General features: G+C 45.3%; 103 protein-coding genes, 1 pseudogene, 2 riboswitches and 1 other annotated feature (2 of these 107 cut by a window edge). Of the genes and pseudogenes, 24 read left to right on the top strand and 80 right to left on the bottom strand.

Annotation, left to right across the window (positions count from 1 at the left end):
• The 6 genes from ACQCN2_RS03255 to gpr all read right to left on the bottom strand — a co-directional run.
• Window positions 1-1,095 carry the 5' portion of an ABC transporter substrate-binding protein gene (locus ACQCN2_RS03255; RefSeq protein WP_426927447.1) on the bottom strand. It extends 555 nt beyond the left edge of the window, so only the first 1,095 of its 1,650 coding nucleotides appear in the window; its start codon is at window positions 1,093-1,095; its stop codon lies off the left edge, out of view.
• 102 nt (window positions 1,096-1,197) lie between these two features.
• Entirely contained in the window at window positions 1,198-2,175 is a 978-nt protein-coding gene (locus tag ACQCN2_RS03250) for an ABC transporter ATP-binding protein (protein WP_426927446.1), read from the bottom strand.
• A 16-nt stretch (window positions 2,176-2,191) separates the two neighbouring features.
• A complete protein-coding gene (locus ACQCN2_RS03245; RefSeq protein WP_426927445.1) occupies window positions 2,192-3,160 on the bottom strand; it encodes an ABC transporter ATP-binding protein in 969 nt (322 codons plus the stop codon).
• A 155-nt stretch (window positions 3,161-3,315) separates the two neighbouring features.
• Entirely contained in the window at window positions 3,316-3,624 is a 309-nt protein-coding gene (locus ACQCN2_RS03240) for a DUF3679 domain-containing protein (RefSeq protein ID WP_426927444.1), read from the bottom strand.
• 8 nt (window positions 3,625-3,632) lie between these two features.
• Window positions 3,633-4,856 (bottom strand): stage II sporulation protein P, encoded by a 1,224-nt coding sequence (gene spoIIP / locus ACQCN2_RS03235; protein ID WP_426927443.1) that lies wholly within the window; start codon window positions 4,854-4,856, stop codon window positions 3,633-3,635.
• 143 nt (window positions 4,857-4,999) lie between these two features.
• Window positions 5,000-6,106 (bottom strand): GPR endopeptidase, encoded by a 1,107-nt coding sequence (gene gpr / locus ACQCN2_RS03230; protein ID WP_426927442.1) that lies wholly within the window; start codon window positions 6,104-6,106, stop codon window positions 5,000-5,002.
• Window positions 6,107-6,267: 161 nt separating this feature from the next.
• On the opposite strand from gpr, the gene rpsT reads away from it, so the two are divergent.
• Entirely contained in the window at window positions 6,268-6,543 is a 276-nt protein-coding gene (rpsT, locus tag ACQCN2_RS03225; protein ID WP_426927441.1) for a 30S ribosomal protein S20, read from the top strand.
• A gap of 34 nt (window positions 6,544-6,577) precedes the next feature.
• Here the strand turns inward: rpsT and holA are convergent, their stop codons facing one another.
• The 4 genes from holA to ACQCN2_RS03205 form a co-directional block, all read right to left on the bottom strand.
• A complete protein-coding gene (gene holA, locus ACQCN2_RS03220) occupies window positions 6,578-7,615 on the bottom strand; it encodes a DNA polymerase III subunit delta (protein ID WP_426927440.1) in 1,038 nt (345 codons plus the stop codon).
• A gap of 483 nt (window positions 7,616-8,098) precedes the next feature.
• Window positions 8,099-9,205 (bottom strand): anti-sigma factor family protein, encoded by a 1,107-nt coding sequence (locus ACQCN2_RS03215; RefSeq protein WP_426927439.1) that lies wholly within the window; start codon window positions 9,203-9,205, stop codon window positions 8,099-8,101.
• The gene (locus ACQCN2_RS03210; RefSeq protein ID WP_426927438.1) at window positions 9,205-9,750 is read right to left on the bottom strand and encodes an RNA polymerase sigma factor; all 546 of its coding nucleotides are present in this window, start codon (window positions 9,748-9,750) and stop codon (window positions 9,205-9,207) included. The genes ACQCN2_RS03215 and ACQCN2_RS03210 overlap by 1 nt, the downstream gene beginning before the upstream one ends.
• Before the next feature lie 115 nt (window positions 9,751-9,865).
• On the bottom strand, window positions 9,866-12,277 hold the full coding sequence (locus ACQCN2_RS03205; RefSeq protein ID WP_426927437.1) for a DNA internalization-related competence protein ComEC/Rec2: 2,412 nt from the start codon (window positions 12,275-12,277) through the stop codon (window positions 9,866-9,868).
• 185 nt (window positions 12,278-12,462) lie between these two features.
• On the opposite strand from ACQCN2_RS03205, the gene ACQCN2_RS03200 reads away from it, so the two are divergent.
• The 3 genes from ACQCN2_RS03200 (at window position 12,463) to ACQCN2_RS03190 (ending at window position 15,849) form a co-directional block, all read left to right on the top strand.
• Window positions 12,463-12,867 (top strand): deoxycytidylate deaminase, encoded by a 405-nt coding sequence (locus ACQCN2_RS03200; RefSeq protein WP_426927436.1) that lies wholly within the window; start codon window positions 12,463-12,465, stop codon window positions 12,865-12,867.
• 122 nt (window positions 12,868-12,989) lie between these two features.
• Window positions 12,990-14,930 carry an asparagine synthase (glutamine-hydrolyzing) gene (gene asnB, locus ACQCN2_RS03195; RefSeq protein ID WP_426927435.1) on the top strand — a complete coding sequence of 647 codons (1,941 nt, stop codon included), beginning with the start codon at window positions 12,990-12,992 and terminating at the stop codon, window positions 14,928-14,930.
• Between the two features lie 163 nt (window positions 14,931-15,093).
• Window positions 15,094-15,849 (top strand): helix-hairpin-helix domain-containing protein, encoded by a 756-nt coding sequence (locus ACQCN2_RS03190; protein ID WP_426927434.1) that lies wholly within the window; start codon window positions 15,094-15,096, stop codon window positions 15,847-15,849.
• 28 nt (window positions 15,850-15,877) lie between these two features.
• Here the strand turns inward: ACQCN2_RS03190 and ACQCN2_RS03185 are convergent, their stop codons facing one another.
• The 3 genes from ACQCN2_RS03185 to ACQCN2_RS03175 form a co-directional block, all read right to left on the bottom strand.
• Window positions 15,878-17,395 (bottom strand): solute symporter family protein, encoded by a 1,518-nt coding sequence (locus ACQCN2_RS03185; RefSeq protein WP_426927433.1) that lies wholly within the window; start codon window positions 17,393-17,395, stop codon window positions 15,878-15,880.
• Window positions 17,392-17,709 carry a DUF485 domain-containing protein gene (locus tag ACQCN2_RS03180; RefSeq protein WP_426927432.1) on the bottom strand — a complete coding sequence of 106 codons (318 nt, stop codon included), beginning with the start codon at window positions 17,707-17,709 and terminating at the stop codon, window positions 17,392-17,394. Before ACQCN2_RS03180 ends, ACQCN2_RS03185 begins: the two co-directional genes overlap by 4 nt.
• Before the next feature lie 414 nt (window positions 17,710-18,123).
• Window positions 18,124-19,602: an Lsa family ABC-F type ribosomal protection protein gene (locus ACQCN2_RS03175; RefSeq protein ID WP_426927431.1), complete on the bottom strand. Its 1,479-nt coding sequence runs from the start codon at window positions 19,600-19,602 to the stop codon at window positions 18,124-18,126.
• Between the two features lie 433 nt (window positions 19,603-20,035).
• Here ACQCN2_RS03175 and comER point away from each other — a divergent pair, with 433 nt between their 5' ends.
• Window positions 20,036-20,878 (top strand): late competence protein ComER, encoded by an 843-nt coding sequence (comER, locus tag ACQCN2_RS03170; RefSeq protein ID WP_426927430.1) that lies wholly within the window; start codon window positions 20,036-20,038, stop codon window positions 20,876-20,878.
• Window positions 20,879-20,974: 96 nt separating this feature from the next.
• Here comER and leuS read toward each other — a convergent pair whose 3' ends face one another.
• From leuS to ACQCN2_RS03120, 10 genes are all read right to left on the bottom strand, one after another.
• Entirely contained in the window at window positions 20,975-23,461 is a 2,487-nt protein-coding gene (gene leuS / locus ACQCN2_RS03165) for a leucine--tRNA ligase (RefSeq protein ID WP_426927429.1), read from the bottom strand.
• Between the two features lie 62 nt (window positions 23,462-23,523).
• Window positions 23,524-23,783: a binding site (T-box leader), on the bottom strand.
• Between the two features lie 42 nt (window positions 23,784-23,825).
• A complete protein-coding gene (locus ACQCN2_RS03160; protein WP_426927517.1) occupies window positions 23,826-24,575 on the bottom strand; it encodes a class I SAM-dependent DNA methyltransferase in 750 nt (249 codons plus the stop codon).
• A complete protein-coding gene (gene rsfS / locus ACQCN2_RS03155; protein ID WP_426927428.1) occupies window positions 24,572-24,928 on the bottom strand; it encodes a ribosome silencing factor in 357 nt (118 codons plus the stop codon). The genes ACQCN2_RS03160 and rsfS overlap by 4 nt, the downstream gene beginning before the upstream one ends.
• 64 nt (window positions 24,929-24,992) lie before the next feature.
• Window positions 24,993-25,553 carry a bis(5'-nucleosyl)-tetraphosphatase (symmetrical) YqeK gene (yqeK, locus tag ACQCN2_RS03150; RefSeq protein WP_426927516.1) on the bottom strand — a complete coding sequence of 187 codons (561 nt, stop codon included), beginning with the start codon at window positions 25,551-25,553 and terminating at the stop codon, window positions 24,993-24,995.
• Between the two features lie 4 nt (window positions 25,554-25,557).
• On the bottom strand, window positions 25,558-26,136 hold the full coding sequence (locus ACQCN2_RS03145; RefSeq protein ID WP_426927427.1) for a nicotinate-nucleotide adenylyltransferase: 579 nt from the start codon (window positions 26,134-26,136) through the stop codon (window positions 25,558-25,560).
• Window positions 26,137-26,153: 17 nt separating this feature from the next.
• Window positions 26,154-26,444 (bottom strand): ribosome assembly RNA-binding protein YhbY, encoded by a 291-nt coding sequence (gene yhbY, locus ACQCN2_RS03140; RefSeq protein WP_426927426.1) that lies wholly within the window; start codon window positions 26,442-26,444, stop codon window positions 26,154-26,156.
• Window positions 26,445-27,299, bottom strand: coding sequence for a shikimate dehydrogenase (locus ACQCN2_RS03135; protein ID WP_426927515.1), 855 nt, complete (start codon window positions 27,297-27,299; stop codon window positions 26,445-26,447).
• A gap of 81 nt (window positions 27,300-27,380) precedes the next feature.
• Complete coding sequence (yqeH, locus tag ACQCN2_RS03130; protein ID WP_426927425.1) at window positions 27,381-28,496, bottom strand: ribosome biogenesis GTPase YqeH; 1,116 nt, start codon at window positions 28,494-28,496, stop codon at window positions 27,381-27,383.
• Window positions 28,493-29,017: a YqeG family HAD IIIA-type phosphatase gene (locus ACQCN2_RS03125; protein ID WP_426927424.1), complete on the bottom strand. Its 525-nt coding sequence runs from the start codon at window positions 29,015-29,017 to the stop codon at window positions 28,493-28,495. The genes yqeH and ACQCN2_RS03125 overlap by 4 nt, the downstream gene beginning before the upstream one ends.
• A gap of 111 nt (window positions 29,018-29,128) precedes the next feature.
• Window positions 29,129-29,449 (bottom strand): thiol-disulfide oxidoreductase DCC family protein, encoded by a 321-nt coding sequence (locus ACQCN2_RS03120; protein WP_426927514.1) that lies wholly within the window; start codon window positions 29,447-29,449, stop codon window positions 29,129-29,131.
• 242 nt (window positions 29,450-29,691) lie between these two features.
• On the opposite strand from ACQCN2_RS03120, the gene ACQCN2_RS03115 reads away from it, so the two are divergent.
• Both ACQCN2_RS03115 and ACQCN2_RS03110 read left to right on the top strand, forming a co-directional pair.
• On the top strand, window positions 29,692-30,000 hold the full coding sequence (locus tag ACQCN2_RS03115; protein WP_426927423.1) for an ArsR/SmtB family transcription factor: 309 nt from the start codon (window positions 29,692-29,694) through the stop codon (window positions 29,998-30,000).
• Window positions 30,001-30,015: 15 nt separating this feature from the next.
• Window positions 30,016-31,005, top strand: a complete 990-nt coding sequence (locus tag ACQCN2_RS03110; protein ID WP_426927422.1) for a cation diffusion facilitator family transporter — start codon at window positions 30,016-30,018, stop codon at window positions 31,003-31,005.
• A 53-nt stretch (window positions 31,006-31,058) separates the two neighbouring features.
• Here the strand turns inward: ACQCN2_RS03110 and ACQCN2_RS03105 are convergent, their stop codons facing one another.
• Complete coding sequence (locus tag ACQCN2_RS03105; protein ID WP_426927421.1) at window positions 31,059-32,687, bottom strand: peptide ABC transporter substrate-binding protein; 1,629 nt, start codon at window positions 32,685-32,687, stop codon at window positions 31,059-31,061.
• A 316-nt stretch (window positions 32,688-33,003) separates the two neighbouring features.
• Between ACQCN2_RS03105 and ACQCN2_RS03100 the strand changes: the two genes are divergently transcribed.
• Complete coding sequence (locus ACQCN2_RS03100; RefSeq protein WP_426927420.1) at window positions 33,004-33,813, top strand: serine hydrolase; 810 nt, start codon at window positions 33,004-33,006, stop codon at window positions 33,811-33,813.
• 1 nt (window position 33,814) lies between these two features.
• Window positions 33,815-34,324 carry an alpha/beta fold hydrolase gene (locus ACQCN2_RS03095; RefSeq protein WP_426927419.1) on the top strand — a complete coding sequence of 170 codons (510 nt, stop codon included), beginning with the start codon at window positions 33,815-33,817 and terminating at the stop codon, window positions 34,322-34,324.
• 94 nt (window positions 34,325-34,418) lie between these two features.
• On the opposite strand, the gene tlp is transcribed toward ACQCN2_RS03095, so the two are convergent.
• Window positions 34,419-34,646 carry a small acid-soluble spore protein Tlp gene (gene tlp / locus ACQCN2_RS03090; RefSeq protein ID WP_426927418.1) on the bottom strand — a complete coding sequence of 76 codons (228 nt, stop codon included), beginning with the start codon at window positions 34,644-34,646 and terminating at the stop codon, window positions 34,419-34,421.
• A 75-nt stretch (window positions 34,647-34,721) separates the two neighbouring features.
• A complete protein-coding gene (locus ACQCN2_RS03085) occupies window positions 34,722-35,093 on the bottom strand; it encodes a DUF423 domain-containing protein (RefSeq protein WP_426927417.1) in 372 nt (123 codons plus the stop codon).
• Window positions 35,094-35,266: 173 nt separating this feature from the next.
• On the opposite strand from ACQCN2_RS03085, the gene ACQCN2_RS03080 reads away from it, so the two are divergent.
• On the top strand, window positions 35,267-35,650 hold the full coding sequence (locus tag ACQCN2_RS03080; RefSeq protein ID WP_426927416.1) for a hypothetical protein: 384 nt from the start codon (window positions 35,267-35,269) through the stop codon (window positions 35,648-35,650).
• Window positions 35,651-35,717: 67 nt separating this feature from the next.
• On the opposite strand, the gene ACQCN2_RS03075 is transcribed toward ACQCN2_RS03080, so the two are convergent.
• Window positions 35,718-36,083, bottom strand: a complete 366-nt coding sequence (locus ACQCN2_RS03075; RefSeq protein WP_426927415.1) for a GIY-YIG nuclease family protein — start codon at window positions 36,081-36,083, stop codon at window positions 35,718-35,720.
• Window positions 36,084-36,128: 45 nt separating this feature from the next.
• Window positions 36,129-36,890, bottom strand: a complete 762-nt coding sequence (locus tag ACQCN2_RS03070; RefSeq protein ID WP_426927414.1) for a DUF2087 domain-containing protein — start codon at window positions 36,888-36,890, stop codon at window positions 36,129-36,131.
• Window positions 36,891-37,076: 186 nt separating this feature from the next.
• Between ACQCN2_RS03070 and ACQCN2_RS03065 the strand changes: the two genes are divergently transcribed.
• A complete protein-coding gene (locus ACQCN2_RS03065) occupies window positions 37,077-38,282 on the top strand; it encodes an MFS transporter (RefSeq protein WP_426927413.1) in 1,206 nt (401 codons plus the stop codon).
• Between the two features lie 12 nt (window positions 38,283-38,294).
• Here ACQCN2_RS03065 and ACQCN2_RS03060 read toward each other — a convergent pair whose 3' ends face one another.
• From ACQCN2_RS03060 to ACQCN2_RS03045, 4 genes and pseudogenes are all read right to left on the bottom strand, one after another.
• Complete coding sequence (locus ACQCN2_RS03060) at window positions 38,295-38,804, bottom strand: GNAT family N-acetyltransferase (RefSeq protein ID WP_426927412.1); 510 nt, start codon at window positions 38,802-38,804, stop codon at window positions 38,295-38,297.
• A gap of 151 nt (window positions 38,805-38,955) precedes the next feature.
• Window positions 38,956-39,953, bottom strand: a pseudogene (locus tag ACQCN2_RS03055) (ABC transporter permease).
• Between the two features lies 1 nt (window position 39,954).
• Complete coding sequence (locus ACQCN2_RS03050) at window positions 39,955-41,448, bottom strand: sugar ABC transporter ATP-binding protein (protein WP_426927513.1); 1,494 nt, start codon at window positions 41,446-41,448, stop codon at window positions 39,955-39,957.
• 74 nt (window positions 41,449-41,522) lie between these two features.
• Entirely contained in the window at window positions 41,523-42,560 is a 1,038-nt protein-coding gene (locus ACQCN2_RS03045) for a sugar ABC transporter substrate-binding protein (RefSeq protein ID WP_426927411.1), read from the bottom strand.
• 76 nt (window positions 42,561-42,636) lie between these two features.
• Window positions 42,637-42,748, bottom strand: a riboswitch (SAM riboswitch).
• A gap of 150 nt (window positions 42,749-42,898) precedes the next feature.
• Here ACQCN2_RS03045 and ACQCN2_RS03040 point away from each other — a divergent pair.
• Together ACQCN2_RS03040 and ACQCN2_RS03035 are read left to right on the top strand one after the other, a co-directional pair.
• Window positions 42,899-43,054 carry a hypothetical protein gene (locus ACQCN2_RS03040; RefSeq protein ID WP_426927410.1) on the top strand — a complete coding sequence of 52 codons (156 nt, stop codon included), beginning with the start codon at window positions 42,899-42,901 and terminating at the stop codon, window positions 43,052-43,054.
• Window positions 43,055-43,109: 55 nt separating this feature from the next.
• A complete protein-coding gene (locus ACQCN2_RS03035; RefSeq protein WP_426927409.1) occupies window positions 43,110-43,457 on the top strand; it encodes a hypothetical protein in 348 nt (115 codons plus the stop codon).
• 16 nt (window positions 43,458-43,473) lie between these two features.
• On the opposite strand, the gene ACQCN2_RS03030 is transcribed toward ACQCN2_RS03035, so the two are convergent.
• The 15 genes from ACQCN2_RS03030 to ACQCN2_RS02960 form a co-directional block, all read right to left on the bottom strand.
• Complete coding sequence (locus tag ACQCN2_RS03030; RefSeq protein ID WP_426927408.1) at window positions 43,474-43,851, bottom strand: PilZ domain-containing protein; 378 nt, start codon at window positions 43,849-43,851, stop codon at window positions 43,474-43,476.
• A 41-nt stretch (window positions 43,852-43,892) separates the two neighbouring features.
• Window positions 43,893-45,215, bottom strand: coding sequence for a protoglobin domain-containing protein (locus ACQCN2_RS03025; RefSeq protein ID WP_426927407.1), 1,323 nt, complete (start codon window positions 45,213-45,215; stop codon window positions 43,893-43,895).
• Between the two features lie 192 nt (window positions 45,216-45,407).
• On the bottom strand, window positions 45,408-46,775 hold the full coding sequence (gene gabT / locus ACQCN2_RS03020) for a 4-aminobutyrate--2-oxoglutarate transaminase (RefSeq protein ID WP_426927406.1): 1,368 nt from the start codon (window positions 46,773-46,775) through the stop codon (window positions 45,408-45,410).
• 169 nt (window positions 46,776-46,944) lie between these two features.
• Window positions 46,945-47,892, bottom strand: a complete 948-nt coding sequence (gene nrdF / locus ACQCN2_RS03015) for a class 1b ribonucleoside-diphosphate reductase subunit beta (RefSeq protein ID WP_426927405.1) — start codon at window positions 47,890-47,892, stop codon at window positions 46,945-46,947.
• Window positions 47,893-47,914: 22 nt separating this feature from the next.
• Window positions 47,915-49,999 carry a class 1b ribonucleoside-diphosphate reductase subunit alpha gene (gene nrdE, locus ACQCN2_RS03010; protein ID WP_426927404.1) on the bottom strand — a complete coding sequence of 695 codons (2,085 nt, stop codon included), beginning with the start codon at window positions 49,997-49,999 and terminating at the stop codon, window positions 47,915-47,917.
• Complete coding sequence (nrdI, locus tag ACQCN2_RS03005; protein WP_426927403.1) at window positions 49,986-50,345, bottom strand: class Ib ribonucleoside-diphosphate reductase assembly flavoprotein NrdI; 360 nt, start codon at window positions 50,343-50,345, stop codon at window positions 49,986-49,988. Before nrdI ends, nrdE begins: the two co-directional genes overlap by 14 nt.
• Window positions 50,346-50,503: 158 nt before the next feature.
• A riboswitch (cobalamin riboswitch) is annotated at window positions 50,504-50,708 on the bottom strand.
• A 160-nt stretch (window positions 50,709-50,868) separates the two neighbouring features.
• Window positions 50,869-51,315, bottom strand: a complete 447-nt coding sequence (gene mscL / locus ACQCN2_RS03000; protein WP_426927402.1) for a large conductance mechanosensitive channel protein MscL — start codon at window positions 51,313-51,315, stop codon at window positions 50,869-50,871.
• Window positions 51,316-51,469: 154 nt separating this feature from the next.
• The gene (locus ACQCN2_RS02995) at window positions 51,470-52,813 is read right to left on the bottom strand and encodes an amino acid permease (protein WP_426927401.1); all 1,344 of its coding nucleotides are present in this window, start codon (window positions 52,811-52,813) and stop codon (window positions 51,470-51,472) included.
• 338 nt (window positions 52,814-53,151) lie between these two features.
• Window positions 53,152-54,387: a cyanophycinase gene (locus ACQCN2_RS02990; RefSeq protein ID WP_426927400.1), complete on the bottom strand. Its 1,236-nt coding sequence runs from the start codon at window positions 54,385-54,387 to the stop codon at window positions 53,152-53,154.
• 9 nt (window positions 54,388-54,396) lie between these two features.
• Complete coding sequence (locus tag ACQCN2_RS02985; protein WP_426927399.1) at window positions 54,397-55,425, bottom strand: asparaginase; 1,029 nt, start codon at window positions 55,423-55,425, stop codon at window positions 54,397-54,399.
• Between the two features lie 14 nt (window positions 55,426-55,439).
• A complete protein-coding gene (locus ACQCN2_RS02980; protein ID WP_426927398.1) occupies window positions 55,440-56,408 on the bottom strand; it encodes an ABC transporter ATP-binding protein in 969 nt (322 codons plus the stop codon).
• Complete coding sequence (locus ACQCN2_RS02975) at window positions 56,405-57,391, bottom strand: ABC transporter ATP-binding protein (protein ID WP_426927397.1); 987 nt, start codon at window positions 57,389-57,391, stop codon at window positions 56,405-56,407. Before ACQCN2_RS02975 ends, ACQCN2_RS02980 begins: the two co-directional genes overlap by 4 nt.
• A gap of 13 nt (window positions 57,392-57,404) precedes the next feature.
• Window positions 57,405-58,958 carry an ABC transporter permease subunit gene (locus tag ACQCN2_RS02970; RefSeq protein ID WP_426927396.1) on the bottom strand — a complete coding sequence of 518 codons (1,554 nt, stop codon included), beginning with the start codon at window positions 58,956-58,958 and terminating at the stop codon, window positions 57,405-57,407.
• Between the two features lie 20 nt (window positions 58,959-58,978).
• Window positions 58,979-59,902 carry a nickel ABC transporter permease gene (gene nikB, locus ACQCN2_RS02965; RefSeq protein ID WP_426927395.1) on the bottom strand — a complete coding sequence of 308 codons (924 nt, stop codon included), beginning with the start codon at window positions 59,900-59,902 and terminating at the stop codon, window positions 58,979-58,981.
• A gap of 79 nt (window positions 59,903-59,981) precedes the next feature.
• On the bottom strand, window positions 59,982-61,610 hold the full coding sequence (locus tag ACQCN2_RS02960) for a glutathione ABC transporter substrate-binding protein (RefSeq protein WP_426927394.1): 1,629 nt from the start codon (window positions 61,608-61,610) through the stop codon (window positions 59,982-59,984).
• A gap of 237 nt (window positions 61,611-61,847) precedes the next feature.
• Here ACQCN2_RS02960 and ACQCN2_RS02955 point away from each other — a divergent pair, with 237 nt between their 5' ends.
• Window positions 61,848-63,935, top strand: a complete 2,088-nt coding sequence (locus ACQCN2_RS02955; protein ID WP_426927393.1) for a sigma 54-interacting transcriptional regulator — start codon at window positions 61,848-61,850, stop codon at window positions 63,933-63,935.
• 20 nt (window positions 63,936-63,955) lie between these two features.
• Window positions 63,956-64,834, top strand: a complete 879-nt coding sequence (locus ACQCN2_RS02950) for a succinylglutamate desuccinylase/aspartoacylase family protein (RefSeq protein ID WP_426927392.1) — start codon at window positions 63,956-63,958, stop codon at window positions 64,832-64,834.
• A 142-nt stretch (window positions 64,835-64,976) separates the two neighbouring features.
• Here ACQCN2_RS02950 and ACQCN2_RS02945 read toward each other — a convergent pair whose 3' ends face one another.
• Window positions 64,977-68,681 carry a beta strand repeat-containing protein gene (locus ACQCN2_RS02945; protein ID WP_426927391.1) on the bottom strand — a complete coding sequence of 1,235 codons (3,705 nt, stop codon included), beginning with the start codon at window positions 68,679-68,681 and terminating at the stop codon, window positions 64,977-64,979.
• 448 nt (window positions 68,682-69,129) lie between these two features.
• Between ACQCN2_RS02945 and ACQCN2_RS02940 the strand changes: the two genes are divergently transcribed.
• Together ACQCN2_RS02940 and ACQCN2_RS02935 are read left to right on the top strand one after the other, a co-directional pair.
• A complete protein-coding gene (locus ACQCN2_RS02940) occupies window positions 69,130-69,564 on the top strand; it encodes a rubrerythrin family protein (RefSeq protein WP_426927390.1) in 435 nt (144 codons plus the stop codon).
• 67 nt (window positions 69,565-69,631) lie between these two features.
• Complete coding sequence (locus ACQCN2_RS02935) at window positions 69,632-70,216, top strand: DUF3501 family protein (RefSeq protein WP_426927389.1); 585 nt, start codon at window positions 69,632-69,634, stop codon at window positions 70,214-70,216.
• A gap of 91 nt (window positions 70,217-70,307) precedes the next feature.
• On the opposite strand, the gene ACQCN2_RS02930 is transcribed toward ACQCN2_RS02935, so the two are convergent.
• The 5 genes from ACQCN2_RS02930 to ACQCN2_RS02910 all read right to left on the bottom strand — a co-directional run bounded on the left by ACQCN2_RS02930 (window position 70,308) and on the right by ACQCN2_RS02910 (window position 77,797).
• On the bottom strand, window positions 70,308-71,378 hold the full coding sequence (locus ACQCN2_RS02930; RefSeq protein ID WP_426927388.1) for a DmpA family aminopeptidase: 1,071 nt from the start codon (window positions 71,376-71,378) through the stop codon (window positions 70,308-70,310).
• Window positions 71,379-71,424: 46 nt separating this feature from the next.
• A complete protein-coding gene (locus tag ACQCN2_RS02925; RefSeq protein ID WP_426927387.1) occupies window positions 71,425-72,579 on the bottom strand; it encodes an FtsW/RodA/SpoVE family cell cycle protein in 1,155 nt (384 codons plus the stop codon).
• A gap of 851 nt (window positions 72,580-73,430) precedes the next feature.
• On the bottom strand, window positions 73,431-75,011 hold the full coding sequence (locus tag ACQCN2_RS02920) for a glycosyl hydrolase family 18 protein (protein ID WP_426927386.1): 1,581 nt from the start codon (window positions 75,009-75,011) through the stop codon (window positions 73,431-73,433).
• 258 nt (window positions 75,012-75,269) lie between these two features.
• Window positions 75,270-77,168 carry a hypothetical protein gene (locus ACQCN2_RS02915; protein WP_426927385.1) on the bottom strand — a complete coding sequence of 633 codons (1,899 nt, stop codon included), beginning with the start codon at window positions 77,166-77,168 and terminating at the stop codon, window positions 75,270-75,272.
• Between the two features lie 65 nt (window positions 77,169-77,233).
• Complete coding sequence (locus ACQCN2_RS02910) at window positions 77,234-77,797, bottom strand: hypothetical protein (protein WP_426927384.1); 564 nt, start codon at window positions 77,795-77,797, stop codon at window positions 77,234-77,236.
• A gap of 266 nt (window positions 77,798-78,063) precedes the next feature.
• On the opposite strand from ACQCN2_RS02910, the gene ACQCN2_RS02905 reads away from it, so the two are divergent.
• Window positions 78,064-80,124, top strand: coding sequence for a sensor histidine kinase (locus ACQCN2_RS02905; RefSeq protein WP_426927383.1), 2,061 nt, complete (start codon window positions 78,064-78,066; stop codon window positions 80,122-80,124).
• Between the two features lie 37 nt (window positions 80,125-80,161).
• Window positions 80,162-80,824, top strand: coding sequence for a response regulator transcription factor (locus ACQCN2_RS02900; protein WP_426927382.1), 663 nt, complete (start codon window positions 80,162-80,164; stop codon window positions 80,822-80,824).
• Between the two features lie 274 nt (window positions 80,825-81,098).
• Here ACQCN2_RS02900 and sigK read toward each other — a convergent pair whose 3' ends face one another.
• Window positions 81,099-81,815 (bottom strand): RNA polymerase sporulation sigma factor SigK, encoded by a 717-nt coding sequence (gene sigK, locus ACQCN2_RS02895; protein WP_426927381.1) that lies wholly within the window; start codon window positions 81,813-81,815, stop codon window positions 81,099-81,101.
• Window positions 81,816-82,449: 634 nt separating this feature from the next.
• Here sigK and ACQCN2_RS02890 point away from each other — a divergent pair.
• On the top strand, window positions 82,450-83,556 hold the full coding sequence (locus ACQCN2_RS02890; protein WP_426927380.1) for a DUF5050 domain-containing protein: 1,107 nt from the start codon (window positions 82,450-82,452) through the stop codon (window positions 83,554-83,556).
• A 310-nt stretch (window positions 83,557-83,866) separates the two neighbouring features.
• Here ACQCN2_RS02890 and ACQCN2_RS02885 read toward each other — a convergent pair whose 3' ends face one another.
• From ACQCN2_RS02885 to ACQCN2_RS02855, 7 genes are all read right to left on the bottom strand, one after another.
• A complete protein-coding gene (locus ACQCN2_RS02885) occupies window positions 83,867-84,289 on the bottom strand; it encodes a sigma-70 family RNA polymerase sigma factor (RefSeq protein WP_426927379.1) in 423 nt (140 codons plus the stop codon).
• A gap of 174 nt (window positions 84,290-84,463) precedes the next feature.
• Window positions 84,464-85,579, bottom strand: a complete 1,116-nt coding sequence (locus tag ACQCN2_RS02880) for an Ig-like domain-containing domain (RefSeq protein WP_426927378.1) — start codon at window positions 85,577-85,579, stop codon at window positions 84,464-84,466.
• 640 nt (window positions 85,580-86,219) lie between these two features.
• Entirely contained in the window at window positions 86,220-87,734 is a 1,515-nt protein-coding gene (locus ACQCN2_RS02875; RefSeq protein WP_426927377.1) for a permuted SH3 domain-containing protein, read from the bottom strand.
• Window positions 87,735-87,778: 44 nt separating this feature from the next.
• Window positions 87,779-89,251 carry an ABC transporter permease gene (locus ACQCN2_RS02870; protein WP_426927376.1) on the bottom strand — a complete coding sequence of 491 codons (1,473 nt, stop codon included), beginning with the start codon at window positions 89,249-89,251 and terminating at the stop codon, window positions 87,779-87,781.
• A 25-nt stretch (window positions 89,252-89,276) separates the two neighbouring features.
• Entirely contained in the window at window positions 89,277-89,978 is a 702-nt protein-coding gene (locus ACQCN2_RS02865) for an ABC transporter ATP-binding protein (protein WP_426927375.1), read from the bottom strand.
• A 181-nt stretch (window positions 89,979-90,159) separates the two neighbouring features.
• Entirely contained in the window at window positions 90,160-90,627 is a 468-nt protein-coding gene (locus ACQCN2_RS02860) for a DinB family protein (RefSeq protein ID WP_426927374.1), read from the bottom strand.
• A gap of 85 nt (window positions 90,628-90,712) precedes the next feature.
• A complete protein-coding gene (locus ACQCN2_RS02855; protein WP_426927373.1) occupies window positions 90,713-92,410 on the bottom strand; it encodes a methyl-accepting chemotaxis protein in 1,698 nt (565 codons plus the stop codon).
• Between the two features lie 315 nt (window positions 92,411-92,725).
• Here ACQCN2_RS02855 and ACQCN2_RS02850 point away from each other — a divergent pair, with 315 nt between their 5' ends.
• Complete coding sequence (locus ACQCN2_RS02850; RefSeq protein ID WP_426927372.1) at window positions 92,726-93,781, top strand: glycosyl hydrolase family 18 protein; 1,056 nt, start codon at window positions 92,726-92,728, stop codon at window positions 93,779-93,781.
• A gap of 95 nt (window positions 93,782-93,876) precedes the next feature.
• On the opposite strand, the gene ACQCN2_RS02845 is transcribed toward ACQCN2_RS02850, so the two are convergent.
• The 3 genes from ACQCN2_RS02845 to ACQCN2_RS02835 are packed head-to-tail and all read right to left on the bottom strand — an operon-like array spanning window position 93,877 to window position 97,009.
• Window positions 93,877-94,266, bottom strand: a complete 390-nt coding sequence (locus ACQCN2_RS02845; protein ID WP_426927371.1) for an STAS domain-containing protein — start codon at window positions 94,264-94,266, stop codon at window positions 93,877-93,879.
• Window positions 94,259-94,693, bottom strand: a complete 435-nt coding sequence (locus tag ACQCN2_RS02840) for an ATP-binding protein (protein ID WP_426927370.1) — start codon at window positions 94,691-94,693, stop codon at window positions 94,259-94,261. Before ACQCN2_RS02840 ends, ACQCN2_RS02845 begins: the two co-directional genes overlap by 8 nt.
• 3 nt (window positions 94,694-94,696) lie before the next feature.
• Window positions 94,697-97,009 (bottom strand): SpoIIE family protein phosphatase, encoded by a 2,313-nt coding sequence (locus ACQCN2_RS02835; protein WP_426927369.1) that lies wholly within the window; start codon window positions 97,007-97,009, stop codon window positions 94,697-94,699.
• A 211-nt stretch (window positions 97,010-97,220) separates the two neighbouring features.
• Between ACQCN2_RS02835 and ACQCN2_RS02830 the strand changes: the two genes are divergently transcribed.
• Entirely contained in the window at window positions 97,221-98,117 is an 897-nt protein-coding gene (locus ACQCN2_RS02830; RefSeq protein ID WP_426927368.1) for a TIGR01777 family oxidoreductase, read from the top strand.
• Here ACQCN2_RS02830 and ACQCN2_RS02825 read toward each other — a convergent pair.
• The 5 genes from ACQCN2_RS02825 to ACQCN2_RS02805 all read right to left on the bottom strand — a co-directional run bounded on the left by ACQCN2_RS02825 (window position 98,105) and on the right by ACQCN2_RS02805 (window position 103,014).
• Window positions 98,105-98,785, bottom strand: a complete 681-nt coding sequence (locus ACQCN2_RS02825; protein ID WP_426927367.1) for an LrgB family protein — start codon at window positions 98,783-98,785, stop codon at window positions 98,105-98,107. The genes ACQCN2_RS02830 and ACQCN2_RS02825 overlap by 13 nt on opposite strands.
• Window positions 98,772-99,131: a CidA/LrgA family protein gene (locus tag ACQCN2_RS02820; protein WP_426927366.1), complete on the bottom strand. Its 360-nt coding sequence runs from the start codon at window positions 99,129-99,131 to the stop codon at window positions 98,772-98,774. Before ACQCN2_RS02820 ends, ACQCN2_RS02825 begins: the two co-directional genes overlap by 14 nt.
• A 162-nt stretch (window positions 99,132-99,293) precedes the next feature.
• Complete coding sequence (gene aceA / locus ACQCN2_RS02815) at window positions 99,294-100,577, bottom strand: isocitrate lyase (RefSeq protein WP_426927365.1); 1,284 nt, start codon at window positions 100,575-100,577, stop codon at window positions 99,294-99,296.
• A gap of 70 nt (window positions 100,578-100,647) precedes the next feature.
• Window positions 100,648-102,255, bottom strand: coding sequence for a malate synthase A (aceB, locus tag ACQCN2_RS02810; protein ID WP_426927364.1), 1,608 nt, complete (start codon window positions 102,253-102,255; stop codon window positions 100,648-100,650).
• Window positions 102,256-102,399: 144 nt separating this feature from the next.
• Window positions 102,400-103,014 carry an RraA family protein gene (locus tag ACQCN2_RS02805; RefSeq protein WP_426927363.1) on the bottom strand — a complete coding sequence of 205 codons (615 nt, stop codon included), beginning with the start codon at window positions 103,012-103,014 and terminating at the stop codon, window positions 102,400-102,402.
• 545 nt (window positions 103,015-103,559) lie between these two features.
• On the opposite strand from ACQCN2_RS02805, the gene ACQCN2_RS02800 reads away from it, so the two are divergent.
• A complete protein-coding gene (locus ACQCN2_RS02800) occupies window positions 103,560-104,045 on the top strand; it encodes a Mov34/MPN/PAD-1 family protein (protein WP_426927362.1) in 486 nt (161 codons plus the stop codon).
• Here the strand turns inward: ACQCN2_RS02800 and ACQCN2_RS02795 are convergent.
• Window positions 103,969-105,798: a peptidoglycan D,D-transpeptidase FtsI family protein gene (locus tag ACQCN2_RS02795; RefSeq protein WP_426927361.1), complete on the bottom strand. Its 1,830-nt coding sequence runs from the start codon at window positions 105,796-105,798 to the stop codon at window positions 103,969-103,971. The genes ACQCN2_RS02800 and ACQCN2_RS02795 overlap by 77 nt on opposite strands.
• Window positions 105,799-106,055: 257 nt before the next feature.
• Between ACQCN2_RS02795 and ACQCN2_RS02790 the strand changes: the two genes are divergently transcribed.
• Window positions 106,056-107,354, top strand: a complete 1,299-nt coding sequence (locus ACQCN2_RS02790; protein WP_426927360.1) for an MFS transporter — start codon at window positions 106,056-106,058, stop codon at window positions 107,352-107,354.
• Here ACQCN2_RS02790 and ACQCN2_RS02785 read toward each other — a convergent pair.
• From ACQCN2_RS02785 to ACQCN2_RS02740, 10 genes are all read right to left on the bottom strand, one after another.
• Window positions 107,351-108,634: a M48 family metallopeptidase gene (locus ACQCN2_RS02785; RefSeq protein ID WP_426927359.1), complete on the bottom strand. Its 1,284-nt coding sequence runs from the start codon at window positions 108,632-108,634 to the stop codon at window positions 107,351-107,353. The genes ACQCN2_RS02790 and ACQCN2_RS02785 overlap by 4 nt on opposite strands.
• A 318-nt stretch (window positions 108,635-108,952) precedes the next feature.
• The gene (locus ACQCN2_RS02780) at window positions 108,953-109,600 is read right to left on the bottom strand and encodes an ABC-2 transporter permease (protein WP_426927358.1); all 648 of its coding nucleotides are present in this window, start codon (window positions 109,598-109,600) and stop codon (window positions 108,953-108,955) included.
• A 5-nt stretch (window positions 109,601-109,605) separates the two neighbouring features.
• On the bottom strand, window positions 109,606-110,457 hold the full coding sequence (locus tag ACQCN2_RS02775; protein WP_426927357.1) for an ABC transporter ATP-binding protein: 852 nt from the start codon (window positions 110,455-110,457) through the stop codon (window positions 109,606-109,608).
• Window positions 110,454-110,834 carry a GntR family transcriptional regulator gene (locus tag ACQCN2_RS02770; RefSeq protein WP_426927356.1) on the bottom strand — a complete coding sequence of 127 codons (381 nt, stop codon included), beginning with the start codon at window positions 110,832-110,834 and terminating at the stop codon, window positions 110,454-110,456. The genes ACQCN2_RS02775 and ACQCN2_RS02770 overlap by 4 nt, the downstream gene beginning before the upstream one ends.
• Window positions 110,835-110,984 (bottom strand): hypothetical protein, encoded by a 150-nt coding sequence (locus ACQCN2_RS02765; RefSeq protein WP_426927355.1) that lies wholly within the window; start codon window positions 110,982-110,984, stop codon window positions 110,835-110,837. It lies immediately after the preceding gene.
• Window positions 110,985-111,140: 156 nt separating this feature from the next.
• Window positions 111,141-112,196: a YncE family protein gene (locus ACQCN2_RS02760; RefSeq protein WP_426927354.1), complete on the bottom strand. Its 1,056-nt coding sequence runs from the start codon at window positions 112,194-112,196 to the stop codon at window positions 111,141-111,143.
• Between the two features lie 236 nt (window positions 112,197-112,432).
• Complete coding sequence (udk, locus tag ACQCN2_RS02755; protein ID WP_426927353.1) at window positions 112,433-113,068, bottom strand: uridine kinase; 636 nt, start codon at window positions 113,066-113,068, stop codon at window positions 112,433-112,435.
• Between the two features lie 3 nt (window positions 113,069-113,071).
• On the bottom strand, window positions 113,072-114,340 hold the full coding sequence (locus ACQCN2_RS02750; RefSeq protein ID WP_426927352.1) for a peptidase U32 family protein: 1,269 nt from the start codon (window positions 114,338-114,340) through the stop codon (window positions 113,072-113,074).
• Between the two features lie 18 nt (window positions 114,341-114,358).
• Window positions 114,359-115,303 (bottom strand): peptidase U32 family protein, encoded by a 945-nt coding sequence (locus ACQCN2_RS02745; RefSeq protein ID WP_426927351.1) that lies wholly within the window; start codon window positions 115,301-115,303, stop codon window positions 114,359-114,361.
• Window positions 115,290-115,343, bottom strand: partial view of an O-methyltransferase gene (locus ACQCN2_RS02740; RefSeq protein ID WP_426927350.1) — the 3' end only. The gene runs 609 nt beyond the window's last position; only the last 54 of its 663 coding nucleotides appear in the window; its start codon lies beyond the right edge, outside the window; its stop codon occupies window positions 115,290-115,292. Before ACQCN2_RS02740 ends, ACQCN2_RS02745 begins: the two co-directional genes overlap by 14 nt.

Here is a 115,343-nt window from a genome sequence, read left to right as displayed (position 1 = left end):
GGTGATGCTGTCGTTGTAACCCCATACTTTTGGCGCCAACATGTTTGTCGCTGGTTGGGCCAAGCCGCCGTAGAACGCTTGGATCAATGCTGGTTTGTTGATGGCATGACCTAATGCTTCACGAACTTTTGGATTGTCGAACGGCTTCTTCTCATTGTTAAACCCAAGATAGCCGACGTTCATGGATGGACGAAGGATCAATTGCAGATCAGGACTGTCTTTTACAGATTGCACGTCATCTGGATTGAAGCCTTCGATTATGTCAACTTCACCAGATTTAAGTGCAGTCAGACGAGCTGTGTTATCAGGAATTACTTTGAAGATTACTTTATCCAGCTTCGGCAAGCCTTGTTGCCAGTAGTTTGGATTTTTCTCCACTGTAATGGTATCTTCACGTTTCCATTCTTTGAAAATAAATGGTCCTGTACCAACTGGGTGTTCACCGAATTTTTCTTTTTCCTCTTTCAACGCTTTAGGAGAAGCGATACCGAAGCAAGTCATACCCAAGTTGTTAATGAAAGGAGCTTGCGCGTGAGTCAACTTGAATTCAACGGTTTGTTTGTCAACTGCTTTCACAGATTCGATGACAAGATCTTTGCTGCCTTTGAATCCCCCAAACATGTCAGAAAAATAAGAGAATTGATCTTTTAAGTGCAATGGATTGCTTGGGTCCATCCAGCGTTCAAAGTTGAATACAACTGCTTCAGCGTCAAAGTCTGTTCCATCTGTGAACTTCACGCCTTGACGAAGGTGGAAGGTGTAGGTTTTGCCATCAGGTGTTACTTCCCATTTCTCAGCCAAACCTGGTACTACTTCTGTCGAGCCTGGTTTGTAATTGACGAGAGTCTCAAGAATATTGTCGGTAACTCTAAAAGATTCACCGTCTGTCGCTGCAATAGCATCCAGTGTTACAGCGTCTCCACCACGAGCAAAGATTAACGTTTTACCGCCTTTGTTCGCATCGGTTGTGGTTGGTTGAGTTTGGGCTGCATTATCAGCTGGTTTGGAAGCTGGTTGAGAGCTGCAACCGGTTACAATCATGGATGCCGTTATTGCACCTGTAAGTGCCGTTCCAAGCATTTGCTTCTTTTTCATTCACGAATTCCCCCTTATTCATTAATAACGATTGCCAGTGAAATTGGATATGTATCTCGCTCCAAACATCCCCCCTTCACGATGGTTGAAGTTCCATGCGCTTTATTGCTTGTAAAGATGACATGCCACAGCGTGATTTTCGTCCGAGCTTAGTAATTCGGGTTTCACACTTCGGCAGATATCCATTACGTGAGCACAGCGAGTATGAAATGTACAGCCTGATGGAGGATTAGCTGGGCTCGGCACATCTCCTTGCAGAATAATGCGTTCTTGCTTCCAGTCTGGGTCTGGATTAGGAGCCGCAGATAATAAGGCCTGCGTATAGGGATGTTGTGGATTTTCATATAGCGAGTCTTTGTCAGCAATCTCGACGATACGCCCCAAATACATGACGCCCACTCGATCACTTATATGCTTCACTACGCTCAGATCATGAGCAATAAAGAGGTAGGTAAGATGGAATTCCTTTTGCAGATCCTGCATAAGATTGAGCACTTGGGATTGAATGGACACGTCCAATGCTGAGACTGGTTCATCCGCTACGATTAGCTTGGGATTGGTCATCAGCGCACGGGCAATTCCGATCCGTTGACGCTGTCCTCCACTAAACTGATGCGGATAGCGTTTGGCATGATAGCTGGATAAGCCTACCACTTCGAGCATTTTATGAACTCGTTTCACTCTTTCTTTGGAACTACCGAGACCATGGACGATTAGTGGCTCTTCCAGAATCTTTTCTACATTATGTCTGGGATTAAGAGAAGCAAACGGGTCCTGAAAAACGATTTGCATATCCCGTCGCATTTCCCGCAAGCTGTTTTTGCCAAGCTCCATCAGATTCTTATCTTGAAAATAGATTTCGCCTTCCGTAGGTTCGATCAATCGCAGAATGGAACGACCCGTTGTCGATTTGCCGCAACCGCTCTCTCCCACCAATCCTAATGTTTCACCCTCGTGAAGTGTGAAGGAAATATCATCAACCGCTTTTACTTTGCTAATTTCACGGGCAAGTAAACCGCCTGTGATGGCGTAATATTTCTTAAGATTCTTAACTTTTAATAGCTCCCTAGCCACGCGCATGCTCCTCTCCTTATGCTTATTCGTGCAACCAGCAACGAGACCAGTGTCCTTCACTTACTTGAGACAATTCTGGCATCTGGGCTCGACACTTGTCTGACGTATGCTCACATCGAGGGGCAAATCGGCAACCAACTGTCAAAGAGCCTGGAATCGGCACGTTGCCTGGAATGGAGTATAGCCGTTCTCTTTTCTCTTCCAGCTTAGGGATCGACTTAATCAATCCAATCGTATACGGATGCTTCGGATCCTTCAAAATCGTCCGGACATCCCCTTGTTCAACTACATTGCCCGCATACATGACAATGACACGGTGACACATCTCGGCAACGACACCGAGGTCATGGGTAATCATCAAAATGGCCGTGCCCTGGTCTTCATTCAGCTTGCGCATCAAGTCCAAAATCTGCGCCTGAATGGTTACGTCAAGCGCGGTTGTCGGCTCATCGGCGATTAATAATTCAGGATTGCAAGCCATCGCCATGGCGATCATCACACGTTGTCTCATTCCACCTGACAGCTGATGGGGATATTCATCCACGATTTGTTCAGCCCGGGGAATCCCAACCTTTTGCAACATTTCGATTGAACGCTTGCGAGCTTCTTTTTTACTCGCCTTCGTATGTAAGCGAATCGCTTCACTGATTTGATTGCCAATCGTAAACACAGGATTAAGTGAAGTCATCGGCTCTTGAAAGATCATCGCAACTTCATTGCCCCGTAGTTCACGCATCCTTGCTTCACTAACTTCAACAAGATTCTCGCCCTTAAATCGGATGCTACCTCCAACAATTTTGCCAGGAGGATTCGGAATCAAGCGCATGATGGAAAGCGAGGTAACACTTTTTCCACAGCCGGATTCTCCTACAATCCCCAAAATTTCGCCTTTATTGATAGACAAATCAATTCCATCGACTGCGGGAATTTCTCCACGGTCTGTAAAAAAGTGCGTTCGGAGTTTTTCTATATCAAGAATAGACTGAGTCAAGTGCCGCACCCCTCTTTTTCACCAATCATTTTTGCATAGGACTAACTGTGACCATTATGCCATTATTGTAATTTTTTCGCAACACAATAAATTCTAAATATTTACTCTAAACAGAAAAAACCTTACTGATCAGCAATGCTAGATCGAGTAGGGTTTTATGGCTGAAACCAAGTAGACAGCCAATCTATGGCTCCTTGGGTACCTTTTCGTACCCATGTTCCGATCGTGGAGCCCGTATCGCTTACGTAATTCACCATTTTGTGAGGAGCGGTTGATTTGATCTGTTTGCCCATCAGAGCGATTTCTACTTCGTTTTTATCCACTTTTGTAATGTAGAAGGATTGCGGCTTCTGATCAGGTGTTCCGTCAATTTTATTAATCCCACGTTCTGCTGTTTGCAATCCAATGACAACTCCTACGAACAGGATGAGTATCATCCCGGCAAACTTAAGCGTAAGGTTCAAAACAGCACTCACCTCTTGGAAGATGCAGATGTTATATGCTGTGAAGCGCGCTCTGCCTGCCAATAATACTCGGCAAAGACATCAGCCAACGCCTCCGCCGCACGATTGCACTCTTGCAGATTGTTGGAAGTTCCACCTACTTCTACTAACAGACTTCCCGGAGAGACGGACTGATTATACTCCCCATTCCCCTCTTCTTGGCTCTTTGTTAGGACTCCTCGTGAGAGACCCGGGTACTTTTTCTCCATTAAGTCGTGTAATTTTTTGGCGAACTCAGCGTTTTCATCGCTGTGCTTATTGCGTGTGCCAATGACAAACATTAACCGGGCATACGGCTTTCCATTTATGCTGATTGTCGTTTTTTCACGCGGTGTCGGCCCATCTCGATGAAGATCAAAGAAGTAATTCATCTCTTTGTTCTCTTGTTTAACCGCTTGTACGGCCTTAAGCGACTCCGCATAGGAAAGCGGATAGCTCTTGCCTTCGTCTATCAACTGCTGATAGAAATCAATTTTGTTGAAAACCGTCCCTATTCCTTTATCCTGCAACTCCGCGGCAAAGTGCTTGCCGACGAGGGAAATATTTTGTGTAGGATGATTCACTGATTGAGTGACTTCATCTAACTTGGCTACGCTCAACCACGATTCACGATTATGCGTGTTATAGACGAAGGCGACCTTTTGTTTGCCGGTTGTCGGATATGGCTCTGTTTTAGGTTTTTCGTTGGCAGGCTGGTCGGCTGCTGAATCAGTAGGGTCTGTGGACTGTGGAGTCTCATCAATCACGACGTTCGCTATTCCAGGTGGAGCGGCTGATTCCACGTACAAATCTTCCAAATTCGTTTTCTGACCCCGAACAATGAATCTGGCATCCTGGTAGTTCAGCATTCCTGGCAGTTCTCTCCCTAATAAACTGCGTAAATCCCCTGCTTGTATCCCCGTAGCCATCCGAAATAAAAAGTTAAGGACTGTAGCATCCTCTGATTCAACTGGAGATTGAACCATTTGATTAAGAGAAGGAATCTCGGTACTCATGATTTGCAAGAGAGCTAAGCTAGATAGATTAGAAGTGGCTAATTGTATGGTCGGAGAAGGCATGATTAGCCTGTTCTGCTGATTCGCCATAAAAAGTGTACTGATGAATAAAAGTGCCGTAACGAGCGACAGTATCATGAAGTGACGCTGTATAAGGGCTGCCAACTCTATCCCTCCAGTTGCTTTATCTTCTCTCATGTCACATCCTATGAGCGAAGTTGGAAGAATAGAACGAGCAGCCCTATTTTTTTGCTAGACTATTAGATTTCAGTTAGCTGGTTGGATATTTATTAGTTTGGAGCCCCGACCGGCGCAGCGTTAGCTTTATCCGGTTGGGTGTTTTAATGCGTGTAAGCTCCTGCGTTTTCCCGCTCGACTGCGCGATGCAGCGAACAGTTCAACCCGCTGGCAATAATGTTGGCGATTCCCTCCATGAAGTCATCAATTTCTTTGGGAGTGACCACCAGATTCTGCCCAAGCGGCTGCAACACTTCCTGTATTAATTGAAGCTTCTCCTGTTCACTGAGTTGCCCTACCAGACCCATGTAGGTTTGTCGCATGTTCATGTCCGGGAGATCTTCTTCGGTGTAGGGTTCTTTTCGTTCGGGTACACTGCTTAAAGCCAGACGGTTGAAGGCACGCTTGCTCTCCTGCATGCTTTGCCCAAAATGCCCCAACAAATAGGTAATCGCATCATTCACAATCGTCGCAGCGAATACAACCGTCGGCACGCCGATCGCAATGACCGGAATTCCCAGCGTGTCCTTGTCAATCGCTTTGCGTTTATTGCCTACTCCCGACCCTGGATGGATTCCCGTATCAGAGATTTGGATGGTTGTGTTCACGCGATGCAAGGCGCGGGAGGCCAGAGCGTCAATGCAGATGATAAAATCCGGTTTGCTTTTTTCCACGACACCAAAAACGATTTCACTTGTCTCAATCCCCGTAATCCCCAGTACCCCCGGTGAGATGGCGCTTACTTCACGATAACCATCCTCTACTGACTCTGGTGCCAACTGGAATAAATGACGAGTGACCAGCAAGTTCTCTACCACCATCGGACCAAGTGCGTCTGGCGTGACATTCCAATTGCCAAGCCCAACAACTAGGGCCTTCTTTTCTTCGGTCAAACCCAGCTCCTCCAGGAATTGCTTCAGTTCCTTCGAAAAACGTCGCATAACGACCTCTTCCAGCTTCGTATCGTTATCACGAAGCTTGGGAACCTCAATGGTTATGTATCGACCAGGCATTTTACCAATTTGTCGACCAGCTTCTTGTGTCTCCACCACCACCCGCGTCACCTTAATTCCAGGCTGGTTGTTATCCTCTTCCACCTGATAGCCAGGCGGGGCAGATGCTTGCTGCTGTGCGAACAGCTCGTGCGCTTCTATTGCCAGGTCAGTCCGAATCGAATACCCCGATAAATCGACATTATGCTGCTCAGCCATTTACGATCCCCCTATTTGCTTCAATATAGGTTTAGCTTGCATGAATGTGGAAATTTTATTCGAATTCCTTTCTTGCAATCAGTTGGGTTAAGTGCTAGAATATGATTTGTTGTATTCCGTGAATTCAATGGTTGTCTTAATGCTTTAAGGAGGTGACACTCATGCCAAATATTAAATCCGCGATCAAGCGTACCAAAACAATTGAAAAGCGCCGCGCTCAACGTGCTTCTCAAAAATCTGACCTGCGTTCTGCAGTAAAGAGCTTTGAAAAAGCTGTTGCCGCTAATGATGTGGAAACTGCAAAATCTGCTCTCTTGGTGGCTGTTAAGAAATTGGACAAGGCTGCTACCAAAGGACTTATCCATAAAAATGCAGCAAATCGTCAAAAATCCCGCTTGATGAAAAAATTGAACGTATTAGCAGCTCCAGTTGCTTAATATGGCACAATGATAAAAACCCATGAACTTCGGTTCATGGGTTTTTCTTTTCGGCGGCGACTCTCGTAATAAACATTTCAATAGCAAGCTGTTTGTCTACCTGCCCTGATTTCATCCGAAAGTCCTCTTCCGCAAGTATTTTCAATAGTCGTCGCAAGCTAGCTTCGTCGAAGAACCGCGCCTGCTCCATCGCCTTCTTCACCGCGAACGGATGCACCTTCAGCATTTGGGCCAGCTGCTGCTGAGAGTATCCTCGGGGAGCCCACATTTTGACTTGAAGCAGCATTCGAATTTGTCTCGCAAATAAGGAAAGGAGTTTAATAGGTTCCTCGCCCATTTTACTCATGTCGTATAAAGCTCGAAACGCCTCCGAAATCTTGCCTGTAACAACCGCTTCAATCAGCCCAAACACGTCTTGCTCCAGCGTTCGGGAGGCTAACAAACGAATAACCTCTTCCGTGATCAATCCATTCTCGTTTCCTACATACAACGACAGCTTCTCGATCTCTTTATCCAACAGGCGCAGATCGTTTCCTACACGCTCGACTAGAATCATCGCTTCATCCCGCTTGATGACCCGCTTGTATTTCTGCGCTCGACGTTCAACCCACGCGTACAATTCTGTATCCTTTAATGGTAGAAAAGGAATGACAACAGCCTTTTGCTGTAGGGCTTTGACTATTCTTTTACGCTCGTCCAGCTTGTCCTGCTGAACGGTAATGATTAGCGATGTGTAATTCGGCGGTTCCTCCAGAAAGGGGAGCAAACTATCCGGTTCCACTTCCACTTTGCTCGGTGGCTTGGCTCCTGTCAAAAAGAACGCGTTGTGTGCCACAACCAACCGCTGATCAGCCAGAAACGGCAAGGTTTCCGCATCCTGCACGACCATAGACAGCGGTGTCTCGGCACAATCGTAGTGACTCACATTGAGATCAGCATAATCACTGGCGACCATTTCGTGTTGCGCAAAATGAATAAATTCCTCCATGAGAAAGCTCTCCGTGCCATATAGCAAATAGACGGGAGCGTACCGCTTTTCTTTAATGTCCCTTATTGCCGTGCGTAACGGCATAGGTACGCACCTCCTTTTTTCTGTGAAAAACGTCCCCTCTCATCGGGGGATCGAAACATCTCGACGTTTTTCATAAAAGTGTATGACCGCATGGCCGTTTTATTGCAATGATCCCGCATATTATAGCACGGCACAGAAAACTTGGCGATGCCAAGCCTTTGGCGCCGGTAGAGCCTTAGTTGTGACGCACAGGACGTGCTAATGTCGGCGCCATGTAGGACGCATCAGTGTCAGCAATGCAACAGGACGTTGCGTTTTTGCTGACCGGTTCAACAGGACGTTGAGCTTTTAGCCGACCACTTGGATCGATAAGAATTTTTATAAATTCTTATCGGCAAACGATAAAAACCGTAACCAATGGCTACGGTTTTTATTCTACTGACTGGCACCTTTATGTAAACGCTTAGGGAAAAGCCCCGGGTAACCTTCTCCCTAAGCGGTAAGCAGGGGGTGCTTGGTAATCACAATATACGCATCCACTACTTATCTGGTGCTTATCCACAAATCCAAATTTACAGAGTCGATGAATTGCTGTTGATCTTCTATAGCTTCCGTATGAATAGATGAGTTCTTTCCTTTTCCTTTTCCATTGCCATTGCCATTTCCATTGCCATTTCCATTTCCTTTTCCATTTCCATTGTTGCCTTTGTTTCCATTATTGTTCGACTCTTGATGATCGCCCTGGTTGTTATCTCCTTGCGAGTTACCGTCTTGGCCGTTGTCGTCTGTTTCCTTTTGATCCTTTTGATCCTTTTTATCTTTTTTCTTATCCTTTGCCTGACCCGGCGGCACTTTGTGATTCTTATTTTCTTGATTGCTTTCCTGGTTGATGTTTAGGGTTTGTTTATTCGGTCCGTCCCCTGCCTTGGCCTTGTCGCGCTCTTTTCCTTTGTCGTTTTGCGTGCCTTTTTCTGCGGTGGTTGAGTTCTTCGAAGGCATTTGGTATGGCGATGGATTCAAGTGGGTCTTCCCTGGACCTTTTAAATCCGCTCCCGGTTGCTGATTCTTCTTTGTAACGGGCGGCTTGGTTGGAGGAGGGCTCTGCTGTGTCACAGTTGAATTAGGGACAGGCTCTTTTGCCGGTTGTTGCTGACTTGTATTTGGATTTACCGACGGGTTGACTTGAGGAACTACAGCCGGCTGATTTACCTGACTTCCACTTGTTAAGTCTATACTCTCCGTCTGCTTTTCATGGTGGGCCACCGCATAGATTCCAAACAAGAGACTGGCGGCGACCGCCCCGCTAGATGCCTTCAGCAACCAGCTAGGAACTTTCCTTTTGGGCTCTGCTGCCATCGTTTCACTTTTCTTTTCCAAACGAGGCAATTGCAACACTTGAGGCTGCTCCGTTTTCTGAACAGGATCAGGGGATGAGCTTTCGATTTGCGGTAAGATCGAATCGACTAGGCTAAACGGTGGTGTTACGGACGGCAGCTGCTCCAATTGTTGCGAAACGCGAGAAAGTCTGGAATAAATTAATTGCAATTCTGGATCGCTCGAAAGCTGAGAGTTCAGTTCGGCTTTTTCCAATGGGGTCAAATCGTTGTCAAGATCTCGCTGAATCAGTTCCAAAACATCCGTTCTACCCATCACCCTATCCCTCCTTTCTGATAATCGTATAGTAGTTCTTGAAGTTGCTGCCTTGCTCTAAATAAATAAGACTTTACGGTATTTAATGGAAGATCTAACGTTTCGGCGATTTCCTGATAAGAAAAATCTTCGAGATAGCGTAGGACGACAACGTTTCGATACGAAACCGGCAGCTTTTTGATCGCAGCCTTGATGTCACCCGATAAATGAGTCATCAGGATCGTATCTTCCACATTGCTTTGGTCGATGATCGTCAACTCGTGTTCATCTATCGAAACGGTATCTTTCTTGGCCCTAAACTTATCCATACAGATGTTGGTGACAATTCGTTGGACCCATGTGCTAAATTTGGCTTTCGCCTCAAACGTATCGATTTTTCGATAAATCCGTATCAGCGCTTCTTGAGAGGCATCAAGTGCGTCTTGTTCGTTCCCTAAAATGTAATAGGCGCTTCGGTAAACGGTGTGTTCGATCGAACGAAGCAACTCAACCAGTGCTTCCCGATCACCGTTCTGGGCTTTTTGTATAAGCTCCGATTCTCCCATCTTGCTCCTCCCCTTCCCCTCTGACGTATTACCGTATCGTAAGGTTGCAGATTTCATCAGAATAAATAAGTGACGTGCTAGTGTCATCGATTCAATAGGACGTTGCGTTTAGCCATTATTGTTTATCGGTAAAAAAAGGGTTTATTGTAATACCATATTTTGTAACTAAAGCTGTGATCGCACCTTGCCGATCCGTTCGAAACACCTCAACTCCTGCTGCTTCCAGACGTTGAATGACTTCCGGATGAGGATGGCGGTACCGATTCAATTTTCCTACAGAAATCACGGCCGCACGTGGATGAAGTGCCTTTAGCCAAGCCTCTGATGTAGAGGATTTGCTTCCGTGATGACCTACTTTTAGTAGATCTACTTGTGGAAGTCGCTCAGCTTCCACGATCCGCTTTTCGCCGACCTCTTCCAAATCGCCTGTCAAAATGACCCGTCTGCCGTACGCTGTGAGCATCAAAACAATGGAAGCGTCGTTTCCCTCAAGCTTCGAATCATTCTGGCGGTCTACAGGAGAGAGCCAGGTCCACAAAACTTGCGGCTGGTCCTGCCAGCTTGTCACCTGATGGTTTGTATAAATCGGTATATTCCTTTGTTTTAGAAGAGTTAGTGCCTTCCATTCGGCTTCCTTCGGGGTATCCCCATTTACTAGAACGGATCCAATATGTACAAACGGAATCACCGATAGCATTCCTCCGACATGATCGTTGTCTGGATGTGTCATGACCAGTGTATCAATCCGTTCAATTCCTCGACTTCTCAAAAAGGGCAGAATGACGTCTTTCCCCACCTCATACGGGTCTCGTCTCCTTCGCCAGGCTTCTTGCGTTGGTTGGACGGTCCCTCCACTATCAATCAAGTATACTTTTTCTCTGCCGACTTCTACAACGATAGAATCCCCCTGCCCCACATCCAGAAAGGTGATTCGGACTTGATCATGATTTGAAAAAGGCTGCCTTGCCGCTATTACAAGCAACAACCAACAAATGATGTAGATAGCTAAATCCCGCCTGCGATGATACCCGCGATACCAGGCCAACGGAACCAACGCACAGAAGCTAATATAAGCGATCATCCAGTACAAAGCGGGATGAGGCCAGTGCTGAAATGCGATTCGCCACGTGTCCAGCCACTCTAACAGATTATGCAGAACCCCGAGAAGTTCTGTGTTCCATTTGCTTAACAAAAACCCAAGCGCAGGATGAAGATGAACCACTAGTAATGATACATAGCCTAGCGGAAGAATCACAAAGGATATAATTGGCACAAATACCAGATTGATGACCCAAGAAAGCAATGAGAATTGATGAAACCAATAGATAAGCAAGGGAAAAGAAGCCATCTGGGCTACCAAAGTAACGGATAGTGATGAGAACAACCATTTCTTGATATTTCCCCTTAATTGATCCAACATCGGTACGTAGACGAGCAGTCCCAATGTCACTGCAAATGACAGCTGAAATCCTGCCTGCCACAGCTGAAAAGGGTTTAGAATTAGCATCACAGCAAATGCGATCCCCCAGATAGAAAGTGTTGAGATTCTTCTGTTCAGGGTAAACGCAATGAGACCGAGGCCTCCCATTATACCTGATCGTATCGCCGATGGGCTAGCCCCAACGAGTAATACGTAGACAAACAAGAAGCCGACAGCACAAATCATTGAGGACGTTCGCCCAAGCCCCAAACGTCTTAATATCCACATCCAACAAGCGCTCACCAGTGATACATGCAAACCGGAGATGGCCAGTACATGAAGCAGTCCTTGACGCGAGTACATATCCCCTAGCTTCGGATCAACATCCTCCGTTACACCGAGAAGTAGCGATTTCATATAACCGGCAACAGAAGGATCCACATAGACCTGCTCCAATGTTTCCGCTTCTTTTTGCTGAATCTGATCAAACACCCCTCTTAAGGTCATTCCTTGATGTTCTACACGAACCAGAGGATAGGAAGAACTTCCTGTCACAAACACGCCCTGCCACCGCAAAAACCTCGCATAATCAAAACCGCCCAAGTTCCTGCTTGACTCAGGCACCGATAGTTTCGTTAGCCCTGTGAAGTGATCTCCTATCCTCCAGTCATGAGCGTTTACGATTTGCTGTTCTTTGGTCAGCTTCACCCGCATGGCAATTCGCTCCTGATTTCTTGGCCATTCGCCTAACGGTCGATGATTGACTTGCGACACCAACAAATAGAACGTTACCAAATCTCCATCCTGCTTGACCGACGAGTCGATCGTTCCCTCGACGAAAGCTTCAGCCTGACTTTCTGCGCTCTCACTAAGCGTAGACTGATGACAAAAATTAACCCATTGAAAATAAAGCATAGATAATAGAACAATAAATAGACTTCCAACCAGTCGCATTCTCCAGACGCCCTTCAGTAACATTGCGACGAAACCGACACAAACGACACCGCCAACTATCACATATACATTGGCATAGGCGGCGAGTACGAACCCTCCCGCAATCGATAGGCTTGCAGGTAATATGTATTGAGGTAACAACATCCTTTTCATATCGTCCGTCTCCATTAATTGAAGTGATTATCTCAACCATACACGTTGCCTTCGGGACAAAAAAATTGAGCGCCACACATGCTCAACTTAGTTGACTTCAACTAGAAACGCTGACACAATACACAATAGAAGAATGATGGTATTCAACTATAATCAGAATCTACTGGGCCAAGGGTGTGAGAGTGATGAGAAAATCGTGGGATGAATACTACTTGGATTTAGCGGATGACGTAGCGTCAAGAGCAACCTGCAATCGACTTCAGGTAGGCTGCGTCATAGTAAAAGAGAATCGGATCATATCAACCGGCTACAATGGTTCAATCCACGGACATCCGCATTGTATTGATGTAGGCTGCTTATTAAAGGACGGGCGTTGTATTCGTACACTTCACGCAGAGGAGAACGCAATACTTCACGCAAGAAGAGACGAATTACTAGGGGCGACCGCCTATGTCACTCATGAGCCATGTGAGAATTGCACCAAGCGGTTAAACCAAGCAGGAGTAGCTCGTGTCGTGTTCCGTCACGGCTATCATAATGATTACAATCAATATTTTATCGAGCCCATGGAGTGGGTCCATCACAAGTAGGAAGCAAGAGCGTCACGGTTATGATGGGGGATTCGCAGATTGCGCTCCTAGATAATCCGTGATAGATTAAGCTATAGTGTATTTCAAAGGGAATTGCCCTGTGAGAGGAAGAGTTAAGGCATATGTGTGGAATTGTAGCACTCTATAACAAGAGGCAGACTCCCGTCCAACCCGATACAATCGAGGCGATGACTCGAGTCATTATGCATCGTGGTCCTGACGACGATGGATTTCATTTGGAAGATCAAATTGCGCTGGGTTTTCGCCGGTTAAGTATCATTGACGTTGCTGGCGGTCATCAGCCTTTATTTAACGAAACGAGAGATATGTATATCATCGGGAACGGTGAGATCTATAACTATAAGGAGTTGCAGTCATGGCTCAAAGATAAGGGTCACGTATTCGAGACAGATTCGGATATCGAGACCATTCTTCATTTATATGAAGAAGTGGGCTTTGACGCACCGAAGCACTTGCGCGGGATGTTCGGATTCACCATCTGGGACCGCCGCAAACAGCTGCTGTTTGGAGCGAGAGATCAGTTTGGAATCAAGCCTCTTTATTACACGCAGACGAACGACTCCATTGCCGTTGGTAGTGAAATTAAGAGTTTGCTTGAGATGCCAAACGTGAAGCGTGAAGTAAATCAGACTTCGTTCTACCATTACTTGACGTTCCAATACGTGCCAGATCCGGACACCATGTACGAAGGAATTTACCGCATCCCTCCTGCTCACTACTTTGTGATTAAGGATGACAAAATTACAGTGGAGAAATACTGGGAGGTTCACTTCTCACCCGATGAGAGTAAGCCGTTTTCGTATTTTGTCGAGGGAACTCGTGAAGTGATGATAGATTCAGTCAACAAACACCGTGTCAGTGAAGTTCCTCGTGGAGCTTTCCTTTCCAGTGGAGTGGACTCCAGCAGTATCGTTTCCATGCTCAGAACCTTCGAGCCGGTGAAAACTTTCTCGGTCGGTTCAGACATTCCTGGCTACAGCGAGTTGGATTACGCGCGACGCACCGCGAAGTACCTGGGTACCGAGCACCATGAACTGGTTGTGACGGCTGATCAGTACATGGCAGAACTTCCACGTCTGATCTGGCACCAGGATGAGCCAGTAGCCGATCCTTCAGCCATTCTGCTCTACTTTGTTGCCCAATTGGCCAGCAAACACGTTACCGTCGTATTGTCCGGTGAGGGTGCAGACGAGTTCTTCGGCGGTTACAATATTTATCGCGAGCCTCATTCGCTGCGCATGTTCTCGCAAATGCCTAGCTGGATGAGAAGCTCCATTCGCGGAATCGCTGAGAAGCTTCCTGATTCCGTTAAAGGGAAAAACTTCTTGATTCGCGGTTCTAAGACCGTCGAAGAAAGATTTTTTGGGAATGCGCTGATCTTCAGTGAGGATTTGAAGGAGCGTGTTGTGACGGAGAACATTTTCAACTCCAGCAACTATCAATCTCCTTTCACCATCACGAATGAAATCTATCAAAAAGTGGCCAACTACGATGATGTCACCAAAATGCAGTATCTCGACATCCATACTTGGCTGCGCGGCAATATCTTGATGAAAGCCGATAAAATGACGATGGCCAATTCCTTGGAGCTTCGCGTTCCGTTCATCGATCCGAAAGTCTTTGAATTCGCGGCGACAATTCCAACCAAGTATAAAATCGCCAACGGTACAACCAAGCACGTATTGCGTGAAGCGATGAAGGACTTCTTGCCTGCGGAAATCAAAACTCGTCCGAAACTGGGCTTCCCGGTTCCAACACGCCACTGGCTAAAAAACGAGTTTTACCAATGGGCGAAAGAAATCATTTTTGAAGCCAAAGTGGATCATTTGATCAATAAGGCTTATGTCCTGTACATGCTGGACGAACATCGTGAAGGTCATGCGGACTACAGCCGTAAAATCTGGACCATTCTTGTCTTTATGCTTTGGCATCAGATTTACATCGAGCAAAAATACTCGTTCGGACCTTATGTAAGCCCAGCGGTTGAAGCTCGACGAAAAGGAAATACCGAGAGCGCACAGCCCTTCGCTACAGTAGAATAACCGTTTAGAATAAACTAGACACCAAAAAACCAACAGATCCCCATCATTTGCGGGAAAATCTGTTGGTTTTTTATTTGCAGTCCCCTCTGTCTTTTCTTACGCTAGGTTCAGAACAACCATTTGGACAAGTGAGTGCGCCAATGGATAACAGGGAGGATTCAGCATGTTGTATGATTTGTGGGAACGTTATCGCACATGGATCATCGTTTTAGGAATCAGTTTATTTGTTTGCCTTAGCTTTTGGTTCTATCCGGGAGCTACAGAATACGGACCAGCCCCACCGTTTCAAACGGCAGTCTTTGCTTCTGAAGATCAACCTCCACAGAAAGCTGCACAAGCCCAACAAACTGATCAAACTGCAGCCTCGCCCTCAACCACTTCCATGCCGCCAGCTACAAGCAATCCGAATGACTCAACCGCAAAGGAGCAACCCCGCAAGCTTCTATACATCGATCTAAAAGGCTCGGTGAAGCATCCCGGTGTCTACCCCTTCGAGCCTAATGAAAGAGTTCATGACCTTATCCAAAAAGCTGGCGGCTTGCTCCCAGATGCGGATCAAAATCGGATTAACCTCGCCCAATCGCTGACAGACGGAATGGTGATTTGGGTCCCATCGAAAACAGATCAAGCACCCAACATCGCTTCCAATTATCCATTTAGTCAAACAAGTCCGCAAACTACTCATCCCGAAACCAATCAGCTTGCCCCAACCAGTCAGTCAAACGAGCGGGTTAACATTAATACCGCTAGTATCGAGCAGTTAAAGACGTTGCCAGGCATAGGAGAAACACGCGCCAAAGCGATTATCAGTTATCGCGAAAGCAAGGGAGAATTTCGCTCGATTGAACAGCTTCAGGAGATACAGGGCATAGGCGAGAAGCTTTTCGCTAAAATCAAGGACAAAATCAGCCTGCAGTAATATGCGAAATTATTTAAGCCGATTTATTTTAGCCAATTTCCTTGATCCCCGTATTTGCTTGTACAAAAATTTCTGTGTATTTCTCTTCATCTGCTTTTTCCTTCTTACTTCCCATCACTGTGCCGAGATAGCATGCCAGGAAACCAAGCGGAACCGAGATGATCGCAGGATTTTTCAATGGAAAGATAGCTGTTTCACCCATTACGTTCGGGCTTAACAAAATTAATCCTACGGAACCGATCAATCCAGTTAACATTCCTGCGATCGCGCCTTTGGTATTAAATTTCTTCCAAAAGATCGTCAGCAGAATAACGGGTAAATTGGAGCTTGCGGCAACACAGAAGGCAAGTGCAACAAGATAAGAGACGTTAAAGTTTTTGGCTCCCAAGGCAAGTAAGATCGAGAAGAGCGCGATTCCCACAGACGCCCAGCGCGCAGCCTTCATCTGTTCTTTCTCTGTTGCTTTTCCATGACGAAGCACATTGGAATAAAAGTCATGGGCAAAGGCGCTTGCTGCCGAGATGACCAAACCAGCTACGACGGCCAGGATGGTGGCGAAAGCAACAGCGGAGATAAAGGCCAGGAATATATTCCCGCCAAGGAATTCAGCCAGCTGTGGAGCGGCAAGATTTCCTGCTTTATTGGCTGCAACAATCGCATCTTTTCCAACAAAATACGCGGCCCCATATCCGAGAATTGGAGTCATCAAGTAGAAAAGACCAATGATCCAGGTCGCATACACAATAGATTTTCGCGCGGTAATTGCATTTGGAACGGATAAGAAGCGAATGAGAATATGCGGAAGTCCAGCAGTTCCAAGTACTAACGCGATGTTCAACGAAACGACGTCGATACCGGCAGCAAACGTTGTGGGAGCTGGAGGAACCACAGCTTTCTCCCCTACTTTGGCTGCTACCTGATTGAACAACTCAACGGGATTAAAGTGAAAGTGGGACAGTACCATAACCGAGAGCGCAATTGTACCTCCCATTAGCAGCACAGCTTTCACAATCTGAACCCAAGTCGTAGCAAGCATCCCGCCCGCAACAACATAAATTGTCATCAGAATGCCAATGATGATAATCGCTACGGAATAATCAATGCCAAGGAGAAGTTTAATAATGGCGCCAGCGCCAACAAGCTGGGCGATCATGTAAAAGGTGCTAATCGCGAGGGTATTGAGGGCAGCAGTTGAACGAATGGCCTTAGCGTTGAATCGGGCAGCAATCATATCAGCCATCGTATATTTTCCGAGATTGCGAAGAGGCTCCGCTACCAGTAGCAATACGACAAGATAAGCCACGAGGTAACCGATGGAATAGAAGAAGCCGCTAAAGCCATTTAAGGCAATCGCCCCAGCGATTCCAAGGAAGGAAGCAGCTGACATGTAATCACCCGCGATGGCAAGGCCGTTTTGCCAGCCAGTAATATTCCCGCCGGCAACATAGAACTCGCTTGTTGAGTTGTTCCGTTTAGCAGCCCAATAGGTGATCAAGAGGGTAAGAAAGATGATCCCAATAAAGAAGGAAAATGCCGTTCCATTCATCCTGCCTTCACTCCTTTCCCTTTCGCTGACTTCTTGATTTCCTCCACCAGCTTATCGAACTTCTTGGCCTTGCTCATATACATGTGGCAAAGTGACCACGTCATAACAAATTGCGCAAGCGCGTATATGTAAGCCCAGCTGATTACACCAATCACTTTGCCATTTAAAACTGTTGTATAGCCGGTTAGTATCGGCAACGTGAAGTAAAATATGATAAAAAATATGACTGCAGGAATAATGAAGCCCTTTTTCAAACGTATCAGCTCTTGGAAAGATGAAGATCGAGCAATGCTCTTCCAATCCTTTTGAGTCAATAGGATCCCCTCCAGATATTTAATAGGGACAGTTAAGAGGACATGGAAACTAACTATTGGAGTTTTATTCAATACTCATGTATATACGACCTTATTCACCTCCTAATCATTCGGGCATCTCCAACTATTTTAGTTATCAGTGCACTTGAACACATGTATGTCCTACTATCCTCACGAATGTAAATATATACCAATTGTATATTTTTGGCAATATTCTGTTTTTTGTAAAAATTTGGCGTTCAATTTAATAAGAATTAGACTGATCTCAAATATAAAGGCAGTGGCAATTTCGGACGCGAAAATAATGTCCTAGACTACCGCTGCCTAGATGAATCTTGACAATCTGCCTATTCAATCAATTACCTTATGCTTGGCTAATACACGTACCGAAAGAATTCTAGTGGGCCAGTCACATTAGAGTTCAATGATCTTCGTAGCAATATTTTTGCAGAATTCACGGTCATGCTCCACAAAAAGAATGGTTGGAGAGTATTCAAGCAGTAACTCTTCAATTTGCATGCGAGAAATAACATCAATAAAATTAAGCGGTTCATCCCAAATATGCAAATGAACTTTCTCACAAAGACTTTTTGCAATCAGCACTTTCTTCTTTTGGCCGCCGCTAAAGGCTGAAATATCCTTTTCAAATTGAACTCTGGAAAAGTCAAGTTTTCTTAAAATAGATTTAAAAAGGCTTTCGTCAATCCCGTTGTTTCTAGCATAGTCCGTTAAATTGCCTTGTAAATGTGAGGTGTCCTGAGAAACGTAAGATATTTTTAACTGACTTCCTTTTCTAAAAGTACCCGTATAGTTTATATCCTCACCGCAAATAAGTTTGATAATACTTGATTTTCCTGAGCCGTTTTTACCTGAAAGCGCAATTCGCTCACCTTGTTCAATAGTAAAACTAAGATCTGTGCAAACTGTCTTCTCACCGTAATTAATCGAAACATTTTCAAGTTCAGCCAGTTGGTTTTTATGAAAAGCAAGCTGTGAAATCTTTAAGCTGTCTGAGGTTTCGATATTTTTTAGGAGTTGGGATCTTTCATCAATAGCAGATTGCTGTCTTTGCTCCATTGCTTTAGAGCGTTTCATCATTTTTGCAGCCTTGTGGCCAACATACCCTTTATCAAGCTTGGAACCTGAATTTCTTGTACCGTTTTTCGTTTTTTCCACTTCGTCTGACCAGTTGCTTGTTCGTTTAGCAGAATCCGACAATCGTTTAATGTCTTTTTTTAGTTTTTCGTTCTCTGCCAGTTCAAAGTTATCTTGTCTCTGCTTATTTTCCCACCAATCGGAGAAATTCCCTTTTTGAATTTCTATGTTGGTTTTATTGATTGAAAGAATGTGATCTACGCAGTTATCAAGAAATGATCTGTCGTGAGACACCAGAATAAATCCGCTTTTGGTCTTGAGATAATCACTGACAAGTTTTCTTGCATGCATGTCCAGATGATTAGTTGGTTCATCAATTAACAGAAAACGATTTTCCTTCAGAAATAAGGTAGCCAACATCACTTTCGTTTGCTCTCCGTTAGACAATGATTCAAAGGGCCGATATAACACATCCTCAGAAACCCTGAGCAAGGAAAGTTCACGCATTAATTCCCAGTGAAGATAGTCTGGAAGAATGTCGTTAATTACATCAAGGGTATTATTTTCCTTGTTTTCGACTAGGAAAGGAAAATATTCAAAGCTAACATTGGCAGAAATATTTCCGCTGTATTCATATTTACCAAGCAACAAGTTGAGAAATGTTGTCTTACCTCTTCCGTTCCTTCCTGTAAACCCCAATTTCCAATCGGTATCTATTTGGAAACTCACTTTTTCAAATATGTTATCGAAACTGCCATCATAGGCAAACGTCAGGTTTGTAACATTTATTAATGACAAATTTATCCCCCCTGTATGAAAACTAGAAAAGCTACAAGAAAGTTACTTTCTTGTAGCTCAAATACATACAGCAAATCCAACCCGCTATCGAGTTAGATAAGGATATATTGTTTGAGTGAAAAGGTATAGTAACTTTCTTGCATATAAATAAAACAGGCGAAAAATATCGCTTAAATTGTTTTAATTTATTAGCAAGAAAAATCCATTACACTTTTCAACTCCAATCATCAAATTAAAAGTATCTTATCATACCAATCGTTTAATTTCAACACACAGGTCCTGAACAATCGAGTTACAAACATTCGATAGAGTGCCTCAAAATGGAGTCATGATGTGAATCGGCTTTTCAAAAATTATACAACAAATCCTCCGTCATGAACCCTTCTTGTCGCTCATAAGCTAAGTAGAGATGATGAAGTTGGAGGGGTTTACCATGCAAGTAGGCTTTATTGGAACGGGAAGCATGGGCAGTATTCTGATCCGTTCTTTCATCACTTCCCGAGCCTTGTCTCCTGAGCAAATCATTGCATTCAACCGCACTCCCTCTAAGGCGCTTATCCTATCTGAAGAGTTTCCGGGGTTAACCGTAGGCCAGAACAATATAGACGTCGTACATAAAAGCAGGTTTCTGTTCTTGTGCATGAAGCCATTTGAATACCGAAACGTGCTCGAGCAAATCCAGCCACACCTTACCAATCAGCATACCGTCATCACGATTACAAGTCCCATTCGATTAACGGATATTGAGCAATTGGTTCCCTGCCCTGTTGCCCGCATCGTTCCGAGTATCACGAATGCGGCCAAAAGCGGCGTAACGTTGATTGAATTCGGTTCTCGTGTAACAGAGGAATTGAAGAACCAACTGCTCTCACTCGCCTCGTCCATCTCACAGCCGCTTGAAATCAAACACGCGAATTTGCGAATCGCTTCTGATATCAGCAGTTGCGGTCCGGCGTTCATCAGCTATATCCTGCAACAGATGATTTCTTCCGCTGTACAGGATTACAAAATTTCGGAAGATGCGGCGACCTATTTGACGTCACAGATGATGATCGGGATGGCCGACTTACTTAAACAGCAAATCTTCTCATTACCATCCCTGCAGGAACGGGTTTGTGTTCCAGGAGGGATTACGGGTGAAGGCTTATCCGCATTAACAGAGCAGGTCCCCGGCCTTTTTCAGGAAGTCTTCCGCAGGACACATGCCAAGTTTGCCGAAGATACGGCCGAAATGCGTGAACACTTATTTGGGAACCAGCAGAATAGGAGCGAGTAGAAAAAAGGCTCACGCCAGAAATTTTTTCTTAGCGTGAGCCTTTGGTGTGTACTTATGAATCAATCGTTACTCGTTACTTTTCACAGATACTTTCATTTACCCGACGACGAGGTTGACTAACTTACCAGGAACCGCGATTACTTTGCGAACGGTTTTACCCTCGATCAAGGCCTGCGTTTTGCTGTTTTCAAGAACAGCTTTCTCCAACTCTTCCTTGCTGAGACCTGTTGCCACGACCAGCTTATCACGCAGTTTACCGTTAACTTGAATCACGATTTCTACTTCATCCGTAACCAGAGCTTGTGGATCGTAGGTTGGCCAAGCATGATCGTGAACAAGCGTGGTTTTACCGATCATTTCCCACAATTCCTGGGCAATGTGCGGAGTAATTGGCGCAAGCAGAACCAACAGGTTTTCAATTGCAAACGCAAAGGTTCCTCGGTCAGCATCAGCCGGATACGCGTACAGCTTGTTCACCAATTCCATAATGGTACTGATCGCGGTGTTAAAGGTATAGCGCTCGCCAATATCTTCGGTTACCTTCTTAATCGCATGGTGAGTCATACGATACAAATCTTTGGCAGCGTCGTCGGACAGATTCGGTTGATTCGTGGAAGCTGGCTGCTCCATATAGCCGTCTACCAATCTCCATACGCGGTTCAAGAAACGGAAGCTTCCCTCAACTCCAGTGTCCGTCCAATCCAAGTCGCGTTCAGGCGGCGCCGCAAATAAGATGAACAAGCGTACAGTATCCGCTCCGTATTTCTCGATCATTTCATCCGGGCTGACCACGTTTCCTTTGGATTTGGACATTTTGGCGCCTTCTTTAAGCACCATGCCTTGAGTCAAAAGGCTGCGGAACGGCTCATCGTAGGAAACCATTCCCGCATCATATAACACTTTTGTAAAGAAACGAGAGTACAACAGATGCAGAATCGCGTGCTCAATTCCACCGATGTATTCATCTACTTGCAGCCATTTATCAGCATTTTCTTTGGAGAACGGAAGCTGTTTGTTCCCTGAATCGGTGTAACGCAAGTAGTACCAGGACGAATCAATAAACGTATCCATTGTGTCAGTCTCACGTGTCGCATGACCACCACAGGACGGACAGGTTGTATGCAAGAACGCTTCGGATGTAGTTAATGGATTGCGTTTTCCGTCGATGATCACGTCTTCCGGAAGATGAACAGGCAATTGATCTTTCGGTACCGGAACAACTCCGCAAGAATCGCAATAAACGATTGGAATCGGCGCTCCCCAATAGCGTTGGCGAGATACTAACCAATCACGCAGACGGAAGGAAGTGGTAAGTCCACCTTTGCCCTCTTTCTCCAGGTGCTGGCTGATTGCGCTGATTGCGTCTTGGTTCGGCATTCCATCGAAAGGCCCGGAGTAAATAAGCGTTCCATCCTCGGTGAATGCACTGTCAATGCCAATTTCGTCGACTAGAATGTTCGGGTCTTCCGGATTGATGACCGGTTTAATTTGCAACGCATATTTCTTAGCGAACGAAAAGTCACGCTCATCATGCGCCGGCACACCCATAACCGCCCCTGTTCCGTAATCCATCAATACATAGTTGGCTACCCAGATTGGGATCAATTCACCTGTTAACGGATGCTTGGCGTATGCACCTGTGAAATGACCTACTTTTTCAGCGTCCAATGCTGTACGGGTAATATCGCTTTCTTTTTTCATTTGATCGATAAAGCTGCGCACCTCAGACTCTTGCTTTTTGCCCTGGATCAATTGCTCCACCAGCGCATGTTCAGGAGCCAAGACCATATAGGTCACCCCGTACAAGGTGTCAGGTCGAGTCGTGAAGACCGTTACCTCTGTTGGAGCACCCGTTTCGGCATTTGTTAACTCTGGAATGGTAAAGACGACGTTCGCTCCTTCGCTTTTGCCAATCCAGTTCTTTTGCATTGTCCGTACTTTTTCTGGCCAGTGTGGCAGTTTTTCCAGATCGGTAAGCAAACGGTCCGCATAATCCGTGATACGGAAGAACCATTGCTCGAGATCCTTCTTGGTTACTTCTGAATCACAGCGCCAGCACAACCCGTCAATAACTTGTTCGTTGGCAAGCACTGTGGAGCATTCCGGACACCAGTTTACAAACGCGCGCTTCCGGTAAGCCAGACCCATCTCATAAAACTGCAAGAAAAGCCATTGTGTCCATTGGTAGTAATCAGGCGAGCAGGTAGCCACTTCACGTGACCAGTCAATGCTAACACCCAGACGATTCAACTGGTTTTTCATAAAATCAATATTCTCGTACGTCCATTTGGCTGGAGCTGCGCCAAATTTTACCGCTGCATTCTCGGCAGGGAGACCAAACGCATCCCACCCCATTGGATGTAAGACTTGATAGCCATTCATTCGCTTCAGGCGGGCAATAATATCCCCGATGGAGTAAACCCGCATATGTCCCATGTGGAGACGTCCAGACGGATAAGGGAACTGCTCCAAGCAGTAGAATTTGGGTTTATTCTGATCTTCGTTTGTTTTGTGGCTTTGGTTCTTTTGCCAGATCGATTGCCATTTTTCTTCAATTGCTGTTGGATTGTAGACTCTTGCCATATACAGCTGCCTCCTTGTTCATCCACTAAATCAAAAAACTCCCGTCACTACCAGCTGTCACTGATAGGGACGAGAGTTGTATTTCCCGCGGTACCACCCTGATTGATGAATCGACGGACACACTGTAACGCGCACCGAGTCGAATCAACCACTTAAGCTTCCGTAACGTGGAAGAAAACCGCTCCCGCTTACACAACATCAAGCTTGCCTTCTGCAGGAGTGCTTAGAGGCGAGTTCAGAGTATGATTGGGTTGACTCGCACCTACCGTCAACTCTCTTCTACCGAATCATTATTCCTACTAATCCTCATCATCGCATGTTGTCGATTGATATCTTCTAATTATAGCCAACAATGATTTGGCTGTCAAACAAGCGGACGTCTGGCACTGAAAAATAGACGCTCGCTTTCACGTTGTGGCGGAAGATTTTCGAAATCTGCCGTAAGCTTAATATCGGTGAACCCTGCTTCCCTAAGCCATCCAATCATCTGGATCGGCTGATAAGCGCGCTGCAAATGCGCCTCTTCTACCCGTTGAAACAGGCCATTTGGCTCCCGGATGAAAAACGTAAGCTGATGCTCCACTTCCAGTCGCTCTTCATCGCAAAAGCAGTTCCAAATATAGGCGACGTCCTCTTCTTGAAGCGTAAAGGTTTCATTGCCAAAACCATGCGTGATTTTAAAGGGACTATGGACGTCAAACAAGAAATATCCCCCCGGATTCAAATGAGACCAGACTTGTTTAAAGGTTTGCTGGACATCTTCTTCCTCTGTCAGGTAGCTCAACGAATCACACAACGAAATAACAGAATCGACCATTGATGCTTGCAGTTCCCGCATGTCTTGTTCCACAAGGCGCAACGATACCTGAGCCTGCTGTGACTTCTGATAGGCGATGGCGAGCATCTCGCTGGAGAGGTCTACTCCGGTAACCTGATAGCCTGACTTGGCTAACGGAATCGAGATACTGCCCGTACCACACCCTAGATCAAGTACTGTTGTTGGCAGCCCATGCTGACGCCAAAAATCGCCGACCCAATCAAGCCAGCGATCATACGGAGAATCCTGCATCAACACATCATACACTTGTGCCAAATGCGTGTAGGAGCTAATCATTGCTGTTCGGTAAAGGAAACGATGTTGGCATCGCTCCAAAGTCTCTCCAGGTTATAGAATTCGCGTTCTTCGCGATGGAAGACGTGAACGACAACATCACCTAAATCGATGAGCACCCAGCGTCCTTCATTTATACCCTCGATCCCCTTCACGTCATATCCGTTTTTATGCGCTTGTTCACGAATTTCATTCACAATAGCTTGAACCTGGCGTTCATTGTTCCCGTTACAAATAATAAAGTAATCCGCAATCACGGATAAGTTACTGATATCCATGACCACAAGTTTTTCAGCCTTTTTATCTTCTGCGGCTTTTACCACTAATTTTGCTAAATCTTCCACTACTTTAATCATCGGATTCCTCCTAGCCTATTCTCAATCTTTTCTCTATCGTAAATCTTATCTCCCTGAATCCGGCCTATCTCTTTCCTACAAGATCATTGTATGCGAGGAGAGTGAGCGGATAAATCTGTTTTTTCTGGGAGATCAGGAATTGCATCGTGGAACCCAAGCCAAAAGCGAGCGCCTGATCCAGATCCTGTTCAGCCAATTGCCTCACATGATCCACTCCGGGATAGTCCCGATTCGGTTCAATGTAATCCGCCACACAGACGACTTTTTCCAAAAGCGTCATCTCAACTCTTCCGGTCGTGTGGTAACGAACTGCTTGCAGGATTTCAGGGTCCGTAATCCCGCACTCCTCCTGAATGACGATGGCTCCCACAAACGCGTGCCAGAGTTCTTTTTCCCCCTGAATGATGTCTTTAGCAATATCATATCGCTTGAGGTACTCGAGCATACGTGATGTCGGCCAGCATTTGCAGTAATCATGAACGATTCCGGCCAACTCCGCTTTATCCGCATCGGCACCGTATCGCTCGGCCAATGTACGAGCAGAAGCAGCCACTCCCAGTGTATGAATGTATCGTTTCTCATTCATTTGAGCTCTAACTTGAGCCAGTAACTTATCGCGATCCAACCCTTTACTCATAAAGTTTATGCTCCTTTAGATAGCATTCCACAACGGGCGGAACTAGATAGCGGAGACTCCGAGATTTGTTGGCTTTTTCCCGAATGTCCGTTGAGGAAATATCCCAATTCGGCACATCCACGAACGTAACAAATGGTTTCAGCAGCTGTTCGTCATAATCTGTTCCCGGTCTGGCAAACCCGATAAAATGAACCAATTTCGTCAGATCAGCAAATCGGTGCCATTTGGGCAGAATTTGCAGCATATCTCCACCGACTATAAAAAAGAAAGCATAGCCTGGATATGTAGAAGTCAACTCCTCCATCGTATCAATCGTGTAGGAGCGCCCTTCCCTTTTTAGCTCAACATCAAGTGAGAAAAAAGCCGGGTGATCGGATATAGCCAGGTCCACCATTTGCAGGCGATGAGTGGAAGAGATGAGATGAGCGCTTTCCTTATGCGGCGGAATATGCGCAGGCATAAACCATACCTCGTCCAGCTCGGCCTGTTCTCTCGCCTGTTCTGCAATCAGCAAATGCCCATTGTGAATTGGGTTAAATGTTCCACCGAGAATGCCCACACGCTTTTGCATGGTTTCGTCTCATCCTTTTACGGTAGCGTAATCGTTTTGTGTTCCTTGGACTCTTTGTAGAGAACAATGGTATGTCCGATCAACTGCACCAGCTCAGCTCCCGCACCGTATGCGATAGCTTCCGCTACTTCGTGCTTGTCATCGGTATTGTTTTGAAGAATCGCAACCTTGATCAGTTCGCGTACTTCCAACGCTTCTTTGATTTGGTTGACCATATTTTCGTTGACTCCGCCTTTGCCCACTTGAAAAATCGGGTTTAGGTGGTGAGCCATTGAACGTAGGTAGCGTTTTTGTTTTCCAGTTAACATCTAGTTTCCTCCTTGGCGTAATTGCGCTAATACAGTTTGTCTCATGAGTTCGACAGGCGCTTCCACACCCGTCCACCGCTCAAAAGCAAGCGCTCCCTGATTGACAAACATGCCAATGCCCGAGTGAGTGATGGCGTTGACCTGTTTGGCTGAGGCAAGCAGCTTGGTTTCCAACGGGTTATAAATCAAATCGCTTACGATTAATCCATCGTGTAGCCACTCTGCAGGAATCGGGATTCCGTCCACTTTGGGGTACATCCCAATCGATGTGGTGTTAATGATCAAGGTAGCTGTTCGGACGGCTTCTTGTGCCTCATCAGGTTCCAGTGCGGTAGCAGGTACGAGCGGTCTGAGATGATCGGCCAGAATTTGGGCCTTCTCGCGAGAACGATTCACAACGCGAATTTCTTTGACCCCTTTGTCAGCCAATGTGCAGGCAACGGCTCGTGCGGCGCCACCCGCTCCTAAAAGCGTAACGACCTGATCTGCCAGCAATAGCCCCGTCTCTTCTACCAGAGAACGTACATAGCCGGTTCCATCTGTGTTGTAGCCGATTAATCGTCCATTCGCATTCACCACAGTGTTCACGGCACCGATGCGTTGAGCGAGCGGATCGATCTCGTCGAGGAAAGGTAAAATCGCTACTTTATGCGGGATTGTGACATTCACGCCTTTAATCCCTAAACCTCGAATACCAGCCACTGCTTCTTTCAAACGATCAGGGTCGATATCAAAGGCGACGTACACATAAGGAAGCTCTAAATGCTGAAAAGCCGTATTGTGCATTAATGGTGACTGAGAATGTGAGACAGGATGGCCGAATAGCCCCACAAGCTGCGATTTACTTGTAATGATCACGTTTAGTTTCTCCCTTCCCCCATTATACCTCTCTACCGCAAAAGCCCCTTCTTTTTCTGAAGGGGCAAGCCATTGTGTTTAAATCAATGCTTTGCGCATCCCAATGCTGACACCCTTGGGAGCTTGAACCTCCACAATCGCTGAGTGTTTCCCCTGTAATGTCACCCAGCCTAATCCGGAAATGACGATATCGGTTGGCGTACCAGCCTGTACTTTAAAGGAATGACGAACGAATGGCGGAAGTTGCTTTGCCGATTCTCCAGTTGGTGGCGCCAGCAGCCCTCCGTGGTGCTTGGCAATCAGTTCATCCGCTCTTTCCAGCTTGGTCCGATGAATCTGCAGATTGTTCTCCACATACACCACAAATGGCTGATGCTCCCCTTTGACAAAATCAATCCGAGCCATTCCGCCGATAAATAGCGTCTGTTTGTCATCCAACTGGAACACACGCGGTTTAATCCGCGCTTTCGGTGTGATTGCTTGCAGATCTTGAGGGCTAATCATGTGACCAATCTGATCGCGGTTAATGATCCCAGGTGTATCGTACAGGGATGATTCATCTTCCAGAGGAATCTCAATTTTATCCAACGTCGTCCCTGGGAACGGCGATGTGGTAATCTCCATATCAGTTGACCCGTAATCTTTTACAATACGATTGATCAGCGTAGATTTCCCTACATTGGTTACCCCTACAATATAGACATCTCGTCCTTTACGCAGTTGCCCAATTCGGGAGAGCAGTTCGTCAATTCCAATCCCCTTGGCCGCACTGACCAGAACGACATCTTCCGGTTTGAGCCCCAATTCTTTTGACTCATGCTGGATCCAGTTGCGTACCCGATTCAGGTTGATGTTGGCCGGTAGTAAATCGACTTTGTTACCAACCAAGAGAATTGGGTTTCTTCCAACGAAACGCGGCAGTCCACGAAGCCAGGAGCCTTGGAAATCGAACAAGTCGACCACCATTACAACTAGACTGTTGGTTCCGCCGATGCTGTTTAGGATACGCAAGAAATCGTCGTCATCCATCCCAACCGGGGCTACTTCATTGTAATGCTTGATCCGAAAACACCGCTGACAAATGACAACGTCCCGATTTAACGCAGAAGCTGGCGCAAAACCCGGCTTGGTTTTATCTTCCGTCTGTATTTGAATCCCGCATCCGGCGCAGGAATATTGCTCTTGTCCGGTCATGGTCTGTTCTCCCATGAAATCATTCCTTTCTTCCTCATCCAGTAGAGCGCGATTTTCTCCAGTTTCCGGTTGAATCGCGTCCAAAATCCGTCGCTGCTGGCTACAGGGACTACTAATATTGTATGAAAACCGAGCAGATTTCCACCTAACACGTCGGTAAACAATTGATCACCTACGACCACCGTTTCCTGGATACTGACGTTCATCTCCTGAACCGCTCGCAGAAACGCCTGATTGGTCGGTTTACGAGCAGACCAGATAAATCGGATGCCAAGTGGTTGACAGAACGATTGTACACGATTCTGTTTATTGTTTGACACAACCGTTACCTGAATCCCTTCTTGCTGAAGCTTCACGAGCCAAGCTTCTACTTCCGGTGTAGCCAATGGTCGATGCCACTCGACCAACGTATTATCCAAATCGGTAATAATCGCTTTGATGTTTTGATTTTTAAGCTTTTGCAGATTTATATCAAAAACAGTCTCCACATACTCGTTCGGCAACAATTTTTCTAGAAACATGAAACCCCTCCGCCTTAGGTTTCACTGGATGGAAGCGGTTCACCCCTCATCCAATATCGGCAACTACTATACCATATTCCACCACCCTGTTGCAAAGAAAAAGGTGGTTCTTCACCACCGATGTCGATTGCGAGCGACCCAGCCATATAGTTTCGGTCCAAACTTGTTCATTCCGGGAAGGTGCAAGAGGGGTACGAGGAAGAAAACCCACGTATATCTCATCAACACTCGGACGGCAAAAAAACCGCGATACGTTGCACCATTCTCAAGTTCAACCGTCATGGCCTCCCCACATTGATGATCGTTAATGCCACAGGCAGGCGCTTGTTCATAATGCTTCCAGACGGTCTTGGGATTGCCTCGCTTGACCCGGTGAAACAACCGCTTCATGAATTGACAGAGATTGCAGTTCTCATCATAGAAGACAGTGATTCTGTTCAGATGAATCCCACCCTTCTTACTTCACCTTCTGTACTGATTCTTTTGCCTTTCTCATTTTACCAATTCCACTTGTCCTTAGGGAGAGTAAGAAATATCGAAGCCATAATTTATAAAAACGAGACCTATATTGACAAAATAATGAATGAACCATATCCTGTATATGTGCATATGTTCATATATCAGATCCTTGCTTGTTATTTGCATTTATAGAAAATCATTGGTGGTGAATATTTATGGAAGCAAAAGACCATTCTTTTTTAACGCCAGAAATTGTAGAAGATGTTTCGCAAATCTTCAAGACTTTGGCTGACCCCACGCGTATCCGCATTCTTTATATGCTTTCACAGGAAGAATGCTCCGTAAATCATATTTCGGAGGTTCTTGAATTGTCCCAATCGGCGGTCTCTCATCAATTGAGCTTTCTCAGAACGATGAGACTCGTCAAGTATCGTCGTGAAGCGACCACTATGATTTATTCCTGTGACGACAACCATGTCATTTCGCTGTTGAAGCAGGCCATTCATCATTCAGATCATGAGTAGGAGGGCAGATTTTCTATGAGTAAACAAAATTGCGATCATAATCATCATCATTCTCACGATCACCATCATGATCACAATCACGACCATGTTCACGACCATCACCATCACGGGCATGGGCACCATCACCATTTTGATCTGGAAGGAAATAAAAAGGGGCTGACAATTGCTTTAATCATTACTTTTGGAATTATGATACTCGAATTCTTTGGCGGCCTGATCACGAACAGCTTGGCCCTCCTATCGGACAGCGGGCACATGTTAAGTGATACCAGTTCGCTGATCTTAAGCCTGGTTGCGGTAAGGTTTGCAACGAAGCCAGCGTCACCGAAGAAAACGTACGGATATTACCGTTTTGAGATATTGGCCGCGCTATTTAACGGCATTACACTGTTTCTCATATCGGCGTTCATTATCTGGGAAGCCTATGGACGTTTTGTAAATCCTCCCACCGTATCCAGTGGCTCGATGATGCTGATCGCAATCATCGGTCTACTAGCTAATCTCTTGAGCGCCTATTCGCTGATGAAAAAAGGTGACATTAAAAATAATATCAACCTGCGAAGCGCTTATCTTCATATTCTTGGAGATGCTTTAGGGTCAGTCGGTGCAATTCTTGCTGGTCTAGTGATGTGGTGTTTCGGTTGGTATGTGGCCGACCCGATTATTAGCGTACTTGTTGCTTTGCTTATTCTAAAAGGTGCCTGGGGCGTCATCACTCACACCGTGCATGTCCTCATGGAAGGAACGCCAATTACAGTCAACCAAGAAGAGGTCAAAGAAACATTAGTGAGAATTGAAGGAGTTCTCGATATTCATGACCTGCACATTTGGACCATCACTTCAGGCCTGGATTCGTTAACTTGTCATCTATTGATTGAAGACGGTAGGGATAGTCAAAAAATTTTGCAAGAAGCTATTCATTTGATCGGTGAAAAGTTTAAGATCCAGCATACGACCATTCAGGTCGAGAACTCAACCATTTATCATGAGGAATTGAAAGTATAGGGTAAGGTGTAAAAACCTCCTGAGAAAATACTCAGGAGGTTTCGAAAGATCAATTATTTTGCTTTCTTTTCATTGGAAGCGTATTTGAAGTCGATGAAGCCAAGCGGATCAATTACCACGTCTTTTACGCCGTCACCCTGTGCCCATGCGTAGGTGTAGTAGTAAAGTGGCATAATCGGCATTTCATCATTGAAGATGGCGTCCGCCTGTTTCAACAATTCTTTGCGTTTTTGTTGATCGCCTTCAGCGGCGGATTGTACAAGCAATTCCTTAAACTTCGGATTGGTCCAACGCGCGTTGTTGTTACCGCCTAAATCACGATACAACTCCAGGAAGTTAATCGGATCATTGAAGTCGCCGATCCAGCTTCCGCGGCCAATGATGAAGTTTCCTTGTTTCATTTGTTCACGTTTTACTTTGTTTTCTTGGTTAACCAATTTTACGTCAACGCCAAACGCTTTACGCCATTCGTCTTGGATAGCGGAAGCGGTACGTTTGTGTTTTTCACTCGTGTTGTAAAGAAGTTCAATTGGCGGCAGTTCCTTCAGACCCAACTCTTTTAGGCCTTGTGCCAGTAATTCTTTCGCCTTGGCAATATCTCCATCCTTATAATAGCCATCCGGGTTAAGGGACATGGAAGGCGGCAGATAACCATAGGCTGGTGTGCCTGTATACGTCACCACGTTATCTGTCAGCGCTTTGCGGTCAATGGCCAAAGAGAAGGCTTTGCGAATGTTTTTATTGTTGAAAGGAACTTTGCTTGTGTTAAATACATACAACTCTGTTCCGGCCGTTGGTTGATTGTGAAGCTTGCCGGAGCTTTTCAAAGATTGCATCGCATCACCTGGAAGGTCACTTAACGGCGAGCCTGCCCAGTCTAAATCACCTTGTTCGAACATGCTTAACTCCGTATTCGGATCTTCAATCATGTTGAAGGTTAATTTACCTAATTTCACGTTGTCTTTATCCCAATACGTGTCGTTTTTCTTCCAAACGATTTGGGATTTATGCTCCCATTTATCCATGATGAATGGACCGTTGCCTACATATGTAGCCGCTTCATGCGCCCAATCTTTGTTGGCTTCCACTACTTTTTTATCAACTGGGAAATAAGTGACGGAAGCAACTAGCTCTGGGAAGAATGCTGCTGGATGCTCCAGTGTGACGACCAAGGTTTTATCATCTGTAGCTTTCACGCCTACATCATCCAAGGAGGCTTTTTTGGCGTTCGCATTTTGAGCATTTTTGATATAGTACATTTGGTAAGCGTAGGAAGAAGCCGTTTCCGGATTCAATACGCGTTTCCATGCATATTCAAAGTCATGAGCCGTAACAGGGTCTCCATTGCTCCACTTGGTATCTCGCAAATGGAAGGTGTAGGTTAACAAATCAGGAGAAACCTCATACTTTTCAGCAACGGCTTCATGAAGTTTGCCATCTGTTCCCAAGCGAAGCAAACCGTCGAATGCTGAACGAGCAACAGACATGGATGGAATATCCTCTGCTAGACCAGGATCAGCTGTTGATGGCTCAGCCGCAAGGTTAATGGCCATCTCTTGTCCCGCCGGTGCTTGTACTGTCTTGGTATCACCCGAAGTTGTTGCAGGAGTAGAGCTGCAGGCACTCAGTAGTAAGCTTGACGCTAGTGTGAAAACTAGTGATGCGTAACCAATCTTTCGCATAACAGACCCCCTTGTTTATGTGTGACTATTTTGGTAGATAAGAATTTTATAAAAATTCTTATCTACATAAGTGCAACTACGGCTCTGCAATCGCCGAGTTTTCTAATATAAATACACAATAAACTGTTAGATAAAGTTGTTCAAGAGAATATTTTTCAGTATATTACGCTTGATATTATGTTTAATGATTATATATATTTGAGTGTTTTTGCTCTGTAGATTTAGTTGTTGATCTTGTATAGGACAATCACTAGAATGAATATTAGTGAGAAAATTTCGTCAAAATGAAATCCACTTATTGAAAGAGGCGTATACGATGCTATCCAATATTTTTGGACAAATTGAACAATTACTGGAGCAAGCAGGCGGTTCATGGGGTGCTGTCATTGAGGATTTACATACACAAGAGCGATTTGAGCATAATCCTGATCAACAATTTTACGCTGCAAGTTTGATTAAAGTTCCCATTATGGCGGCTGTATTTACCGATGTGTATCAAGGTAAATACTCATTTGAGGATTTTTACACCCTGCGGCAAGAAGATTTGGTTGGCGGGGCAGGTGTCCTTCAACACTTAACGGCTGGAACGCCAATTACTATCTATGATCTCGTCACGCTGATGATCATTCAAAGCGATAACTCGGCAACCAATATCCTGATTGATCGTGTAGGAAAAAAGAAAATTCGTCAGGTGATGCAGAAATACCAAATGAACAACAGTCAATTTTTTAATAAGTTGATGATGATTCCCGCTGAACTTGAGGGGTACAACGAAGTAACTGCTGGAGATATGGCTTCGATTTATCGTCATATGGCTGCTGGCAAGATTCTCTCCTACAACAGCTGTCTGCAAATGATCTCCATCTTGAAAAAACAACAGCTGCGCGACTCCATTCCGTTCCACTTGCCTGATCCAGATTCTGAAGTGATTGGCGGATTGCCCAAATGGGAGCTGGCCAACAAGACAGGTAATGTGACGAACATTAATCACGATGTAGGAATTCTTTATGTGGGAGACTCGGCCATCATGATTTCGCTATTGTCCAAAGACGCTGAAGAGAAGCGGGCCAAGGATACGATGGGCAAAATCGGTCGCCTGATCTATGACACTTATCGAGAGAAATAGGATGATAAAAACAAGCAAAGGGACCATCCATTACGAGATTCATGGTGAAGGTCATCCGATTGTCATTCTGCATCCTCTCGCCATGGATTATCGGGCCATGAAATACTGGATGGAACCAATCTTTGAGAATCCTAAGCTTGCGCTCAACCAGTATCAACGAATTTATGTAGATTTACCGGCACATGGACATAGTCAACTCACTGCAGAAGTCAAAACCTCTGACGATTTACTGGTAAGTTTACTGGAATTTATTCAAATGCTTCTCCCCAATCGATCCTTCTCTTTAGCAGGAATGTCTTTTGGAGGGTATATGGCACAGGGTGTGATGAGCAAGATGAGCCATCAGGTGATGCAATCAGTGGCTACCAAGACCACTTCCCTCTTCTTGAGAAATTCCCTCGCGCAACGTACGCGATTCTCGACAAAGCGGGGCACATGCTTCCGCTTGATCAGCGTGAACTGGTTCAACAAATGGTTCTGGAATGGCTCAATCGAGGCAATCGTAGGGTAATAACCACGCAAAGCTAATGTTAACTACTTTTTCAGATCAAAAAATAAGAACTCCTTGAGCTACGTCAACAAGGAGTTCTTTCATCGTCATTCAATTATTGGAGCTGATTCTGATTCGCTTCATCCTTAATCTCTGCTCGATAGCCTTCGATACTTTCTTCTCGTCGACTATTCTTCGCTTCAAGATTCTCCTTCTCAGCGGCATTCATCTCAGAACCATGCGCCTTGAGATAGTCACGAGATTCACGAATATTCCCCATTGTGTTGTCGATCATCTCTTGGAGTTTCTCCACGTTATCCGAACGATCATCTGGTTTGGCCATGCTCCACACCCCCTTTTTTATCCTTCTTCATTATGCTCAGATAAGGGAATGGGTATGTACAAGCGGAACGTGGTCTTAAGTCAATTTAAACGCCGCAATCGCCAACAGAATCCACCCAATTAAAAACGCGACGCCACCAAATGGCGTAATGATTCCAAGCGAATTTACTCCTGTTAATGTGAGGGCGTACAAGCTTCCAGAGAAGAGAATAATCCCAATCAGCATTGCCCAACCCGCTGCAGGCAACAAGCCCATATTCGCATATTTACTCATCAGAATGGCAATCAAAATCAATCCGAGACCATGGATCATTTGATAGTGAACACCCGTTTGATAAACCGCCAGCTGCTCAGGACTCAACACCGATTTCAATCCATGAGCTCCAAACGCGCCCAAGGCCACAGATAAAGACATCATCACTGCGCCCAGAAACAAAAAAAGCTTCATTTTACACTTACCTCCCACCTGTTAGCAAACTTGTCTCCATCTTAACGCATCCTGCTTATTGATGCAAAATTTACCGACAGTTGTTCGTTCCCCATCTCCCTTAACCTACATATTGTCAATTAATTTGGAAACGCTAAGGAGAGCAGATGACTCGTTACGAGGAGTGAAAGGATTTGAACGCATTGCAATTAGTCGATAAACTTCAAGAAGCCGAGTATCGAATTACTCATTTAAAATTGATTATTGATCATCTCAGCACCGAACCGGATATGAAAGAATCCATCAATGTACTCAGTATGATTCTAAAAGATTATCAGATACACTATGAAAAAACCCGCCAAACATTAGGCAATATGGAGGTTCATCTTAACCTGAATCAACCAAATCGGAATCATCAGAATCATAATCAGAATCAATTTCAGGACCAGGATCAGCACCGTAATCAACAACAGAATCAGAACCAAAATTCATTTCAAAATCCATTTCAGAATCAGTTTCAGAATCAGAACCAAAATCAACCTCAGAACCAAGGTCAGGGTCAAGGTCAGAATCACTGACACAGCGAAAACATGGTAATCCCTACCAAATTTTAGCCAGAAAGCAAGAAACACCTGACACGAATGATCAGGTGTTTTTACGTCGATATGATTTGGTAGGATCAAGCTGTTGCAGCAGGCGCTGTTCCATTTCTTCCAACTGCTTTTTGATTTCGCCAGTTGTTAGATCTTCATCTTTGATTAATTCAATGATTTCGAACACAAACTGCTCTTCCCCATACTGATTCCAGTCTGCTTGCAGCTCTTTGTTATCTTCCAACCTGTGAGTAAGGGTGAACCGATACCGATTGATCATACTGTCCAGATTACGCCCTGTTCGGATGAACACTTTATCGTTTGCCAGGTTACGGATTTGAAAAGCTCCGATTCGTGTGCTTTGTTCCTTGTAAGCTAGCTTTCGCAGATTTTTTTCATTTCGATCCAATTCAGCCACTCTAATTCCTCCTTCAACTGTTTTGACTAGGCTTGTAAATATTCACTACTTTTTTAACCAGTAAGCGCTTCCGTCTTCCTTGCGCTCCAAAAAGCCGTAATCGATCAAATAACGACGAAGCGTAACGTAATCATCATATGCCTGAAGTAAAACTTCATTCACTTCCTTCTCCGTATACGTGCGGTTCAGCTCAAACCGCTTGGAGAGATGCCGGAGGATAATTAGTTTCCGCTTTTCCTTTTTAGGGAACAAACTTAACTTACCGTCCAATCCCTCTGGGAAGTACATGTTAAGAACCTTCTCGTATTCCTCATCCGTAATGGCATATCGCTCATCCATCATTTTGGCTGTTCGATGAAAATGAACAAACTTATCCTTTTTTTGTGTTCCTTCCCGCAAAAGCTCTAGGATGGCCAAGAGAAGCTTTGCCTGTTTCTCTTTTTCGCGAAAATTGAACCGATAATTGCGAATCGTGGAAGCACTTCCTCCGATCTGTGCAATAATTTCCTTATCACTGTATCCATTGTAAAAATACTTCAGTAAATTCTTTTGATGATCCGTAAATCCGGTATATTCTTTGTCCAAGTCAAGTAAGACGTGAAACATAGACTCGTGATTGTCGTGGACGTGGTACTCAACCGCTTTTTTCGCATCGTAAAAAGCTTCTTCAATCGGATAAATTCTTCCTTGCTCGAAGGTTTCTCCACACACCAGACAGGTATAGGTCTCTCGGTCCATATCGTAGACATACCCTTGCTTCCACTCTTCAAGTGTCGCGTTCCAGAATCCATCAGTTAGAATATCCATAAACATCACCATACTTCGTTTGCATATTTTATAAACAAACAATACACTCGGTTTTATTTCTTGTCAACTGCTGATCATTATTAACTGACCTTCTTCTACTAACCTTGACGACAGCGTACGATTATGGTTAAAAATGGTACATACCCTTACGATCACGATTCTGAATCGTACAAAAAGGAGATTATAATGCTAACCTTAACGAACCAAACCAAATATTTGCTTGGTACGGGAATCAGCAGCTTGGGTGACGGAATTCAAGTTATCGGCATGTCCTGGCTCGTCTATCAGGCGACCTCCAACCCTTTAGCGATTGCCGGTCTCATTGCCGCTACTTATGTGCCTGCGCTAATTTTCGGTCCATGGGCCGGTGTGTACGCTGACCATCAGGATGCGAAGCGTTTATCTGTACGATTAGACCTCTTCCGGACGGCGGTCGTCCTCATTCTTATGCTTCTGTACAGCACTCATCTGTTCTGGCTACCCTTGATCTATGCGCTTCAGTGCTGTCTAGCTACCTGTAATACGCTGTTTAAACCCGCTTCGCAGACACTCATTCGGGAAGTCTTTGCTGACTCGAAGCTCGTCTCTATTATTAGTCAAGCCAATTCGTGTAATCTGGTATTTGGCTTGATTGGATCAGGGTTAGGCGGTTTGTTAATGGCGCAAGCATCCCCAATCTACAGCTTTATCATCAACGCCATCAGTTTCTTGGTATCCGCTCTTTGTAACTCGGCACTGACTCGGCATGATATTCGGACAGTCTCTCCGAGTCAAATCCAGTTTCGCAAAGAACTTCACGAGGGCTGGCTCTATCTAAAAGAAACGGAAGGGATGCTTTATCTCCTCTTCCTCTCCGTAATCAGCAGCGCTTGTTTGCAAATGACCAATACCGTGCTTCTTCCACTGAGCAAAGAATTGGGAGGGGGAAGCCAGCTTTTTGCCCTACTGGATGTGGTATTTACGGTTGGAGGCTCGTTTGCCGGAGTGTGTGTCAGCCGCTTTCTCATGACATGGCGGCATAAGATCATCCTTGTCACCATGTTCGGGATGTGCCTGTTCTCTCTTTTGGTGGGATTATCCCGAGGAACATGGTTGACAGTGATCAGTCTGCTTGGCCTGGGCTTTTTCACGATGTTTCATCTTGTCACCATGCATAGCTTAATTCAAGTGAATTCGCCAAAAGCTCTCCTGGGTAGAGTCGTTGGTCTTCGCTCCATCGTCGCTTCCGCTACCAAGATTTCTTCCGCTTTATTGGCTGGTTGGATTACCAATCTCATTCATACGCACACATTATTTCTTTTGTTTGGCAGTCTTGTATTTTTGTCCCTTTTAACCGCTCGTCGACTGAAGACAATTTCCATACCAAGTCCGTCATCTTCGACATCTATGTAGGTGATTAGCTACTTAGTCGGACGCTGGCTCCTTGCATCCATGCCCTTCATATATAAGCTCCCAATTGACTGGACGCTGTAACCGATTCTCCGGGTTTGCCAGCGACTGAAACCCAAATTGCTGATACAGCGTATGCGCATCTTTGGTTCCAAGATTAAATGAAGTGCCTTTCAACAGAGGATGCTCAACGATGACACTCATCAGCCATTTGCTTAATCCCGTTCCACGCTCAGCTGGCAAAACAAACACGTCCCCTACCCAGGCATAGCGCACAAAGTCTGTCACGACACGCGCAAAGCCTACTTGCTTGGCGGAAGGATCAACACTCGGGTTACCTTTGTAAATGCCATAACATACGCCTGAATTCTCCACCGCCTTGACCACTAACTCTTTGGAGATTCCCTTGGCCCAGTAGGAGTCTACTGAGAGAAACTGATGAATGACATCGATTTGTAAATAACTTTTTTCAGTGGTAATGGTATATCCATCTGCTCTGCTCCAGCTTTGAGTCGATTGTTTCATCTGAATCTCTCCCGTTTTTCTATTTTTGATAAACGTAGCTGAAAATTTAGAAATGTATACTTATCAATTTACCAAAAAAGAGAACCCCTTCCAATTGGATATGGAGCGGTTCTCATCCTGTCTAATATTCATGTACAAGAGATCTTGTGTTTTAGCGACTTTTTTTGCGCAGCTGATAATACGTCACAGCCAAGGCCAGAATAAGAACCGTTCCTTTGACGATGTCATATGCGTAATAAGGAAGGTTCAGCATCGTCAGTCCGTTCAACAATACCCCGATTAGGACAGCTCCAAGAAATGTCCCGATCACATTAGGTTTGCCTGCACCAAAGACGGAGTAGCCTACGAACGCCGCCGCGACGGCATCCATCAGGATCGGTTCGCCTCCGTTGACCTGACCAGTGCCAATCCTTGCCGCCATCAGAATCCCCGCCAACCCGCAGAACAGACCTGATAGAATGTATGCGAGTGTTCGATAGCGATCAACCGCAACTCCAGATAAACGAGCCGCCTCAATATTGCCTCCCGTCATGTAGAGAAGTCGCCCATGTCTTGTGTAATGCAGGAAAAAATGAACGATAATGACTGCCAACAACATAATGATGACAGGCACAGGTACAGAGGCTACTTCTCCTTGTCCAAGCAAGAGAAACCACTTGGCTAGCTTGCCAGGCGCAGTTGTATTGTCCGGTAATGGCATGTTCGAATAGACGGAATACCCCTTGGTGTATGTTAAATGAATCCCTTTTACGATATACAACGTGGCTAAGGTGGCCAGCAGATCCGGAATTCGAATCTTTACAATCAGAAACGCGTTGAGCAGGCCAACGAGTAAACCCAGCACAATCGGAATCAGCAGGGTAACCACTACCCCTTGTTCATACCAGACCATCATCGAGGCCGAGACAACCGTTGCGAGAGAAACCACAGAGCCCACCGATAAGTCAAATCCATTCACAATAAGCGAAAAAGTAACCCCGATCGCGACAAGTGTTACGATGGAAATCGACCCAAAATATCAGTCAGATTAGAATAAGTTAAGAAATATTCGTTCGTGATACTGAAAAACGCCAGTACGAAGAGTATCACCCCGATCGTACCATATTTATAGATAAACGAAATGAGTTGTTCTTTTGCTTGTTTCTGCATGCTATTGCCCCCCGCTAGCAAAGTACAAAATAGATTCCGGGTTCCATTCGTCCGCACTGATTTCTTTGACGATCGCACCGTCGTACATGACGAGAATGCGGTCCGCGATACCTAACGCTTCCTGGAATTCACAGGTGAAATAGAGAATTCCCTTCTGTTGGGCGGAGAGCTCACCTATCAGGGAGTAAATCTCTCGTTTCGCCCCAATGTCTACACCTTTGGTTGGCTCGTCAAATATGTAAAGATCAGCTTCCGTATGCAGCCATTTGCCGATGACGACCTTTTGTTGGTTGCCGCCACTAAGGTAACTTACCTGTTGTTCAATCCCCGCCGTCTTAATCCCCAGCTTCTCCACCAAATCCTTGGCCATGGTGGCTTCCGATCCTTTTTTGATAAACGAAAACGATGTCCATTTCTTCAGGGTCGAGATCGAGAGGTTATGTTTAACCGATTCTTCCACCAGCAGCCCTTCCTTACGGCGCTCTTCCGGTATCAGCACAATGCCCTTCTGTACCGCGTCACGTGGAGTCGCAACCTTAATCGGTTGTCCGTGAAGATACAGCTTTCCTTCCTGAAACGGATCAGCTGCAAACAGAATCCGTGCCAGCTCTGTCTTGCCCGCACCCACTAAGCCAACAATGGCAACCACTTCACCAGCGTGTACTTGTAGATTGATGTCCCGTACTTTATGTTCCAAAGAGACACCTTTACATTCAAAAAGCAAATCCCCCACTGCACGCTTCCGTTCTGGGAATTCTTCCGTAAGTGAGTGCCCAAGCATGTCATGAACCACGGCTTCCATTGAGGTTTCTGATACTTCATTGGTGCTGATCCGTTGTCCATCACGCATGACCGAGATACGATCACTGATGCGAAAAACCTCAGGCAGTCGGTGAGAGATGTAGATAATTCCCACCCCATCCTGCTTTAGCTGGCCGATTAACTTAAACAACTGTTCCGATTCCGTGGTTGAAAGCGGGGCTGTCGGTTCATCAAAGATGATGAATTTGGCCTTCTGCGCGATCGAACGGGCAATCAAGATCAGTTGCTTTTCGGACAAGCTGCAGTCTTCTACCTTTTTGCGAACCGATAACGAAAACCCAAGGCGCTCGGCAATCTCTTCAGCATCCTGATAAAGCTTCGACCAATTAATCGGGCCTCGTTTGGTCGCTTGCACGAATTGATCCAACAAAATATTTTCGGCAACACTCAAGTACGGGATCAGAGCCATATCCACTTCTTGATAGACGCACTGAATGCCATATCGTTTGGCGTCAATTGGTGACTGAATAGGAAGGGATCGACCATCCAGGAGAATTTCGCCTTCGTCGGCTTGATAAGCTCCCATCAAGATTTTCATCAACGTGCTTTTGCCTGCCCCATTCGCGCCCAAGAGTGAATGAACTTCTCCTTGCTTCACCTCAAAATCAACGGAACGCAGCGCCGAGACGCCGGAAAACCGCTTATATATCTGTCTCAGTTGCAAGGTAGACACCATCAATCCCTCATTTCCCTCTGTTAGTAAAAGGTTCCCGCCGGAGTACTCCGATCGGGAACACTGATCCTGCATTATTTACCTAATTCGCTAGCTCCCCATCCTTTTACATACTTAGCCAGATCGGTTGTTTTCACCGGCTCTTTGGGGAGTGTCTCACGCGTGACGAGCACTGGGTCCAAGACAACGTTCTGATCCACAGTTTCACCTTTCAGTTTCTTGAACAGGTAACGAACCTGTACACGCCCGATATCGGTTGGATCAACAGCAGCCGATGCTACCCATGGAGAATTCGGGTCCTGAATCAACTGTAAATCTTCGTCGCTCAAGTCGATTCCATACACTTTGATCTCTGTGCGTCCCGCTTGTTGGATCGCTCTTGTTGCGCCTTTGGCGAATTCATCCCAAGCGGCCCAAACCGCAGTGATGTCGCCTTTGTTCGGATATTTTTTGAGAATCGCTTCCATTTGTGTTTGCGTGTCGAGCGCTGTATTGGAGGTAGCGGAACCGAATGCGGCCACTTCTTTCAAATCAGGATATTTGGATTGGAATGCCTTATAGGATTCCTGACGACGTTCCATTGGTGCGAAGCCCGCGACCCATATTTTTACAATATTTCCTTTGCCGCCAGCATCTTGAGCCAGCTTCTCCAATGTCAATTCGGCCATTTTCTGGTCCCCTTGATGAAGAACGGTTACACCTGGCACATTCAGGTTCGCGTCAAAAGCGACAACGGAGATTTTTTGCTCCAGCGCTTTTTTCACGCCTTGCTCCAACGCCTCAGGAGTACCATGGTCAATCAGAATGCCGTCGAAATGCTGGTTGATCGCCGCGTCCAGATTGGAGGACATTTTGCCCAAGTCTCCATCCGAGTTGAACACGGTAACCTCTCCACCTGCTTTTTCTACCTCTTCTTTTACACCGGCAATGTACTGGGAAGAAAAGGTTCCGATGTTGAATTGCATGACCAGGGCAATTCGTTTCTTCGCGTTGTCAGTATTACCGGAATTTTTCGTCTCTTTTGAGGCTGGGCCGCAACCTGTTGCAAGCAAGGCAACCGCAAGTAGAAGTGATAAGACCAAATGAATTCGTTTCTTCGTAAGGCTCAACATGTGGTGATTCCCCCTTTTTTTATACAAAAATAAAGCCCCTTTCTTGAAGAAAGAGGCTTAAGATCCCAGGTCCCGCCCCTTATCTTCCAGGTACATGTACCTGCTGGAGTTAGCACCTTAACATTCCGGTTGAATGTTAGGTTGCCGGGCGTCATCGGGCCAGTCCCTCAGCCTGCTCTTGATAAGAGTAAACTTTTCAATTGTCGAATCAAAACCCATTTAGCCGATCGGGTTTATATAAATTGGATAATACAACCACCTGTGATTTTTGTCAATAGTTTTGAGCACACTAACAAAACGGTCATGACCTTTTTCACAGTAAAACAGGAGGGATCATCATGCCAGCAAGCAACGACAAGAATACCAAACGAGAGATGGGATATCACGGAAGCAACATGCACGGCTACTCCTTACATGAGAAAAAAGGACAATTGGATCGTACCTCAGTAAGTGGAGTGGATCAGCGAGAGTCTACGAAAGAAGAAAACGATTAAAGTAGAGGGAAGAAACCTAATAAAAATCGCTTAAAAAATGATGGAAACGAACCAAATGATTTGTCCCTTACCAATCTCCTCTTGCAATCATTCAATATTGCAGCTAGCTCGAAAGGAGGAGATTGATCTGGCAATCCACAATTATTCCACTGGCTCGTTAGAGAAACAAGCTCCTAACCGTTCCAGAAAAGTATTCACCAAGGTTTTGAACAAGGGGACTTCATCGATAACCGCTCGGGTAAGAGTATTTAAACTAAATGGAACCAAGGAGCTCATTCAGTCCATAAGCCTCACCGTCCCACCCAAATCCTCCCGCTTTGTCAATACTCTCTTGGGTACGCACATTAAGCAGTTTGAAGTTCAAATTCAGGTAAATGGCCAGAATGTCACGCTTGGCAATTAAGAGAAGTTTTTTTCGATTAGCTGTTTTTCCGTTGCAAATTACGCTTGGCAAACAGCTTCAATTCCCATAACAAATCTTTCTCAATTGGTGTATCTATATCAAAATGAATCCCGTATTGATTCATTTTGCCTAGGGACTTCTCCCACACAATTTCCCCTAATAACGAGATCAACTTTTCATTTAATTGAAGCTGCAGAAGCAGACGAACTTGCTGGGAATCGGCTGGATACTGATGTGGACATTCGATTTTAGCGCCACGCAAACTTATATCAACCAAAATGACGGTTTCATCAAGCTGAACCTGTGGCTCTCCGTCAATCTCAACGATTCGTAATGTTGCTTTATGTGGATTGCTAAATACCATGCGAAACATTTCTTTGCGTTTATACTCCATGGTGATTGCCTCCTGCATTGACGAATCATCAGAGAATTGCGTTAGACACTTTTGGCGGCGTGATTTAAATTCTCAGCAGAGACGGAAACTTTCATGGTAGCTGAACCTATTTCTTCAATCACTTGAACCAACTGATGAAATTGTCCTTCGACCACTCTGATTTCCGCTAAACTTGTATCCATTGAGGAAAAAATCTGATGAAACGCATCCTTGGTCGCTTGAGATTCATCTTGACCGGTTTCGATCAGTTCTTGGACCGTTTTAATCGATTCTACTACTTCTTCGGAGAAGTTGCTAGATTGTTTCATCATTTCTGTGATTTGCTGAATGGAATTCTTGGTCTGTTCAGAAAGTTTGCGGACCTCATCGGAAACAACAGAGAACCCTCGACCATGCTCACCCGCTCTTGCCGCTTCAATCGCAGAATTCAGGGCTAAGAGGTTGGTTTGTTCGGCGATATTTTGAACCAGCCCGATCACTTGATTGATCTGATTAGAAGAATCGATCAATTTCCTAACCGATTTCTCCATTTGACTCGTACTGGAAAAAATCTGGTCAATACTTTTCTCCAGTTGATTCATGCGAAGCTGACCTTTGTTGGCAAACTCCTGGCTCTCAAGCGAATGATTGGCGGTCTTGGTAAATTGTTGATTAAGATCACTGCTGCTTGCCACGAGTTCCTCCACAGAAGCGCTAGTCTGTTCAGTTAGGAATGCTAATTCTTCACTCAAGGATAGCATCTTGTTTTTCAATTCACTTTTCACTTGCTCATACTGGACTTCCCTCTGGCGAATATTCTCCATTTCATAGGCTTCGAGCACAAGCTGCTGTTCGAAGTTCAGGATTTTGGTAATCACTTGAATAATTCGCATCTTTTCTTCATTGTTCATTTCTGTCGCTTGAATAATTTCCATTAACTTGATCTGCAAGTTTTGAAAAGCGCCCATATACCATTTTGGAGCCAGTCCAATCATGACATGCCGGTGTGCCACGTTGATCCGTTTTTGCAGGAAGTCTCGATCAATATGACCAGAAAACATTTCAATTAAGTGTTTATGTAAGGTGGCCTGCAATTTATCAACGGAGCTATGTTTGTTAATCATCGTTCTTAGATGATCAACCTCCAAAACCGATTGATAAAAGTTGGAAGTAATTTCATTCAGATTGTCCCGAATCAAAGATTGTATAGACTTGGCTATTTGAATCTCTTCCTCCGTCAAACGAATCATCTTCATCTGAAGGTAGATTTCACTATCGTGTTCAACTTGGATGTTAACCTTCCCCTGCTTCGCTTTTTCAATCCAGTCGTCAGTTTTCGCTTGTTTGGACTTAAAAAAAGAAGATGTGTTAGTGAATAGGTTCATAGATGTATCTCTCCTTCAGAACGATTAAGCATATTTCCAGAATTAATCAGTATGCGAATCTAAAATTCAATTATAATTTCTATACGACTCAAATGAAAACCCAATTTTCTACAAAACTGTTACGAAAAAAAGACCCTTGATCCGGTTCGATCCAAGGGTCTTTTCACTCCCACCTGTATTGGTTTTTAAAAATTAACGAACTCCCATGCCTTCCTTCTCACGGGTGACCCGCAAAAGAACTTCTCCCATAATGTCCAGCCCTTCTTGAAGCTGCTCGTCGGTAATCACGAGTGGAGCCAAAAAGCGAACCACGTTACTATGTACCCCCGCACTTAGCAGAATGACCCCTTCCTCTTGACAACCCTTGATCAGCTTGGCAACCAGTTCTTTCAACGGTTTGCCTGTCTCAGGATCAAGGAATTCGATCGCGCACATCGCGCCGAGTCCACGAACCTCCGCGAGCTCTGGAATCTCCCCTTGCAAATTGGTGAAGTATTGTTTAATTGTTTCTCCAATTTGTTGGGAGCGGTCATTGAGCTTCTCCCGTTCGATTTTCTCGATGACAGCCAGGGCAGCCACACAGCCTAACGGGCTTCCTCCATAGGTTCCGCCGATTTCACCTGGATTAGGCGCATCCATAATCTCTGCTCGGCCCGTAACCGCACTGATCGGAATTCCCGCCGCAATCGACTTGGACATCGTAATGATATCCGGTTCAATCTCAAATTGAGTGGTAGCAAACATCGTACCCGTGCGACCAAATCCTGTTTGAATCTCATCGGCAATGAACAAGATGTTATTTTCTTTACAGATGCGATATATTCCTTGGACAAAAGCCTTCGGCGGCACAATAAATCCACCCTCGCCTTGAACGGGCTCCATGATGACAGCCGCCACTTCTTCGGCAGAAACTTCAGTTAATAGGAAATCTTCAAACTGCTTGACGCAGTATAGAGCATACTCTTCTTCCGTCATCGTGGATGGACGATGCAACGGATATGGAAACGGCGCTTTATAGATGGCCGGAGCAAACGGACCCATTTGGAACTTATATGGTTTCACCTTGCTTGTAAGCGACATTCCGAGCAGCGTGCGTCCGTGAAAACCTCGGGTAAAGGAAACAATTCCTGTTTTTCCCGTATATTTACGAGCGATCTTCACCGCATTCTCCACAGCTTCAGCACCGCTATTCAACAGAATGGTTTTCTTGTCAAATGATCCCGGAGTGATTTCGGCCAACTTCTGCGCTAAGGCAACATAAGGTTCGTACATCGCCACGTGAAAGCAGGTATGAATGTACTGCTCCGCCTGTTTTTGCAACGCCTCTACCACTTCTTTAGGAGTATGTCCGACGTTCAAGGTTCCAATCGCTCCAACAAAATCGAGAAAAACATTCCCATCCACGTCCTCAAGCAAAGCGCCATTGGCTGACTTCACGAAAACTGGAGCATTGTTACTTACCCCTTTTGGGACGAATTGTTGACGCGCCGCAAGTAATTCAGAAGATTTGGGTCCTGGAACTCCCGCAGATACTGAGACAAACTGACGCTGTTTCTTCATTCAGAATCAAACCTCCTAATGGTTGTTTCTCCCATTATAAAACAGAAAATGAACGAAAAGTTAGAAATATTTTAAAGATTTGCTTTACACAAAAAAACTACCCAGTTTCCACCAGGTAGTCCATTTCTCTATTCTATTAACTTACTCTTCCTTCCGCCTCATTCTCTTCCTAGAAAAAATCCTCATCGCATAACGGTTCGATGTGAATGGTGCGAACGTAGCCGTTTCCTTTTTTGGAGAAAAAGTCGTGCTGCTTCGTATGGGTACGGATCCCGTTCATGACAATCGGGTTGATTTCTTCCTCTGGAAAGTATGGCTCCAGTCCCAAATTCATCAGCGCTTTGTTGGCATTGTAGCGGACATAAGCCTGCACTTCCTCGGCGAGTCCGATTGAAGTGTACAGCTCTGTCGTATAAGCCTCCTCGTTACGGTGCAAGAGCTCCAACAAGCGAGACAGTTCCTTCTGCGCCTGTGCTTGTTCATCCGCATTTAACTGGGCAAACACTTCTTGAGCCAGCACGCCAACATAGACGCCATGAATGCTTTCGTCCCGCAGAATCAAGTCGATAATCTCGCCGCTGCTGGTCATTTTGCCTTGTCCAGCCAGATACAAAGGATAGAAGAATCCGCTGTAAAACAAATAGCTCTCCAGGAAGACCGAAGCGCACATCGCGAGGTAGAGATCCTTCGCTGTTTCGATCTGATTATAATAAGTAGAGATATGTTTGGCTTTGGTCTGTAAATGCGGGTTGGATTCCACCCAGGCAAAAATCTCCTGAATCTCCTCCGTCGTCGCCAGCGTGGTAAAAATGCTGCTGTAGGATTTGGCGTGAATCTGCTCCATCATCCCCATAAAAGCAAGTACGGCCTTGCGCTGAAGCCCTTCGACATGCTCCAAAATCTTGGGCATGCCCACTCCGCCCTGTACGGTATCAAGCAAAGCCAGACCACCCATTACCTTCTTGTAGACGTCACGCTCCGCTTGGGACAATTCCATCCACGACATTTTATCATCCGAAAGCGGAATCTCATCGTCGGTCCAGAACTGCATAATGTTCTGGTTCCAAAACATCAAGGTAAAATCATCATCCGGTCTGTTCCAATTGACTGCTTTCATCTTGTCTCCTCGTCTCCTTCACTTAAATCGCACAACTGATGCACTCTTCTACGGAAAGATGATTCGTGCGGGTGTAATAAAGAGATTTCAGCCCTTTTTTGGCGGCATAGATATAGTAGCGGGCAAGCTCTCTCGTCGTCACGTTGCTGTTCACATGCAGAATGGTGGAGACTCCCTGATCAATATGCCCCTGGACTTCGGCAATCAGATCGATCACTTTGAACTGGTCGATTTGGTAGGCCGATTTGTAATAGAAGAAGTTTTCTTTGGTCAAGTACGGCATTGGGTAATACGTCGTAGAATTGGCGTACGTTCTCGTTTCGATCTGCTCGACAATTGGCATGACGCTGGATGTGGAGTTCTGGATGTACGAGATACTCTGCGTTGGAGCAATCGCCAGACGGTACGCATGATAGAGTCCGTGCTGTTGCACGTCGTTTTGAAGCGTAGCCCAATCCTCAGGTGATGGTATGTCAATTCCCTCAAACAACATCTTCACTTTTTCTGTTTGTGGTCTGTAGTCATTGGTTACGTATTTGGTAAAATACGTCCCTTTGGCATATTCGGAACGATCAAAATCAGTAAAAGTTTCCTTACGATCAGCCGCAATCCGCATGCTCTTCTCGATTGAATAGTAGTTCATCATCATAAAGAAGGTTCTCGCAAAATCCTTGGCTTCTTCACTTTCATACGCGATCCGATTTTTCGCCAGATAGCCGTTGAGGTTCATCGCGCCAAGTCCGACCGAATGCAATTCCTTGTTGGCCTTTCTCACACCGGGAGCATTCTCGATGGTTGTCATGTCGCTTACAGAAGTTAACGCTTCAATACCTTCATGAACAGACTCCTTGATCTTCTTCTGCTCCATCACATTGGTAATGTTAAGGGAGGCCAGATTGCAGCTGATATCTCGGCGGATGACATCCTCTTCGCCATAGTTATTGATGGTTGACGTCTCTTGCAGCTGAAAGATTTCGGTGCAAAGATTGGACATTTTGATAGAGCCAATCTCTTTTAACGCATGGGCTTCGTTGGCATTGGTCTTGTTCATGATGTAAGGATAGCCAGACTCCAATTGAACCATGGCAATCTTGGTCATGATGTCACGCGCGTTCCCTGCGGCTTTCTTCTTCACTCGGTCATTGGCCAGCAGTTCGTCATACATCTGATCCAAATCTATATCATCGAGATGAACGCCATATTCACGGAACACCGTGTATGGGGCAAACAGATGAATCGTCTTGTTCTCACGCGCCAGCTCATAGAACTTGTTGGGAACGATCAGACCAATGGACAAGGTTTTGATCCGGATTTTCTCATCGGCGTTAATCTTCTTGCAATCCAGGAACTCGTGAAGATCCCAGCCAAAAATATTGTAATACGCTGCTCCCGAGCCCTTCCGTTGTCCCATCTGGTCCGCGTAGGAGAAGGCATCCTCTAAGAGCTTCATTACAGGCATGATCCCCTTGGCTGCTCCTTCCACACCCTTGATCGGTTCTCCACGTCCACGCAGCTTGGAGAGATTCACCGCGACACCTCCCCCGATTTTGGAGAGCTGCATGCAGGTACTAATAATGTAATTGATCGAGTTGAGAGAGTCGTCCATTTCAAGCAGGAAACAGGAGACCATCTCACCTCGGCGGGACTTCCCGGCATTCAAGAAGGTTGGGGTAGCGGGTTGGAGTCTTTGTTCCATCATCGAGATCGTGAGGCGTTTGGCTTTCTCAAAATCTCCCTCACCCAGTGTCAGCGCAACGATGGCTACACGATCTTGGTAGTGTTCCAAGTAGGTCAATTTATCATCTGATTTGAGGGCATAGTCGGTATAGAATTTGGACGCTGCCATGTACGAAGCAAACTCGAACGGAACGGAGTAAGCTTGTCCGTAGATTTCGTTCACCTGTTCGGCTGTGTAATTCTCATATACGTTCTCGTAAAAGTGATTCTCTATCATATACGCCATTCGCTCTTCCACACTAGCGAAGGTCATCGTTTTACGCTCTACTTCCTCCATAAACACACGGACGGCTTCCTTGTCTTTCTCCAGTTGAAAAAAACCGTCGCTTCCTCGCTGCATCAGTTGGTTGTTTAATTCAATGTGACGCAATGGCTTGCACCTCTTTCACAAAATACTCCACATCTTGGTTCGTTCCAGACAATTCAAACTTGGAGATAACTGGTATGTGGTACTGATTGGCTATGGTTTCCGCGCTTTTCGCGAAATTATCTCCCCAGTTCCGATTCCCGCTGGCAGAGACTCCTCGAAGCATTCTCGCATTCCGCTTTAAAAAACGTTGCGAACTGTCTGGCACCTGTCCGAAACCCGTCGTGTAGGTAACGAGGATGAAGGGCTCGTCCACTATCAGTTCTGAATTGATTGGTACACTTCTCATATTCAGTTTGGACATGAACCGTTTTACATTTCCGGTTTTGGAATCATACGCGATTAGCATGTGCGCCAAGCCTCCCTTAGCCATCCATTCTCTCTATTAAAAACAAAAAGCCCATTCGACGATCAACAGAAGGTCGAATGCGCGATAGCATACAGCTCGAAGACTATCTCATCCAAGTGAGTAAGCCGCACAAACACTTTCCTATCTCCCGTAGGTAACTTTGTGTCAACAAACAGGCAGGTCTCCTGGCTCAAGGGTTAAAACTCCACTCCGCTCCGCCTTCCCAATCCTTTAGATCAGTGGCATACTGGCTCGGAACATCCCTTTTACAGTGGCGGGACCGCGCCGGATTTGCACCGTGCTTCCCTATTAAGTCTACTCCAATGCTATTTAGAGTCAGACACCCATTCGTTCAATATGTAGTTAACATTTCAAACTTTACATCAATATATGGTATGAGTCAAGATGTCAAAAGCAAACAAAAAGGCCGTTGAGCTGAAAAAGCTTGCTTAGGACAGCCTTCATCTCAACAACCTTATTCAATTCCTATCCCTACACTTGCTGTTACGCTTGGCTATGTGTCCTAACCTTGCACAGATTCTACGAGCTGGGAGGTACAGTGACCACAACGAGTCGCCTTCAGTGGAATGCTGGAGAAGCAGTAAGGGCAATCTTTTGTTGTTGCCGGTTTGCTTTCTTCTTTTCTTTTAAAACGATTGATCTGTTTGATGAACAGAAAGATCGCAAACGAGACAATCAGAAAATCAAGGACTGTATTGAGAAACACGCCATAGTTTAGAGTAGCTGCTCCTGCTTTTTTCGCTTCTGCGAGAGTCGTATAGCTACCTCCTGATAAAGTAATAAACAGATTGGTGAAATCTACACGTCCCAAAAGCAGCCCAATTAATGGCATGATCATATCATTTACCAGCGAAGATACGATCTTTCCAAAAGCTCCACCTATCACAACACCGACCGCTAGATCAATCACATTCCCTTTTATCGCGAACTCTTTAAATTCTTTAAACATGGCAGAATCACCTCTATGTTGAAATTGTCAGTACGAAAAAAAGTTCCGTTTCGTTCTCTTCTTTCGAATTATAGAGACAATTGCCGTTATAATCAAGAATTGCAACTTCTTTGCCTGTTTCCATAATCTTGTCATTTCGCAAAAAAACGGTTATTTAGGCTCGCTTGTTGCGTCTTCGGAAGTAATTCAAACTGATGATCGTGTACAACCCCAACGTGGCAACCGTACCCCAGATTGGTGTGGTATACACCACTCCGATAAATATAGATACAATCGATAAAATGGCGACCCAGGTGGTATACGGGAAGCATTTGACGTAGTATCCGGTTAATTGTGTATTGTGTTTGCGGCTATTCAAATGAGCCAAACAGATGAAGAACCAAATGATGAGTATCGTATACCCAAGTGAAGCCATGAGATATTCGAATGTATCGCTTCCCGCAAAGAACGAGATCAAAACGCCAATGTAGATAGCAATCGTACTGGCCAAAATCGAGTTCACCGGTACGTGTCTTCTGGAGAGTGTAGCGAATCCGCGCCAAGCTCGTCCATCAAGCGCTTGTGTGTAGAGCATGCGTGAAGCGGCGTACATTCCTGTATTCATTGCAGACAACACAGCAGTCAGCATAACCGCGTTCATGAAATGGCCCACAAATGGAATCCCCATCAACTCAAAAACCGTTACGAACGGACTTTCTTTCGCCGCATTGACCTCATTCCACGGGATCAAACTGACGATCACTAAAAATGGAAGCACATAAAATGATAAGATCCGGACAAACGTGCCACGAACCGCCTTCGGAATAACCTTCTCGGGATTTTGTGCTTCCGCCAACGTGACGCCAATCATCTCGGTTCCACCATAGGAAAAGACCACCACTAGCATTGCTTGGACTATTCCGAAAATTCCATTCGGCAAAAATCCGCCATGGGCCGTCAAGTTCGTAAATCCAATCGCGGGATGACCTCCCATTGGAACTAGCAACACAACCAATCCAAACAGGATGAACAACAGAATAACCGCAATCTTGATAGAAGCAAACCAATACTCTGTCTCGGCGAAAACTTTTACTGAGAAAAGATTCAGCAATGTAACAAATATTGAGACAATTAAGGATAAAACCCAAATGGGCTGATCCGGCAGCCAAAATTGCAAAAATGATGCGGCTGCTATGGCTTCCGCCGCCATCGCACACACCCAGAAAATCCAATAGGTCCAACCGACAAAATAGCCGGAGTAGCCACCTAGAATCGGTTCGATCAAATCACGAAATGTTCTGGCTTTGAGATTTCGAACAGCCATTTCCGCCAACCCCTGCATGACAAAAAACATAATAATGCCACCCAGTATATAAGCCAGTACAACACCAGGGCCCGCCATGTTAATCGCGGAACTGCTCCCTTTAAATATACCTGCACCGATCGCGCCACCCAATGCAATCATCATAATGTGGCGTTCCTTCATTGTTCGCTTTAAATTGTGTGAATTACTCTCCATAGCTTCTCCTTCTGACTTATTCTCTCTGATTATATGTTTTTTCAACTTTTCTGTTATATCGCAAAATGACGAATAAATCAAACCTTTTGTTCACTTTTACTATAATTACTTTTAGTAAAATTTATTTTTCCAATAAATATGACATGATTTAAACGTACGTATGTTTTCAATAAGTTTAGCCCAAAAAGACAACACTCGGTAAAAATTCCGTCAAAAAAGCTGTCCTCATGCAGTGATCTGCAAATGGACAGCTTTACTAGTAACGTTCATTGGTTTTTAGTAGAAAATACTCCTCCACTCGAATTGTGAACCACTAAAAACCCCTTAATATTACGCTATTATTTCGACTCTTTTACCTCTACCTCAATCGGAATGATATCCATTTTGACGTGAAGAGCAGATGAGGCGTACTCGGATGCATCGTAGTAGCCCTCTGTCTTGGAGGTTTTGCTGAATATCACGGATACGCCCTTCCCTTTGTTTTTCTTGTCAAGACTAAATGCCAAGCCACGCGATTGCTTTTCCTTATTATCGACCAGATCGTCCAGCAGGGCCGTTTTGGCCGCGTCTGAACCAAAAATGTTCGTATTCAGCGCATTGCCCTCGTAATACTCTTTCCCTTTTGGGATCAGTGTTTTTGATTTATCCAAAGTGAACGTCTGGGTGGCGAAGTTGTATCGGTCCCCTTTCTCGATATAAGAGACATCCACGTTTTTATAGGCGCCGCTCTTGGTTGTACTTACTTTTGAAACATCGATCAGGAACATGCCGCTTGCTCCAATTACCTGGAACTCGTTGCCTTGCACTACCATCGCGGAGTTTTCATCAATGCCAAAACCGTAGTTCATCTTTTCATGTACCAGTGCAACCACGAGACGACCGATGCGCCCGCGCTTGCTAAAATGCTGGTCGACGATGCCTCCCTCAAAGAAGCCGAGACCTTTCGTCACCCACAAGCCTGGTTTGTCCCCATCGTAGGTCACACCTAGATCAAATGTTTCCAGAGAAGTGGCGTTCTGGATCATCGGATTCGACATGATCGCCGCTCCTGCAGATGTTCCGCCAATCATGCCACCGTTTCTATAAACGTTCCACACCGCATCGAGCGCCTTCGTATTCGTCCCGTCCGCGTTATAAAACGCTTTGGTAATACGCGACTGATCACCGCCTACGAAAAAGAGCCCTGTGCATTGGGAAATTTCGGCCACGACTGCTTCATTGTTCACCTTGTCTGGATAGTTCTTTTCGGTAATGTCAAGGATGCGGACACGATCGGAAGGAATGCCGTACGCTTCAAAATCTTGTTTCATGCTGTTGGACGAGGTCATGGAGCCGCTAGCTGTGGGAAAAATCCCGATGATTGCCTCATCCTTGCCCCCTGCCAACTCGATCATCTTGTTGTAGACTTCCGCATTGTTTGTTTCCAGATTGCCGCCGATAATCACCAGCGTTCCTTTAGCCGATCCAGTTTTCTCTTCCGCGTAAACGCCCTGCACGGCACCTGCCACCATCAAAACGCAAGCCAGAAATACAGTGAAAAGCCTCAAAAGATTACATTTCGCAAGTGACATCATGATTCCCCCTTAGTGTCTGGAGTTCGTGTTCCTTGGTTTTAACTGAAAGATTGGCTCAATAATGCCGACCGTCTCCCCTTTTCTGTTAGCGATCACAGGCATATGAAAGGATTGGAGCGCCTGCTCTTCCTGTGGCGTAAGCTCCCCCAACTGTTTCAGTACTTCAACAGCAACTGGTGTAGCGGATCTCCAGTTGCCATCTTCTACTTTGATCGCAACCCCAATCCCTCTCTCAACGAGCCCCATGCAATAGACACCTTCTGCGCCACCCTTGGCAATCACTTTTCCGCTTCCTACCCTGATCAACTCCGTGCAGAAATCGTTATTCCCACTAATCATCTCGGGATACTGTACCATGGCATGGGTGAGTCGCTTGATCGCTTGCCTGAGCGAATAGGGTTGCACGTTGTCGGGATTGGCCAATTTGGCAAAAACGAGAGCCAATTTATCTATAGGAATGCCGAAATTGGGTACACCGCAGCCATCAATGCCTGTCAGCATCTGATCCTGTGGGAACTCGGATAGCTCCACCAATGCTTCAACCACTTTGCGCTGAACGGGATGCTCCAGATGATGATAGGTAGCAATATCACTTTCCAAATGCACGGCAAGCGCCAGCATTCCCGTATGCTTCCCAGAGCAGTTATTATGAATGGCACTGGGCTCCAACTGTTTTCTCACCATTTCCAAATAGTGTGATTGGTTGTACGGAGGATGTGCGCCACATTGCAGATGATCCTCTTGCAGTCCAATGCGAAACAGCATGGAGTTGACTAATTGTGTATGCTGTTCCTCCCCATTGTGGGAGCCGCAGCAAATGGCGATTTCCTTATCCGTCATCAAAAAACGCTCAGCGGCTCCCGACTGTAGAACGGGGATGGCCTGAACCGGTTTCAACGCAGAGCGGGTAAAGGTCATCCGCGAGATGTCACCTAGCCCATATAGGAGATTCCCATGCCGATCCACGACGGCGATGCTCCCTGCGTGCGTGCTTTCGATATAGTTACCGCGTTTGACTACTACCATTGTTTCTTTCATATGTGTCTCCTCTCTCACGTAAAGAGATGACAAGCGACCAAATGATCCTCTTCCACCTTACTGACACGAGGTCTGACTTGCCTGCAGATGTCCATGGATTTTGGACATCTCGTCACGAATGCGCAGCCCTTTGGCGGATTGGCCGGGGACGGAACTTCACCGCGCAGCAGTATTCGTTCCCTTTTTTGCCGCGGGTCCGCAGTGGGAATGGCTGACAGGAGCGACTGCGTATACGGGTGAAGCGGGTTTGCGTAGATACTGTCCGCTGTGCCCAGCTCTGCCATTCTTCCTAAATACATGACACCCACTCTGCTGCACAAATGCTTAACCACCGCCAAATCATGTGAGATAAACAGGTAGGTGAGCTGGAACTCCTCCTGCAAATCCTGCATCAGATTAAGAATTTGCGATTGGATGGAGACGTCGAGCGCTGAGACTGGTTCGTCTGCCACGATAAGCTGAGGCTTTAAGATCAACGCACGGGCAATGCATATCCGCTGCCGCTGCCCTCCCGAAAATTCATGCGCATACCGTTTTAGAAACGCAGGGTTAAGTCCGCATACCTCCATCATCCGAGCAATGATCTGCCTTCGCGAAGCGGCATCTCCTATCCTGTGGGCAGTAAGCGGCTCATTCAAAATCTGCTCAATCGTTAGGCGTGGGTTGAGCGATGCGTATGGGTCCTGAAACACCATTTGCAGGTCCTTTCTTCTTGCGAGCATTTGCCTCGGTGACATTGAAGCCAAGTCTTCCCCTGCAAAAAGAACTCGCCCAGCACTCGGTTTGATCAGATTCATGATAGCTCTGCCGGTTGTGGACTTACCGCAGCCTGATTCGCCAACCAAGCCAAAAGTTTCTCCTCTTCCTATCGCAAAGGAAATGTCATCCACCGCTTTGACAAACCCTTGTGTCCTCTGGAAAATGCCCTTTTTGATAGGGAAATGCACTTGCAGTTGTTGTACGTCTAATAGCACATCCGTCATGTTCGCCCTCCCTGTTCCTCGTAGAGCCAGCAGCGACAGGTATGCCCCACCCTAATCGTAAGCAACCCGGGATTCTCTTCCCCGCATCGCTCGGCGGCGAAGCCGCACCGGTCACGAAATCGGCAGCCTTTCTGAATCGAGCCAGCAGGTGGCACCTGTCCACCGATGGAAAACAGGCGGTTCTTTTTCTCATTCATGTTGGGGATGGATTCTAGCAATCCGCGGGTATAGGGGTGCTTGGGATTGTGAAATAGTGTATCCACATCGGCTTCTTCCACGATTTCTCCCGCATACATGACGATTACCCTGTCGCACATTTCGGCTACGACCCCCAAGTCGTGCGTGATGAACAGGATGGAGGTGTCCATTTTTTCTTTGAGTTCCCGCATCAAATCCAAAATTTGCGCTTGGATCGTCACATCAAGCGCCGTGGTCGGCTCATCCGCAATCAATAGCTGCGGCTCGCAGGCAAGCCCCATCGCAATCATCACCCGTTGGCGCATGCCACCGGACAATTCATGCGGATAGCTCTCATAGATCTCTTGTGCACGAGGAATCCCCACCAGGTTCAGCATCTCAATTGATTTGGCTTTGGCCGCTTTTTTGGACAACTTGGTATGGAGCAGTATGACCTCATCCAGTTGGCGACCAATCGTGAATACGGGAGTGAGTGAGGTCATCGGCTCCTGAAAGATCATCGAGATCTCATTGCCCCGAACCACATTCATTTCTTTTTCCTTCAGAGCAAGGAGATTGGTGCCCTTGTAACGGATTTCTCCGGAGGCGATATTCCCTGGAGGCGTCGGCACCAGCCTCATGATGGACAGAGAGGTAATACTTTTGCCGCATCCGGATTCCCCGACCAGCCCTAAAGTCTCCCCCTTTTTCATATAAAAGGAAATACCGTTCACAACCGTATATTCGGTTTCATCGTTACGAAAATTGACTGTCAAATCGGTTACTTCCAGCATGATGTCTTGCATGAGTTTTCACCTCCTAGTCCTTTAATTTCGGGTCAAGCGCATCCCGCAAACCATCGCCAAGCAAGTTAAAGCAAAGCACGGTGATGACAATGGAGAGGCCTGGAAAAAAGGTGGGGTGAAACAGATTGCGACTGTTATCCTTCGCCGCACTCAGCATGGCCCCCCATTCGGGAGCGGTAATATCTCCGCCCAGGCCAAGGAAGCTGAGGGACGCCCCGATGAGAATCGCTGTACCGATCCGCATCGTCAAATAAACCAACACCACTGACATCGTACCTGGAAAGATATGCCGCATGACAATCACTGAGTCCCGAACCCCTATGGACTTGGCCGCCTCCACATAGGTCATCTCCTTGAGCGCTAGTGTGCTGCCCCGCACAATCCGAATAAAGATCGGAATTGTAAAGACGGAAACAGCGAAGATGATATTGGTGATGCCCGGACCAAGCAGTGCGATCACCGCAATAGCCAGCAAAATGCCGGGGAAGGCCAGCAGCACATCCGTAAAGCGCGTGATCAATCCATCGATCCATCGTCCGTAGTAGCCAGCGACAAGCCCTAGCACCGTTCCGATGACAGCGCCGATCGAGACTGAGACGAAACCGATCAACAACGTTTCTCTCGTTCCCCACAGAACACGGGAGAAAATATCGCGATTCTGGTGATCGGTTCCAAACCAGTGCAGGGAGGACGGCGATTGGTGTTTATACGCATTCATCAAGCTGACAAGCAAGCTGCCGGGTTCGAGCCTCACCGGAACTTTTTGTGAGAGCGGCTGGTTCACTGCCACTGGAATCAGAGCGGAAATCCCGTCAACTGAAACCTTAATTGCTCCATCCCCTTCTCCGACGGCGGTGATCATGCCGCCTTGGCTCACATCTACAACACCAGGAGTCAGTGATTGGAATGAAAGCGAGTTGCTTTGGGCAGGGGTTTCTGACGAATTGGAAAATCCATTGTTAAAAGCAGGTGCTGATGCCGCCACAGCCTTGGTTTGTTCCACAAAGGCCAGTATATTCCGCATTCCTGCCAATTGAGTGCCATCCGTCAGTATGGCGCTCACGTCCGCTTGGGTGCTCTCTCCTGTTTGCAACCGCTGCTTTGGCATGGTTGCCACCAACTGGGACAGATAGATTTGCCCATCGTCCTGACCGGAGACAACCACTTTCAGACGGGAAGCAATCTGTCCGTTTGACACGAGGATGGAGGTCGTTCCATCCCCATTCGCATACACAGTGGCCACGCTCGCTGTTTTACGGACGGTGGCGATTTGCCCATCCTCACTTTCCAGGGATATTGTGTTACTACTCGTATCTTTGCTTCCATCGCTCATCCAGACTGCAACCGGCACTTTCACATTTGTCAGTTGGCTGACTTCAATCCCTTTTGCCTGGTATTGATCAGTCACGGGCCGATACGGGTTATAAGGGACGAGCCAGGGAGCAAACAAGCCCGCGAATACGATGCCCATCACGATGAACAGTGACCCTAGCGCCACGCGTTGTTTGCGGAATTTTTTGAGAAACGTCCAAAAAGGCGACGGAGAGTGGTTTTCCTTTGCCTGCATACTGAGTCTCCTTCTCCTTGTTATTCGTAACGAATTTGCGGATTCAGTACTCCATAGCTGACATCAACAAGCAGGTTCACGGTCAAAAACTGTACCGAAAAGAGCAGGATAAGTGCCTGGATTACCGGATAATCGCGCGTCAGAATGGAATCGATTAAGTAAGAGCCGAGCCCAGGCCAAGCAAATACTTGTTCCACGACGACAGCCCCGCCGAGGAGGAAACCAAATTGTAAACCGGTCATTGTCACGACAGGGATCAATGCGCTTCGTAGCACATGCGTCAGTACGATAACCCATTGACGCTGCCCTTTTGCCCTGGCCGTGCGTACAAAATCCTCCCGCAACACCTCTAGGATACTGGATCTTGTAAACCGGGCGATGATCGCCGCCACGCCAAGTCCCAATGTCAGTGAAGGCAAAATCAAATGGGAGACAGTCCCACTTCCGCTAGTGGGAAACCAGCCAAGCTGCACGGCGAAAATCTGCATAAGCATGAGGCCAAACCAGAATTCTGGGATGCTCAGCGCGGTGATGGCTGACACCATGCCGATCCGATCCAGCAACGAATTCCGCTTGACGGCGGAGATAATCCCGACCAAAAGTCCGATCACTACCGCCCAGACCATGCTGGCAAGTGTCAGCAGAAGTGTGTAGGAAAAGCGCCGAAGGATCTCGTCGGACACATTGGATTTCGTACGATAGGAGATACCAAAATCTCCGTGGATGACAATTTTGCTGACGTAACGGACGTATTGCTGGTAGAGCGGGGCGTTGAGACCCTCTTTTTCCTTGAGCTTCTGGTAGGTTTCCGCATCGATTTCATTTCCGTACAGCACGCGGATTGGGTCCCCTGGCGTCAAATGAACGAATAAAAACGAAAGGATGGAAACAATGATCAACATTGGCACCATTCCGGCTGTACGCCTCATAATAAATGAAAACAAATCGTTCACCTCTTTAGGGAACCGTTGCGGGCGCTCACCTCTATCCGGCGGTAAAGCATGCCCGCAACGTGTTTGGTCGTTATTTCTTTTCGGCGGTGTTCACGATCACGGTATCGCTCGGCAACACCATCACGTCTGAGACAGCGCTTGACTTCGCCACGATGAGGTCCGGCACATGCAGGAAGACCCAAGGCGCATCGTCATAAATGATTTTTTGCAACTCTGCGTACTTTTTCATCGCATCCTCTTTGTTTGCGGTCATAATCGCTTCGTCCAGCAGTTTATCTACTTGCTTATTGCTGTAGAAGCCGGAGTTATTGTTGTCAGGAGCAAAACTTTTCGTATGAAAATTCGGACGAATGCCGTAATCAACTTCCCCTGTTCCTGGAGACCAGCGACCGATCCACAGGTCTGTTCCTTTTTCATGGTCGAGCATGTCAAACAAGGTGCCACTCTCGTACGCCTGCACTTTTGCCTTGATTCCGACTTTCCCCAATTGCATCGCGACATTCTCAGCTATCGCGATAAACTCACTGGAATTGCGAGTCCACAGCGTCGCTTCAAAGCCGTCTTTCATTCCTGCTTCCGCCAGCATTTTCTTTGCATGATCCGGGTTATACTCGTATACCTTTTGCTGGGAATAGCCGTAGGTATTAGGGGCGATCACGGAATCTGCCACCGTACCGAAGCCATCCAACACGCCGGCGATCAGCTCATCCTTGTTCACGGCGTAGTTCAAGGCCTGCCTTACTTTCTTATCCTGATATTTTTTCAGCTTCAAGTTCATCCCGACGTAGTAGACATTTAATGAAGGAGCCTTGTATACGTTGAATTTTTGATCAGAGGCAATCTCCTTGGCATTCAGGGTAGGAAGTTTAGTGATGATGTCCGCTTCTCCCGCTTTTAGCATATTGATTCGTGTGCCAGCTTCTACAACGGGCTTATACACAATACCCTCAGCCTTTGCTGCCTTCTCCTTGTTCCAGTAGTTGGCAAATGGCGCAACCTTCACATATTGATTCTCTTTCCATTCCACAAACTGATAGGGGCCGGTTCCCACTGGGTTTCGGTCCAGGTTAAAGCTGGGGTCAGCCTTTTTCTTTTTAAGCACTTCCAGCGATTTCATCGAGGCTGCTGGATGGGCCAAGTAAGAAGTCATCGCTGAATTGGGCGTATTGGCGATGATGGTCACATGTGTCGGGTCTTTTACGACGACTTCCTTAATAAACGAGAAAAAGTTTCTTCTGGCCAATCCATTCTTTTCATCACGGACGAAATCAAGGTTGGCCTTCACCACGTCCGCATTGAATGGAGAGCCATCATGAAAGGTGACCCCCTCACGCAAGGTGAACGTGACTTCTGTGGCATTCTCGTTTAGCTTATAATCAGTGGCCAGAACAGGCACGGGCTGCATTTTGTCTGTAAACGTCAGGAGTCCTTCATACATCGCTTTCTGTACCGTGATGGAGTTACCATCCGTCACGTTTTGCGGGTCAAGAGAGACTGGCTCCGCCTCCACCGCTAAAGTGATGGTTTTTTCATCTGCTTTTTTCTCTGGTTGAGTTGTCGTTGTCGCAGTACTACTTGCCGGTTGCGCTGTGTTTCCTGTGTTGCTCTTGGTCTGTTCGGCGGGCGCAGAGCAAGCGGCGAGCATCCCGGCAATGAGTAAAAGCCCAAGTCCTGTAAGCAAGCCTTTCTTCTTATTCAAAAAACATCCCCTCCTTAAAGTGCATTGCCTACACAAGTTGATTCAACCTGTCAAGAATCCTATTAAGCAAAGAGTGTGCCAACTTGATCGCATAGGTTTGCAGCATGTAATATATTTTGAATTTTCTATATTTTGTGTACAAATCGTTTTATCCTCTCTTATAATGGTTAAAAATACCAAAGACATATACACCCAACAGAACCCATTAAATCCCATTAAAGTTGAATGAGCGGAGGGATGCCCTTGTACGACAAAGAACTTATTTTGTTGACCGGGACCATTGAAACGCAAAAAACGCTTGTCCGGCAGCTTCAAGGCGTGATCGGCGATTTTGTCCGAATCCAAGCCTATTCTCACGAGGAAGGTATTCCCCACGTATTTAGCAATCAACTGATCATCCTCTCCACTTCGGCCATCGAGGAAGAGACCGCTCCCTATATTGGAAATGGCTGCAAGGTAGTCGTGGCCAAGCGAACTGTTAACTTTGAGCACATCGATAAGCTGTTGTTTCTCCCCGAAAACACTAATGCTTTGTATGTAAACGATGCCCCGGAAACTGTCTTTGAATCGATTGAAACCTTACTGCAGCTTGGGATCAATCACATCAACTATATCCCGTTCTATCCCGGTAAAAAAAACGTTCCCGAAGTAGATATTGCCATCACTCCGGGAGAAGTGAATCTGGTCCCTTCCTTTATAAAAGAGATTGTCAACATTGGTCCACGGCTAATTGATATCACAACGGTCATGACGATCCTCCAGCATATCAACTTGCTCGGTCAAAAGGGGGATATTGTTTCAGAGAAATACATACGAAAAATCATCGATCTGAGCAAAAACCTGTCCAAAACCAGTAAAGAGTCAGATCGACTAAACAAGCATCTCAAGCAGGTTTTGGACGGTGTAAACGACGGGATATTGTCGGTCAACAGCAAAGGTGTCATCACGGTGTTTAACGAAAACCTGCAAAACATGCTGGGGATGTTTCCCGCAAAAGCAATAGGCAGACACCTGCAAGAGGTGTTTCATAACTCCGAGCTAGTTTCCTTTGTCCTCAATCACCATCAGGAGGAATTCGGCTGGTTTTCGGTCCTGCATACGGATGTGATTGTCCACCGCTTTTATTTGGAGAGTGAGGGTACCATCGTCACGACATTCAAAAATGCGCATGAAACGATTGAAATGGAAAAAACCTTTCGGCGTGAACTGGTGAAAAAGGGTTACATCGCCAAATATTCATTTTCCGACATCCGTGGGGTCAGCCCTGCCATTGAGAAATGCACTCAGATCGCCACCAAAATCGCCAAAACCAACCTGACGGTGTTGATTGAGGGTGAGAGCGGAACGGGAAAAGAGTTGTATGCTAGCGCCATTCATAACGAATCGCTGCGCCGGGACGGCCCTTTTCTAGCAGTCAATTTCAGCGCATTACCCGATGAACTAGTCGAAAGTGAATTGTTCGGCTATGAGGAAGGAGCGTTTACCGGGGCTAAAAAAGGAGGGAAAATCGGGCTATTTGAACAAGCAAATGGTGGAACCATCTTCCTAGATGAAATCGGTGATATCTCTTTAAAGCTGCAGGCCAGGCTGCTGCGCGTGTTGCAAGAAAAAGAGATCATGCGAGTCGGAGGAAATAAGATTATCCCTATCGATGTGAGGGTCATTGCCGCAACCAATCGAAATCTATTGAACATGATCGAACGGGGAACTTTTCGAGAGGACCTTTACCACCGGCTAAAAATCTTATACATCCATCTTCCTGAGGTACGCAACCGCAAGGAGGATATCCCGCACTTAGTGAAACATTTTCTCGCCCAAAGCGGCAGGAGCCACATCCAGATCGTTCCAGAGGTGATGGCACGATTAATGCAATATTATTGGTACGGAAATGTGCGAGAACTTAAAAATACTATCGATTATATGCTCGCCGTTTGCGACGGGACGATCATCACCATGAATGATATTCCCAATGAAAGCTTTTTCCAACGGAAGTATCAGGAGGAACCCATGCAGGCATCCAGCATGTTTCCGGTAAAAACAGCTACCCCTCTACCTCAGCTTGAAGATCTGCCTGTGGTTCAAGAGGAATTCCTGTTTATCTTGAAAGTGATTCATTCTTACAACCAGAAGGGGGAATCGATTGGTAGAAAAAAAATTGCAGAGAAGACCCAAGATTGGCACAAGGATTTATCGGAGCAGCAGATACGTAACCGGCTGAAATCCCTTGAGCAGCGGGGATTTGTCGTTACAACCAGAGGAAGAGCCGGAATTAAGCTGACTCGTCCGGGGATGAACTATCTACATACTCCGCCTGAGAAGGAATGAAAGACAAGGAGGTTTGCCAAATGCGTGAAGTCAATTTTGAACAGACAAGCATGACAAGTTTTTCTGTGTACGAATTCGGCAATGGCAATGGACCTCGCGTAGCCGTGACAGCCGCTGTTCATGGTGATGAGCAGACGGCTGTCCATGCGGCGATGCTGCTTATGAGGGTGCTAGAAAAGCTGACGATCAACGGCATTGTGAAAGTCATTCCGATTTGCAATCCAGCCTCCTTCCGAATGAGAGCTCGTGTCTCCCCTTTTGATGGGCTAGATATGAACCGCATATTCCCTGGCAGTGCCAAGGGCAGCCCTACCATGCAACTGGCCCACGAGCTTTGGCGAGAGACGCGAGATGCAGAATTTCTGATAGACTTGCATTGCATTGGTGCTGGAGGCACTACTTATACGTTGGCTCTATACAAAGAATATCCGGAAATGCGTGATCTTGCTCAGGTGTTGTCCCTTCCGATTGTCATCCAATCAAGCGGAGTCAGAGGGCAGTTGTTCGTTGAAGCCTGTCAAGCCGGTCAAAAAGCGTTGATTATCGAATTGCCTGGCGGCCAACCTGGAGGAACCATCGATCTACCTGCAGCAGAGGAGTGCTGCCAAGCGATCCTCCGTTACCTTCATCATCTTGGTCTGCTGGCGGTCGCTGCTCATCGCTCTCCTGGCTCCCCCGTAACTTTTTATGGTGAAATTAGTACACTGACTGCCCCACGACCTGGTTTATTTCTACCTACAGCAACCGCTGACTTGCCTTGTAAAGAAGGCGAGCTTCTCGGGACTTTTGAAGGTAGTCCGATAATTGCTCCCTTCACCGGGGTAATTACAGCCGTACGTCCTCCTCGTTATTGTATTTCCGGGGAGAGTTTGGTAGAGGTAGCACCGGCGGATAATTAGATAGCTTACTCCAAAAGCAATTGGGCAGCGAAAAAAAGGACAGCGCCTGTTTGAACATAAAAAAAGATAGCCTTCCACCTCGCTAAAACGAGTTAGGTGGAAGGCTATCACTATTGTTAGAGAAACGAACAGGTTCTCTACACTAGCCTTTCTTAACGGTTACGGTTATTTGACACTGTTGTCCACGATAGATAACTTCAATCGTCTCTTTTCCTTCTTTTTTGCCAGCAGTCACAGTGCCCGGTTTTACAGTGAAGATCGAAGAATTGCCTTTGTACTGTATATCTTTGGAGAGCGTAATATCCTCTTCCTTCCCGTCGGCATACAACGCGATTACGGTGAAGGTAGCCGTCTGGTTTGGCTGCAAGAAGATGGCATCCGGAGATGCTTTCAGTTTAAATTTCTTCGCGCTGACCGTCACTTTGCAGGAAGCTTTCTTGTTACCGTCTACTGTTGTAACGGTAATCACTGCAGTTCCTGGAATGTTCGGGGTGACCGTTCCGTCTTGGTCAACCGAGACGACAGCCGGATTGCTTGAACTCCATGTGACCTGCTGATTCGTCGCATTGGTTGGAAGGATGGACGCTACTAATCTAACTGGAGAATCTCCTTCGGTCATCGTCAGATCTGTTCGGTTCAGGCTGATGTTCTTAACCTTAATACCTCCACCTCCTCCATTTGACTCTGCGTCATAGGCTTTAGAGGTGCGTGTACTTTCCGTTTTCCCTGGACTGGTGACTGATACATACACCGTTCCAGTGCCAGTTCCGAGTTGATCAATGGAGACTGTCGACGTTGTTTCTCCGTCAACCACAGTAGCTGTTCCTAACACAGTTCCCCCTGAAGAAGCATCGTAGATCTGGACCACATCTCCCGCAGTCAGTCCAGTAACATTAACTGTATCTGCAGTTGGAGCAGAATTGTTCGTCACCGAAATATTACTTTCCAAAGGAGCATCGGTTTGCACGATGACGATCGGTTCTGCGTCATAGGTTTTTGTAGTGCGTGTACTTTCGGTTTTCCCTGGACTGGTGACGGATACATACACCGTTCCAGCGCCTGTTCCGAGTTGAGCAATGGAAACCGTCGCTGATGTTTGTCCGGCAGCCACAGTAGCTGTTCCTAACACAGTTCCCCCTGAAGAAGCATCGTAGACCTGAACCACATCTCCCGCAGTAAGTCCTGAAACTTTGACCGTATCTGTAGTTGGAGCAGAATTGTTCGTTACCGTTATATTACTTGCCAAAGGAGCATCGGTTTGCACGAGGACGATCGGCTCTGCGTCATAGGCTTTTGCAGTGCGTGTACTTTCGGTTTTCCCTGGACTGGTGACTGATACATACACCGTTCCAGCGCCTGTTCCGAGTTGAGCAATGGTAACCGTTGCTGATGTTTCTCGGTCAGCTACAGTAGCTGTTCCTAACACACTTCCCCCTGAGGAAGAATCGTAGACCTGAACCACATCTCCCGCAGTAAGTCCTGAAACTTTGACCGTATCTGCAGTTGGAGCAGAATTGTTCGTTACCGTAATATTACTTGCCAAAGGAGCATCGGTTTGCACGATAACGACTGGTTCTGCATCATAGGCTTTTGCGGTGCGTGTACTTTCTGTTTTTCCTGGACTGGTGACTGATACATACACCGTTCCAGCGCCTGTTCCGAGTTGAGCAATGGTAACGATTGCCATTGTTTCTCCGTCAACCACAGTAGCTGTTCCTAACACAGTTCCCCCTGAAGAAGCATCGTAGATCTGGACCACATCTCCCGCAGTCAGTCCAGTAACATTAACTGTATCTGCAGTTGGAGCAGAATTGTTCGTTACCGTTATATTACTTGCCAAAGGAGCATCGGTTTGCACGATGACGATCGGCTCCGCGTCATAGGCTTTTGCGGTGCGTGTGCTTTCTGTTTTTCCTGGACTGGTGACGGATACATACACCGTTCCAGCGCCTGTGCCGAGTTGATCGATGGAAGCCGTTGCTGTTGTTTCTCCGCCAGCCACAGTAGCTGTTCCTAACACAGTTCCCCCTGTGGAAGCATCATAGACCTGGACCTCATCTCCAGCAGTCAGTCCGGCAACACTGACCGTATCTGCAGTTGGAGCTGCGTTGTTCGTTACCGTTATATTACTGGCCAAAGGAGCATCGCTTTGCACGATGACGACTGGTTCTGCATCATAGGCTTTTGCGGTGCGTGTACTTTCGGTTTTCCATGGGCTGGTGACTGTGACATACACCGTTCCAGCACCAGTTCCGAGTTGGGCAATGGAAACTGTTCCTGTTGTTTCTCCGGCAGCCACAGTAGCTGTTCCCAACACAGTTCCCCCTGTGGAAGCATCGTAGATCTGGACCACATCTCCCGCAGTAAGTCCGATAACACTGACTGTATCTGCCGTTGGAGTTGAATTGTTTATGACCGTTATATTACTGTCCAAAGGAGCATCGGTTTGGACTATTGGTTTTGCGACATAGGCTTTGGCAGTACGTGTACTTTCGGTTTTCCCTGGACTGGTGACTGAGACATACGCCGTTCCAGCACCAGATCCGAGTTCAGCGGAAACCGTTGCCGTTGTTTTTCCGGCAGCCACAGTAGCTGTTCCTAACACAGTTCCCCCTGTGGAAGCATCGTAGACCTGGACCACATCTCCCGCAGTTAGCCCGGCAACACTGACCGTATCTGCAGTTGGAGCTGGATTTCTCGTCACCGTTATGCTATTAGCTGCAGGTGCAGTAGAAATTCCAATGATCTGGATATTTACTGTAGTGGTTTGTCCCGAATTTAATTGAACATTATCTTGCTGAACGGTAGAGTAACCGGTTTTTAAGGCAATGACTGAATATACACCTGCATCCAAATAATTGGAGTACGTAGTATTTCCTGCCAAATTTGTCTTTCCCAAAGTAAAGAATACTCCCGATGAATCTTTTGCTGATACGGTGGCAGACGAAACAGGATTGTTTAATCCATCGGTTACATTGACACTAATTGAAGCAAGAGGCTTAAGTTGAAAATTTAGTGTTGTGGTTTTTCCAGCATTGACCTGTACATTGCTCTGTTGTGATGTGGAAAACCATCCCTTTTTTGAAGCTGTCACCGTATATGCTCCAGCATTCAAATTGGAAATGGTATATTTCCCCTGCGCACTTGTCAAAGCGGAACCATATTGTCCGACCGTAACATTCGCCCCTGAAATAGGTAAGTTATTCACATCGGTAACCACTCCGCTAATAGCTCCTGGTGGTGTCAGTTGAAAATCAACAGTGGTTGTCTGACCAGCTGTTACTTGAATATCTGTTTTCTGGGTTCCGGGATATCCAGCCACATAAACTTGCACTGTGTAGGTTCCCTCGCTTAAGTCAGGAACGGTATAAATTCCGTCAGCGTCACTTGTCACCATAGGAATTGATCCAATACCGTATGTTGAAATATAAACTCCAAAAAGAGGCACATTTTTATCATTGATAATCCTTCCTGAAATAGCACCAGGATCCTTTAACTGAACGTTTACTATGGTTGTTTGACCAGCTGTTACTTCAACATTTGGCTGTTTCCCATTACTATAGCCTGTCTTGGATGCCCCTATGGAAACCGTCCCGACATCGATATTTGGTAGCGTATAATTCCCGTTGACATCTGTTTGAACACTACCAGTCGTAAAGGTACTTCCATTCGCCCAAACCCAAGCTCCAGCGATCGGGTTGTTATTCATGTCCGTGACTTTTCCTGAAACTGTTCCTTGTGCTCCAGCAGCATAGGATAAAGAGGAAAATCCGTTTGAAAAGATCGGCAAAACAGCCATAAACATAACGATAACTATCTTCAAAAAATGATTAGATGTTACTTTCATTGGTACCCTCCTTTTTTCAAGATATTAAAGTAAGTTTTCTAATGTAAATACATAAACCTCTCCCCTATCGTTCTTTATTAAGAGTTGAATATTAATAGAATATTGTTATACTTTTCGGTTCATGAATAAAATTGGGGACAATTTGTCGAACATATTCGAGAGTTCATTGGGAACTAAAACAAAAATCCGGATTCATTCATAGGTCTTCTTACACCACTTGTCGCTCTTTCGTTAAAAAACTGATCTCAAAGCACTGAATCATAGGTTTATAATTGAAGGTATAGCCGTTTCATTCTATGACGACAGAAGTAATCATCCACTAGCTCCAGATGAGGAACCCAAAACTATTTTTAAAAAAGCCTTGATCCCTCACAAAATATTATCTATAATAAGTATGTGTTTAAAATAATTTTAAATAAATAATGATTACAGAAAGAGGGAGACCTAGATGAGCAAAACTTTAGCAAACAGTACAACATTAGCAAACTTAAAAACAGCATTCGCTGGTGAATCCCAAGCGAACCGCCGCTACATATATTTCGCAAAGCAAGCGGACACTGAGGGACATTCAGAAATCGCCAACGCTTTCCGCCGTATCGGTGATGGCGAAACCGCACACGCACACGGCCACTTTGACATGTTGCTTCGCTTCGGCGCTGGAGACCCTGTAACAGACATGCCAGTGGGCACAACAGAAAACAACTTGAAATCCGCTATTGCCGGTGAAGAATACGAATTCTCCGAAATGTATCCAGGCTTTGCCAAAGTAGCTCGTGAAGAAGGCTACGATGAAATCGCCGAGTGGTTTGAAGTTATGGCGAAGTCCGAAAAAGCCCATGCGAACACCTTCAAAAAAATCCTGGAGAAATTAGGCCAGGAATAATTACGATATAAAGAAAGGAAGGCGGTTCATCATGCGCCTTCCTTTTTATCAGAACGGAGGATATCCTGTGAAAAAAATCACGAAAAGTGAATTATTACCTTATAAAGAATACATTCAGGTACACGAGAAGTTTTTGCAGAGAGTCATCCAGGAGAAAAAGGTCCGTCGTGTATCGTTGAATGAGCGTATGTCCGGGCTATTTGAGACACGGTTGAGCGTTTGGTTCCAGATTCAAGAAATGATTCGCGCTGAGGAAATCGAACGGGAAGAGTATCTTGAAGAAATGCTGGAAGTGTATAACGACCTGCTGCCTCTGGATCATGAACTCAGCATGACCCTGTTTATCGAGGTTCCCAACCAGCAAGAGTTACGCGCGTTTAACAAAACCATTATCGGCATTGAAAACAGCGTAGAACTGCGGTTTGGTGAGCATGTTATTACCTCCTATGAGCCTGGTGAAGAAGAAACAGAGGACGAAAATTACACCCAATCTGTGCATTATGTCAGATTGCCATTTACACCAGAGCAGCGTAAGGCGTTTTCAAATTATGAGGGTGATATTGTTCTTGCGATTGCCCATAAAAACTATCAGTCAACTACGGTTGTTTCGAAAGAGCTTGCTGAATCACTCAAAAAGGAAATTGGTTTGTAAGCCATTGTAATGAAAAGGGGCGCCCCATCTGTAACTGGGCTCCCCTTTTTTCGTATGCTTGCTTCTCTTTTGTCAGAAGTAAAGCTATTTCTTACGCATTGCGCAAAACATCGTAGCTAATCGCAAGTTTGATTTTTCCATGTTGACCAACCGTCGTCGTGGCTTTACACAACGAGTTCCAAATGGCTTCCTCAACTGCCTCAACCGTCATTTCAAACAATTGGGAAATCGCTTCGCCATCCTCTCTTAATATCGAGAAGGAATCTGTCTCATCTGCGGGATAATGAGGGATTCTATGGGCTGTCGAAAAGGAAATCACGACATCACCACTCCCATGGGCCGCGAACGAACCCGTGCGAGACAGTCCAAAAGCGGCACGCTTGGCGATGCGATGAAGTTGTCGTTCATTCACTGGCGCGTCTGTTGCCATAATGATCATGATGGACCCATCCGGATCTTTTTCTTGCAAAATCTCCTCTTCTTTCGGAACTTCTACTTTTTTCCCTCTGAACAGGAGGTCTTCTCTTGCTCCAAAATTACTGACCACCAATGCTCCAACCGTGTATGCGTTCGATCCTAATGAGGTAACTCTCGAGCTCGTTCCAATTCCACCCTTATATCCCAAACAAGACATACCCGTTCCCGCACCAACACAGCCCTCCGCCACAACTCCAGTTTGTGCCGATTGGATTGCCCTATAGGCATCTTCGGGTTTGACGTGCATGCCACGAATATCGTTGAGAAAGCCATCATTACACTCTCCGACGATCACATTTACTGTTCCCGTTGTAGTCCCAATATCTTCATTTTGCTCTAATAGGTAGCGGATGGTTCCCTCAGAAACTGCTGGGACGGATAACGTATTCGTCAGCATAATCGGGCTCTCGATGACCCCGAACTCCTGTAACTGAACCGTCCCTACCGTTTTGCCGAACCCATTAATGACATAACAGCTGCCCAGCACCTTATCTTGAAAAAGGTTTCCGGGATGCGGCAATACGGCTGTAACCCCCGTCCTTACCGTTTTTCCGTCTTCGAGTTCATAGGAAAGTGTCCGATGCCCAACTTGAACACCCTCGACATCTGTAATGCTGTTCAGTTTACTGGTCTCAAATTTCCCGAGGTGAATTCCAAGTTCTCGAAGTCTATACCGTGTTTCCATCTTGTCCTCCAATCGTTTAGACACCAAGTATGGTAAGAGTTCCTCGTTATTCAAAATTTAATTTTTTACTTCTATACTTCATCGATAAAACGATTCCCACCAGAATAAAATTGGTCAGCAATGAACTCCCTCCATATGATACAAAGGGCAGAGTTATTCCGGCAACTGGCATCAAAGAAAGGTTCATTCCGACGTTCTCGATAATCTGGAACATAAACATTCCCACCACTCCGGTGATAAAGCACGTAGAGAAATAGTCCTCCGTTTCACTAGCTATACTAATCATTCGGTACAGAAGTATAAAAAAGAGAAATAACAAGATACTGCTTCCCACAAATCCTACCTGTTCACCTACCGCAGAAAAAATAAAATCCGTCCACTGTTCAGGTACCCATCCGTCATTCGTTACGGTTCCCTGTGAAATTCCCTTGCCAAATAACTCGCCAGTTCCTATCGCAATTTGTGCCTGAGTAAGCTGATAACCTGTTCCAAGCTCCTCCACATGAGGATCTAGAAAAGTAACGATTCTCTCCTTCTGATGTTCCATAAAGGGTAAACTATTTACAAACTGGATCGTTTGGTCAAAAAAGATCGTCTTGGCCAGTACAATCACGGTAATAAGGATCAAAATACCACCAAGAAAATAGATCAGTTGCTTCCTACTCAAAAACAAGACGAGCATTGATCCCGTTATTCCGAGCAAAGTGAGCGCCTGTCCAAGGGCAGGTTGTTTCAGAATCAGAAGAAACGGAAACAGATTGATAAGGGTGATCACAAGAAAATGTTTTAGTGTAAATGGCTGATTTTTTTCTTTTACTTTTGTCATATAATCAGCAATTGTTAATATCACAAATATTTTAGCAAACTCTGATGGCTGAATTTGTAAACCTGAAGATAATGAAATCCAGCTATGTGCCCCATGACTAGCAGGGAAAAAAAACAACAAAATTAACAAAAATAAACTCACTCCATAGCCAATCTTAGGAACCATGCCCTTATAGATACGGTAATCAAATATGATAAATAAACTCATAAAAGAGTAAGCAATCACTTGCCATACAATTTCCTTCATATACATATTTTCCATACCCGTCCGGTTAATGGTCGTTGAATAAATTGCAATCGTTGAAAACACGGAAATAAACAACAAAGTAAGCAGCATTGTCGGGTCGATTCTTTTAATCGTTTTCCATCCATTCATTTTGATTCACCATCTCTTTTTCTACATTTCATAATTACTCGCTTGCTTTAGAAATCACATCGAATAAATATTAGTCCTATCAAGTGGAGGTTACTACCTACAAAAGTTGTAAATTAAGATGTAATGGCAAAAAAAGAACCCAATTCAGGCAATGAAATTGGGTTGATAAGTGAAATTTAATTATCGACGTATACAGTATTCTTCAAAAATTATTTATAATGGTATTTTTCAGAAAACCAATCAGACAAAAACAGTTAGTTCTTTCTCGAAGAAACCATACTATCTATTAGAAGAATAACTATCGAAAGAGCGATCGTCCCACCTTTTATCCAAAAAGGAATATTCATAAATTGACCTAACACTATGAATAAGAAATAAATAATAGCACAGGATATCACGATGTATTCAAACTTCATAACATTCCCCCCAGCAATAATTTGTCTCGCTCAAAATTTTTCCTTGCGAAAAAGAGACATACAAAATAATTGTAACATTAGAAATATCACCTATAATAGGTTTTTTAATCCTTCAAATCCTTCAATAATTCAATAATCCTATCATTCTGATCAATTTGAGTGATGATGTTCTGATTAAGCCTTCTGATTGCATCATAAATAGTTAATATCCCAATAATGATTAGAATGCCAATTAACAAATCCATAATGTAACGCTCTCCTTTCCTAATTAAAGCTAGGTGAACACGTATCCGTTCTTTTCACTAGAGCCAAAGTTAGTTCGTTATGTGTAAATTTTACCAATCCGAAAATCATAACACAACAAAAAAGGCCTCCACACAAAAAAGTGGAGACCCTTATTCTATCTGTTTGAAGCCAACTATCTCACGCGCTTTATCACATTGAGTATCTCATTCGAGAGTTTACGATATTGTTGACGGCAGCCCACACATCATCCGTCCCGCCTTCGATGCTCCAATATGCGGCACCCTTAATCCCAAGCTTATTGGATACCTTAAGTTTCTCTGCAATCGATCGACTATCCTCTACCCAAATGGTATGTGGAACATTCGATCTCGTGTAGGTGGCAATGTATTGAGCTATATTCGGGTCCCAGGATATTCTCTGATGGATGAATGAGAGCAAATCATATTCCTCCTGAATCAGAAGTTCTTGGGACTGTACATTCCCGCCTGTTTTAACCCAGTCACGTGTATACAGCGGAATACCTGCTATTACCTTTTGGGAAGGGACAAGAGTGGTGATTTCTCTTAAATGCTGGTCATACCAAGGCAGCGAGGATACAGATCCTGCCTCTAAGCAGCCGTCCCAGTGTTCATCGTATGTCATGACAATTAGGTAGTCCACGAGTCCGCCAAGTATTTGATAATCGAAGGGATCGCTCCAGGAGTTGTTCAAATTAGGAGGAACGTCTACCGAAAGTATTATGCCTTTTGACTTTAATGCTGTGGATAACTCCCTTATGAACTGGGTGAAGTCGTCCCTGTCGCTTGGCAGTACATTTTCAAAATCGATATTGATGCCATCTAATTGATATTTGTCAGTATATTGAAGAATGCTTCTTATGAACGCTTTGCGACTGACGGGATCGGAGACGAGTTGATGGGTGGCGTCATCCATCGACCGGTTGCCAACCATCGCCCATACTTTCCTCCCATTCTTGTGAGCCCATGTAACCAAATTGATATCTCCGTCATCTGATAACTCTCCGTTTTCGTCCAGGAAGAACCAGCGGGGGGATAGAACATTCACCGGTGATTTTTGAACGAGTTGAATAAAGTCCGAGGTAGATCCTTGATCTTCCCATGCCAGCTGAATCGAAGGATTTTGATCATTGTTACCATTTGAAGGTTCGCTTAGCATACGACTTAATACAACAGCAAGCTCTTGTCTTGTCAGCATTCCTTGAGGACGAAACTTTCCCTCAAATCCATTCATAAGTCCTGAAGCGATGGCCTGTTTCACATATGGAAGTGCCCAAGGGGCTACATCATCTTCATCTGTTAGCTTATTTTTCTCTCTGATGCTTGACTGTTGGGACTTGGAACGGACCAAAATGGCAGCGGCCTCCTGCCTGGTAATAGTTCGTGCCGGGGCAAATGTTGTCGGACTTGTCCCGCTCACAATCCCGATCTGGGCTGCCGCGTTTGCCCACCCATATGCCCAGTTATCGGTCCTAACATCCTGAAAAGCCTGGATCGAGGAATTGACTGGTTGTAGCCCTAATACGCGCCCAAGCATCGTTACGAATTCTGCGCGGGTTACCGCTCGCTCCGGATTGAAAAGTCCATTTTCATCACCTACGACGATTCCTTGATTCTGTAATTGAGTGATCTCTATTTTGGCATAGCTATTATTAATGTCGGGAAAAGGTAAGCCTTTAGCTGAAGTTATTTGTTCCAATAGTACGATCCCTAATAATAAACAGATTCCCAACGACCTTCTTAATTTCTTCAACTTATTCCTCTCCAGTGATTCATCGTGAGTATGACATAATACGTTGGTATGTATGAACATTGGAGTTAAGTATAACTTTAATAAATGTTTGTTTCCCTCTGATCTTTCAGGAAATTAAGGAAAGTTCTTCTTTGCTGCCAAAATAGTAAATAAAACTCCAGCCCGAAATTGGGAGAGGCTACAGATCAAAAACCAGTCATCAACACTTTGTAGGTGTTTGACTGGTTATGGTCTGAGAATTGATTATTTTATCACCTTTTATGGCATGATGTGAAGCACTTCATAAGGAGCATACCCGTCTACTACAATCAGAATAATATCCTTTTTCGCCGACTTGGATTGAAGATCAACCTGAAACTCCATTGTATTGCTATCGACTGTTGGAGCCAGCTTACTAACGATGCCGCTATCCAGTACGAACATATTAAAGCCTGATAAATGTTGTTTCACATAAGTTGGAGCTAATTTTCCTTTAATCATCCAGTAATCTCCTACTCGCGTGGCGACCAAGGATGTATCATCTACCAAATCATAATCGATTTTGCGAATAATTTTTTGCTTATCGCCAGCAGTTGTTTCTAGGGTAATGCTTGCCGTTTTGGACACATTATTGATCGAGCTGGGATGCGGTTCGTATTGATTCGTATTCAAGACACCTATCGGGTATGATTTAGGTCCTATCGTTAACTTCGCAGTTTTCACCGGTTGGCTCGAATGTACATTCCCGATAGACACATTGAATTCACGATCCTTTGATGCGTATGGATAAAGAAATGATGTAAAAGAAATTTTCGGGTCCAAGATCGTAAATGTTTTTTCTTCGATTACCGTTACCTCCGTCGACTTTCGTGTATTGACTCCATTCACTGTTTCCAAACAATAGTAACCACTTCCTGTAGGTACATCCGTGAACACGAATGTGCCCTGCGGGTCTGCAACCATCGTTCCATAGTTGGTTTCCATCGTTCCCTCTTTTTGCATGAGCGTTACAAGTGCATTCGGCTTCGCTTTGGACACTAGGACCTTTCCTGTTGAACCGATCACGTTCAGATCCCCGGATGGTGCAGGTGTTGATGGCGTAGATGGAGTTCCGGGTGTAGGTGGTGTGCTTGGCGTTGTTGGAGTGCTTGGTGTTGATGGTGTAGTCGGCACCGTCTCCCCTGTCATCGGTTCCCCGAATGTAATCGGCTTGGAGAAAATCGTCGCTGTTGGGGTCTCAATTTCTGCTACATAGTACTGTCCTTCCTTGATCGTTCCGTTGTCGCTGGCATAGAAGTCAAAGCTGACGGCTCCGTTGAATGTGCCCACCGGATCTTTGGGATTGGCTCTAAAGGCTGGCGTAATCACCTTGGTCACTGGCCCTGTCGGTTGCTGAATCGTCTGAGTAATTCCTAAAAGCCAGCCTGTTCCTGCATGGTTGGTTCGCCAGATTCCTTGGTGATTTTCTTTTCCGTATGAATCGGTGGAACGCAGTACTACCGCATTAAAGAGAGTCGGTTGAGTGATATTCAGGTTTAACTTAAAGTGTCCGTCCTTTTTGCCCTCCGGCTTGAAGTCAGCGATTCCTATTTTGTCACTCGCCTTGTCGATGAGACTGAAATCCTTGATGGAGACTGGTGTTGGATTGGGTTGATCTCGATACGGTGACAGTTCGGAGGTGATGCTTCCTTTATCTGTTTCGATGTCCACATAGAAGAACTCGCCTGCTTTGATCGAATTGTTGTCGTTGCCGTAGAGCTCGAATTGCGCGTTTCCTTTAAACTTGCCCAACGTATCCTGATAAGTAGGATTCAATACCTTGCCGTTCTGATAGACCGCCAGCAAGTATCCCACTCCCTGCTTGTTGGTTTTCCACGTGCCGTGGTAGTTGGCTTTGCCGCTCTCATCTGCTGTTCTCAGAATAATTGATTTGATCTCGGTTTCTTGCGAGAGGGCCAGGTTCAGCTTCAGATGGCCCTCTCTTGCCCCATCCGCTTGATTGGCGACTGCTGTGGAGATTCGGTCAAATTCCTTATCCAGATATTGAAATTCCGCGATCGCAACTCCTTCCGCAGACTCAGCATGTGTAGATGCTGGTGCTGTGAAGATACTGAAGCCTCCCACCAGTGAGAACGTTAGTAAAGCAGCGACTGAGCGCTTCCAAATATGCTTTTTCACTCATAACCTCTCCTCAATCCATTATTTATCCAAACGTAGTCAACCATTTTGTGTTGTGAATCCAGTTAAGCGGAGTAGAACTCCTTTGTCTTGATCGTTGATTGTTGATTTACTTTACCCGTCCAGATGACATAACCCATACCGACGTACGACAATCCCCAGAAAAAGGCGAACCATTCAGGAAGTACGAAGGAAGCCATCATCAATACTTGCAACACAACCACCCAGCGCGGAAAAACGTTGGCGCGATACGTCACAATCGCAAATACAATGGAACCCAGCATCGTACCGACCATCATTATCATCCGTGAAATGGTTACGAATACCCCGGGATCATCTGGCATCTTGCCACCAAAAGCAAACACTGACCAAAGCGTGCACGTAATCACAATATTTCCGATAATAATCGCCAGGTTGGAGATAAAACCAACCACTCCCGCTTCCTTGGATTGAACCATATACGTTGCAATCGTGCCGACCGACATCAAGATGCAGGCTATAAAACCAAACGTTAATTCCTGTGGACTGTCCGTTCCCCAAATCAACGCACAAGGCGTCATCCCCATTCGGGAGATTCCTGCAACCAGACAGATCATCCCCAACCATTTCACAACTTGCTCCCACTTCATTCAGCTCATCTCCCTACGTGATGTTTCTTCGTTGTCATCATCGTATCAAGATGGGATTCCTATCTGCCAGAGCATGAGATTCCTGACTTTATGTGTGGGGAGGGACAGGAATTTTCGGGAATGGACAGGAAGGGTCAGGAACTTCCGTTTAAGCGTATCCAAGTATTTTTATTGTTGGTATAATTTAGAAAACTCGACTGAAAGGGGGTATTCACCTGATCCTTCGCAAGCTTCTGCCCCTTCAAATCTTTGTGGTTCTTTTCTCCTTGATCGTTTTTATCAGTTACATTATCTGTATCCCGAAATACTATGAACGCTTGGTGGCTGAATGCATTCTTCAGAACTGTTTGGTTTCTCCAGCACCGCCGATGACTCTTGCAGATTTGGTCAGAGATCATTTGACAGTCGAAAGCTACTCCCTTTATTTCACCGTCATCGATGCCACCTTCTCCATCCTGTTTTGTCTGTCCGCTTTGATCATTCTTTGGAAATGTTTTCGAGAGCCGTTAGGGCTGCTTGCTGTGGTGATGCTGATTTCCTTCGGCACAACTTTTCCTTCCCTTCCCTGGATTGCCTTAGCCGGAAATCAGACGATGCTGACATGGTTAGATCTTGTCAGTATGATGAGTTGGATCTGCTTAATCCTCTTCTTCTTTTTATTTCCCACGGGTCGGTTCGTTCCAGCTTGGACATCCATTATCACAATCATTGTCTGTCTGGTTTACGGTTATAGCGGGCTGATGCCAAATGGCTACCTTAGCTTTCAATCCTGGCCTAACTCTGCCAAAGGTGTTTGGTTGATTGTCACGATAGGAACGCTGATGTTCTCCCAAATCTACCGATATCGCAAAAAATCTCTTCCTGACCAGCGTCAGCAAACGAAGTGGATCGTTTTCGGAATGTCGGTCGGATTACTCGGATTTATCGGAACCAGCTCTTTATTTATCCCGGAGTTCTATCATTGGGGCGCCATCGCATACGTTTATCTGAATTTAGTGCTTGAACTGTTTCTATTGATTATCCCGTTAACCTTGACGCTTGCCATCGTCCGGCTTCGTCTCTGGGACATCGATCCGCTCGTCAATCGGACACTCGTATACGGAGCACTGTCCCTCTGTATCGTGGTGGTCTATACCTTGACGGTGCTCTATCTCAGTCGGCTGTTTAAGACAGAAGACAACTTCTGGATCTATCTCTTGGCGACTTCGCTTGTTGCTGTTTTGTTTGCCCCGTTAAAGGAACGGCTACAGCGGATGGTCAATCGGATCATGAAGGGAAGACATGACGATCCGTATGCCGTCCTCGTAGAGCTAGGCAACCATCTCATTAAACCGATTTCACCTGATGCTATGCTGGATGTCGTCGTGCAAACGATTCAGGGTGCTTTGCGTCTCCCCTATACGGGCATTTCCATTCGGGTCAACGGTCAGAGCACACTGGTGGCTGCGGCAGGTGAAAGCGTAGATGAGCTGCACTCCTTCCCAATCATTCATCGAGGTGATGAGCTCGGGATGCTGCTGGTTGCTCCTCGCTCCGCTGGCGAAACGTTTACCTCGGAGGATTACAAGCTGCTCGATGTGTTGCTTCGCCAATCTGGGCCAATCATCCAGAATGTCAATATGACGATCGGGATGAAGCTATTGGCCGATGCGTTGCAAGAGTCTCGCGAAAAGCTAGTTCTCGCCCGAGAAGAGGAGCGCAGACAAATCAGACGGAATCTGCATGATGATCTGGCTCCCCGCTTAGCCGCGTTGGCCCTTAATGCAGCGGCTGCCGAGAAATATGTACAGCATGATCCCGACACTGCGAAGGAACTGATGATCGATCTGAGAAAAGTTATCCGATCCACCGTAGACGAAATCCGCACGATGGTACATGATTTGCGTCCCGCTTCATTAGATGAACTGGGCTTAATCGGAGCGCTTCAGGAACGAATGAACGAGCTCGCCAAAAGTACGCAGCTATCAGCAGGGACAGGGGGAGAGCAGGTTTTGCAATTTCATCTGCAAACCCCTGACGAGCTACCCCCATTGCCAGCGGCCGTCGAAGTAGCCGCTTATCGTATTGTGACTGAATTGTTGGTCAATGTGGTACGACACGCACAAGCTACACAATGTGTTGCCCGCTTCGCTATTACATCGGCTAACCAACTACTGATAGAAGTGACCGACAATGGAAAAGGTATCGTACCTCACCCCAAACCATCAGGCAAAGGCGGAATCGGGCTTGTCTCTATTCGCGAAAGAGCAGCTGAACTGGGGGGACAATGTCAGTTTGAACGTCTGGAGGTTGGGGGGACCCGTGTGACAGCCTACTTGCCGTTATGATCCTGCTCATTTAATTATTTTGAAAGGAGAGAGCCACTTGAATATTCTCATTGCTGATGATCATCCATTGTTTCGCAGCGGTGTTCGCAATCTGCTTCAAACAACAGTGGATATGCGTATCGTCGGGGAAGCATCTACAGGTGAAGAGGCCGTCGAACTAGCAACCTCCTTGCAGCCTGATTTAATCCTGATGGATATTCGAATGCCTGGCATTAATGGGATTGACGCAACTCGGCAGATTATCGAGAAGCATCCCGGCATCCAAATCCTCATCCTCACGATGTTCAAGGATGATCAATCTGTCTTTACAGCCATGCGTGCCGGAGCCAAAGGATACGTCTTGAAGGATGCCGACGAAATGGAGCTGCTTCAATCCATTCGTGTGGTTGGAAGTGGTGGCGCTGTATTCGGCTCCGATATAGCCTCACGCATGATGCATTTCTTCTCCACGCCAGTTCGGGTTGATCCACTAGATTCGACATTTGCGGAGCTGACCGGTCGAGAGAAAGAGATACTCGAACGAATTGCCGAAGGAGACAGCAATGCCGAAATCGCTGCACACCTTCATTTAAGCGCCAAAACTGTCGCGAATTACGTGACCAATATTCTAAATAAATTGCAAGTCGTAGACCGTAACGAAGCGAAGCGATTACTGAAGAAATCTCGTGAGTCGTTGGATGAGAGAAGTCGAGGCAATTAAGGTATGAAACGTAAGAAGGACCATCAATCACCGATGGTCCTTTTTCCCTGGAAACCATCCCCTCTGATCTTGTTTATTGATAGCCAAGTGTCTTGGTGGTGAAAAATGGACATCATAAGTTGTCCTTTCTTTGCCATAACAAAAAGCACCCTATTAAATATTCATTGGTATAATCACCATGATGATTTTTCCAATGTCTACTTATAGGGTGCGCTTTACCATTTCTTTACTTTTTATCAAAATCGACATACTTCGACTGTGCTCTTAATTTCGATCAATTGCTTTTCCCCTGCACCTGCTTCGACCGATAAAACTCATGGAAAAGCTTCATTAACGCCCGCTTCTCTATACGCGATACATACGAACGTGATATCCCCAGCTCACGTGCGATCTCCCGTTGTGTCTTCTCTTTGTCCTGATCGAGTCCAAAACGGCCAATAATCACTTCTTTTTCCCGATCATCGAGGATGTGAATATGCTGATAAATTTTATTGGATTCCAGCTTCAACTGTACGGCGTCAACTACTTCATCTGTCTCTGTTCCAAGGACATCAATCAATGTAATTTCATTTCCTTCTTTGTCCGTCCCGATTGGATCATGCAGGGAAACGTCTTTGCGGGTTTTTTTGAGGCTTCGAAGGTGCATGAGAATCTCATTCTCTATACATCTAGCCGCATACGTAGCAAGCTTCGTCCCCTTATCCACCTGGTAACTCTCAATCGCCTTAATCAACCCGATCGTTCCAATGGAGATGAGATCCTCGCTGTCTTCCCCTGTATTCTCAAATTTCTTCACGATATGTGCGACCAAACGGAGATTATGTTCAATCAGCTTATTTCGAGAGTATGCATCACCGCCCGCCATTTGCCTTAGGTATTTTTCTTCGTCTACCTCAGCGAGCGGTTGCGGAAAGGCATTGTTTTTCACGTATGCAACGAACATACACAGCTCTTTGAAAACCAGCGACAAAGCCATGAAGATACTGGACATAAGCTGCCACCTCCCATATCTGTCTTCTCTTGTGTATGTATATGTGGGCGGTTGCCTATGCGTGCATGTACCGAGGTTAAGATTAAAACAGTTTGATTTATCCGGATCATATGGATATCGAACAAACATATTACGAATACCTGCTGAAGATAAAACCCTATTCCGAATTAGACCTATCGTTATCTCTCCCTGTATATTTAAAAGTCACCTCATTGAAATAACTAAGGATCCAACACAATTTGCTTGGATCCTTCTTTGTCATCGCCAATCGATCAAAAATTTTTTATACCTTCGCTTGAAAAGACATCTATACATGCCTTATGATACGGTACTCCGTAATGTATCTAAACACAAATCGCAGTTGTTTGACCATAAAATATACATCAATATATAAATAAGAATCCACTCCTGAAAATGGAGTGGATTCTTAAAAAACCATTTGTTGGTATATTTTTTACATAATTTGTATTGACGAGACGATCTGAATTGGTGGATACTCTGGAAATAGAGGTAGTATATGGAAAAATCGTTACAGTCACTAAAGCCTTAAAATAAAGTAGAACAGTGCCTTAAAAGTATTTTAACTAAGTTTAAGATTTTAAATAAAATAAAAAGAGAGTAGTGTGATTTAATAATGAAAAAGTTAGTTTCTGTTTTAGTAAGTTTCATTCTTCTAACGTTGGTTTTACTACCTTCGCTAGTATCGGCGGCTGATACTACACCTCTTGCTGAAAATGAAGTGCTAAAAGATCCTTTGATTACAAAGGAAAAAGCCGCTATCTCTAAAGAATTAGCAAATATTCAAGGAGAGTTAAATGGAAATATCATCAACTGGGGCCAAGTAGCTTCGAATGATAAATATCATTTTTATGTAAAAGTAAACAAAAGTTGGAGTAATACTCTCTATAGTTATAACCTTAAAACTAAAAAAACTAAAGCCCTTATTACCTCTAAGAGTATTTATAACTTAATTGTTGTTGGGGATTGGATTTATTATTTGGGGGATGCTCCCGATAAAAAGTTTCATCAAGCTTACAGCTTATATAAAATAAAAATTGACGGATCAAAGAATACTCTAGTATCAAAAATAGCCGATTTAACTAGATTTTTCTATATTTCAGATGGTTGGGCTTATTTCTCTAACTGGTCTGACAATGAAAAACTTTACAAAATTAAATTGGATGGGACTAGTTTGACAAAGGTTTCTGATATTGAAGTTGACGGATGTATTCTTATGTGGGGGGATTGGTTGGCATTTGAGGCAGATAGAATGCTACAAGTATATTCTAAGAGCGGTAAAGAGTTAATGAAAGTAAATACTAGAGGAAGATTTTTTAATGTCTATGATTCTACCTTGTACAGTTCAAAATTCAATGGCGGTATTGATAAACTAGAACTCGGAAGTACGACTCTTAAAGTTGACGCTATTCCAGTAGACAAAGTTTTAGATTATGCAGAGGGCGAAATAGACGGATTAAATTTTAAGGGTGATTTTGTATACTATTTTTTGAACAAAGACACTAAAATCATAAAACAAAGTAGAGACGGTAAAAATAAGAGTACTTTTGTAAATCTACCTAAAGGTTCTGAGGCTCGTAATATAAGCATCGTTGGTAATTGGATGTACTACGAAGCTATATACATGGCTGATGGAAATCCTCGAGTAGTTAAACGAGAACTTTTTAGAATTAGCTTGGATGTAGGAAGCAAAGCAGAATTAGTGTACAAAGAAACCTATTAATTTAACTGACTCCATTTTAATTTCGAGTAATGAGTAGACTAAAAATTTAAAAATTAAGTCGTGAACTACTTCAGGCTTCTATACAAAAAATTGAAGCCTCGAAGAATCATCTCAAGCAAGTGCACGTTTCTTTTATAGTGCATATGGTCCACGATGGACAGGCTCCTTTGGAGCCACTACATACACTCGGTAAACCTAATTCTTACGTTTACCGAGCTATTATAACAAAATCCATTAACTATTTGTGGTACGGCTCACCGCACTTGATCTTAGACTATCCAGCCCGTTAGTACATTATCTCAACATCAGTCTAACAACTTATTTTTCTTAGAACACTAAAAAGGGGAAGCTTTGAAAGCCTCCCCTTTTTACGCACCACTTCTGACATTAGAATCTCATTTTCTATACACCTAGCCGCATACGTAGCAAGCTTCGTCCCCTTATTCACCTGGTAACTCTCAATCGCCTTAATCAACCCAATCGTTCCAATGGAGATGAGATCCTCACTGTCTTCCCCTGTATTCTCAAATTTCTTCACGATATGTGCGACCAAACGGAAATTATGTTCAATCAGCTTATTTCGAGAGTATGCATCACCGCCCGCCATTTGCCTTAGGTATTTTTCTTCGTCTACCTCAGCGAGCGGTTGCGGAAACGCATTGTTTTTCACGTATGCAACCAACATGCACAGCTCTTTAAAAACCAGCGACAAAGCCATGAAGATACTGGACATAAGCTGCCACCTCCCATATCTGTCTTCTCTTGTGTATCTATATCTGGGCGGTTGCCTATGCGTGCATGTACCGTGGGAATATTGTCGTCGTTTCCCATCGAAATCTATCTAAATAAGTATGTAAATAAAAAAGGAGCGCACCCAGATGGATACACTCCTAAATCTATGATTCACTTAAAACTTCAATGTATTATCAATCACTTCAACCTTAATATCAATCTCTTTTCCATCTTTGTCTTTGACGACCACAGTAGCATTTCCAACGTTTACACCTTTGATTTCTAAACTTGAAGACTTCACCGTAGCGGTAACAATACTCTTATCACTAGAAGAAACTGTGTATGGAGTAGTTCCACCGCTTAGTTTTAGTTTATTCGTCATTCCTTTAATAATGGTCACACTCGCATTAGATGGAGGCGTGTTACTATCAGAATCTGAGCTTCCAGTTTTAAAAGCTAGAATGTAATCTTGATTGCTGATCTTATTAGAATCAGAAAGTGCTCCAGCAGCCACACCGATAGCATAAGCTGTATTTGTTTTTAATTTACTCTTAGTAGTAACAGTTAGTGTCTTATCAGAAAACGCAGCTGTAAAATTAACTGCTTTTCCATTCTCATCTAGCATGACGATCTTGCTGTTGTTAACTAAAGTAATGGCTTTGTCGTAAGTAAACGTAATCTTACCGCTAGTCGATGCTTTCATATCACCATCAACAGGACTTGTCGAAGTAACCATAGGAGTGATATCAGTACCTGTGATGAATGAATAATAAAAATCAGAATTATAGTTCTTATCATCTGTTGTTCGGATTGCATCCTGTTCCAAATCAACCATGTATTGTGTGTTACTATCTAGATTTCCTTGTGGGTAAATGTATAAAGTACTTCCAACAATGGTTGCTTTAATAGGGAATTCTTTAAAGGTATCCCACGCCCAAATACTAATATCGCCTGAACCAAATTTAATGTTCGTATTTAGATTAAGCGTTACAATTTTATTTCTTGGAACATTATTTTGCCCATCTGTTGGGTCGATACTTGTTAAATAAAGATTACTCGCAGCTTTCGATTCATTTTTTAGTGAACTTTTTAAAATCGATTTGTAAGACGGGTTCTTCACTAATTTCGAATCAAAACGGTTTAGATTTTTACCAGTGTTCAACTTCTCTTGGATGATTCGAATTTTTTCCTCTTTCGATAGTTCGTTAGAGTCTGCAGCATAAACATTAGACATGAATACAATATTCAACAGAAGAGCGAAACAGAGTAAGGGCTTTAAAAATTTGAACAATATAATTCCTCCTAGTAAAATTTTACTAGAGTATATTACCATTAATTTACTTTGGTATAAACTGTAATTTTAAAATGTTTGAAAATTGTTCAAAACTAACAAAAAAAGACCAATCTGAGTCCAGATTGGTCTAGGTAAATATAAAATCTAACGATAGCGTACCGATTACACGTATTTAATTCCAGCTTGCTTTATATTGTTTATATCATCCGATCCACAAGGGGTTACCGCATAGGTCATTTCACATTTTGGGCAATTCATAATCACCGTTTTTAACGTGAAGGTTTCTCCGCACTCACATGTAATCTCGTGCGCTACATTTGGGGCAAAGTTTTCTTTCCCTTTACTTTTAATATGATCAACAACATTTTTCCCATCTTTTAAGTTTGTTGTACACCCGCAGCTCATGATTAACCCTCCAAATATTTTATTCAAGTGTTGAATGTAAAATAGTAAATTAAGAATAGCATAGAAACTAATCAATCAATGTGTCCACATGATGAATCTTGAAGATCCCCTATCGAGTTGACATCGGAAGAATCCCTATGGTTTCCATTAAAAAAAGCAGCACGATTAGGATTGGGGCATTCCTTATCGCGCTGCTCTCTGTCGTTCATTAATGCTTAGCTAGTACTGCAGATTACTGACCTGGACTCACTAGGACTTCGTCTCCTGCCTTGATGCCGCTTTTTATCTCGATGAAATCCGCGCCTTCAACCCCAATTTGGACTTCTTTTGGTGTTGGCTGGCCATTCTGCGGATTTTTTACCATGACCGTGCCTTTCCCTTCCTCGGTCACTTGCACGGCATTCGAAGGGAGTCTTACCACATTTGTCACCTTGTTAACGTTGATATCACAATCTCCTGTCATGCCGTGTTTCATTTTACTGCTATCCTGAATGGCAATTTTAACTTCAAAGCGAACTGTTTTGTCCTGCGTAGTTCCTTCTTGCGGGATCTTGATCACTTTACCAGGAAACGCTTTGTTGCCAAATGCGGTTACAAACACGTCCACCGTCTGACCAACCTGGATATAAGGAATATCCACTTCGTCTACTGAGGCTTTCATATATACTTCGGACATGTCCATGATCACCATCGCTGGCTTACTGCTATCAAGCGTGTCGCCCTCCTTAATGTTAAGCTTGGTAACGACACCGCTCACGGAGGCTGTTACCTGTTTCTTGCTGATATCTCGGCGTTTTTGTACCAGCTCCAATCGCGCTTCCTGCAGTGAGATCTCCTTTTCCTTCTTATCCATTTCAGAGGCATCCTTGTCCATCTCTACGAGTAGCTGGCCCGCTTTTATCGCATCGTCTTTACGAACTAGTACTTTATTTACTTTGCCTTCCGTTCTGGCCGTCACTTCGATCCCTTCCGGAAATTTGAACTTGTCGACATTCTGGCTCATCGCTATTTCGCCTGTGGGACTGCGAAATTCTACTTGCGCAGGTTCTCCTACTCCTATTTCTCCTTGTTTTTTCACTCGTACTTTCACACTATAGAGAATACCAGCATCGTCTACCTTCTCCCCAATATGATCCACATCTATGACTACTCCATCCGCATAGGTAAGGTACTGTCGGAGAAATACTCGCACCTTTTGTCCGGGTTTGACCGAACCCATCTGTATGGAAAAGAACTTGCCGACTATATCCAGATGTTCGACATCAACTAATTTGGCGATTACGGTATTCTCTGTCACTTCATCTCCGGTCTTGACCAACACTTCCGTTACTTTTCCTTGCTGGTCTGATTGAATCACGGATTTGCGCTTATTGAGCTTCATGATTTCCCGTTCGTTTTTGGCTAACGCGATCTCTTGTTTCTGAAGCTGCAACTCAGCATCTTGACTGTCAAAAGTGAAGAGTACATCCCCTTTATTAACATGTTGACCTTCCTTTACAAACAGTTTCTCCACTTTAGCAGAAAGATCGGCTTTGACGTCTTCGTGCTCCTTGGCTTCGACGGTTCCGGTGGCATAGATGGTCCTTTTGACTTCGCCATTATCTGCTTGCACAGTAGGCAACTCCTGTTTCATGTCTGGGGTTTGCTCTTGTGCGACTGATTGGGAGTGCCAATATTTCCATCCAAAAAATCCACCCACCAACACAATCGCGAAACTTCCAATGATGATCCACTTCTTTTTACTCATACGAACCCTCTCATTCTTTCTCTAGCAATTAAAGCTAGAGGCTTTTATTCCGAACGAATTGCTTGTAATGGACTTAAACGCGATGCTCGGAAGGCTGGGAAGATCCCTGCTAGAAGTCCAATGACAAAGGAAAAGCCAATCGCAAACAGCGCAAGCCACATCGGAACCACTGCCAATTGCATCGTCGCCGCTTCACCGGGAGGGCCACCTCCGCCAAACAAATTGAATTCTGGATTGCTTCTGGCAATGTAATTCACAATCTGAACAGCTCCATAAGCAAGCCCTAATCCGGTTACTCCTCCAATCAGCCCAATAAAGCCAGACTCAATGAGAAAAAGCCAACGGATGTTATAAACCGTTGCACCGATAACCTTCATAATGCCAATTTCCTTCGTTCGTTCCAAAATGGACATGATCATGGTATTAACAATCCCGATCGTCGCAACCAGAAGTGAAATAGCGGCAATTCCTCCCAGTATCATTTGGATGACAAAAAACACCTTATTAATTTCTTTCAACTGACGGGCCGGCGAGTATATTTCATAGCCGATTTTTTGAGCTCGCTCTACGACTGGCTCGACATTTTCTCGTTTATCTACCTTTACTAGAATACTGTCAAATTGAACTTGATTATCTTGGCGCGATTTCTTCCTTGTCTGTTCACCTGGTAAACCATTGTTCCCTTGATTCTGATTCTGCATCATCCACTTGTTCAATTCTTCCACCATACTGAGTGGTACGTAAGCGATCGGGTTTCCTCCCCGATTTTTCTCTTCCTTCTGCAATTGACCCACAATATGAACACGAAGTTCTTTTTTTTCAAACTGTCGGTTCCCATTCTCGTCTTCAAAATCACGGGTAACTACTAGCATTCCTGTTTTGCCGACAGCGTCAAACTGGGCGTTCATTCCCATTCCATCACCACCGCTGTCGAACATCATACCGCCACCCATGTTCGGACTTTTGCCTGCTCGTTCACTGGCCCGGCGTTTGCGTTCTTCTCGCTTCTCCTTCTCTACATCCCGTAAATTGCGTAACCCATCATAGGAAACAACAATCTCATTAGGGGCTCCTTTAAGAAAGGTCCCTTTTTCCACTTCGTCAACCTTCATGACAGCCGACTCATTCGCGTCGACACCTATCAGCTGAATGTACCCTTCTCGTCTGCCTATTTTCAGTGTAGTTTGTGCGCCTAGTTGACGTGTTGGCATGACAGCCTTAACTCCCTTGATCTTCTTCAGCTCGTGTACAGCATCCCAACTTAGTTGTTTGACCTGATCTGGGGGAACTGGTTTATTTTCTTTCTCGTTCCAAAACATTGGGGATACTTCCATTTCAGTCAGACTGCCCCAGTTCTCCAGACTTTTCACAGCGTTTTCTTTAAGTCCCAAGCTAAGGGAAATCATCGCAACAATGGCAGCTGTTCCGATCATGACCCCAATCGACGTCAGAATAGTCCGAAGCTTCATCCGCCATAAGTTTCGCCATACGATTCGTAATGAATCCAATAATTTCACGTTTCTCACACCTTCTCAAAGCCAATTAGGCGAGCATATACTCGGGTTGGATTACTCTTCCGTCCTTCAGATGAATGATCCGATCTGAATTCTGTGCCACCCCTTGATCATGGGTGACAATCACAAATGTTGTTTGGTGTTCGCGATTCATCTCGCGCAATAGAACCAGAATCTCTTCCTCTGTCGCACTATCCAAATTCCCCGTTGGTTCGTCGGCAAGTACGATACTTGGATTGGTCACTAAGGCACGCGCGATGCTGACGCGCTGTTGCTGACCGCCGGAAAGCTCGTTAGGCCGATGCTTCGTACGTCCTCCTAATCCCACCATTTCCAAGATTTCATTGGCTCGCTTGATGCGATTCCGTCTGCTCTCTCCGAGGAAAATGAGCGGTAATTCCACGTTTTCTAACGCTGTCAGGTTGGGTAACAGGTTGAAAGATTGAAAGACGAAACCCATGCAGCGTCTACGAAAAAGACAAAGCTGATTCTCGTTGTAGCGAGAAATTTCCTCGCCATTGATAAAAATGCCCCCTTCCTCTGGACGAGTCAGACCTGCCATCAGACTTAGCAAGGTTGATTTTCCCGAACCTGAGGTACCACAAAGAGCGACGAACTCCCCGTTGTTGACGTGCAAATTAATATCGTACAGTACCGGAACCTTCAGCTTGCCTGCTCCGTAACTGTGATTCACACCCGACACCGTGAGTTCCCCTGGTTGATTGCTCATGGTTTGAACACCTCGTTACCCTATCTATTTTTTTCCACTCCTGTAAGGATGACGTATTAAACGAAAATACGTTTCATAATTTTTGTAAAAAAATTTAAATTCGATCAAAGAAAAGCCTCATCCTATTAAAAAGCAAAACCTCGTTGGAGACCAACGAGGTTTGTGTGTTTTGCATTCTCTTTTAAGATTGTGCTGCCTTTACCAGACAAGAAATCGTTGCAAGATGCATCGCTTCATGGGCCGTTGAGAAGTTAACGATCTCTCCAACCGTTTCAAACTGTAATGGCCCCATTTCAATAGGCGATTTTAGCAACTCATCCAATGCGCTTGGATCAATCTCGGACATATTGGCAAGTTGCGCGGACAACTGCTCGATAAGCTCTTCTTTCGATGGGGGTGTGATTACCCATTCAGACGGTTGGGTTCCTGAATGAAATAACGTTGCGTACTGTTCCGAAAGGTTAGACTGAACTGGCAAGCCTAACGATAAAAAGTAATCATGAAAAAAGGCAATATGTCCAGCATTCCATCTGATCGTATTGCTAAAGCCTTGAGGTTGAACATCAAACAGTTCTTCGGAGATCGATTGCAATTGATGGAGAAGAAATTGACGCATTGATTTAGCCGTATGAATAATCGTCTTAGACATACAGTTCCTCCATTCATTTTTGGGTATTTATCCAAACGTTTGATCTTATTCCTCGAACCGTCAGCTTATGCAACTGATCAAGAACTTAAAGTTTAAACTTCGTGACCGATTCCTGTAACTCGCTTGCGAGATAGGAAAGAGATTGAGCGGAAGAAGCGACTTCTTGCATCGTCGCCAACTGTTCTTCGATGGCCGCGGAATTCTCCTGGCTGGCTTTAGAGCCCTCTTCAGCGGCCTTTTTAATAATCTCCACGGCTTCTACTATTTGTTCGCTTCCTTCTGCCATATGTTCAATAGAGGCTGTTACTTCCGTGACGGTATGATTCACATTTGTGATGGAATGCTTAATGTCTTGGAACACAACATTGATTCTCTGAGCGCTTTCGAGTCCTTCCAATACCTTTTCTGTTCCACTTTCTATCGATTGGACCGCTTCCTGTGTTTCATATTGGAAGCCTTCAAGGACACTGGCGATTTGTTCTGCCGATTTCTTGGACTGTTCAGCTAGCTTCCTTACCTCATCCGCAACAACCGCAAAGCCCTTCCCATGTTCTCCCGCACGCGCTGATTCAATCGCGGCATTAAGCGCCAAAAGATTGGTTTGAGTCGCAATATCACTGATTGCTCCAACAATTTTACCGATTTCTTGAGAGCGGTTCCCCAGCGTTCTGATTACTTTTCCGCTATTCTGAACGGTTTCATTAATCTCGTTCATATTTTTTAGTACAGTCTCTACTGTGGTGGATCCTTCATCGGATGATGCGACCGCACCCTCTGCCAATTCGGACATTTTTTCGCTGTTTGCAGCAATTTCCTGAATTCTAGCTGACATTTGACTAATCGTGTTCGATACATGATCGATACTTCTTAGCTGTTCTTCAGATCCTTCCGCTAGACTAAGCGTTGTCGTGGTAATTTGTTCAGCCGCTTTGGTACTCTGCTCTGAGCTAGCGGTTAGTTGCTCAGAAGAGGCAGCCACCTGTTCTCCGTTAACGTTAACCTGCTGAATAATCCCTTGGAGATTCTTTACCATTTCATTGATCGCCTGAGACAATACGGAAACTTCATCATTGGAACTGCTTTGCTCCGATTTGTCGACTCTTAAATCACCTTTTGCTACCTGGTTTGCTACAGCTGTTAGTTTGCCAAGCGGGTGAACAATTTTTCTATATAAGTAGATGAAAGTAAGCATCATGGCCGCTACAGTAATCACCGTAAGGACGTTGGATACGAACAAGAACAGATGCGTCGCGTTTTGTGCTTCCGTTGAAGCTTGCTCTGCTTGCTGATTTAACTTCGTTGCAAACTCCTTGATTTTGTTTGCTATACTGCTTTTCATTTCTTCATATTCATTACCAAAAACCAAAGCCCGCGCCTTATCAAAATCCTTGCGCTCGGCCGCTTTCATCGCTTCGTCTTCAAGCTTGGCCAGGGTGTCGGACTTTTCCTTCGCTTCCTTTACCAAAGATAGCAATTCCTCTGGCGCACCGAGCTCCTCGAGTCTCTTGATTGAATGATCACGGGTTTTTGTTTCATTAACCTCTCGCCAATAGTTGTCGTAGTGCTGTTTTTCTCCATATTGAACATAGCTTCTTACTTCATTGGTTAGGTAATCGGAACCACTCATTAGATCGTTACCCAATTGTTTAAACTCTATTTTCTTTTCTACTACTTGATTCTCCTCATTTATGCTCTGATCCAGAAAATATAGACTGAGAAAAGTAAGAACCGCTAATACCAAGACCATTGTACTTGTTAGTTTGATACTCGTAGAAATTTTCACGTTAAATCCCCCGTCAGATTCGCTTTGATAAAAAAACCGAGACTTTTTTCACGGAAAAAAGACATGGTTACTTCCAAAGAGGAATCACCACGTCAATAAACTAGTAATTTTTTCCCACAAAAATATACCATAGCTTTTTATCATTAACAAGGAATCAATAGAAAAAACTAAGCCCCATTCACATTAAACTGAGTCCATATGCGTATTTTTTGTATTCGTTATTCATAGCAATTCCTACTTTCTACACTATTCCAAGCTGCCGGAATTCTCCGATGTATTGAATAGGAACCAACATATTGAAAGTAGGGGAACAGCATGAAACTCACAAAACTTCTAACTCTCTTTCTTATTCTCTTGATTTTTGGCATCTCGATTCTTCCTGGACGAGCAGCAAACGCGTTTCATTCGAAAATGGTTATGGGCTACTATACGGTGTACTATCCCGGAGACACTAGCTCCTATACTTCTTTAGCTTTGTATCGTTCATCTATCAACCATATTTCAACATTGACCTATGATGTGGATCGAAGCGGTAATGTACACGGACTCGTTCCGTCCAACGCATTAACGCTTGCAGCCAAAACGGGAATTCGTCCGTATGTGGCTGTTGCGAATCGAACAAACGGTTCTTTTGATTCGAATGCGGCCCACGTCATTCTAAGCGATCCTATCCTCCGCGGAAAAACGGTGCAAAATATTCTTTCGCTTATCCGGCATAACGGGTACAAGGGCGTGAACATCGATTTTGAAAATATGTTAGCCAGTGACCGCTCTTATTTCAACACGTTTATTCGGGAGCTAACCCAAGTCCTTCGACCTAAAGGATATGAAACGGTAGTTTCCGTCATGGCCAAAACAAGCGACTCACCTAGCAGCCCCTGGGAAGGAACGTTTGATTACTACACGTTGGGACAAACTGCTGATTATATTCAGTTGATGACGTATGACCAGAATGGCCCATGGAGTGACCCTGGCCCAGTATCAGGTCTTCATTGGGTCGAAAACGTGCTTCAATATGCAACCTCCCAAATACCGGCAAACAAAGTGATCATGGGCATATCCGCTTATGGATATGATTGGAACACAACCGCTGGTACTGGTTCTGCGGTTGCCTGGAAGAACATTCCGAATCTATTGCGAAAAACACGAGCTATTCCAGGTTGGGATGCCACCTCATCATCTCCCTATTTTACCTATAAAGCAACAGATGGCAGTTCCCATATAGTTTGGTACGAGAATTACGAGAGTATTCAATTGAAAGCTCAGTTAGCTGTTAAATATAATCTTGCCGGGGTTTCTATGTGGTGTTTGCGTTTGGAAGATGAAAACTTCTGGAAGGCTGTGCAAGAAGGACTAGGGAAAACCATTTGATCACAAAAATAACTCTCCGATTAGCCTTGGTTCAAGCAACTGAACCACTTCGTTAATCGGAGAGTTTTCTGTTTGTTACTCCTATGCAGTTGGGTTTAATAATCTTCCAGCTTCATCGGTGCCTGATAGCCCTTGTCCAGATGAAGTTCTGCTTCTTCTACCGTTGAAGTAATCGGAAATAATTGGTTTAGCTTGGAGATGGTAAACAATTCATGAATCATTTCATCTTTTACCACGATGGCCATTTTCTTGATGCCTACCAGCTTGGCAAAATTAATCAGTACCCCAAAACCTGTACTGTCGATAAATTGCAAATGACTCAAGTCGATAATGTATCCCTCCGCTTGTCCAACCAGTTCTTTCAATCTGGTTTTGACAGCGTTCGTATTGCCGTAAATCAGTTTGCCTTTCATGTCAATCAGCAGCTTGCTTTGGCGATTCTGAGCGTGTATCTCTACGGTGGATGAATTTGAAGGATTATGCATTTTGTTTGACCCTCTTTCTAAGTCCCATCACAAATCGACCGTCTTCATCTTGATCCTGCCAGACCTCATCAACTAGGTGTTTGATAAACAATAGCCCACGACCATCTTCTTCCCAGATTAAATCGTCAAAATCCTGATTCTGCAGTCTTTCTTTAGCTTCAGCTGACAGCCCACCAGCTGAATCAATGATTTTGACTTCAATTTCTTCCATTTGAAGCCTGATCTTTAAGGAGATGTTACTCTCAGTGTTTTGTTCTCCATATCTACGTTTCATCGCTTCAACTGAATTAATAATGGCCTCGTGAACAGCCAAGACTACTTTTCTGCTCTCTAGTTTGTTGTATCGTGATATGGTCCATTCACATATTTGATCAAGATATTCAACCATTTCGATAGATGCTGGACAATCAATTTGTACATGTATCACGATTTATCTTCCTTCCCCCCAAAACGCTTCATTATTAACGGTAATACTGATCATGCAAATATCATCCGCAGCATTGTGCTGTGCTCGCTTGTTGCTCAGCATCTCTTGAAACAATTCGGAATGATGCCTATTTTCGTAATCCAATATGTTCTGTTTTACGATATCCTTATTCATCTTACTTGAAGTATCGAAAGAATCAAGCAAACCATCCGTATAGAGAAAAACACGAAAATCCCGGGTAAAGTGAATTTTCCCTTGATTCAGTTGAATATCACTAAGGACGCCAAGTGGAATACCTCCCGAGTCAAGAGGAGTAATCTCCTGATTCGAGATAAATAATCCACTGGGGTGCCCAGCATTCACATATTCAATCGTTCCCAGCTTCATGTCAATGACCAGGTAGATTCCGGTTACGAAGGTGACCATCGGCTGTTCTTCATCCTTGAACAGGTTGCACATGTGCTGATTCAATTCATCCATGACCTGAATCGGTTCGACAACTCGCGTAATGAGACCTCGAAGAAGCGCGCGGATTGACATAATGACCAGTGAAGCGGGTACCCCATGCCCCATTACATCCAAAATAATGACGCCGTAGCGGTGCTCATCAATCATGTACCAACTATACAGGTCCCCTGATAACTGTTCGGACGGCTCATAGACCGCATCGATTTGCAGATATTCATTATGGATTGGCGGGGTGAGGATACTACGCTGTACTTTCTTGGCCAGCTCCAATTCGTCTATGAAGCGTTCCTCCGCCAGCTTACGCGCGGTGATATCCTGTTTGATCGTCATATATTGATAGGGACTTCCGAATTCATCCAAAAAGGGAACAATCGTTGTCTCTGCCCAGATTAGAGATCCATCCTTGGCGACATTCTGAATTTGCCCCTTCCAGACGATCCCTTGATTAATCACTTGATCCACTTTTGGGAAAAACTCCGGATCAACCTCCTGAGAGTCAAGAACGGAATAATGCTGACCGATAATCTCTTCTCTTGAATAGGAGGATACTTCACAGAAATTCTCATTCACATAGGTGATCATACCCTTTTCATCACTGATTGAAACCATCGAGGATTCATCTAATGCCAGCTTAAAGTCAGCAAGTTCCTGCATCGTCCGTTTCAAGATGACGTCGGCCCGCTTCTTCATCGTGATGTCCTCCCCTACGACAAATGCGCCTATGATTTTGTGATTCACAAAAATTGGGGAGGTTTTTACATTCAACTCAACCTGATGTCCGTCTTTATGGATAATATTGGTCTCAAATTCTTGCGGTTCTCCTCGAAACGTCTTGATGAAATACTCACCAATCTTCCCAAGCCGTTGATTATGAATCAATGAATAAAACGGTCGACCAAGTAACTCTTCAAGAGAATAGCCAGTCAGTTTGGAGGTTGCCGGGTTCGCGCTGGTAAATATCCCGGATATATCGACAGCTAAAATTGCGTCATTATTTTGTTCAAACAGCGATTTATACCGTTGTTTGCTCTCCTCCAGGTACATTTCGATCTGCTTGCGCTCGGTAATGTCCGTAATCGTACCGGAGATCCCGATGCAGTTTTGCCACTCATCAATGGTTGGACTAATAGAGATCTCTACCCATTTCCACTGAGAGTCGTTTGTTGCCAGACGGGCTTCCAACTGATAGCTCTCTCGTTTTCGATGAACCAAATCGAGAAAAATCTCCACAAATATCTCTTGATCCTTATTTGGCAGGTAGGAGAATATCAGCTTCCCTAACGAATGTTCTGTTTTAAACCCCGTAATGGTGGACCAGGCAGGATTGAGAAACGTCCATCTTCCCTGTAGGTCTGCTTGAAAAATCACTTCTTTTATATTGTTGACGATCGTGATATGCTGCCGCTTAATCGCTTGCAGTTGTTCTTTGATCCGTTGTTGGTTGAGAATAACCGCTTGGAGCTCTAGCTCTCGGATTATTAATTGAGCACACTCTTCCAAACGCAGGGTTTCTTCTTCATTCAGTCCACTTTTGTCAGCGTCCAGTATGTTCAAGGCTCCAACTTGTTTTCCTTGTCGATTGACAAGCGGTATAACGATGGATAAGGTATACTCGTTCTCGGGTCGCAAGTCGGCTCCAGCCGTTGATACTACCCGTATCTTTCCATTATCCTGCAGGGTGACGTAACAGGAATCAACATGGACAATTGATCGCGCGAGCCGAGTGATTCGATCTAATGATTCACAGGGAAAATCCGTACATAAAAATAATACAGGCGACCAGTCTCCCTCTTGCTTCTCATGATCTAAAAGTGATAGCTCAACCCACGACTTGACTGATTCTTTCACGAGAAGCCTCCTCTGATTGATTGTCGAATATTTCTGTAAATCCTTTGACCAACTAATCCAAATCATACCTATCATATAAGGAAAGAACAATATCCACATTATGGCGATATTGTTAACGCCGAGTAAGTATAAATGGACAGAGAGTTCAAGCAGCGGAATTGAATGCGGCGGGAAAATACTCTAAGCTAAAAGGAAAAAGGAGGGGATTTACTTGCAGATTGTCATTGTTGGAGGTTCTGGTTTCGTTGGGCAGCATTTGGCCAAACGGTTGCTTGCGGCAGGTCATGAAGTATGGATTCCAACAAGGGGCTCACACTCTGTCCCCCATGGGCAAACGATCTCCTACAAACTTAATGAGATGGGGGCTTTACTCTCCAAGCTGAAGTCCCCCTACGCGATTGTGAATCTGGCGGGTGAATCGATTAATTCCGGTCGCTGGACTGCCAAACGCAAAGAGGCGATTCTGCAATCACGATTAGAAGTGACTCATACAATCGTTCGGGCCATTAAAGCTTCCGAGCAGAAGCCAGAAGTCTTGATTAACGCGTCCGCGATCGGATTTTACGGATACTCCAATACGGCAACATTCACGGAATCATCGCCATCGGGTCATGGGTTTCTCGCAGACGTCACCAGAGAATGGGAGCAAGCCGCTTCTAAAGCTGCTCCTCATACTCGTGTCGTGCTGGCTCGCCTTGGTGTAGTCCTTGGGGCAAACGGTGGAGCGTTGCCTCGAATGGTTCTCCCTTATTATGGGTGGATCGGCGGACGCGTGGGAAGTGGTCGACAGTTATTATCCTGGATTCATATTGACGATGTAGCGGGAATCATCGAGCACTGTTTGACCGACCAAAGAATTCACGGTCCTGTCAATGTGACAGCGCCCGAACCAATCACCATGGATCAGTTCGGGCGCAAGATCTCGCAAACGCTTCATCGCCCGCATTGGCTGGCAGTCCCGTCGTTTGCTCTTAAATTCCTTCTGGGGGAAATGGCTGAAATCGTCTTACAAGGACAGTTTGTACTTCCTCAGGTTATGCAATCGTATGGATATACTTTTACCTACCCGACCGCGGATCAAGCGTTGCAAGAGATTTATAAAAAGTAACGCAAGGGGATCATCAGAAGGGATAAACTGATTCCCGCCAATCCCATAGCAAACCCGCTCACACTTGCCTGCAGGCTGGATTCATGGAACAGCTTGGCGGTTCCAATCCCATGTGACGAGGTCCCCATTGCTACACCGATGGCCATGTCGCTTCGTATACCACAAAGCTCCATCAGCCTAGGCCCAATGACACTTCCGATCAGCCCCGTCAATACCGTCAGGACAGCTCCAAGCTCTGGCACTCCTCCCATTGTCTGAACAATCTCGATAGCGATTGGCGTGGTAACTGTTTTGGGGATCATGGTTAGCATGAGTTCTCTACTGCCGCCAAATAGGAGCACGATTCCTGCCGCAGATATAATTCCAGCCAAACAGCCGATGATCACTCCTGACAGGATCATTCCAAGCTGCTTGCGCATCAATGCGTAATGTTTATACAGTGGGACAGCCAGTGCGACCGTGGCAGGGCCGAGTAAAAACGAGAGCATGTCTCCTCCCAATCGGTATTGATCATAGGGAATCCCCGTTATCGCCAAGAACAAAATGAGAAGGCATGAGGCAGAAATAAGCGGATGAAGCCATTGGAACCGCACATACAGCCGCATGGATACGAAATACGCGGCAATCGTGATCACAAGTCCAAATAAAGGAGTGTTAACAGCCTCCACGCTGACTCTCCTCCCGTCCCTTCCGATTGAGAGCTTGTACCGTCCAGCCTGATGCGAGCATCACCACGACTGTACTACCCACCAGTCCCGCAATCAATGGAACCAGCTGTGACTCAAACTTAGGAAAAATAAGAATCACTCCAACAATCACTGGCGTAAAAAACAGCATCATGTTGCCGAGAAGCCACGAGGCCGCCTCCTCGATCCATGCCAGCTTCACCCACCCAGACGCTAACGCAGCTACTAGCAAGACCATACCCAATACATTGGCTGGCAAGGGAATCAGCCATTTATGAAGGACGAAACCAATAAAATTAAACGCGATAATGACTCCAAAACCACGCATCTTTTTTCTCCTTCCTCAATCGTGAATCTACTTACCTCCACATTTCTATTCGGAATCTGAAGCCCATAAGCCTTTTACCCGACAAAAGGTGAAAGGAGCACGATCGGCGCAAACTGTTTGCCGATCATGCTCCTTGTCAACGATCCCGTGATGATGAAGCCCTTATTTACTGTGTGTGAATTGTTCCGTCTCGGTAGAACCCGCGAGTGCCGTAGTTGAGGAGGTACCCCCGCTAACCACTTGAGCGACTTCATCGAAATATCCAGTACCTACTTCACGTTGGTGTCTGGTTGCTGTGTAGCCATTCTTCTCAGCGGCAAACTCTGCTTCTTGCAATTGAGAGTATGCAGCCATACCGTGATCTCTGTAGCCGCGAGCCAATTCAAACATGCTGTAGTTTAAGGCATGGAAGCCAGCCAATGTGACGAATTGGAATTTATAACCCATTTTGCCCAACTCTTGTTGGAACTTGGCGATGGTCTCGTCATCCAGCTTCTTTTTCCAGTTGAAGGACGGCGAGCAGTTGTAGGCAAGCAGTTTGCCCGGGAATTTCTCGTGGATAGCTTCAGCGAATCGTCTCGCCTCTTCCAGATTAGGTTCCGACGTTTCGCACCAAACCATGTCGGCATAGGGAGCGTAAGCGAGGCCGCGCGCAATCGCTTGCTCCAGACCAGCTTGGGTACGATAGAAGCCTTCCGGTGTACGCTCATTCGTGATGAATGGAGCGTCATAAGGGTCAACATCGCTTGTGATTAGATCCGCCGCATTGGCATCGGTACGAGCAATCAGAACTGTTGGAACACCCATTACGTCAGCGGCAAAACGCGCTGCGATCAGGTTTTTCACGGCTGTTTGCGTTGGCAGCAATACTTTGCCGCCCAAGTGTCCGCATTTTTTCTCCGAGGAGAGTTGATCCTCAAAGTGAACACCAGAAGCACCTGCTTCGATCATGCCTTTCATCAGTTCGAATACATTCAGTTGACCGCCAAAGCCCGCTTCAGCATCGGCAACGATTGGAGCAAACCAGTAGGTGTCTCCTTTTCCTTCCATTGTTTGGATTTGGTCAGCTCGTTGCAGGGACTGATTGATCCGTTTCACGACGGCAGGAACGCTGTTGGCTGGGTACAAGCTTTGGTCCGGATACATGTTTCCAGAAAGGTTGGCGTCAGCCGCTACTTGCCAGCCGCTCAAGTAAATGGCTTTCAGGCCTGCTTTGACCTGTTGAACCGCCTGATTCCCTGTCAAAGCACCCAACGCATTGACGTAATCCTCGTGATTCACCAACTGCCAGAGACGCTCTGCGCCTACTCGCGCCAGTGTATGTTCGATTTGGATGGAACCTCGCAGGCGCACAACATCGTTTGCAGAATATGGACGAGTGATGCCCTTCCAACGATCCGCTTTCCAGCTTTCCTCAATCTTCAATACTTCTTCTTGTCTTGTCATACAGTTTCAGTCCTCTCTCCTATTTTTATTTATGATGAAAAATCTCCTAAAGGAAGTTAATCATCGATGATTACTCAAAATACTCATAGCCAGGCAGCGTCAGGAACTCAGAGAATTCATCCTCTTGAATCAAACGTATGAAAAGTTGTGTAGCTAACGGGAACTTGCCAGCTTGATAGGTTTGTTCGCCGATACTCGCTTCGATCTTGGCAAGTTCTTCTTCCACGATTGTTTCAACTAGTTCCAACGTGACTTGGCGACCATCTTGCAAAACACCTTTGGGATGACGAATCCATTGCCATACCTGTGCGCGGGAGATTTCGGCGGTTGCGGCATCTTCCATCAGATTGAAGATTGGTACAGCGCCTGAGCCTCTCAACCATGCCTCGATGTACTGGATACCGACGCTGACATTAGTGCGAAGTCCCTCTTCTGTAATCGTTCCTTCTGGTACAGCGAGCAGGTCAGCCGCACTCACTCGGACATCTTCACGTTTGCGATCCAATTGGTTGGGCGTCGGCATATGAGTATCGAACATTTCCATCGCAACCGGAACCAGTCCCGGATGGGCAACCCATGTACCGTCATGTCCGTCCTTGGCCTCCCGTTCCTTGTCAGCGCGAACCTTGTTCATCGCGATTTCGTTGGCTTCGGGATTGTTGCGAACCGGAATTTGAGCCGCCATTCCACCTATTGCGTGAATATTGCGACGATGACAGGTTTGAATCGTCATCTGGGTATAGGCTCGCATGAATGGCACCGTCATCGATACCTGAGCGCGGTCGGGCAGGATCACATCTGGTTGGTTGCGCAGTTTCTTGATATAGCTGAAAATGTAATCCCAACGCCCGCAGTTCAATCCTGCGCTGTGCTCGCGCAACTCATAGAGGATTTCATTCATCTCAAAAGTGGCAAGAATGGTTTCAATCAATACGGTAGCTTTGATCGTTCCCTGTGGGATCCCCAGTTCTTTTTGCGCGAAAACAAATACATCATTCCAAAGCCTTGCCTCCAGATGTCCCTCCAGCTTCGGCAGATAAAAGTACGGTCCCGAGCCATTCTCCATTAATGTTCGAGCATTGTGGAAGAAGAATAGACCGAAGTCGAACAAGCTTCCCGAAACAGGCTTGCCATCGAGCAGCATGTGCTTTTCTTCAAGATGCCAACCGCGCGGACGAACGAGCAAAGTGGCGATTTGGTCATTGAGTAAGTAGCGCTTTCCTTCTGGGCTGACAAATTCAATGGTCCGCCGGATGGCATCACGCAGGTTGAGCTGACCTTGAATGGTATTGTCCCATGTGGGAGAGTTGGCGTCCTCGAAATCTGCCATAAACGCTTTGGCCCCTGAGTTAAAGGCGTTGATGACCATTTTGCGATCGCCTGCGGGACCTGTGATTTCTACGCGTCGATCTTGTAAATCTTGCGGTACGGGGGCAACTGTCCAATCACTTTCTCGTATATGCTTCGTCTCCGGAAGAAAATCGGGGAGCTTACCGCCGTCAATCTCGCGTTGTCTGCTGGCGCGCTTCTCTAGCAATTGATAACGCTCTTCCTGGAATTGTCGCGCCAGTTGAGTGACAAAAGCGACAGCCTCTGGGGTAAGAATTTCGGCGTACTGTGAGGAAACGGGTCCGATTATCTCTACTCCGGCTGGATACTTATTCGTTGTGGTAGGCATTGAAGCTGGTTCCTCCTTTCGCTTTTCGCGATCCCTTTTGATAATGTATTATGCAACAGACTCATTTTCTGTTCTGTATTATAATACAGATAATTTTGAATTGACAATCACTTTCTGACAATTCATTCAGACTTCCATTCTTCCTTACTTCTTAAATAGGGAAGCCAAATATCTTCTTGCCGCCTCTGGATTGGATAGCGCCTCCTCTTCTCGCTCTTTGTCCTTGTTCAGTTTGTCGATTGCTTTGGCATAGATTTCTTGCTCTTGAGCTTGAGGAATCACGACGACACCGTCCGCATCACCTACGACAATGTCTCCCGGATGTACGACGACACCCCCGCATGAGATCGGGACATTGATCTCCCCTGCCCCTGATTTGCCACTGGCAGCTACCGTATAGCCACGACAAAATACAGGGTAGTTCATTTCTTTAATCCCCTTGACGTCGCGAATCACTCCGTCTATAACCACCCCTTCGATTCCCAATATCTGCGCTAAGCCAATGACAAAATCTCCACAGACCGCATTGTATTCATAACCCTTAGCATCGATTACGAGGATGTCTCCCGGACTTGCTTCATAAATCGCCCGCAGAACCATTAGATTGTCGGCAGCTCTAACCTTGACGGTGAATGCCTTGCCGCGGACCTTTAATTTCTCATGCAAAGGTTTAATCGCCGGATCGAGGTTATTTAACCCACCCATGGCGTCTGACAGACAGGTAGTCGGGATACATCGGTTCACTGTTCTCTCCACCATCTAGCCACTTCCTCTCCGCTCTAATCAACCAGACCTGTACCACCACAAGTGATACAGAAAATATGTCCATCCCCCATACATTGGGTGCATTTGTTTCCTTCTGTTTCTTTTCCGGTACCCAAGCAACTCGGGCACGATTTCTCTCCATTTCCTTCACAGCGTTGACAACTAGTCATCATGAACACTCCTATCCATTCTTTCTGTAGTATGGTTGGTTTAAAATATCCCTGTATTAATACAAAACCATTTGATGTTTGTTATTATATAACAGGGAATAGTGTGGATCAATATTAAATTTTCAAAATTTTTAAGACAACTCGGGGTATTCATTATCTTCTATGGATTAGACTGGGTCGCGACTGGCTCATCAACTGGAGGTGGCAACAGCGGCTAATGGAGGGGCGGGAGTCTTCTGCTTGCTGGCTTCCGGTATGGTGCTGGGGATCGGAAAAGGTGCGAAGGTTCGCACACAGGGTTAGGTCTGCTACATATGATAGTACGATCATACGTATATCGCCGCTTGAGTGAAAGGAGGAAATACATTTGTGACGACGCTTTACCTTACCCAGCGCGCTTTTAAGCAGATAGATCAGGCGGTTAAGAAACAGCCCCTGGTAGAAACTGGTGGCATCCTAATGGGTTTACAACTCGAAAAGGGTGATTATATTGTCAGCTACGCAAGCGAACCGGGGCCACGAGCAATCCAAACACGAAATACCATCATGTTTGATGACCCGTACCTAAGAGAACTGGTTCGTAAAATACGGAGACGAACCGCTGGAAGGCTACAATATGTCGGTGATTGGCACAGTCATACGGTCAAACGCTTGTCACCGAGCAAAGGCGACCGTGAAACCATTTTAAGTAAACATACGAACAATCTCTACGCTTCATCCTCACCACTCATGCTGATCGCTGGCTTGGATAAGCGTCATCAACTCCTAGCGCGCGCTTTTATTCTTGCGGATTCTTTTCGTGAAGTGGATCAGATTCAGTTGTACCAGAAGCAAGTGAATCGACCACTTTTTTGAACACCTGCGTCGCTTTATGCGGGGCATTCGGAGATTGATTCTCGACAACCACAGCAATCGCGTAGCGTGGCTTCTCTACAGGAGTAATCCCCGCGAACCACTGATGATCCATCTGCTGCCCTGACGCAAAAGTCTGGGCAGTTCCACTTTTTCCAGCGACCGTCCATGCCGCGCTTATCAAGGATTGGCCCGTTCCCTGTTGCACAACGGCTTCCATGAATTTCATTAGCTTCATCGCCGTTACACGATCAATTCCTTTTGCATCAAGCGTGTGTGGCGTGAAGTGATGAAAGGTCATGCCATTGCGGTAGGTAATTCTGGAGACAAGACGAACCTGATTCGGTTTTCCGCCACGGGCAATCGTCGCCATCAGATTGGCAGCCTGCAAGGGAGTCATGCGAACGTCACGTTGACCTATTGCCGTCTGGATCAAGACTCCTTCATCTTGCTTCGAGCTGCCGGGTGCAAAGACACCTCCATGATCCTCTCCTTGTAACTGATGAAAATTCTCCAGCTTGTACAACACATCCGTTGACCATCCAACCGGCGTGGAAACTCCCAGCTTTTTCGCGTACTCCTCGATTTTGGCTCCGCCTACTTTTTTGGCTATTTGAGCAAAGGCAACGTTGCAAGAGTCAGCAAACGCTTCCTTCATGGTAAGTTTGCCATGTCCCCCTTTTTTCCAGCAGGAGAAGCCGTATTTGCCATACTCTCCTTCGCATAGGAACGTATCGGTTGGCGAGACAATTCCTTCACCCAGAGCGGCTGCGGCGACGACTGTTTTGAACACTGAGCCTGGCTCAAGCTGTTTAAACGCATGATTCTGCCAGCCCCCATCCGCTAGGCTGATTTTACTCTGATCATAATTCGGTCGACTCACCAGCGCCACAACATCACTGGTGTCAGCATCCAGCACGACAATGGAGCCTTCCTTCATCCCCACTTCATCGGCAATTTCCTCCAGGTTTTTTTGAATCCGCAGATCAAGTGTTGTCACAAGTGTAAGCGGATAAAACGCATTTTCGTTGGCTTTGTAACGCACATCCAGCCCTTTCAACGGATGACCTTTGCCGTCTACATAGTAGGACAAGCTGGACGATTCACTTCCTTGTAAAAACAGATCAAAGCTTCGCTCCAGCCCGCTCGCTCCCACAAGAGTTTCCAAGCTGATTTGTCGCGACAAAAGCTCTGTTTCATATTGGCTCTTAATGACTTGTGGATTTTGACTGATATAGCCGATGGTTTGCCTCGCAATCCCGTCCTTTGGATAGCGCTCCGTCACGGTCAAGGCAAGTATCCCCGGGATGTGAAGCCGATTGATCGCATCAGTCTGCTCGTCAGACAAAGCGTGGATCGTTCCGATATCGTCGCGGATAATCGTGGGACTTTTGCCTTCATAAATAGCCTGACGGATCTTATCTTCTGACAGATGCGCAAGATGAGCCACTTGCGTAATCGTCTGTTGGCCTTCCACTCCGCCCTGTGCGATCGGAAAAATAATCAGAGCCTTTTGCGCAGATCCGGTTAAGGACTGACCGTTTTTGTCCGCAATCTCTCCGCGGCCACTATTTAACATAATCGTTTGTTGACGTTGCTTGATCGAGCTTTTGACCAGATCAATCTGATGCGAAGAGAAGCGATGGGTAAATCCGATTTGGATCCACCATAGCCGAAGCATCAGACCCGCGATCAAAAACGTGAGCAAGAGTAAGCTCAAGAAAGCCCTTCGCTGGATTACCCGATGTGTAGTCAACCGCCACCCCGCCTTTCATCAGCATTTGCCTACAGTTTGTCCATGAAAGCGGGGGATGCAAACCAATTGGATGAAATGAAAAAGGCACAGGTTAAAATTAAACCTGAACCTTAACGAGCTGTACATATTATACTTTTTAAATATTTTTGTTTACTAAGTAAACGAAAATTTGTATAATTTACTCAAATCCAAAAATACCACATTCCCCCATCACTCTAGAGGTCACTACTCATCCTATAAAAAGTCAGGTGATAACCATGAACATTGCCAAACGATTACGTGAAGTTGCCAATTTGTATCACGCTTATCCGAGAGAAGCCGTCCTGTTTATCCTCGCCAGTTTCGTGAACTCGACAGGAAGCGCGTTTATGTGGCCGCTCACTACCTTGTATGTCCACAACGTTCTTCATCGCTCCATTGGCGAGGCCGGATTCGCTCTGATGCTTCAATCGCTCGCGGGAATTGCCGGTCAATTTTTTGGCGGAGCCATGTACCTTCGTCTCGGAGCAAAAGGATTGATCGTAGGTTCTCTCACGCTCGTAGCCACAGCGCAACTGCTTGTGCCTTTCACTTCTGATTGGGTGCTTTATATGGTCATCATGTCCATCATCGGTTTTCTTAACGCCATCACCATGCCCGCAATTCAGGCTTTCATTGGTTTTCGCTGGAAGAAAAAGCGTCGGGAATTATTTAATGTCGTGTATGTGGGCAACAACCTAGGGTTGGCTGTCGGTACCTCTCTTGCGGGAATGCTTGCCGCCTACTCCTTTAGCATGACGTTCTGGTTAAACAGTGTCAGTACATTCGCATTTGCCCTTTTCTTCTATCTGTTCATGCGTCGTATTCAGGTAGAGAGTACGGAAGAGTTGCCTGTCGGTCAGCGCCCCTCAATCCTTTCTGATGATAGTACCTGGCAGCTTCTCTCCAGGTATAAGCTCTATTTATTTCTCGCCTTGGGCTCAGCTTTCGTTTGGTTTGGCAGTTCGGTATGGGGAACAGGTGTGGCAGCATACATTGACCATGAGGGGATGAGCATTGCGGCCTATAGTTTGCTCTGGACGATTAACGGAATTGTAATATTTGCGGGGCAGCCAATTACCTCCCTCATCAAACACACCATTGCCAAATCACTCACTGCCCAATTAGTAGCCAGTGCCTGCTGCTATACGATCGGATTTGCTTTCATGCTGGTTTTTCACCAGAATTATCTGGCCTTCGTCGTCGGGATGGTCATTAGCACCTTTGGGGAAATGCTAAAGGCCCCTACCATCCCCGCGTTCATTACAGAAAACGCTGGGGAATACGCACCCTTTTATCTGGGCGTAGTAGGAGGCCTGTGTAGTGTCGGTCGTTTGTTCGGACCGCTATTATTGGGAAGGATGTATGATGCTGGGGGGATTGTTCCTGTGCTCTTGGTCGCAACTGGCGCAATGGCTGTCGCAGTCTTGCTGTATAAAATTCATGCGCTGTTGCATGCTTCCAAAGATTCTCGCTCGACTCAATCTCCTGCCCAATCTCGTAATCTTGAGGCAGACAGCGCAAGTTCTTCAGGTTAATGGAGGAGATATTGATGCTCCTTGTAATAGTTCATGATCTTCGGCTGGATCTGTTCTTCCAGCTTGCGCAGCTCTTGTTCCAAAAGCTCTTGATCCTGATCTGTAATTTCATAGGCAGGGCTCACATTCCCTTGCGCCTCTAAAAACTCGATTCGATAAGCTGTCGGGGGATGTGTGGAATCTAATCGGGATTCCACCATCCGACCGATTTTTTGTATACGGGTAATTTCTTGCTGTGGCATGTGATCAAATTGCTGTCTTAATTCTTGAAAAAGTGTAGCATGTTCTTTGGCCATCAACATTTTTTGCAAGACGAAATTGAAGTACTGCGCAAGATGCAGCTTCTCCAATAACGAAACCTTGGCCTTCACTCCGCTTACCTTAGTCGCGAGATAGTCCGCCATATATTCGGCACGCTGACTATCCTGCCATAATAAATGGGCAAGGAAATACAGGATACCATAAATGATCCGTGACAAGCCCAAAAGAATCAGATTGATCGGGATCATCATCACATCAATGAAACTAGGAGACCTTTCGATAATCGAATCCGGTCGAAGCAAATCATGCCAGACGGTTAAGGTTGAGAGCGCTGAACCGATAAAAAAGCCCTTGGATGTGTCTTTATTGACACCGTGCCCCAATTCGTGAGCAATTAACGCAACTCTTTCTTCGGCGTTCAGGACCGCAAACAATGGCAGTCCCAGATTTAGATATTGATGTCCTCGAATGCCGACACTTTCAAACGCCGCATTGTATTCATAACCGATCGTGATTCCTGTTACTGGCTTCGATTGGAGGACGCTGGCTATGTCATTTGCCACCTTGTAAAGGGTTGGAAACTCTTTTTTTGATAAAATAGGATCATGAAGTTTGCCAAATCGGGGGCGCGTAAGCCACGCAATCACAAAGCAAACCAATGAACCCAACAAGAAAAAGAACTTTCCCCAACCAATGACCGCCAGCCAACTTCCTGTTACCAGAATGGCGAAGCTTACAAGGTGAACGCATCCTGATAGAATATAGGCCAAACATAATGAAGGCGTTAGCTTGGATTGATAGTAACCTTGCTTCATTAGATGTAACAGTTTTTCTCCAAGTTTTCGACTCATTCGCGAATATAAATTTTGAAGTACCCCAGCGCTTTCTTGTTTATTCAAAGGGTTAATATTCCAATTACATGCTTCACACCATGAGATGTATCCTTTGTTTACTGTGATTTCTGTATGACAGTGGGGACAGTACGTTTTCCCAACTGACAATGCGTCCGTTTCAGGCATCGTAACCCTCCGTATTGGAATAGTAGATCGATCTCTACTATTTTAACGAGAATTCATATAAAATGAAATCTTCATTAAGTTATCCGTTCATCTTTATCGCATACACAATAAAAGAAATCGAACCGAAACACGGAAAGACAGATAAGAAATAATTCCCCTTTAAGATCTGACTCAAAGTCGTCACCGCTAGAATTGTTCCACAACAAAAATAGACGATTTTTTTCTGCTTGATCTTCATCTGCAATTCCCCTTAAATTCCGCCGATTAATGATTGGCATCATCTTCATGGTTGAGCCATTTCATATTTACGGAACATCATTACAAGTTTTGATTAGCGTATATCCTGGTAGATAAACCTATCGACATTCCCAGAATCAAAAGAGAAAGTAAACCAAGAAACAAACCTTGAGCGATTTGCGGAAGTTGAATCAAATCTTGATGTCCGATCTGATGTGTTCGCATGGATATCATTATTCTAGGAGCTACAAATGGAAATAAAAAAATCATACACATAAAGATATACTTAGATTTTTCATACCCGAAGCGATACTGAACAGGAATAATAGTCCCGAAGATAACAGCCAGAATGAGGAGTGACATTCCTACATCCGACAAACTCAGCATGGCTAGCTTAGTCGAAATGAATAGACTTGTAAGTGTATAGAAAATATAGCACCCTACAAAAATGGCTAGAAGAAACGCATATTTGGATCTTACCATTGCCCTTCTTGTATAGGGAGTTGCGCAAAGAAGCGCGGAACCTTTGAATTTATATTCAATCATCGACACAGTGTTGAACATCAAATATTGAATAAAGAGAGTGCTTAGAAAAAAAGCGAAAAACCCTCCTGTCATAAAATCGACTCTACTACTGATAAAGACTGGCAACACAAATGCAAAGACTAACATGATGAACCAATACCTTTTTGCGAGAAGGAAATCTTTTTTTACAAGATGATACACCATCTTTATTACCTCCCAATATAACCCAACATCACATCTTCAATGGTCGGCCTTTCAATAAGCACGTTCTCCATTTGTTGGCGAACAGCCGTTTTATTGTCAGTCAAACCGGAAAAACCATACTCTGTTTCATGCAAGGTTAAAAACAATCCCCTCGTATGTTCATTTATATCTTCTCGATCCCCTTTAACTAAACCATGTCGGTCCAGCAAACTATCTTTTTCTTCACTGAATAGGATTTGACCCTGATCAATCAAAATCAGTGTATCTGCAACTTTGTCCAAATCAGAGGTAATATGGGATGAAAAGAAAACAGCTTTTTTATCTTGCTTGATGAAATCAAGCAAGATATCCATTAGCTCCAATCTTACTTGAGGATCTAGTCCACTTGTTGGTTCATCCATAATCAATAGATCCGCATGATGAGAAAGCGCTAATGAAATGGCATACTTCATACGCATACCCTTGGACAACGTGCTGATTTGCTGATTGGATGGCAGACCAAAACGCTCCATATGCTGTCTAAAGATCGCTTCGTCCCAATTGGAATACGCTGGCGCAATGATGTTTTTCATTTCTAGAAGAGTTAAATCTTCGTAAAAATATCCTTCATCTAATACGATACCAATACGGTTCTTGAATTCTCGTTCAATTAATTGAATATCTTTACCGTAAAATTCAATCTCTCCGGCGTCCTTTAACATTAGTCCAAGAATCGATTTAATGGTTGTCGTTTTTCCAGCACCGTTGACCCCGATAAAACCAGTAATACAGCCTTCCAACAAGGAAAAGCTAATGTCCTTTAAGGCGAAGGTGCCTAAGTCTTTTTTCAATCCTTTTACCTCTAAAATCGGAATCATTCCTCATCCTCCTCAAAAAGCAAATCCATCATCGCATACAATTCCTTTTTGCTAATACCAAGCGCGCGAGCCGTATTCCAGGCTTCAGAGAGTTTGGCTTCCACCATATGCCGTTTGGATTCCAGCAGAAGCTCAAGGTTTTCTTTGGCAACAAATGACCCTTTACCCGCTTTGGTTGTAATAAAGCCTTCCGATTCAAGTTCGTCGTAAACTCTTCGGGTAGTCAGAACACTTACACGCAAATCATTAGCAAGTGCGCGTATGGATGGAAGCATTTCTCCTTCTTCTAATTCTCCACGCAAGATAGCATCCTTTATTTGGTTCTTGATCTGCTGATAGATAGGCAGATCGGACACATTGGATATAATAATTTTCATTTAGCCTCCACCAAACTGTGTATTACCTACATACACAGAATATACATCAGTTACACCATTGTCAATAAACACATCTTTAGCTGTGCCACGACCCCCGAAATAGTTCAAGAACATAACGAGGCCCTCGACGAATTTGGATTTCGTAAGCATTCTACAGATTACTCCCATGCTGGGCATTCACAAAAATAAGGAGCCGTTGCTTTTAGCAACCTGCTCCTTATTTCACACTCAGAGGCCCATGAGGTTTTGAAAACCAATTCGAAATTGGATTTAGTAGCGTGAGAATTTTCCCCCTAACATTCCTGACTATCCCGCTATAACCGATATCGTGTTTTCACCTTGATTCGCCATGTAAACGCGATTATTTTTCTCGTTGACGACACCCGACAATGTGCTGAGCCCGACTTGGACGTTAGCAATGATCTTGTTGTTCACCCCGTTAATGACAAATACTCTTTCTCTAGACGCTTCCCCAATGGCGGTGGCGACGTAAATGCGATTTAGCTTCGTACTCACGACTGCCAGCACCGGAGATTCACCGTTCACGACCGTGGCAATCACTTTGTTGTTGGCACCGTTGATGACAGCCACATTATGGCTGCCCGTCGTATCATCCGGCGCATAGATTCGGTTTGTGACTGGGTTGATGCCCATGGTCCCGACACTGCCGACACCTGAGATGATCTTAATCAGCTTATTATTGCGTCCGTTGACAACGGCGATAGTGCCTGCCTCTGTTGAAGTCACAGCATAGACCCGGTCCGTACGTAAATTGATGGCAAGCGAGAAAGGTTCATTCCCGATTTTAATCGTCTTGACCACCTTATTCGTACAACCGTCGATAACAGACATCGTATCCGCACCTGTATTCAAGACGTAGATGCGGTTGACAATCGGATTGACACCGACCGCATTTAGCGACCCAGTAAGTCTCTGCTTGCCGACTTTTATGGTCTTTATTATTTTTTGGAGCCTACCGTCAATGACGGTTACGGTGTTTTTCACGTTGTTCAGCGCGTAGACCAGATTGGTACGCAAATTTACCGCAATCGACGTAAAAACCCCTCCGACGTTGAACGTTTTGATGAGAGTATCTGTCCTGCCGTCGATGATGAATAATTTGCCCCCTGATCCTGCGACGTAAATCCGGTTCGTAAACCGGTTGACGGCAACAGTAGCCGCATCCGTCACGTTTTTGATGGTCTTAATGACTCGATTGGTGCCGCTGTCAATGACAGATACGCTGTCGCTCTTGTTGTTTGCCACATACAGCTTGTTTGTGCGTCGGTTTAACACGATATCGGTCGGACCCTCTCCTACTCGTATCGTTTTAATCACTCTTATTGTGCTTATCGCAATCACCGCCTCGTTGTCCTTCCTTACTATTTCAATTTATTCAGGACCGATGCGAGAAGTTTGGTTATATGTCTTACGTTGGCAAACGAAAAATCCCAACGATACGCTCGTCGGGATTTTGTAATGATATTTATTCAAAGCGTACAACTAAAAGCATGATTGGTCTCTTAACAGTCTCCACAAATAAAAACAGCGTATGAAGCTGATGTCAGTTCACACACTGTTTCTCATTTTTCTCCGAACTATAATACAATCTGCTTCTCCGCGAGAATGTCACGAATCTTCGTCGATAACAGGTCGATCGCAACCAGATTAAATCCGCCCTCCGGAACGATCACATCCGCATATCGCTTGGTCGGCTCGATAAATTGCAAATGCATAGGACGAACAATCCCCAAGTATTGCTTTACAATCGAATCAAGTGTACGTCCGCGTTCTTCCATGTCTCTTTGGATCCGTCTGACAATCCGTACATCGGCGTCCGTATCAACAAACACCTTGATGTCCATCATCTCACGAATTCGCGGATCTTCCAGGATTAGCATCCCTTCAAGAATGACCACGTTCTTTGGTTCCACCAAAACTTGTTCTTGAGCTCGAGTATGCATTTTGAAATCATACTGGGGCTTGTATACAGGACGTCCGTTCATTAGTTCCTGTAGATGAGTCAAAAGCAAATCGTTGTCGAACGCAAACGGATGGTCGTAGTTGGTGAGTACTCTCTCTTCCATGCTGAGATGACTCTGATCCTTATAATAAGAATCCTGTTCAATCATGATGACGCTCTCGTCCTGGAATTGACGATATAATTCTCTTGCTACAGTGGTTTTGCCGGAACCGCTACCGCCGGCTACCCCAATTACTACGGGGTGACCCATGGTTTAAATCTCCTTCCTCATCATGTCGTAAGCACGCACTGGCTTAGCGACCTTCACCTTGACTAATTGCATCGCATGACGAGCGGCATCCACTTCATTGCCGTCTTCATCCCAGATTTGATCAATGGTTTGTTGGAAGAATGTTTCTGGTCCAAAAAATTCCACTTTTGCCCCTGGTTTGAAGTAATTGCGCTGTTGAATGGTTGCCAAACCCGTTACCTCATCGTAGTCTACCACAAGTCCAGCGAATTCGTAAGGCACAGGATTGTCCGGAACGCCAAAAAGTTGTTCTTCTGTACTTGGATTGCCATAAAAGAAACCGGTTGACAAGGTACGAGGCGCAGATTTATACACTTCGTCAATCCATTCCTGCTTCATTTTGAAGTTGGCTGGATCTTGGAAATACGCGTCGATTGCCATACGGTAGGCTCTTGATACGGTTGCCACGTAGTGAATGGACTTCATCCGTCCTTCTACTTTTAAGGAGTCGACCCCTGCTTCAATCATGTCGGCAATGTATGGAAGCATGCTGAGGTCTTTTGGAGACATGGTGTACTGCTCTTCTCCTTCAGCGAATAGCGCTTTATTCTCATTCGCTTCAAAATTAAAGCCCTCTTCAAACAGATCGTACTTCCAACGGCAGGACTGCGCACAGCCGCCACGGTTGGAGTCGCGCATCGCCATGTGGTTGGAGAGCACGCAACGACCGGAATAGGCGATACACATCGCTCCGTGGATGAAGGCTTCGATTTCAACGTCTACTTTTGATTTGATTTCATAGATTTCTCGCATGGATACTTCGCGAGCCAGAACAACGCGGGCAATCCCTTCTTCTTTCCAGAACTTCACAGATTTCCAGTTCGTCGTGGAAGCTTGTGTGCTCAAGTGTACTTCAAGATTAGGCGCAGCTTTTTTACAAGCCTGGATAAGTGCCGGGTCCGCAACGATTACGGCATCAATCCCTGCGTTATAAAGCTCCTGGAAGTATTCACGCATGCCGCCCAAATCTTCATTGTGAGCGATGATGTTGGAGGCTACGAACACTTTGGCGCCACGTTCGTGGGCAAACTTCACGCCTTCACGCATTTCATCATAGCTGAAGTTATCGGCATTGGCACGCAAGCTGTACGATTGGGCACCAATATAAACAGCGTCAGCGCCATAGCGAATGGCGAATTGCAGTTTCTCAAGGTTACCGGCTGGTGCCAATAATTCCGGTTTGTTCAGAATGATTTTCTTCTCTGCTGAGTTGGGTGTCAAAATGGTTGACATCACAATTCACCTCACTTCTTAAGATGTTTGGTATGGAATCGGTGGTTTATAGTAGAATCCGGTGTTCAACGGACGATTAGCTGGTTGGATCGCTTCAATTTGATCAAGGAAATTCATGGCTTGATCACGGTAAGCCTCTACGTCAGTGAGGCACAAATCAATCGCACGACGATACAGCTTGGTAACCGTTAGGATGTACTCTTCCGTCTGCAATAACCCTTCAATCTTCAGGCTGTCAATACCGCCGTTGATGAAGTCCTCCAGACCGTCTATCATACAGATGTCCTCAGCACTCATCACATGCGTTCCATGGGCGTCTTCATAGATCGGGTAGTTGACCGTTTGACGCTTCTCTTCCTTCATGTACAGTCCGCGTTCCATTCCCGTCGATTCTTGCTCCACATCTCTGCCCTGGTATCCGAAGTAGGCGGTGACCAGATCGCGTCTAGAGTGGAAGATACAAGTAGCTCCGTGAATCTGCGCCTGAATCTCGATTGCTGAATTCTCACGGTTCTCAATGGTTTCATCGATGGTCAGCTCACGGGCGAGGACAGCACGGGTCGCTCCCTTGGAAGCCCAGTAGTTCACTGTATCAAAACTGGTAGAAAGCATCTCCATGCTCCAGTGAAGCTTCAAATTCGGAGTTACTTCACGCGCGGTAAGCAGGACAGATGGATCCCCAAACACAATCCCATCAACACCGATGCTATCCAAATGGCCAAGGTACTCCTCCAAGCCATTCAATTCATCATTGTGCAAAAGCGCATTCACATTTACATATACCTTGGCACCGCGTTCATGGGCAATTTTTACGGTTTGGTTAATCTCTTCTATGGTAAAGTCCCCGGCATTACGCAAGCCGTATCGTGCGTCACCGATGGAGAGAGCATCAGCCCCCGCATCCAATAGCGGTACGACACTAGCAAAGCTTTTTGCTGAAACCAATAGTTCAGGCTTCTTCACGTGCATCCGATCCTTTCTCTTTCTTAATACTCACGGCGAT

The organism is Brevibacillus ginsengisoli (genome assembly GCF_050113715.1).
GTDB lineage: Bacteria > Bacillota > Bacilli > Brevibacillales > Brevibacillaceae > Brevibacillus_H > Brevibacillus_H ginsengisoli.
Note: the sequence above shows the minus strand (reverse complement) of the source record. Positions and strands in the feature narration are given on the sequence as shown.

Coding starts and splice junctions, on each gene's coding strand:
- ACQCN2_RS02945 (WP_426927391.1), bottom strand. CDS start 68,681: ATGAAAGTAACATCTAATCATTTTTTGAAGATAGTTATCGTTATGTTT.
- comER (WP_426927430.1), top strand. CDS start 20,036: ATGCAAGTAGGCTTTATTGGAACGGGAAGCATGGGCAGTATTCTGATC.
- ACQCN2_RS02970 (WP_426927396.1), bottom strand. CDS start 58,958: ATGCAGGCAAAGGAAAACCACTCTCCGTCGCCTTTTTGGACGTTTCTC.
- ACQCN2_RS03125 (WP_426927424.1), bottom strand. CDS start 29,017: ATGTTTCTAGAAAAATTGTTGCCGAACGAGTATGTGGAGACTGTTTTT.
- spoIIP (WP_426927443.1), bottom strand. CDS start 4,856: ATGAGAGAAGATAAAGCAACTGGAGGGATAGAGTTGGCAGCCCTTATA.
- nrdI (WP_426927403.1), bottom strand. CDS start 50,345: ATGCTAATCGCGTATGATTCCAAAACCGGAAATGTAAAACGGTTCATG.
- ACQCN2_RS02775 (WP_426927357.1), bottom strand. CDS start 110,457: ATGATTCCGATTTTAGAGGTAAAAGGATTGAAAAAAGACTTAGGCACC.
- ACQCN2_RS02925 (WP_426927387.1), bottom strand. CDS start 72,579: ATGAATGGATGGAAAACGATTAAAAGAATCGACCCGACAATGCTGCTT.
- ACQCN2_RS02805 (WP_426927363.1), bottom strand. CDS start 103,014: ATGGTGGAGAGAACAGTGAACCGATGTATCCCGACTACCTGTCTGTCA.
- ACQCN2_RS02950 (WP_426927392.1), top strand. CDS start 63,956: ATGCGTGAAGTCAATTTTGAACAGACAAGCATGACAAGTTTTTCTGTG.
- ACQCN2_RS03065 (WP_426927413.1), top strand. CDS start 37,077: ATGCTAACCTTAACGAACCAAACCAAATATTTGCTTGGTACGGGAATC.
- ACQCN2_RS03030 (WP_426927408.1), bottom strand. CDS start 43,851: ATGGAGTATAAACGCAAAGAAATGTTTCGCATGGTATTTAGCAATCCA.
- mscL (WP_426927402.1), bottom strand. CDS start 51,315: ATGTTTAAAGAATTTAAAGAGTTCGCGATAAAAGGGAATGTGATTGAT.
- holA (WP_426927440.1), bottom strand. CDS start 7,615: ATGCCGTTACGCACGGCAATAAGGGACATTAAAGAAAAGCGGTACGCT.
- ACQCN2_RS03060 (WP_426927412.1), bottom strand. CDS start 38,804: ATGAAACAATCGACTCAAAGCTGGAGCAGAGCAGATGGATATACCATT.
- leuS (WP_426927429.1), bottom strand. CDS start 23,461: ATGGCAAGAGTCTACAATCCAACAGCAATTGAAGAAAAATGGCAATCG.
- ACQCN2_RS03200 (WP_426927436.1), top strand. CDS start 12,463: ATGAGAAAATCGTGGGATGAATACTACTTGGATTTAGCGGATGACGTA.
- ACQCN2_RS02980 (WP_426927398.1), bottom strand. CDS start 56,408: ATGACGGATGTGCTATTAGACGTACAACAACTGCAAGTGCATTTCCCT.
- ACQCN2_RS02985 (WP_426927399.1), bottom strand. CDS start 55,425: ATGAAAGAAACAATGGTAGTAGTCAAACGCGGTAACTATATCGAAAGC.
- ACQCN2_RS03205 (WP_426927437.1), bottom strand. CDS start 12,277: ATGAAAAGGATGTTGTTACCTCAATACATATTACCTGCAAGCCTATCG.
- ACQCN2_RS03100 (WP_426927420.1), top strand. CDS start 33,004: ATGCTATCCAATATTTTTGGACAAATTGAACAATTACTGGAGCAAGCA.
- ACQCN2_RS03160 (WP_426927517.1), bottom strand. CDS start 24,575: ATGATTAGCTCCTACACGCATTTGGCACAAGTGTATGATGTGTTGATG.
- ACQCN2_RS02765 (WP_426927355.1), bottom strand. CDS start 110,984: ATGCTTACGAAATCCAAATTCGTCGAGGGCCTCGTTATGTTCTTGAAC.
- ACQCN2_RS03110 (WP_426927422.1), top strand. CDS start 30,016: ATGAGTAAACAAAATTGCGATCATAATCATCATCATTCTCACGATCAC.
- asnB (WP_426927435.1), top strand. CDS start 12,990: ATGTGTGGAATTGTAGCACTCTATAACAAGAGGCAGACTCCCGTCCAA.
- ACQCN2_RS02930 (WP_426927388.1), bottom strand. CDS start 71,378: ATGGAAACACGGTATAGACTTCGAGAACTTGGAATTCACCTCGGGAAA.
- yqeH (WP_426927425.1), bottom strand. CDS start 28,496: ATGACCGGACAAGAGCAATATTCCTGCGCCGGATGCGGGATTCAAATA.
- ACQCN2_RS02785 (WP_426927359.1), bottom strand. CDS start 108,634: ATGCCTGAAACGGACGCATTGTCAGTTGGGAAAACGTACTGTCCCCAC.
- ACQCN2_RS02990 (WP_426927400.1), bottom strand. CDS start 54,387: ATGATGTCACTTGCGAAATGTAATCTTTTGAGGCTTTTCACTGTATTT.
- ACQCN2_RS02780 (WP_426927358.1), bottom strand. CDS start 109,600: ATGGTGTATCATCTTGTAAAAAAAGATTTCCTTCTCGCAAAAAGGTAT.
- ACQCN2_RS02910 (WP_426927384.1), bottom strand. CDS start 77,797: ATGAAGTGGGAGCAAGTTGTGAAATGGTTGGGGATGATCTGTCTGGTT.
- ACQCN2_RS02860 (WP_426927374.1), bottom strand. CDS start 90,627: ATGTCTAAGACGATTATTCATACGGCTAAATCAATGCGTCAATTTCTT.
- ACQCN2_RS03210 (WP_426927438.1), bottom strand. CDS start 9,750: ATGGGAGAATCGGAGCTTATACAAAAAGCCCAGAACGGTGATCGGGAA.
- ACQCN2_RS02790 (WP_426927360.1), top strand. CDS start 106,056: ATGAACATTGCCAAACGATTACGTGAAGTTGCCAATTTGTATCACGCT.
- ACQCN2_RS03040 (WP_426927410.1), top strand. CDS start 42,899: ATGCCAGCAAGCAACGACAAGAATACCAAACGAGAGATGGGATATCAC.
- ACQCN2_RS02820 (WP_426927366.1), bottom strand. CDS start 99,131: ATGCGTGGTTTTGGAGTCATTATCGCGTTTAATTTTATTGGTTTCGTC.
- rpsT (WP_426927441.1), top strand. CDS start 6,268: ATGCCAAATATTAAATCCGCGATCAAGCGTACCAAAACAATTGAAAAG.
- aceB (WP_426927364.1), bottom strand. CDS start 102,255: ATGCCTACCACAACGAATAAGTATCCAGCCGGAGTAGAGATAATCGGA.
- udk (WP_426927353.1), bottom strand. CDS start 113,068: ATGGGTCACCCCGTAGTAATTGGGGTAGCCGGCGGTAGCGGTTCCGGC.
- tlp (WP_426927418.1), bottom strand. CDS start 34,646: ATGGCCAAACCAGATGATCGTTCGGATAACGTGGAGAAACTCCAAGAG.
- ACQCN2_RS02875 (WP_426927377.1), bottom strand. CDS start 87,734: ATGAGTAAAAAGAAGTGGATCATCATTGGAAGTTTCGCGATTGTGTTG.
- ACQCN2_RS03145 (WP_426927427.1), bottom strand. CDS start 26,136: ATGCAAAAGCGTGTGGGCATTCTCGGTGGAACATTTAACCCAATTCAC.
- ACQCN2_RS03045 (WP_426927411.1), bottom strand. CDS start 42,560: ATGTTGAGCCTTACGAAGAAACGAATTCATTTGGTCTTATCACTTCTA.
- ACQCN2_RS03095 (WP_426927419.1), top strand. CDS start 33,815: ATGATAAAAACAAGCAAAGGGACCATCCATTACGAGATTCATGGTGAA.
- gpr (WP_426927442.1), bottom strand. CDS start 6,106: ATGGCTGAGCAGCATAATGTCGATTTATCGGGGTATTCGATTCGGACT.
- ACQCN2_RS02955 (WP_426927393.1), top strand. CDS start 61,848: ATGCCCTTGTACGACAAAGAACTTATTTTGTTGACCGGGACCATTGAA.
- ACQCN2_RS03105 (WP_426927421.1), bottom strand. CDS start 32,687: ATGCGAAAGATTGGTTACGCATCACTAGTTTTCACACTAGCGTCAAGC.
- sigK (WP_426927381.1), bottom strand. CDS start 81,815: ATGTCCAGTATCTTCATGGCTTTGTCGCTGGTTTTCAAAGAGCTGTGT.
- ACQCN2_RS03190 (WP_426927434.1), top strand. CDS start 15,094: ATGTTGTATGATTTGTGGGAACGTTATCGCACATGGATCATCGTTTTA.
- ACQCN2_RS03115 (WP_426927423.1), top strand. CDS start 29,692: ATGGAAGCAAAAGACCATTCTTTTTTAACGCCAGAAATTGTAGAAGAT.
- ACQCN2_RS02995 (WP_426927401.1), bottom strand. CDS start 52,813: ATGGAGAGTAATTCACACAATTTAAAGCGAACAATGAAGGAACGCCAC.
- ACQCN2_RS02850 (WP_426927372.1), top strand. CDS start 92,726: ATGAAACTCACAAAACTTCTAACTCTCTTTCTTATTCTCTTGATTTTT.
- ACQCN2_RS03025 (WP_426927407.1), bottom strand. CDS start 45,215: ATGAACCTATTCACTAACACATCTTCTTTTTTTAAGTCCAAACAAGCG.
- rsfS (WP_426927428.1), bottom strand. CDS start 24,928: ATGATTAAAGTAGTGGAAGATTTAGCAAAATTAGTGGTAAAAGCCGCA.
- ACQCN2_RS03250 (WP_426927446.1), bottom strand. CDS start 2,175: ATGCGCGTGGCTAGGGAGCTATTAAAAGTTAAGAATCTTAAGAAATAT.
- yhbY (WP_426927426.1), bottom strand. CDS start 26,444: ATGTTAACTGGAAAACAAAAACGCTACCTACGTTCAATGGCTCACCAC.
- ACQCN2_RS02845 (WP_426927371.1), bottom strand. CDS start 94,266: ATGCATAATCCTTCAAATTCATCCACCGTAGAGATACACGCTCAGAAT.
- ACQCN2_RS02940 (WP_426927390.1), top strand. CDS start 69,130: ATGAGCAAAACTTTAGCAAACAGTACAACATTAGCAAACTTAAAAACA.
- ACQCN2_RS03215 (WP_426927439.1), bottom strand. CDS start 9,205: ATGGGTAGAACGGATGTTTTGGAACTGATTCAGCGAGATCTTGACAAC.
- ACQCN2_RS02975 (WP_426927397.1), bottom strand. CDS start 57,391: ATGCAAGACATCATGCTGGAAGTAACCGATTTGACAGTCAATTTTCGT.
- ACQCN2_RS02750 (WP_426927352.1), bottom strand. CDS start 114,340: ATGTCAACCATTTTGACACCCAACTCAGCAGAGAAGAAAATCATTCTG.
- nrdF (WP_426927405.1), bottom strand. CDS start 47,892: ATGAAAGCAGTCAATTGGAACAGACCGGATGATGATTTTACCTTGATG.
- ACQCN2_RS03070 (WP_426927414.1), bottom strand. CDS start 36,890: ATGGATATTCTAACTGATGGATTCTGGAACGCGACACTTGAAGAGTGG.
- ACQCN2_RS02890 (WP_426927380.1), top strand. CDS start 82,450: ATGAAAAAGTTAGTTTCTGTTTTAGTAAGTTTCATTCTTCTAACGTTG.
- ACQCN2_RS03185 (WP_426927433.1), bottom strand. CDS start 17,395: ATGAATGGAACGGCATTTTCCTTCTTTATTGGGATCATCTTTCTTACC.
- ACQCN2_RS02885 (WP_426927379.1), bottom strand. CDS start 84,289: ATGTCCAGTATCTTCATGGCTTTGTCGCTGGTTTTTAAAGAGCTGTGC.
- aceA (WP_426927365.1), bottom strand. CDS start 100,577: ATGACAAGACAAGAAGAAGTATTGAAGATTGAGGAAAGCTGGAAAGCG.
- gabT (WP_426927406.1), bottom strand. CDS start 46,775: ATGAAGAAACAGCGTCAGTTTGTCTCAGTATCTGCGGGAGTTCCAGGA.
- ACQCN2_RS02770 (WP_426927356.1), bottom strand. CDS start 110,834: ATGAAAATTATTATATCCAATGTGTCCGATCTGCCTATCTATCAGCAG.
- ACQCN2_RS03035 (WP_426927409.1), top strand. CDS start 43,110: ATGATTTGTCCCTTACCAATCTCCTCTTGCAATCATTCAATATTGCAG.
- ACQCN2_RS02865 (WP_426927375.1), bottom strand. CDS start 89,978: ATGAGCAATCAACCAGGGGAACTCACGGTGTCGGGTGTGAATCACAGT.
- ACQCN2_RS03085 (WP_426927417.1), bottom strand. CDS start 35,093: ATGAAGCTTTTTTTGTTTCTGGGCGCAGTGATGATGTCTTTATCTGTG.